The sequence below is a fragment of the Pseudomonas putida genome (assembly GCF_001941965.1).
In the GTDB taxonomy this organism is placed as follows: domain Bacteria; phylum Pseudomonadota; class Gammaproteobacteria; order Pseudomonadales; family Pseudomonadaceae; genus Aquipseudomonas; species Aquipseudomonas putida_L.
Map to the genome: position 1 here is coordinate 1 of NZ_MKZO01000006.1, position 115,343 is coordinate 115,343.

Sequence of the window (115,343 nt, forward strand, 5' to 3'; positions counted from 1 at the left end):
TCAAGAACCATGCTGGCAGCACGTTGCTTAAACTCGCGGGTGTAGGTCTTCCGTTCTTGCATAGAACCTCCTGAATGGGCGAATCATATCGCCCTTAAGAGGTGTCCGGGATCATTAGGCCAGTTCAAGCCAGCTCCCACAGGGTTCGCGGTGTACAAAAACCTGTGGGAGCTGGCTTGCCAGCGATAGGGCCCTGGAGCCTTACTCGGTCGCCTTGCCCACCGCATCCAGCGCCCGCGCCGAATACACCAGGGCCGCGCCGGCATTCATCGCCACCGCCACCCCCAGCGCCTCGGCGATCTCTTCACGGGTCGCGCCATGCTTCACCGCCTGCTGCGAGTGCACGGCGATGCAGCCGTCGCAGCGGGTGGTGACGGCCACCGCCAGGGAAATCAGCTCGCGGGTCTTTGCGTCTAGGTGATTGGTCTTGGCCCCGGCCGCGCTGGCGGTGGCGTAGCCGGCCACGGTGTCGGGCGACAGCTGCTTCAGATCGCCGATTCCCGCCATCAACTGCTTACGGTAACCATCCCAGTCCATCATGCTCATCGTGTTCACCTTGTTGGTTTGGATCGCTCGAACAGTGAAGCTAGTCGCTTCCCCGCCGCCTCGCCAATGGTCGTTGGGCCTGAGCGGGTAGTGCTTTAGAACCAGTCGCCGGCCAGCACATTGAGCAGCGCCATCAGCGCGGCGCTGCACAGCACCACGAGGATCGCCAGGCGCTGGACCCAACGTCGTTGCGCGCCGTCGCCGCCGGCCAGTTGCAGGGCCATTTCGATCTTGCCCGGCGAGGCGAGGATGGAGATCGCCGCCGCCACGTTGTGGGTGGCCATGAACAGCAGCAGATTCGCCCCGAGCGACCTGGCGATCTCCGCCTGGGTCGCGGCGAACATGGCGTTGGAGCCGCTGCTGGAACCGGTGACGAAACCGCCCAGGGCGCCCACGAAGGGCGAGATCGCCAGGTAGCCCGGGCCCATGTCCGCCAGCAGCCGGGCAAGGTAGGCCGCCGTACCGCTGACCGCCATGACGATGCCCATGATGATGAACAGCCCGGTCACCGGGGCCACCTGCAGCCAGGATTTCCATGCCCGCCCCAGCGGTTCGGCGGGCACCCGGCCGGCGCAGAACCACAGGGCGGCGACGAACAGCCACAGGGCCGGGGAGGCGATGTAGTGCCAGGTTTCAGGCAAGCCGGAGAAACGCACCAGGCTGCCGGCAATCAGGACGCCGCCGAGCAGCAGGCCGTAGGCGTGCAAGGCGCGTCTGCCGATCGGCAACAAGGCTTCGCCGCCCGCCCGGCCGCCGCGCAGCAGGTGCAGGCAGATGATCGCCACGCTGCCCACGGCACCGGCCGGCGCCGTGCCGAACGCCAGGTTTGCCAGGCCCACGGCCAGCGCCAGCACCAGTGCCGATAACAACGCCAGCAGTAGGGCCCGTGGCCGCTCGCCCGGTGTACTGACCAGCCACGCTGCGACACAGCCATTGATAGCGAACGGCAGGACGCTCAACGCTGCCGAGGCGATCCCCAGCTCATCGAAACCCAGCCCTGCCAGGCTCGCGGCGATCATCGTCCCCGGTCCCATCGAGCCCCAAGGCACGGCGCACAGGCCAAGCAGGCCGATCAGCGCCGCATGCCGTGGCGTCAGGCCCATGTACACCAGCAGCGGAATGCCGATGGTCACGCCAATACCAAAGCCGGTTACCGATTCGGCGAACGGTGTAATGCCATGTACCACGAGCAGTACGGCGGCGACACCTGTACCGGCACGCCCCTTGATCCAGTTGGCCAGCGCCGCCTGGGCGCCCGCATGGCGCAGCACCTCGGACATCAGCAGGCCGCCGCCGACGATCAGCAGCACCTCCAGCACCAGCGGCAGCCACTTGATCGTGGCCACGCCGATTTCCGCTGCACCCAGTGGAAAGGCAATAATGGCCGCCAGCAACGCGGCGCACACACCCAGCAGCGCCGCATGCAGCGAACGGATGCCCAGGCCGAGGGCCAGGATCGCGGAAAACACCGGGGACGTTGCAAGAAAGGCATTCATCGTTCGAATTACTCAGGTTTGCGTTTTCGCAATTATATTTGCGGATAAGCAATTGGCAAGATTGAAAGGACCGGAATGAAAGACAAAGACGAACATGCGGAACAGGATCTGTTCGGCCTGGCCGTGCGCCAGCGTCGCCTGCAACTGGGAGTGACCCTGGATCAGTTGGCGGAGAACAGCGGGGTTTCCGCAGCGGCGTTGTCGCGCCTGGAGCGCGGCATGCTGAGTCCGAGCCTGCGCAACGCGCTGGCGATCGCCCGGGGGCTGGGCTGCGAATTGTCGGAGCTGATCGAGCAGGAACCGACCGAAGTCACCCGGGCGGGGGACAACCTGCGCTTCGTCGACGAGGAGACCGGGATCGTGCGCCTGGCCCTGGCGCGGCCTGGGCCGGATCTGGAGTTGCTGTCCTATACCGTGCCGCCGGGGGCGTCATCGGCCAGGTTCTCGCCGCACAAGAGCGGCTCGCGGGAGATCTTCCATATCGTCGCCGGGACGCTGGAAGTGCATGCCGGGGATCAGGTCGTGGTGCTGAACGAAGGGGATACGGCGACGGTGCGCGGGGACTGCGAGCACTGGTTCAGGAATGTGGGGGAGGGGGATGTGCAGATCTTGCTGACCATCTTCAAATAAGGTGGTGAAGCTGAGGGCCTCATCGCTGGCAAGCCAGCTCCCACAGTGTCCGCGTCGCTGCAGAACCCTGTGGGAGCTGGCTTGCCAGCGATTGGGGCCACCTCAGATATAGATGAACACCAGCGCAACCAAAGCCACCACCGCCCACTTCTCCGCGTAATACCGCGCCCGATTGCGCTTCTTCAGCGCCTTGCCGCGCTCGCGGATCTTGTAGATGCGGGTGAACAGCCGGTTGATCCCGCCGGTCTTGTCCCCGGCATCGTTCGGCGCCGCAGCCGCCGCCATGACATTGGTACTGAACCAGCGGTTGAACGCCGTCGCCCAGCGGTACTTCAGCGGCCGCTCGACGTCGCAGAACAGGATCACCCGGTTGTGCTCGGTCTGGTTGGCGGCGTAGTGGATATAGGTCTCGTCGAACATCACCGCTTCACCGTTGCGCCAGTGGTAGTTCTCGCCGTCGACGCAGATGAAGCAGGCTTCGTCGTTCGGCGTGTCCAGGCCCAGGTGATAGCGATAGGAGCCGGCATAAGGGTCGCGGTGCCGCACCAGCTTCGACCCCGGCGGCAGGGTGGCGAACATCGCCGCCTTGACCGTGCCGATGCTCTGCAGCAGTTCGGTGGTGCGCGGGCACAGCTTCATCGCCGAGGGGTGGCTCTCGCCGTACCACTTCAGGTAGAAACGCTTCCAGCCGCTCTTGAAGAACGAGTTGAAACCGACGTCGTCGTAATTCTGCGAGCTCTTGATCTCGCCGACATGCAGCAGTTGCAGGGCTTCTTCGCGGATCTCCTGCCAGTTGTCCTGCAACGGCTTGAGTTCGGGGAAGGCCTCGGTCGGCAGGTAGGGCTTGGCCGGCAGCTTCGAGAACAGGTAAAGGAAGGCGTTGACCGGCGCCAGGAAGCTGGAGTGGTCGCCCAACTGGCGGGTGATCTTGTGTCGGACGCGGCCACGGAAATGCACGTAGGCAATGGAGACGGCGAACAACAGGACAATGAAGATTTTCATGGGCGGGTACTTGTCGATGTGGCGATGCGCCATGGCATAAGCCCGCCAGCATAATCAATTGCCCTGTGGGTTTGTACAAAATGTTGCAGTGACCCGACTCGACCATGGTGCAATGGCTCACCTCCGCAGCAGCCGGGAGGTGAGCCGATTCAGCAGGGGCTCAGGGGTTGACGGTGATGAACGGATCCCAATTCAGCCGTTCGCTGATGATGTTGCCCTGGCTGTCAAGCACGTAGAAATCGATCATGTACCAGATCTTGTCTGCGCCGGGCTTCTCGGCGTCGGCCTGCCAGAGGCTGACGGTAGTGCTGGTGGTGCCGATGTTTGGCGGATTGCTCACGTTGCTGCCTTTTTTCACGTAAGGCACCAGCACATCCTCGAACCAGTGCAGCTCCGGGTCGGAGATATCGCCCGCGTTGGCCGTTTGCTTGTTGCCCTTGTACACACGGGAGATCACGGTCGACCGGTCGAAGTTGCGCGACAGGGTGGTGGCGCGCCAGCGGATGACGTCGCCTTTTTTCACGTCGATCCAGAGTTCGTTGCCTCCGTCCTGTTGATCACCCGATGCACTGCCATCCACCAGCTTGCGTTGGGCTACCAGGTACACAGCGCCCGGTACCCGGCTCTGCTGGGTGCCACCGACCCCGTCGATAATCTGATCGGCGTCGACCACCAGCAATACATCCACGATGTTTCCAGACATGCATGACTCTCCATTGGTGTTGGGTTGACAAGGCGACCACGCCCGTTGGGCGCATCCCGGCTCCCGGTCCCTGGGTGCGGTCGCGGGATCAAGGATGGTTGATGGCTATCTGATGTCAATCCACGGCGGATGACAGGGGTTCGATCCGCGGCTTCTCCGGCCCTTGGCTATCCTGTTGAATTGTCTGGCAATGCGCCGATGTCCTGGGTCGTGATGAGGTCATGTCGCGCGGGCGCAATGGCTGAAGGCTTACGGGAACTGACGGCAACTCGTGTGGATTTCCGTTGTCGTAGCCCGGCTTCCGGCCCTGCTCCGAAGCAATTGTTCTATCGTTCCGAGGACCGCCTGCCCGGGAAAGGACCCAATGACCTTCAAGCACATCGACCTGCGCAAGATCATCCTGCTGTTTGCCCTGGTCACCGCCGGCGTGACCCTGGCCAACAGCTTCTATGCGGCGCGCCAGGTGCAGCACCAGGTGCTGGTGGACAACGCCCTGGAAGCCAACCGCGCCTATGCCGCCAAGGTGGCGTCGAGCATCGAGGCCTTTCTTTTGTCTGCGCAGCAGCAACTGGCCTACAGCGTCGGCCAGATGAGCCGCGATTTCGGCGACCCGCGCCTGCTGCATGCCGAAGCGAAACGCATCCAGGAACAGGACCAGGGCTTCAACGCCATCACCATCGTCGACGCCACCGGCCATGTCCTTGCGGCCTGGCCGCCGTCCTTGCTGCACGACGGCCAGGCCCTGACCTCCAGCGGTGCCGAGCATGCGCTGAACAGCCGCGTGCCCCTGATCAGCGACGCCTACACCTCCAGCACCGGCAACCTGGTGGTGTTCATCTCGCACCCGGTGTTCGACGATCAGCAGCGCTACCTGGGCTTTGTCGGCGGCGCCGTGTACCTGCGCGAAAAGGGCATCCTGCACACCCTGATCAGCAACCACTTCTACCGCGACGGCACCCTCAGCTACGTGGTCGACAACAACCGCCGCCTGCTCTACCACCCGCAGTTCGACCGGGTTGGCAGCGTGGTCGGGGCCAACCTGGCGGTGGACGAACTGCTTACCGGCAAGAGTGGCGCCATGCAGGTGGTCAATACCCAGGGCGTCGAGATGCTCGCCGGCTTCGCCAGCATTCCCCTGACGCGTTGGGGCGTGGTTTCGCAAAAGCCCTACCGCGACACCGTGGCGCCGCTGGACCGGCTGATGTGGCAGATGTTCCGCGGCACGGCGCCGGTGGGCGTGCTCGGGCTGATCGGCATCTGGTGGATGACCTTGCTGATCACCCGGCCGCTGCGCCAACTGGCGGACAACGCCAATGCGATGAACGCCAGCAGCTCGCCGGAGCGCATTCGCGCGGTACGCGCCTGGTATTTCGAGGCGGACCACATCAAGCGCGCGCTGCTGCGCGGGATCAACGTGATGCAGGAGCGCATGGGGCGCCTCAACCTGCAGGCGCAGACCGACCCGCTGACCGGCCTGTTCAACCGCCGGGCCCTGGGTGAGGCGCTGGAGGTGATGGACGAGCGCAAGCAGGGCTTTGCCGTGATCGCCGTGGATATCGACCATTTCAAAGCGATCAACGACGGCCATGGCCACGATGTCGGCGATGAGGTGCTGGCGCGGCTGGCGGGTGTGCTGCGCGAGTGCTCGCGGGAAGGCGACCTGGCGTTTCGCCTGGGCGGCGAGGAGTTTCTCCTGCTGCTGCCAGACACACCCATCGCCGCCGCCGGGGAGATGGCCGAGCGCTTGCGCGGGCAGGTCGAGGTAACGCGAATCGAGCCGGTGGGGCATGTCACGGTGTCGCTGGGGGTGGCCCGTTGTGCGGCGGGCGATGACAGCCATGCCGCGCTGAAGCGGGCGGATGAGTTGATGTACAGGGCAAAGCAGGGCGGGCGGAACCGGGTGGTGCTGGAGTAGCGCGCTGGCCTGCAGGCGTTGTCGTTCTGGAGGTCCGTCTATCTCCTGCCTTTGCGCGGCACCTGATATTTCTGTCAGTAGCGCGAGTGTTCCCGGCTGGTTAGCTTCATCGAACGGGCGGCCCGCTAGCGCCGCAGCACTCGATGGAGAACCTGCCCATGGCTCGGCGCAAGGCCACACCCTCCGGTAATTCCCTGTCCCGTATCGCCACCCGGCCCGAGCAGGCCGAGCAACTGTTGCAGGCTGGCCTCGGGTCGGCCTTTGCCATTGCCCGTGGCAGCGTGGAAGCCCTCATGAAACGCACCCCCGGCCTGTCCGGCGAGGATGCCCGGCGTCTGCACCAGCGTGCCAGTGCCCTGGCGGTGCTGGCTGCACGTGAGTATCGCGAGGAGCGCCTGACGACCGAGGACAGCGGCGACCAGCCGTGGCGCACCGGGCTCCGGGCCCTGGTCGAGGGCCCGACCTTTGAAAGCCAGTTCAGCCCGAGTTGGAGCGATAATTGCCTGCCCGGCTCGATCGAGGCCACTACCTCGCCGGCTGCCTATTTGACCGCGCTATTCACCTGGGTCACGCGAGTGATCGAGCCGCTGGCCAACACTGAGGAGGCTACGCCCATCCTGCTTGCCGAGCGGCGCCCGGACCTGGCTGCGCTGCTGCTCGACAACCAGGCCCTGGAGCGGGTCGAGCCGACCATCGGCATTGTCAACGAAATCCTCGAAGGCGCCGCGCGCCGTCATCTCGACGAGCTCAACCAGAAGACCCTGGCGGTTGACGATGCCTTGCTTGAGGCACGCTATCCGTTGGGTTTGCCGTTCGAACGCTACATGTCGCAAATCAACAACATCCTCCAGCCAAAGAACTACGGACTCGGCGACCTGGTGCGCCAGCTCGATCCGGAGTTTCCCTATTTCTGCCGTCTCGGCCTGCATTCGCTGCGCTCCGACGATGCGCTGCAGATGGACACGGCACTGGGCCCCGAGCAGCGTGCCCTGCTCCTCGAAGCGGCATATTTCCCCCGTGGCGCGCGGCGCGCCAGCGCCCGCACGGTACAGACCCTGACCAACCCGCGCACGTTGTTGCGCGAGTCGCTGCATACCCTGCAGAACGCTTTCTTCATGCGTCACTATGGGGTGGAGAAGGCCGAGGATCTCTTGCCGCTGAGCGCCTTCTGTCTGCGCACCGGGCTGAACCAGGACGGCATTGAGTCGCTGCTGTCGATACAGCGCTATGCGCCGGTAGCGTCTCCGAACGTGCCAGGGCTGACAGTACCGGGGCCGGCGCGCTTCGGCTCGGTCTATATCAACAGCGGCATCGAGCCGGCAATCGGTGTGAGCACGGTCGACAAGCAACACCGCCTCAGCGACTGGAGCAACGACCATTTCGACCGCATGCAGCGCATGATCCGCCTGGCACGCTGGCTCGAACTGCCCTTTGGCGAGACCGACCAGCTCCTCGACGCCGCCTTGCAGGCCGAATACGGTGAGGCGGGCCGGGGGCGCGAAATCACCGAGAACACCCTGCGTGCCCTCGGACTTTTCCGTCGCCTGCGCCGTGACTTCAAAGTCCAGGCCGAGGAGTTCGCAGCGCTCCTGCAAGGTGTCGCCCTGTATGCCCGAGGGAGCGAGATCCCGCAGTTCGACCGGGTCTTCAATGACCCGACGCTGTTCAGCGAGCCGCTGGTGCTCGATGGGCGCCCTTTCAATATCGCGCCTGGCAACGAAGTGGAGTATCGCCGCATCCACCATCTGTGCGCGGCCTTGGGCATCGATTACGAAACCTACCTGTACCTTGCCCGCTACATCGTCCAGACAGGGGATCAGCAGGCGCTCCTGGCCAAAGGGCAAGCCGAGGTGCTGCATTGGTCACATTCGGTCATTTCCGCCTTCTACCGCCTCGCCCGCTTGCCGGCGTTGCTCGGTCTCACCAGCATCGAGGCCTTGGCGCTGCTGCAACTGATCGGGGAGCGCGGGCATCAGTACGTTTCGCGCCTGGTCAATACCACCCTGGCCATTCATCAGCACAGTGACCTGAGCGACACCCTGAGCGTGGTGCAGTCGATGGCCGATGCCGTGCAGTGGTGCCGGGAGCATGACCTGAGTGTCTCCTGGCTCTACCAGCATCTGATGCCGCTGGCACCACCAGCGGCCGCCAGTGGTGTCGAGCTGGACTTGTTGCGGCAAATGCACGGACGCATGTTGCCGACCTTGCTCAGTAATATGGTTTTCAGCGATGCGGGATTGCCGATGATTTCCGGCAAGGACGAACCCACCCCCATCGACTGGATGACCCTGTTGCAGGTTTTTGTCTCCAAGGAAGGATTGATCGTCGAACCGGGCGAGTACCCGAACATCGAGGATTATGAAGCCGCGCTGAAAAGTCGGCTGGAATTAATCGTGGATAATCTTGAGCTGGAAGACGGTCCGCATATCGTCATCCGCGTCTTCCAACTGGTGATGGATGCCCGCTCGGCTCAGCACGCGCTGGTCTGGGAGTCACTGGCCAGCAGCTTCGGGGGCAGCGCCGAGTTGAGCCAGGAAGTACTGGCCTGGGCGGGTGGCAGCAGCTACCAATTGCTGGAGGAGGTCCATGAGCTGTTTGTGGAGGAGGATCCGCTGCCAGTACCGATTGGCGACGATATTCTCGAATTGCTTGCACGCCTTGGTCACCGTATGGGCATCGTCGAGCAACTCGGTCTTAGCCCCTTGGCGCTGCGAAGCTGGCGCCTGCACCCGGAGTGGTTCGAGGGAGAGGTGGGCGGCGACGGTGGCACTATCACGTTCGCTAATCTCCACCTGCTGACCCAGTACCACTATTTGCTGGCGTTTACCAAGCAGGCCGAGCAGGTGCTGCTGGACTATCTGAAACTGGTCAACAACCTGCCACCGGACCTCACCGAGCAGGACCTGCAACTGATCCGCGAGGACGCTGCCGGCAAGATTGCGCAATTCACCGGTTTCGGTGTACGCGACATCCTCGAGACTGCCGCAGAGATCACCGATAACGGGCTGATCGTCACGGTTCGGCAACTGGATCATCTGGTCCGAGTACGCCAGGCCTGTACCAAACTGCAACTGGGCAGCGCGGCGGCCGTTGCGTTGAGCCGGCTACGTAGCAACAGCCTGCGCGAGGAGTACCGTGCTGCGGCCGAGAGCGCCCTGAGTAGCCTGGTGGAGCAGCAAAGGGGGCAATCGACGGCCCAAGGCGAGCTAGGTCAGAGCGAGGCTTCGTGGATCGTGGTGGATGTGCTGCGTCTGGTGGCCAAGGCGGGGGGCAGGGCGATATGCCTGCTGACCGTGAAGAACTTTGCCGGCGAGCCTCTGCCGGGGATCACCGTCACCTGGGAAACCGATCATTCACGACTCGGCGGTCCCTCTTCGTTCACTACGGACGAAAACGGCCAGGTGGAAAACTATCTGCTGGCCGGTGAGGAAATGGGAACCGCCCAGATCATTGCTCGTTTTGGTCTCGACCGGCAGATTCTTGCACCGTTGATCCTGATCGATTGCGATGAGACCTCCCTGACCATCAAGGACCCGGTGTGCGCGCCGATGGAGGCGTTGGCCGGCAACCTGGCATTGATCGAATATGGTCTGCGCCTCGAGGACGACTTTGGCAACCCCGGGCGCGATCGGGTGCTGGAGTGGAGCACCGACCTTGGGACTTTCGAGCGCCCGCAGACCCGTACCGATGCCAAAGGCCTGGCCAGTGCGCGTCTGCGCAGCCTGTCGTCCGGCGAGGCGGTGGTGGTGGTCAGGCTGCCGCTCAATGGCGAGGCGCATACCTACGAGGCGGTGGAGTTTCTCGAACAGCAGTACTTCCAGTATGTGCGGTTCAACGGGCCGGTGGCCGCCACCCAACCCGTCACCGTGACCTGTCGGGCGGTCAATCTCGATGGCAGTCCGCAAGACGAACTGACCGCGCATTGGGATGCCGATGTCGGCAGTTTCAGCGCCGACCGCAGTATTACCGATGCGCAGGGTATCGCCAGCATCGAGTACACCGCCGATGAACCCGGCGAGGTGACAGTCACGGTCAAGGCTACGTTCAACGACAAACCGTTGCAGCCCTTGTCGTCCGAACGCACGACGATTCATGAACTGCCCAGATTGGTGGAAATGGAACCTGCCGAACAGTTCTACATCGTCGGTCAGTTCCTGGCGGCCACCTTCCGTGTGCGTCTGGAACCAGCTGCGGCGGAGTTGCCGGTGACCTGGTGGAAGGGCGACGAACTGCTGGCGACGACCAAGACCACTGCCGAGGGTGTGACGGGCTACCAGGCACATTTCAATGACAATGAGGTGGGCACTCACACCATCACCGTGAAGTCGGTGCGCGCGGGTGACGAGTTTAATTTCAAGGTGAGGGTGGTTGCACAGCACGCAGAGCTCGTGGCGCAAGTAGGGTCGAACAGTCCGGGCATGGTGCCGGTCGATGCAGTCAAGGGCGCGTACTGTATCGACCCCGGCCTGAGTTCGAGCCTTTTAGTACGTGCCGTGCGCAACGACGGCGAGGGCGACAGCCAGGGACGTATGACCTTCAGTCTGGGCGAGGGCGCGAATCCGGCTTCTCTGGGCGTTACGTTCAGTCCGCCCTTGGGCCAGCTTCTGGATTGCGCAGAAGATGGCGGTGTGACATTGCAGATTGACTGCAGCAAGGCAGCCTTCCTGGCTGACAGTGACCCTTACTCCAACGACATCGTTCTGAACGTGAAGTCGAACCTTGGCGTCACCCTGGCACTGAAGTTCAGCTTGCGATACCTGCTTGATCTGGAGAAGAGCGAGTTGCACTTCTTCCGGGGACCCCTGGATGGCAAGGATCATGCGGCACTCGGTGGCCGCCTGGCTCGGCGCAACGGAGCGGCACCCATGACGTTGCGGGAAGGACAGACTCGCGTGCAACTGTTCCTTGCTGGCGCTTCGTCGCAAGTGGCCGACCTGACTTTCTACGGACAGGGTGATGTTTGGCTGCCTTGTACTTCCTTTACAGGTGACTTGGGTGCCATTGAATCGAAATGTCGTTTCAATCGGACAGGTGACTTGTCCAGACGTGTGCATTTCGTTGGTTCGGATACCTTCGAGGCCAAGCGGATCATAAGCGAAGCCACCTTGACGCTGCTGCCAGCCACCGATTCAGGCATTGTCGGCAGTGGGAACACTTTCGTGGCCGACCAGGGAGATACGTCCCGGCTCGTGCTGACGTTGAGTGATGCCGGAGGCGGCATCAGTGGTTTGCCACTGCTTCCTGGAAAAAAACAGGTTCAAAGCGTGGAATTCCGTGGAGGTGGGCCTACCGATGCGAACGGCCAGACCTGGCTAGACGTCGATGCGCGCAATGCGCTGATCGAAGGTCAGTACCCACTGTTGATTTCCCTTACCATTTGTCTCGCACCCTGGATTTGCTGGTCCGCGAACTGATTGCCACGGATGTTGAAATGACCCGTGAAGCCGAAACGCTCATTCGGATCAATGTCCATTACGCCCGAAGGAAAGGCTTTGTCTTCACCGAAGATGGCCAGAGCTACCTGTTCGAGCTTCATATAGATGACACCATGAGAAACCTTAGAGCCACTCCAGAGGCGCATGGGTTCACGCTCGGAACATTAGCGAATACGTCTGAAAATCTTCTTCGGCTTGCGCTGGGTCATTTAACCGACAGACGTTTCTGTCTGTACGGACCTACCGAATTTCCCATCGTCGCAGACAGTGCTTCTGGAGTTGAATCATGAACCCCATCTTCGCCAAGCTCGCCGAAGACCTCCGCGATGCGCTGGTCGCCTACTACCTCGGCCAGATCGTCCCGCAACACTCGGTGGAAGCCGGGCGCGGCCTGGTCACCGAGCAGGACCTTTACGAGTTCCTGCTGATCGACAACCAGGTCAGCGCCAAGGTCGATACCAGTGGCATCGCCATGGGCATGGCCAGTATCCAGCAATATATCCACGCCATCTTCAACGGCATGGAGCCTGGCTACCTGGGCATGCTCGAAGGCAGCGAGCAGCAGCAGTGGCGGGTGGCGAAAAGCGAGTATGCGGTTTGGGGCGCCAACCAGATGCTGCGCGACTACCCGGAAAACTACCTGGTGCCCAACCTGCGCCTGAAACAGACTACGGCTTTCCGCGAGTTCCTCGGCGATACCGACCAGAGCCGGATTTCCAAGGACTCGGTGCAGCGCGCGTTGCAGCATTACCTGGACAAGTTCGAGACGATCAGCAACCTGGAGGTGGCCACCGGCTATATCGATGGGCTGGATTTGCGCAATGCCGACTACTACTTCATCGGCCGGCAGAACGTCGAGCCGCGTGCCTGGTTCTGGCGCAAGGCGGCGGTTCGTTTTGGCGATCCCGAGGAGGCGCGCGCCGAGGATGACGACTACCTGAGCCCTACGGCCTGGAGCGAATGGATGCCGGTGGAGGTGCCGAAGGGCGACGAAGTGATGCATATGCGTCCGCTGGTACTGGAAGGGCGGCTGTATGTGGTCTGGATCGAGGAGCGCGTCGAGCAGAAGGCGGTCCCCGCCGAGCGGGCCGAGGTGCCGGGGCTGATGGAGCCGGTAAACCGTTATCGTCTCAAGCTGGCCTATCGCACGCTGGAGGGAACCTGGTCGGTACCGATGAGCTATGACCTGCAGCATGAGGGGTCACGGGTCTATACCCGCCTGATGGCCTTCGTCAACCTAGCCGACCCGCAGGACAAGAAGATCGTCATCGGCTTTGCGCTCAACAAGGACACGATGCTCGAGGGCCTGGTTCTGGATATGCGTTTCAGGGTGCTGCTTCATGAGCAATTCACGCCGAAACCTCCTGAGAACGAGAACGAACCGCCGACCGAGACGCAGAGGATCGCTCACGGCATTCGCCACTTCGTCGAGCCGCCCAACGCCCTGCAGCACCCTCTGGTCAGCGACAAACCCTTGAATGTGACGGTGCGCAATGTGCGCGACGGGGAGCATGCCGTCCAAGGCCCGCTCAATGGCCGCCTGCACCTGGACTGCCAGCTCGGCTTCAATGGCAATGGGCCCTATTTCTGGCTGCAGGGTCGCTCCAACCTTGCACTGGGTTATCACGGACCGGCCCAGGCGGCGTTCGTCATGGACGGTTACCGAGGGGATACCAAGGATTGGACATGGACGAACACGGTTATCCTCAACGGTAATGTGCAAACCACGGTGATAACCAAACCTGTCGTTCAGGACGAACAGCTCGTGGTTGCGCTTGGTTTCCCGCCATTCGATTCGATCAATCACTATGAGGTTACCGTGTCGGGCGTGGTTCCCAAGGCACCGCTACTGGTCGGGAGCAAAGGTGGCCAGTACCTGGACCTGGGTAACCTCGGCCTGAAAGGCCTGCGGTACGTGCGCTTGAACACGCTCTTCGCCAAAGAGCTGGTCGCCCGTGCCCTGATCTCGGTGGACGCCCTGATCAATTGGGACTCACAGCACATCAAGGAGCCGTCATTACCGGGAACTACCCAAGAGCAGGACATGGACTTCCACGGCGCCAACGGTCGCTACTTCTGGGAGCTGTTCTTCCATATCCCTCACGCCGTGGCTTGGCGCCTGAACAACGAGATGGATTTCCAGGGCGCCGAAGAGTGGCTGCACTACATCTTCAATCCGCAGGCGCGGATCAAGCCGACCAATCCCCCCAGCCCCTACTACTGGGGCGTGCGGCCGCTGGACGAACCGGGCCGGGGCGATTACGAGGTCGATGGCATCGCCGATCCGGATGCCATCTGCTATTCGAAACCGGTGCATTACCGCAAGGGCATCTTCGCGTTCTACGTGCAGAACCTGCTGGGCTATGGCGACCTGCTCTACCGCCGCTTGACCCGCGACTCGCTGAACGAGGCCAAGCTTATCTACACCCGCGCCCTGAGCCTGCTCGGGCCGCGTCCGGACAACCGCATGATCGGGCGCTGGGAACCGGTGACCCTGGAGGAGGCGGCGACCCCGGACGAAAGCCTGTTCGCGACGATCGAGGCGCAACTGCCGGCCGGGCTGCCGCTGCAACTGGCGCCCGACAGCACGCCCTGGCTGGAACTGCTCGATTCGCCGCGTTTCCGCCTGCCGGTCAACACCCAGTTGCTGGACCTGTGGGACCAGTTGGAAAGCCGCATCGGCAACCTGCGCAACAACCTGACCATCGACGGCAAGCCGCTCATGCTGCCGCTCTACGCGAAGCTACTTGATCCGCTGGACCTGCTGCGCGCGCAAAACAGCGGCAGCGGCCTGGTGCAGCGCAGCGTCGGCAGCATGGCGCCGGTGCTGGCGTTCCGGTTCCGGGCGCTGCTCCCGCGGCTGCAAAATGCGGTGGAAACGCTGAGCCGCTTTGGCGAGCAGGTGCGGATGTACCGTGAGCTCAAGGACCGTGCCGAGCAGGAAGAACTGCAACATGCTCACGTCCTGGAGCTTTCGCAGTTCGCCATCCAGTTGCAGGAGGTGGGGCTGGAGCAGGCCGATGCGACCCTGCTGGCGCTGGAGGCAAGTCGTCGGGTGATCGACCAGCGACGGGCACATTACGACCGTCTGGCGGATGAAGACATATCCTTGGGCGAAATGGATTCGCTTGCGTTCCAGACGGCTGCTGCCGTGTCCTCCGCTATCGGCGAGGGCTTCGAAACCGCTGCCGGAGCCTTGCAAATGGGGTCCGTAGTCGTTACCACATTTGGTGGCGGCCCTATCCGCCTGGGTTCCGCATTGTTGGCGACCGCAGGCGTGTTTCAACTGGTGGCCTCTGGTCAACGCATCACCGCTGACCGGCTAAGCTCGAACGAGCAATACCGACGCCGCCTTCAGGACTGGGAGCTGCAACGCGACCAGGCCGCCGCCGAACTGGAAGCCATTGACGAACAGATCACTGCCCAGCGTAGCGCCATCGATATGGCCAAGGTGCAGATAGCCCAAGCCAGCAAGGCCGAGCAGCAGGCCCAGGACTACTACCGCTTCCTCAAGTCCCGCAGCACCAACGCCGGGCTCTACCAGTGGCTGCTCAGCCAGATGTCGACCTTCTACTACCAGGCCTACGACGCGGTAGTCGCCCTATGCCTGAACGGCGAAGCCAGTTGGCATTACGAAATGGGCGACTACCAGACCCGCTTCATCCAGCCGAACGTCTGGTTCGACAACCACTTCGGCCTGACCGCCGGCGAGGCCCTGCGCCTGCAGTTGCTGCGCATGGAGGCGGCCTGGCTCAAGCGCTTCGAACGGCGCCAGGAACTGGTGCGCACCATTTCGCTCAAGCAACTGTTCAACCAGCCTGGCAGCGACCAGAACTGGGAGACTGCGCTGAAGGGCGTGATCAACGAGGGCGTGCTCAATTTCGAACTGGCACCGCGCCTGTTCGATGGCGACTATCCGGGGCATTACCTGCGCCAGCTGGTCAGCGTCTCGGTCTCGCTGCCGGCGCTGGTCGGCCCTTACCAGGATGTGCGCGCGGTGCTCACCCAGGTTTCCAGCCGTACCGTGCTCAAGGCCGATCCGCGGGCAATGAACGAGCTGTACAACCAGCCGGAGGGCGACGCCAGCCACATCCTCTACAACCCCCGCGCCAGCCAGAGCATCTGCCTGTCACGGGGCATCGACGACCACGGCGTGTTCCAGCTCGACTTCAACGACGAACGCTACCTGCCATTCGAGGGCACCGGCGCCTTGTCGCACTGGGAGTTGCGCTTCCCGCGGCACGGCGAGCAAACCGACATGCTCGAAAGCCTGACCGATATCATCGTGCAGTTGCGCTATACGGCGCTGGATGGCGGGCCGGACTTTGCCGGGCATGTGGAGGGGTTGCTTGGGGATTGAGGCGGATGCATGGCGGTAGGTGTTCGGCGCTCTTGAGATCGAGCGCCGCTTGCGCGGCGCATCGCTGGCAAACCAGCTCATAGAACAAAACATAACTTTTTGATTTTGCAGGGTCTTTGTGGGAGCGGGTTTACCCGCGATTGCTATGGTGGATTCACTATTGCAATCGCGGCGGCTTGTGGGAGCGAGCTTGCTCGCGAACGGCGGCGAAGCCGTCGCAAAACCTGAGTCCGCGTCTGGCCTGACACACTGAGGTGGATGGCTTTGGGGCCGCTTTGCGGCCCTTCGCGACGGTTCGGCGCTCCGACAAGCTCGCTCCCACAGGGTGTGCGCCGCGCTCAAGAACTGTTCTCTACGTGACAGCGCAGCCTGCAAGGCTGGGCGGACTCCCACAATCATTGTGGCGCGTTTCATCCTTCGCCCTGCATTTCTTCCCAGGTGTCGTTCTCGTCCTCGCTGATGCTGTACCACGGCAGGTAGCGTTGCCGACGCAGGTAGCCCTTGGCGGTCAGCACGCGGATTTCCCGGCCCAGCGGGTCGTAGAACTGCTGGTCGTTGTAGCCGAACAGCTTGAACGAGGCGTCGTTGATGTAGCGCCAGCGCTCGGCGAAGTAAGGCCGGTAGACCCGCACCGGCAGGCCCTTGTTGTTGTATTCGACCCGCTCGCTGACCCGCCAGCGCGCGGCGGCGTCCACCAGTACCGGCTGGCCGTCTTCCAGGCGCAGTTCGCCGTTGTCGTCGACGGCGTAGGCCAGGCCCGGTTCGACTCTCTGCTTGCTCTGCAACGCGCGGCCGAAGCCGTCGCTGCTGCTCAGGCTGATGCGGATCTGCAGTTCGGGATCGCCCGGGTAGCGGTCGGCCAGCAGCACGGCGCTCTGCACCGGCTGGCGGGTTTCCACGGGTTGCATCCAGCTGAAGGCGTCGTAGTAGCAGGCGCTGGCGGCGTTCTGCAGGGCGGCGTGCGGGTCGTCGATGGCGCTGGCGAGGTCCTCGCTGTCGCGCTGGTATTCGCTCAACGGCGCGAAACCCACCGCTTCGCCGTTTTCGGTGCCGTGGAAGCTGCTCGCCAGGAGCCGGCCGAAGCCGTCGTACAGAGCTTCCTGGATATTGTCGTTGGGGTCGGTGATGTGCCGCGGTTGCAGGCAGTGATAGTCGAACGCGGCCAGGGTCCGGCAGCCATCGGGCAGGGTGATGCAACTGACCTGGCAGTGATAGGGGTCGTGGGTCACTTCGGTGACGCCGTGGCTGCGGGTTTCACGGAAGGCCTGGGTGCGGTGGAAGGCGCTGGCCGGGGCGTAGGTGGTGAAGCCCTGGCGGATGGCCCAGAGCTCCAGCTCCGGCTGTTCCGGCAGGAACGCCGGCATGCGCTCGTAGTTGAGCTCGACCAGCTTGTCGCGCAGTTCGTCGCGGCTCATCACCCGGTCGTAGGCCTGCATCGCCTGTTCGTTCAGTTCGGCACTTTCCAGGTAACCGGGCAGGGCCTCGAAGCTGGCCTGGCCATCGGGCAGGTCTTCCCGGGTGGTCGTGTCGGGCGCCTGGTAGCGTTGCACGGTCTGCCCGCTGAAGACCCGCTCGGCGTCCTCGCCCAGCGGGCTTTCCGGGCCGACCAGGTGCTCGTAGCTGATCTGCCGCAGCGGCAAGGCCGTGCGCGCCAGCATCACCACGTTGTTGCGCTGGCGCCAGGGCAGGCCGAGGCGCCAGCCCTGGGCGTCGCTGAGGTGGATGGCCTGGCTGCGGGTTTCGTTGAGGTAATGGTTGTACTGCGCGTCGTCATGGGCGTCGCGCCACCAGGTCTGTTCATGCTCGCTGTCGAAGGGGGGCGGGTCACTGACATGGCGGCGGCGTGCGCAATGGATGACCACGGCATGGGTCGGCTGGGCGTAGGCGTCATGGGCCAGGTTGATGCTGTGCTGGCAGCGTGGGTCGTCGGCCTGGCGCTCGTAGTTCAGGCTGATGCTTTCCAGTGCCAGCGGCAGCATGCGCGCATAGGGCTGGTGGGCGCCGGCGGGGGCCAGTTCGCGCAACAGGTAGCGATGCTGCTCCACCGCGTAGGGCACTGCGGCCTGCGGGCTGTCGTCGAGGCCGTAGTGCTCGCTGCGGATCGGCGAACCGCTGAGGGCATGGGCCATGGCACGCAGGCGGGCTTCGTCCGGGCTGGCGACGATGTGGTCGGCCGCGTTCTGGAACAGGCTCAGCAGGTCCGGACCAGGCTCGGCCGCCTCGCTGTCCTGGTAGAAATCATCCCGGGCCGGCGCCGGGTACTGGCCGGTGTGGAACCAGGTCTTGCTGAGGATCGGTGCGGTGAAGTGCGTGTCCTCGTCACCCCGGGCGCTTTCGCTGTCGGTCTGCAGGAGCAGGCCGAAACCGCGCAGTTCCCGCTCATGGCGGTCGTAATGGCCGCGGCGGTACTGCATGCGTTGCACCAGCAGGTTGCCGGTGATCTCGTCGAGCTGGGTCTGCCGGGCGACCACGTGCAGGGTCATGGGCAGGTGGCTGACCGCAGGCTGCCCGGCCTGGCGCAGTTCCGCTTTCTCGTCCAGCCATTCCTGACCGGAACTGCGGTATTCGACGCTGCCGACCGAGCCCATGTTGTTGTCGGTGCGGTTGAGCAGGTAGGGCTTGTGCGCGGTGAAGTCCATGCGCCAGTGGCGTGGCTGCATATGCGGCACGGTCAGGACCAGGCTGGCACAGCCCAGGCCCTGCAGGTCGGCGGCGCTGACCTGGCACAGGCGGTCGTAGCGCACGCCCTGCGGCCAGGGTTGCAGCACCGGCGCCTGCAGGCCGAAGCCGCTGCGGTTCATGAACAGGCGCACACCGTCGCTTTCCAGGTAGAGCAGATCGCTGGCGCCGGAACCGTCGAGGTCGGCCAGGCGCACCCGTCCGGCATCGAATGCGGCATGCTCGAAGGGCAGGCTGGCGAAGCGGAAGCCTTTGCCGAAGCGGCCGTGGCCGAGGTTCGGCCAGCAACGGATCTCGTTGTGGCGGATGCGCACCAGGTGCTGCTGGCCACTGCCGAGGATATCGCTGAACGCCACCAGTTCGGCGCGGTCGTCGCCGATGACCGGCAGGCGGTCGTCCTGGCTGTGCGGCACGTCCACCGGCGCGGCATGCCCCTGTTCACGGCGGTTGGCATACAGGCGCACGCTGCGCGGGCCGATCAGGGCCAGGTCGAGCAGGCCGGCACCGCTCAGGTCGGCCAGTTGCGCCAGCGGGTGCAGGGCTTCCGGGGCGACGGCGGCGAACGGCACGAAGGTCGACCAGCTACGGTCCGGGTTGAGGGTAAAGAAACCGTTCAGGCCGGGAGCGCTGATGCACCATTCGAGGCGGCCGTCGCCGGTCAGGTCCTGTAGCGCCTGGCGCAGCGGCCGGCTGCTGTCGGCCAGGGGCAGGCGCGGCAGCAGCGACCAGTCGCCATAGGTCACCCGGTCGTTGCGGGCGTCGTCGTCGCGGCCGCTGGCGTCGCGCAACGGCTCGCGGTAGTACCAGCCCTTGTCGCTGCTGTGCAGCACGCCGGGCAGGCCCTCGCCGTACAGGTCGACCAACTGGTAGCCGAGGCCATCGTTGAGCCCGGGCATCGCCGGGAATTCGCTGAAGGTGCAGGGCGCCTCCGGATAGAACGGCGCATAGGCGAAGGTCAGCGGCGGCAGGCTGCTGAACTGGCCGCTGGCAGACCAGGCCTGGCTATGGGCACCGACCAGCAGGTTGTAGGACAGCTCGCTGGCCTGGTACTCCAGCAGCAGGCGCCGCACCAGCACCGGTTCAGGCCCCAGTTCGGCCTCGAAGCGGTGGAACATCAGGACCTGCCGGCACAGGCGCAGGTTGCCCAGCTCGAAACCGTAGGCGAAGGTGCTGTGCGGGTCGCTGCGCACGCTCCAGGGCCCGGCCTCGGCGTAGCCGGGCTTGTCCGCGGCCTCGGCGCTGCGCTCGCCGTAGTCGAACAGCACCTCGAAATGCCAGTGCACGGCGTCGAGGGTGTCCGGCTGCCACAGGTACAGCCAGGGGTGGGCGCTTACATTGCCGTAGCAGACCCGGCTCAGGTAGCGCTGGGCGCGGAAGTCGCGGGGATGCTCCGGGTCGAGTCCGGCCAGGTCTTCGCCCTTGTACTGGTAGAGGATGTGCTCGCCATGGGCATTCATGCTCTCTTCCAGCAGCCATTCGCCGACCCGCCGCGAGTCGTCCGGGTCGGTGCTGCGCGAGGAGGGGTTGCGGCCGTAGAAATGCAGGCTGCCGTCGCCGCCGTGGATCAGCCAGAAGCCCGGGTCGTCGGCATCGGCGCGCCAGTGCTCGATGCGCTCGAAGGCGCCTTCGATGCGCGGGAAGTGGCGGATCACCTGGTAGCGGCGGTCCAGGGCCAGGCTGCGGTAGTCATCGACCTCGGTGAACAGCAGGTTGCCGCTCGCATCGCGTTCAGGCAGCCAGGCCACCCCGTCCGGGCCAAGGATCACGTCGTCATCGGTGTAGCGCGGCACGCCCTTGCTGGTGCGCCGGGCGACGCAGCCGATGGACAGGCTCCAGCCCATGCCGAACAGGCCGTTGCTGACCGTGCTGCGGTAGTTCAAGGCCAGTGGCGGGGCATAGCCGCGACCAGGGGACACGGGCAAGGGAATGTCGAAGGAGGCCGCCCCCGTGGTGCCGACACCGCCCCAGCCGCTGCCGATGCTCTGGATGGCGCCGCCGCCCTTGGGCAGCGCGGGAAGGGCGACAGCGGGTGTCTGATCCTGCATGACCTATGCTCCATGGACTGTCCATGGAGCAAGAGTGCCTTGGTTGGGGTATTTCGTTAACTGACAAAAATGCTAGGTGGACGACCGTGCCGCGCACCTTGGCAGCCGTTCATGGCGTCCCGAACAACGCCGTCCAGTAGATTCCCGCATCGCTCTTCGGGTCGGTGGCATAGGCCCCGCCCATCTCCCGCAACTGCGGGTTCATCAGGTTCGCACAATGCCCCGGGCTGGCCAGCCAGCCATCGACCACCTTGCGCGGGCTGTCGAGGCCGGCGGCGATGTTCTCGGCGATGCGCTGGCCGCTGTAGCCGGCGAGCTCCGCCCGGTCACCCGGGGTGCGGCCTTCACGGTCGATATGGTCGAAGAAATTCTGGTTGGCCATGGCCCGGCTGTGGCTCTGGGCCGCCCCGGCCAGAGTGTCGTTCCAGCCCAGCGGGGTGGTCGCGCTCATGGCCTGGGTACCGCATTGGCGCGGCTGGGCGCGGGCGCTGTTGATCGCGTCGAGCAGGTTGCGCCCTTCGCTTTGCCAGTCGCCCAGGCGCGCGCTGAGCAGCGGGCGGGCGACCACGATACGCCATTCACGGTCTTCGCGGCTGACGCCGATATCGACGAACTGCGGGTCCAGCACCACCTGGCAGAAGCTCTCGCGGATGGCTTTCATCGCCGCCCCGGCATCCCGCGGGCCGGACAGGCTGATGGCCTGGACATTGACCATCGGGTAGGCGACCCGGGCCAGTTGCTGTTGCAGGTCGCCCATGCTGGTGGCCGACAGCACCAGGCGCGGGTCGCTGGCCAGCGGTGGCAGTTCCAGGGACGCCTGGTTGGCGCAGGCCTGGGACTGGTTGCGGTAAGCGTTGATCGAGTCGATCAGTTGCGTCTCTTCCGACGCCTGGACCTGGCTGGCGAGCAGGGGGCCGAGGCAGAGCAAGACGAAGCAAAGCATGGAGGAACGGACGCGCATTGAAATCTCCCTGGTACATGAAACCGGCGGGTCCGCGCTGATGGCCCGACCGGAGCCCCGATGGATTGGGGTAAAAATGCAGAACAAGCGGGTGCATGGTAGCCAGAATGGCTACTGCCTGTCGTCTTTGTCCGGCATCGGGCCGTTCGGGTTCCCTGCGACGGATCAGCGCGCTGCGCCATTTTGCGGTTTATAGAAGACAAATCGACTGGTCTGCGCGGTTTTCACGAAGGTTTTGCGCCAGGCGGGAGCGGCCTTGCGGTCATGGAAATAGAGGGCGCCGTGGCTGTTGTCGGGGAGCTGGCGGTTGAGGGTCTTGCGCGCGATTTCCTTGGCCTGGAGAAACGGTTCGTCTTCCTTGATCTGGTCGGCCCGGCCATCGCACCACCAGGAGAACTGGCAGGCATGGCGCTCGGAGCCCTGCTTGACCACGCCGCAGACGGTATCGGGGAAACCGTCATGGCCGAGACGATTGAGCACCACGTTGGCCACTGCCTGCATGTCGGCGGCGCTGGCGCCCTTGGCTTCCCAGTAGATGGTGCGTGACAGGCAGGTCAGAGTGTCGTCGAGGGCGGCCTCGCCGTTGGGGTCAACGGCCTTGGCTTCTGTCGGGGTAAGGGTGGTGCCGGGAGCGGGCTTGGCCTGGACCGCGACGGCGTGTTCCAGGGCTTCGGCTTTTTCCTCGGCCTTGTTGGCGACCGGGTCGGCGGCCTGGGCGGTGAGGCTGAGCAGGGCGGTGAGGCAGAGGGTGGTCCACGGAGCGTGCATGGCCGGAGTCTCAGGTTGAGTACCTGATGTATTGACTGCGGGGGAAGTTCAATGATTCCGGGGTTGCCGCCGGACGGTAGCGGTTCGGTTGTTTGCGGTTGTGAAGCGCACTGCTGATCCCTGTGGGAGCTGGCTTGCCAGCGATGAGGTCGGCACAGGCAAAGATGTTGTTCGATCTGGCCAAATCGCTGGCAAGCCAGCTCCCACAGGGTACGCGGCGTATTCAGATCAGTCGTATAGCTCGCAACTGCCAGTTCGCAGTACGCTCCCAGGCAAACGCCGCCGCATGCCGGCTCAATTCATCCAGTTGCCGATCACGCTTCTTCTCCGCCTCGACCATCGCCTTGCGCCCATGCTGCTTGAGCAGGTAGCTGTGGATCTGCTGGATCTCCACCGTGCGGAAGATCGGCGCCACATCCAGCACCGCCAGCTCCGCATCCCCGGCCGGCGCATCGGTGGCCATCAGCACCTGCGGCCCCCGGGCTCCGACCACCTCGAAGCCGAGGGCTTCGAAACACGGCACCTTGCCCTTGCCACAGGCCAGTTCGATACGCGGATGACGCTGGCGCACCTCGTCGAGCATCGCCCGGGCGATCCCGCGGCGACGTAGGTCCTGGCGCACCGCCATATAGGCCACGGCGCAGGCCCCGGGCTCGCCCTCGATCGGCAGGTACAACACGAACCCGGCCAGTTGCTCCTCGTCGCACGCCAGCACCAGCTCCACCGGCAAGCGCGTGCCACCCAGCGCTTGCAGATAAAGGTGCACCTCGAAGCCCAGCGCGTATTGGTACAGGTTGTACAGCGGATTGCTCGGCTGCAGGCCGGTGGCGCTGAGGTCGCTGAAGTTGTCGACCACCAGTTGCATCAGCTGGCTGTGCAGCGGTTCGGCAGGGGCGGTCTGGTGCAAGGTGACAACGGGCATCGCGGGCAAGGCTCCGGAAACGGGACAGGGCCGCCAGTCTACAGGAGCCCGCGCGGAACTCAGACCCTGAATCGCCCCACCAGCGCCGTCAGCTCGCTCGCCAGCCCCGACAGGGTCTGGCTCGCCGCGCTGGTCTGCTGCGCGCCCTCGGCCGAACGCGCCGACAGTTCGCGGATATTCAGCAGGTTGCGGTCCACCTCCCGCGCCACCTGGGCCTGCTCCTCGGCGGCACTGGCGATCACCAGGTTGCGTTCGTTGATCTGCCCGATGGCGGCATAGATGCCTTGCAGCACCTGCTCCGAGGCCTGGGTGGTGTCCAGCGCCGAACGCGCCCGCTCGGCACTGGCGTGCATGGAGCTGACCGCCACCTCGGTACCGTGCTGCACGCTGCCGATCATCTGCTCGATTTCCTGGGTCGACTGCTGGGTGCGGTAGGCCAGGGTACGCACCTCGTCGGCGACCACCGCAAAACCACGCCCGGCTTCACCGGCCCGGGCCGCTTCGATGGCAGCGTTGAGGGCCAGCAGGTTGGTCTGCTCGGAAACCGCACGGATGACTTCCAGCACCTTGCCGATATCGCGGATCTCCCCGGCCAGCAGTTGCAAACGCTCGCTGCCGGCCTGCACTTCGCCGGCCATGGCCTGGGTGCCGTCGAGGGTGTCGCTGACCTGCTGGCGGCTTTGCTCGGCCAGGCGGTTGGAGTCATTGGCGGCCTGGGAGGTGGACACGGCATTGCGCGCCACTTCTTCCACGGCGGTGGTCATCTCGGTGACGGCGGTGGCCGCCTGTTCCAGCTCTTCATCCTGGCGGCGCAGACTTTCCGCGCTCTGTTCGGTGACCGTATTCAGGGCCTTGGCGGAGGCGGCCAGTTGCCCGGCGCAGGCGCCGATCTGGCCCAGAGTGTCGCGCTGGCTGTGCTGCATGCGTTGCAGTTCGGCGAACAGCTGGCCGATCTCGTTGCTGCCCGGCACTTTGACCGGCTCGCTCAGGTCGCCGCCGGCAATGCGCTGGAAATGCCGCCCGGCTTCGGCCAGCGGGCGCAGCACGCGCTGCTGGATCAAGCCCCAGCACAGCACCGCCAGCAGCACCGTGGTCACCAGCAAGGCCAGGCTCAGCAGTTGCGCGGTGCGCAGGCGGTTGGCCGACTCGGCCATGATCTGCTGGCTGCGCGCGCTCAGCTCCTTTACCAGCTCCTGGCGCAAGGCCTGCAGGCGGCCCATGGCATTGCCGGCATCGACGTTAACCGCGAAATAACGATCCAGGGAGTTTTCCAGGGTCGCCTGGCGCTGCCCGGCGATGGCCACGGAATAGGTCTGGAAGGTGCGTTGCAGCTCATCGGCGGTGCCCTTGATTGCCGGATCATCGACGGCGGCGACGAACTCGGCGGTCAGCGCCAGGCTGGCGTTGATCAGCTCTTCGGAGCGGGTCAGGCGGCCCTTGGCACTGTCCATATGGCCGCCTTGCTGTTCGATAAAGCCCGAGGACACGTTGGCGCTGGAACGGATCGCCATCAGCAGGGCGTTGTTCAGGCGATCGGACTGGTGCGCGGTACGGTCCAGCTCGGCGATCTGCGCGTCGCTGCCCACGGCGGCGCGCCAGGCGCTGACGGTGGAGAACAGCAGGGTCAGGCTGAACAGGGACAGCACCCAGAACATACCGGTGCGGATTTTCAGGTCGGCGAACATGCGGGCAGGGCTCCTCGATTGTCGGTCCCGCCACTTGTCGTGTGGGGCGGGTTGCCATTGCTATCGGAGGACGAAGATGACCGCTTGAGGGGTGGAGACTGGGTTGTGTTCGATTATCGAACGGAGATGCTCGGCGTGCTGTCGGCACAGGCGCGGCGGTATTCGCCGGGGGTGACGCCGAAGGCCTGCTTGAACTGGCGGTTGAGGTGTGCCTGGTCGGAGAAGCCCAGGTCCACGGCGACATTGAACGGCAGGTAGCCGTGGCGCAGCAGGGTCCGCGCCCGGGCCAGGCGGCGCTGCTTGAGCCAGGCATGGGGCGGCAGGCCGGTGGCCTGGCGGAACACCCGGGCGAAGTAGAAGGGCGAGAGGTGCACGGCAGCGGCCAGTTCTTCCAGCGAGGGCGGGCAGTCCAGGCGCGCATCCAGCAGCTCGCGGGCCCGGGCCACGGCCAGCGGCTCGTTGCCCGGGGCGCGCGGATCGCGGACCCTGGCGTGGCGTTGCATCAGCAACAAGGCCGCCTCGCGCCATGCCGACTGCTGCTCCAGGGCGCTGGCGCCCTGTTGCGCGCAGCGGTGCAGGCCGAGCAGGGCACGGAACACCAGCGGGTCCTGCAACACGCTACTGCTGAAGCCCGGGGTGCCGCCGGCGCTGAGTTCCAGCTCGTCCAGCACGCTGGTCATATGCGCCACGTCCGGGTAGCAGCCGCGATAGCTCCAGCCGTTTTCGTGGGCGCGGGAGCCGGTGTGCAGTTCTTCCGGGTTGATCAGCACCACGCTGCCCACCGGCGCCACATGGTCGGCGCCGCGGTGCCAGAAGCACTGCGCGCCGGTCTCGATGGCGACGATGGAGTAGCCCTCGTGCACATGAGGCGCGAAGCGTTGCTGGAAATAGCGGGCCTGGAGCAACTCGAGGTTGTCCAGCGCCGGCGCCTGCCAGAAGTGGGTCTGTTCCCGTGGAGCCTGTGTCATGGCGAACCGTTCAGCCACCAGCGATAGACGAAGAAGAAGCCCATGCTCAGCAGCATGCTGAGCAGGGTATTGCGCGTCCAGAGTACCAGCACCACCGCCAGCAGCGAACCCAGCAGGTAGGGGTTGGCCGGATCCAGGTTGAGCTGGTGTTCGGGCAGGAACACGATCGGCCCGCAGATCGCGGTGAGCATCCCCGGCACGGCAAAGCCGAGGAACTCCCGGGCATTGGAGCTCAGGCGCAGCGGCAGGCGGGGCTCGAGGAAGGCGTAGCGGTTGAGGAAGACCAGCAGGCCCATGGCGAAGATCAGGACGAAGACCATCAGCGTGCTCCCGAGAATTTCTGGCAAATGAAGCCGGCGGCCATGCCCAGCAGCCCGGCGGCGACCAGGGCGGTCTCCCAGTGCCAGTAGCTGAACAGCACCGAGCAGAACAGCGCCACCGCCACGCAGACCACAGTCGGCAGGTTGCGCACGGTCGGCGCGATCAGGGCGACGAAGGTGGCCGCGATGGAGAAGTCCAGGCCCAGTTGGTCCAGGTGCGGGATGCTCTGGCCAAGGATGATCCCGGCCAGGGTGAACAGGTTCCACGCCAGGTAGAAGGTGAAACCGACGCCGAAGGCGTACCAGCGGTTGAACTGCTGGCGGTCGTGCTGGCTGACCAGGGCGAAGAACTCGTCGGTCAGCAGAAAGCCCAGGGCCAGGCGCCAGCGGGTCGGCAACTCCGACAGTACCGGGCGCATCGACAGGCCGTAGAGCAGGTGCTGGGAGGTCAGCAGCAGGGTGGTCAGCAGGATCGAGAACAGGTTGGCGCCACCCTTGAGCATGCCGATGGCCACCAGTTGCGCCGCGCCGGCGAAGACGATCGCCGACAGGCCCTGGCTTTCCAGCGGGGTAAGGTTGGCTTCAATGGCCATGGAGCCGGCCAGCAGGCCCCAGGGCGCGACCGCCAGGGACAATGGCAGGCAGGCGATGGAGCCCTTGATATAGGCGGTGCGGGCAAGGGATGGGGACATGGGCGACAGCGTGGTGAGGGACGGCCATGCAGGATGCCAGAGCGCCGCGCGGGCGCCTTGAACAATCTTGCCCAGTTACCTCAGGGGTGCTGGCTGACCAGTTGACGGCGTGCCGCCTGGCAGCCGTTGAGGTCCATGGCCTTTTGCACATAGCTGACGCGCTGGTTGGCATCCAGGCCGGCGAGCAGGCGGTAGACCTCGGCCTGGAAGTCGCGCTGGCGCCCCCATTGCAGGGCCAGGCCCTGCGGGCGTTCGCGCAGGCACAGCAGGCGCACGGCAGGTTGCGGATAGTAGCCGGCGTAGAACGAACTGCGCGCCGCGACCTGCTCCAGGTCCTGGCGGAAGGCACGGTCTTCCAGCAGGTCCGGACACCAGTTGACCACTTCCAGCGCGGCCGGGGCGAAGCCCTGAGCGATGCTCGAACGCAGCAGCGGACAGGCTTCGGCGGCGATCTGTGCGGCCGGCAGGTGGGTGATGTAGTGCAGCGCCAGGCGGTACTCGGCCACCGGATGCTGCAACAGCGCGGCGCGTTGCAGCAGGGCGACGGCGGGTTGCAGGGTCTGGTCGAGGGCCTGGACCTTGCGGATCAGCTCGCCGTCGGTGGGCAGGACATCCAGCGGCAGGGCGTTGCTTTGCGCGTCGGCCTTCTCCAGCAGGGGCAGCGCCTGGCGGTAGAGCAGGTCGGCATGGGGATCGATGAGCGGATCGCCGGCCAGTGCCGTCAGCGGCAGCAGCCACAACAGGGAGAGCAGGGAGCGGTCACATCGCACGGGGTTGGTCCTGCTGGGCGGCATTCATGGTCTCGGGCACTGTCCATAGTGAGGGAAGAAACTCCTGGCCGGGCATTCTAACGGGATGAGGGGCGCGCCGAAACCCGTCGTCGACAAGGTGCCGTGCAGGTAGAATCCGTCCCCTTCGCGGCTTGCGCAAAAACCTGTGGGAGCTGGCTTGCCAGCGATTGGGCCGGACCTGACAACATCTTTGCCATGGCCGGCCTCATCGCTGGCAAGCCAGCTCCCACAGGGTTTTGCAGCGGCCATTCGATTTTTGCCAGCAGAGGAAACTGTGGTGCAGCCACAACAGGGCTTTGTCCTGACCCGCCATTGGCGGGACACGCCCCAGGGCACCCAGGTGGAGTTCTGGCTGGCCACTGATGCGGGCCCGCGCCTGCTGCGCCTGCCATTGCAGACTTCGGTGGCCTTCATCCCCGCGCAGTACGAGGCCCGCGTGCGCGAGCTGCTGCGCGGCGAGCGGGATGTCGAGCTGCGCCCCCTGGCCCTGCAGGACTTCGAGCACCAGCCCGTCCTCGGCCTGTACTGCCGCCAGCAACGCCAGTTGATCCAGTTGGACAAACGCCTGCGCGCCGCCGGCATCGAGGTGCTCGAAGGCGATATCCGGCCGCCCGAGCGCTACCTGATGGAGCGCTTCATCACCGCCCCGGTGGCCTTCAGCGGGCAGGTGGATGCCGACGGCTTGTACCTCGACGCCCAGTTGAAACCGGCCAACGACTACCGCCCGCCGCTGAAACTGGTGTCCCTGGATATCGAGACCAGCGAGCGCGGCGAACTGTATTCCATCGCCCTGGAAGGCTGCGGCCAGCGCCAGGTGTACATGCTTGGCCCGGCCAACGGCGAGCCTGGCGCCGTGGATTTCGACCTCGCCTGGTGCGATTCGCGCGCCGACCTGCTGCATAGCCTCAACACCTGGCTGGCCCGCCATGATCCGGATGCGATCATCGGCTGGAACCTGGTGCAGTTCGACCTGCGCGTCCTGCATGAGCACAGCAAACACCTGGGCGTGCCGTTATTGCTGGGCCGCGATGCCCAGCCCATGGAGTGGCGCGAGCACGGCAGCCGTACACACTTCTTCGCCGCGGCGGCCGGCCGGTTGATCATCGACGGCATCGAGGCGCTGCGTTCGGCGACCTGGAGCTTCCCGTCCTTCAGCCTGGAAAACGTCGCCCAGACCCTGCTCGGCGAAGGCAAGGCCATCGACACGCCGTACCAGCGCATGGACGAGATCAACCGCATGTTCGCCGAGGACCGTCCGGCCCTGGCACGTTACAACCTCAAGGACTGCGAACTGGTCACGCGGATCTTCCGCAAGACCCGCCTGCTGGACTTCCTGCTGGAGCGGGCCACGGTCACCGGCCTGCCGGCGGATCGCAGCGGTGGCTCGGTGGCGGCCTTTTGCCATTTGTACATCCCGCTGATGCACCGCCTTGGCTTCGTGGCGCCGAACCTTGGCGGGCGCGAAGGCGAGGCCAGCCCCGGCGGTTTCGTCATGGATTCCCGGCCCGGGCTCTACGAGTCGGTGCTGGTACTGGACTACAAGAGCCTGTATCCGTCGATCATCCGTTCCTTCCTGATCGACCCGGTGGGCTTGATCGAGGGCCTGCGCGAGCCGGATGACCAGCACTCGGTAGCGGGTTTCCGCCAGGCGCGTTTCTCGCGGACCCGGCATTGCCTGCCGGCCATCGTCGAGCGGGTCTGGCAGAGTCGTGAAGCGGCCAAGCGCGATGGCAACGCGCCGTTGTCCCAGGCGTTGAAGATCATCATGAATGCCTTCTATGGTGTGCTCGGCTCAAGTGGTTGCCGCTTCTTCGATCCCCGCCTGGCCTCGTCCATCACCCTGCGCGGGCATGAAATCATGCAGCGCACCCGCCAACTGATCGAGGCCCAGGGCTATGCGGTGATCTATGGCGATACCGACTCCACCTTCGTCTGGCTCAAGAGCGCCCATGCGCCGGAGGATGCCGACCGTATCGGCAAGGCGCTGGTGGCGGGGGTCAACCAGTGGTGGCGCGAGCACCTGCGCGAAGAGTACGGGCTGGAAAGCGCCCTGGAATTGCAGTACGAGACCCATTACACGCGCTTCCTCATGCCCACCATCCGCGGCGCCGAGGAGGGCAGCAAGAAGCGCTATGCCGGGTTGGTGCGGCGCGCCGACGGCAGCGAGGAGATGGTCTACAAGGGCCTGGAAAGCGTGCGTACCGACTGGTCGCCGCTGGCCCGGGAGTTCCAGCAGGCGCTATACCAGCGGATCTTCCAGCGCCAGCCATACCGGGAATTCGTCCGTGATTACGTGCAGCGCACCCTGGCAGGGGAGCTGGATGAACTGCTGATCTACCGCAAGCGCCTGCGTAGGCCATTGAGTGACTACCAGCGCAACGTCCCGCCGCATGTCCGCGCCGCGCGCCTGGCGGACGAATACAACGACAGCCGGGGCCGGCCGCGGCAGTACCAGCGCGGTGGCTGGATCAGCTACGTGATCACCACCAGCGGGCCGGAGCCGCTGGAGAACCGGCGCAGTCCGATCGATTACCAGCATTACCTGGACCGGCAGTTGCAGCCGGTGGCGGATGCGATATTGCCCTTTGTCGGGGATGATTTCGATGGGTTGATCGATCGGCAGATGGGGTTGTTCTAAAGGACCCTATCGCTGGCAAGCCAGCTCCCACAGGGATCGCATGCACCGCGACCCTGTGGGAGCTGGCTTGCCAGCGATGAGGCCATCAGCAGCACCACAAGGTCTATTGATGAATCTGGTTCATGGCGGCATCAAGCCCCGGCGGGTTATGCCCTCGCCGATGCTGTGGCTGAATCGGTTCGATCAGCCATCGAACGGAAACCGCCCATGCGTCTTGCCAACCCGAGTGTTTGCCTGCTCTGCCTCGCCGCCCTGCAACTGCCGGCCGAGGCCGGCGAACAACGCATCATCCGCGCCGGAGAACAGGCGTCCATCGCCGGCCCCGAGCAATTCTTCACCGGCCGTGTCCGCATCGACCCGGTCTGGCCCGTCGATGACCACCTCAATGCCTCCGGCGGGCTGGTGACCTTCGAGCCCGGTGCCCGCTCAGCCTGGCACACCCATCCGGCCGGGCAGCGCCTGCTGGTCACCGCAGGCGTCGGCCTGGTCCAGGAATGGGGCCAGCCGGTGCAGGTGATCCGCCCCGGCGATGTGATCTGGTGCCCGCCCGGCATCAAGCACTGGCACGGCGCCGCGCCCAACACCGCCATGACCCATCTGGCGGTTACTCCCAGCCTGGACGGCAAGAATGTGAACTGGATGGAGAAGGTCAGCGATGAGCAATACCTCGCCCGTTGAACGCCTGCGCGCCGGCGTGTTGAGCGCTACCCTCTGTCTGGCCGCCGCCGCCGAAGCCAGCACTTCACAGGAGATCACCCAGGTGAACCGATCCGCCGATAGCAGCATCAGCCTTTCCACCACCCTCGATGCCCGCCAGCAAGCCATGGTGCCCATCGCGGCGCTGGCGGCAGCAGGGCAGATGGAGCCGCTCAAGGCTGCCCTGGGCAAGGGCCTGGATGCCGGCCTGAGCATCAGCGATACCCGGGAAATCCTGGTCCAGCTGTATGCCTACGCCGGGTTCCCGCGCAGCCTCAATGCCCTCGGCGTGCTGATGGCGGTGGTGGAAGAGCGCAAGCAGCGCGGTATCGAGGATGCGCCAGGACGTGAACCGCAGCGAGCGATTCCGGTCGGGGATGAACTGCTCGCCGCCGGTACCGCCAACCAGACCCGGTTGTCCGGGGCCCCGGTGGCCGGTCCGTTGTTCGAGTTCGCACCGTTGGCCAACCAGTACCTGCGCAGCCACCTGTTCGGCGATATCTTCGAGCGCGACAACCTCGACTGGCAGAGCCGCGAGCTGGCAACGGTGAGCATGCTGTCCGCCCTGACGGGCGTCGAGCCGCAGTTGCAGGCCCATATGCGCATCAGCCTGAACGTGGGGCTCAGCGTCGAACAGCTTGAGCATCTTGGCCGGGTGCTGGCCGAGGTCGATCCGCAAATGGCGCGCCGGACCAGCGAAGCGCTGGCCCGGCATCTGCAGCAGTAGCCTCAGCCGAGCAGCTTGAGCAACGCCTTGGCGGCGTCTTCGGAACTGGCCGGGTTCTGCCCGGTGACCAGCCGCCCATCGACCACCACGAACGGCTGCCAGTTGCCGGTTTTCTCGTACAGCCCGCCCAGGCGCTGGAACTCGTCCTCGATCAGGAACGGCACCACGTCGGTGAGTTGCACATCGGCTTCTTCGCCATTGGTGAACCCGGTGACCCGGCGCCCGCCCACCAGCGGACTGCCGTCGGCGGCCTTGACATGACGCAGCACCCCCGGGGCATGGCAGACGAAACCGATCGGCTTGCCGGCTCGCTCGAAGGCTTCGATCAGGGCGATGGAGCGTGGCGATTCGGCCAGGTCCCACAGCGGGCCGTGGCCGCCCGGGTAGAAGACGGTGTCGAAATCGCTGGCCTCGATGCTGTCCAGTTTCACCGTCGAGGCCAGCGCGCGCTGGGCCTCGGGGTCGGCCTTGAAGCGCTGGGTCAGTTCGGTCTGGAAGTCCGGCAGCTCGCTTTTCGGGTCCAGCGGCGGCTGGCCACCGGCCGGGGAGGCCAGCACCACTTCGGCACCGGCATCCTTGAACACGTAGTAAGGCGCCGCGAACTCTTCCAGCCAGAAGCCGGTTTTGTGTCCGGTGTCGCCCAGTTGGTCGTGGGAAGTCAGAACCATCAGTACTTTCATCGGGTGTGTCCTTTCAATCGGGATTCGGGTGTTCAGGCTTCCAGAAAAGCCTGGATCGCTTGCAGTTTCGTGTCATAGGGCGCACGCAGGCGCAGGTTCGAGGCGCCATCCTGGCTCTGCCGGACCACCGCCTTGGCATGGGTGAAACGACGGAAACCATGCACGCCGTGGTAGGCGCCCATGCCCGACGCACCCACGCCGCCGAAGGGCAGGGCGTCGATGGAGGCGTGGGTCATCACATCGTTGATCACCAGTGCTCCCGAGGTGGTGTGACGGGCGAAGGCCTGTTGCTGCGCCGGGTCGTCGCTGAACAGATAAGCCGCCAGCGGGCGCGGATGGGCGTTGATGTACTCCAGGGCCGCGTCGAAGCCGGCACAGGATCTGACCGGCAACAGGGGGCCAAAGATCTCTTCCTGCATGATCTGCATCTCGTCGCTGGCGCCGAACACCAGGTGCGGGGCAATCTTTCGAGTGCGGGCGTCGAAGTCCGGTTCCCCTTGCGGGGCCAGGCTGATCACCGTGGCGCCCTTGCGTCGGGCGTCGTCGAGCAGGCCGAGCAGGCGCTCGAAGTGCCGCGGGTTGATGATCGCGGTGTAGTCCGGATTGTTCTGCAGGGTCGGGAAGGTGCTGGCGATGAACGCTCGGCTGGCCTCGACGAACGCCTGTTGGCCCTGTTCGGCGATCAGCAGGTAATCCGGCGACAGGCAGATCTGCCCGGCATTGAAGGACTTGATGGTCAGGGTGCGTTGCACCGCCGTGGCGATATCGAAGCCTTCGGCGACCACCACGGGCGACTTGCCGCCCAGCTCCAGGGTGACCGGCACCAGGTTCTCGGCCGCAGCCCGCATCACATGGCGACCGACCGCCGTGCTGCCGGTGAACACCAGATGATCGAAGGGCAGGGCGCTGAACGCGGCGCCGACGCTGGCATCGCCGAGCACCACGCAGAGCTCGGAGGGTTCGAAGTACGCGGGAACCAGCTCGGCCAGCAGTTGCGAGGTGGCCGGGGTCAGTTCCGACGGCTTGAGCATCGCACTGTTGCCCGCAGCGAAGACCCCGGCCAGCGGCCCGAAGGCCAGGTTGATCGGGAAGTTCCACGGACTGATGACGCCAACCACGCCCAGTGGCTGCTGTTCGATCCAGGCACTCATGCCGGGGCCGGGACTTTCCACTGGCTCAGGCTGCATCCAGCTTTCCAGGTGTTCGGCCGAATGTTCGAGCATCTTCACCGTGGTCGCGAGGTCGGCCACCAGAGTCTGGTAGCGGCTGCGGGCGCCGAAGTCGGCCGCGATGGCCGTGGCGATCGCCCCGTGGTTGTCGCGGATCAGGCGGGCGGCGCGGGTCAGGCGGTCGCGGCGCCGTGCAGCGCTGGCCGGACCGGCGGCGAGGTGGGCGCGCTTCATGCCGCGCAGGATAGCGTCGAGGTCCTGGAGGGCCTGGTTGTCGATCATCATGATGCTCCACTGGCTGTCTCGAAAAGATGCCGGTCATGCTAGGGGACTGGTGAGGCGTGCAGAAGTCAGGGTATTTTGCGTCTCATATAAAATTATTTATGGATGGCCCATGTCCCTTGTCCGTCTGCGAACCTTTATCGAGGTCTACCGGCAGCGCTCCATCAGCGGCGCGGCACGCACCCTCAGCCTCACCCAGCCGGCGGTTTCCCAGCATATCGCCGGGCTCGAAGCGGCCATTGGCCGGGCCCTGTTCGACCGTCAGGCGCGAGGCGTGGAACCGGCCTCGGCGGCCCGGGAGCTGGCCGCCGACCTGGGCGACAAACTGGACCTGGCGGAGTCGGCCCTGGCCTCGGCACGGGCGCGTTCGGTGGAACTGGCCGGGGCCTTGCAGATCATCGGCCATGCCGATTTTCTTGCCGAAGTGGTATCGCGTCAGTTGCGCCCGCTGCTTGAAGACGGCATTCGCCTGCGCATGCGCAGCGGCAACCACGAGCTGATTACCCGGTCGTTGGTGGAAGGCGAATGCGATCTCGGCATCTCTGCCCAGGCCCCGGACGATCCACGACTGCGTGGCGAACTGATGTCCAGCGACGAAGTGGTCGCGGTGGCGGCGCCCGCCGTGGTGCAGCGCCTGCTGGCTGGCGGGAGCCTGCAACAGGCGCTGGGCCGGGAGCCGCTGTTGGCCTACAGCCTGGAACTGCCGCTGGTGGACACCTGGCTGGCGCACAACGGCATCGAGCTGCCGGCGTCGATTCCGGCCGTGGCCGGGCAGGATCTGCGCACCTTGCGCACCCTGATGGTCGACGGTTTCGGCTGGAGCGCGTTGCCGGCCTATCTGTGCGAGGCGGCCATCGCCCGCGGTGAGCTGGCGGAGATTCCCGGCCCGGTCGGCCGCACCCGGCGTGATTACCACCTGCTCTGGACCCCGGCTGCGCTGCGCCAGCCCCGGGTCGCCCACGCCCGGCAGATCTTGCTCTGGCAGTTGCGCAACAACCCGCGCAGTTGAGCTGTCATCGACTATCCTCCTGACTAACAAGTAGGAAATTTCCGCGGTGCGATCGCGAAAAATTACCTTTCTGAAACCGAAAGTTACCTTTGTCCCGGGCAGTCGCCCTGTGCAGTCGTTTAGGCTCCGACCTTCGGATCTTTCCTGGAGGTCTGTAGTCATTGTTACGAGGATTGAAAAAGGAGAAACACATGCTCGTCCGGTCCCTGACCCTTGCCGCGCTGCTGGCCGTTGCCGGTCCGCTGTTCGCAGATGACAGCCCTCTGGATCTGGATGCGGGCCGGGCCCGTCCGCTGGTGGTGATCGCACCGACCAGCGCCGACCCGCTGCTGCGAAGTCTCAACGAGTCGCTCAAGGACCCGGCGACCCAGGCGGGCTTCAAGGAGCGCGGCCTGGTGCTCTACAGCGTGGCCGGGATGATCGGCAAGCGGGATGACAAGAACCTCGAGCAGCAGACCACCATGGCGCTGATCCGCCAGGTCAGCCGCGGCGCGCAGAACGGCACCCAGGTGACCCTGGTGGGCAAGGACGGCAGCAAGCATGTGCTGGAAAACGACGGGTCGCTGGATATGAACAAGATCTTCGCGGCGGTGGATGCGCTGCCGGCGGAGGAGAAGGCGATCAGCAAGCCGGAGGCGGAGGCGGCACCAGTGGCCGCTGATGCCAAGGCGGGCAAGGCGGATGCCAAGCCGGCGAAGCCGGCAAAACCCAAGGCACCGCCCAAACCGCTGGATGACTGAAACGCGGACCCTGTGGGAGCTGGCTTGCCAGCGATAGGGCCAGGCCTGACAACATCTTTGCCAGTGCCGGCCTCATCGCTGGCAAGCCAGCTCCCACAGGGTTTTGTGTCTGGCTTCTAAACGACTTAACCGAAACGCGCCGCGCTATACGGCGCAGGGTCAGTAAACGGCACCTCCCCACACATCATCTCCGCCACCAGCCTGGCCGTGACCGGCCCGAGGGTCAGGCCATGGTGGGCATGCCCGAAGTTGAACCACAGCCCTTGATGCCGCGGCGCCGGGCCGATCACCGGGCGCATGTCCGGCAGGCACGGGCGACGGCCGAGCCACGGCTGCCGGTCAATCCGGTCACCCAGGGGGAACAGGCTGCGCGCGATCACCTCGCAGCGCTGCAACTGGATTTCATTGCCCGGATCGTCACTGGCCGCGAACTCCACCCCCGTGGTCAGGCGGATGCCCTGGTCCATCGGCGCCAGCACGAATCCCGCCTCGACATCACAGATCGAATGCCTGAGCTGCATGCCCGGAAGCACCTGGTAATGCATGTGATAACCGCGTTTGTTTTCCAGCGGAATGGCGTAGCCCAGTGGTTTGAGGACCTCGCTGGCCTGAGGGCCCAGTGCAATCACTACGTCCTTCGCATCGATCGGCCCGCGCTGGCTGCTGACCTGCCAGCCACCTTCGACCTGCCGCAGGCTGCGCGCATCGCCATGGATGAACTGCCCGCCACGCTGCACGAACAGGCGTGCGTAAGCGCGGACCAATGCCCCGGGGTTGCTCACCGTCTTGGGGTCGAGCCAGTGGATGGCGCCGATTGCGGCCTGGCTCAGGCTGGGTTCCCGGGCATGCAGTTGCTGGCGGTCGAGCAGGTCGAAGGCCAGGCCGTAGGGGCCCAGGCTTGCCGCGTCGGCCTTGGCGGCCGCGAAGGCGGTTTCGTCCCGGTACAGCTCGACCCAGCCCTCGGCCCTGATCAGCGCCTGGGCGCCGGCCGCCTCGATCAACGGATCATGTTCGCTGACGCAGCGCTGCATCAGCGGCTGGATGGCCCGGGTCGCGTCAGCCAGCGGTGCCGGCGCGGAGTGCTGCCAGTAGCGCAACAGCCAGGGCGCCAGCTTCGGCAGGTAGCGCCAGTCGAAACGCATGGCGGACTGGCGGTTCAGGCTGTAGCGCGCCAGTGTTTTCAGGTCGCGGGGAAAAGCGTAGGGCGTCACGCTGGAACACTGGATCAGCCCGGCATTGCCATGGCTGGTACCGCTGCCGGGCTCGTCGCGGTCGATCAGCACCACTTGACGGCCGCGCGCTTGCAACTGCAGCGCGGTACTGACGCCGACGATTCCGGCACCGAGAACGAGGGTTTGGCAGTGCATGCGGGGACACCTCCAGCGTGATCAGGGTTGTTACAGACTTTGACAGATAGCGGTCATCCGGAGAAAGTCCACAGGTGGCTGTTCCCACTCCAAATCCAAGCAAGGGAGCTTCAGATGTCCGCACCTGCCCGACAGATTCCGTTCGCTGACCTGGTGAACCTGTTGCAGCGTATCTTCATTCGCAATGGTTGCAGCGACACGGTGGCCGCCGCGCTCGCCACCAACTGCGCCAGTGCCCAGCGCGATGGTGCCCATAGCCATGGCGTGTTCCGTATCCCCGGTTATCTCTCGACCCTGGCCAGCGGCTGGGTCGATGGCCGGGCCGAGCCGGTGGTCCGCGATGTGGCCAGCGGTTATGTCAGTGTCGATGCTGGCGGCGGTTTCGCCCAGCCGGCCCTGGCGGCGGCCCGCGAGTTGCTGGTGAGCAAGGCGCGCAGTGCCGGGATCGCCGTGCTGGCGATTCACAATTCCCATCATTTCGCGGCCTTGTGGCCGGATGTCGAGCCCTTCGCCGACGAGGGCCTGGTGGCCCTGAGCGTGGTCAACAGCATGACCTGCGTGGTACCGGAAGGGGCACGACGGCCGCTGTTCGGGACCAATCCGATCGCCTTTGCCGCGCCCTGTGCGGGCGGGGCGCCGATTGTCTTCGATATGGCCACCAGCGCCATGGCCCATGGCGATGTGCAGATTGCCGCGCGCAAGGGCGAGTTGCTGGCTGACGGCGTCGGAGTGGATCGCGAGGGCAGGGCGACCCGGGATCCGGCGGCGATCCTCGATGGCGGGGCGTTGCTGCCGTTCGGCGGGCACAAGGGCTCGGCGCTGTCGATGATGGTCGAGCTGCTGGCGGCGGCGCTGACCGGCGGGAACTTCTCCTTCGAGTTCGACTGGTCGCAGCATCCCGGGGCGAAGACGCCGTGGACCGGGCAACTGATCATCGTCATCGATCCACGCCTGGCCCAGGGCGAGCGTTTTGCCAAGCGGGCGCGGGAACTGGTGGGGCAGATGGAGGCGGTGGGGGTGACGCGGATGCCGGGGGAACGGCGGTTCAGGGAAAGGGACAAGTCGGCGCGGGACGGGGTTAGCCTGACGTCGGAGGAGTGGACACAACTGCACTCCCTGGCCTGACACTGACCCTGTGGGAGCTGGCTTGCCAGCGATTGCTGTAGTGAATTCACCATCGCAATCGCTGGCAAGCCAGCTCCCACAGGGGGTGGCGGCGTTCTCCAGATGATGCGCGAGCGCACAAAACCCTTGCACCAAGGGCATGTTCCTGCGCCCTGACTCCGGGTATCCTCGACACACTTTGTTCGATTCATCCTCCCCAAGGAGTTGTGCGCTGTGTTCAAACATGTCGATGCCTATGCTGGTGACCCGATTCTGTCCCTGATGGAAACGTTCAAGACCGATCCGCGTGCCAACAAGGTCAACCTGAGCATCGGCCTGTACTACGACGCCGCTGGCGTGGTGCCGCAACTGGCAGCCGTGGGCGAGGCTGAGAAGCGCCTGGCCGACAAGCCCCACGAAGCCTCGCTGTACCTGCCGATGGAAGGCCTGGCCGGTTACCGCCAGGCGATCCAGAACCTGCTGTTCGGTGCCGACCACCCGGCGGTGAGCGACGGCCGCGTCGCCACCGTGCAGACCGTTGGCGGTTCCGGCGCGCTGAAAGTCGGTGCCGACTTCCTCAAGCGCTACTTCCCCGAGTCGCAGGTGTGGGTCAGCGATCCGACCTGGGACAACCACCGCGCCATCTTCGAAGGCGCCGGGTTCAAGGTGAACACCTACCCGTACTTCGACCAGGCCAGCCGTGGCGTCAACTTCGACGGCATGCTGGCGGCCCTGCAGACCCTGCCGGCCAACAGCATCGTCCTGCTCCACCCGTGCTGCCACAACCCCACCGGTGTCGACCTGAACCAGGCGCAATGGCAGCAGGTGATCGAGGTGGTCAAGGCGCGCAACCTGATCCCGTTCCTCGATATCGCCTACCAGGGCTTCGGCGAAGGCCTGGCCGAGGACGCCTTCGCCATCCGCGAAGCGGCCCGTGCCGGCGTGCCGTGCCTGGTCAGCAACTCGTTCTCGAAGATCTTCTCGCTGTACGGCGAGCGGGTCGGCGGCCTGTCGGTGGTCTGTGACGACGCCGCGACCCAGGCCAGCGTACTCGGCCAGCTCAAGGCCACCGTACGCCGCAACTACTCCAGCCCGCCGGCGTTCGGTGCGCAGCTGGTGGCTACCGTGTTGAACGATGCCGGCCTGAATGCCCAGTGGGCGGCGGAAGTGGAGCAGATGCGCCTGCGCATCCTCGACATGCGTCAGGGGCTGGTGGATGCCCTGGCGGTTTTGCTGCCGGGCCAGGACTTCTCGTTCTTCCTCAGCCAGCGCGGGATGTTCAGCTACACCGGCCTGAGCGTGGCCCAGGTGCGCCGTCTGCGCGACGAGTTCGGCGTGTACCTGATCGACAGCGGCCGGGTGTGCATGTCGGGGCTGCGTCCGGACAACCTGCAGCAGGTGGCTGAGGCGATCGCTGCGGTTCAGTAAGTCCCACCCTCGCGGGCTTGCGCATGCTCTTGTAGGAGCGTGGCTTGCCCGCGAAGGACCGCGCTAGCGGTCCCAAAATGGTGTAGACAATGAGATTTTGGGACTGCTACGCAGTCCTTCGCGGGCAAGCCACGCTCCTACAGGCTACCCCCATGAACCTGCTCTGATGCACCGCAAAGGTGCAACCATTCCTCGGACAGGGCTTTAAAAGTGCAACCTTTCAGCGCACAATCGCGCCCCTCTTTTATGGCCGGGGTGTGCTGAGGCGTCTATTCAGCCACTTCCGGCGCTGTTGCAGTCTTGCGAGTGGAGCTTCACCCGGAATGAACGAGCAGTCCCCGAGCGTTGAACAACGCTTCGAATCCACCCCGGCGGCGAGCCTTGCGCGCTGGGATCGTCATGACACCACCTGGATGCTCGGCCTGTTCGGCACCGCCATCGGCGCCGGTACGCTGTTCCTGCCGATCAACGCCGGCCTCGGCGGTTTCTGGCCGTTGCTGATCCTGGCGCTGCTGGCCTTCCCGATGACCTATTACGCCCACCGCGGCCTGACCCGCTTCGTCCTCTCCGGCCGCAACGACGGCGATATCACCGAGGTGGTGGAAGAGCACTTCGGCCTGAGCGCCGGGGCAATGATTACCGTCCTGTACTTCCTCGCCATCTTCCCGATCCTGCTGATCTACTCGGTGGCCCTGACCAACACCGTCGGCAGCTTCCTGGAGCACCAGCTGCATATCCAGCCGCCACCGCGGGCGCTGCTGTCGTTCGTGCTGATCCTCGGCCTGCTGGGCATCGTGCGCTGCGGCGAGCAGGCCACGGTCAAGGCCATGAGCCTGCTGGTCTACCCGTTCATCGTCGCTCTGGCGTTCCTCGCGGTGTTCCTGGTGCCGCACTGGAACGGCGGGATCCTCAGCACCGCCGGCGATGTGCCGAGCGGCGGCGCCTTCCTGCATACCCTGTGGCTGGCGATCCCGGTGATGGTCTTCTCGTTCAACCACTCGCCGATCATCTCGGCCTTCGCCGTTGCCCAGAAACGCCGCTACGGCGCCCACGCCGACGAGCGCAGCGGGCAGATCCTGGCCCGCGCCCACCTGCTGATGGTGGCGATGGTGATGTTCTTCGTGTTCAGTTGCGTGCTGACCCTGTCCCCGGCGCAACTGGCCGAGGCCAAGGCACAGAACCTGTCGATCCTGTCGTACCTGGCCAACCACTTCAGCAACCCGACCATCGCCTTCGCCGCACCGCTGATTGCCTTCGTCGCTATTGCCAAGTCGTTCCTGGGGCACTACATCGGTGCCAGCGAGGGCCTGAAAGGGATCATCCTCAAGACCGGCAAGCGCCCGGCGGCCAAGACCCTGGACCGGGTGACCGCTGCGCTGATGCTGGTGGTGTGCTGGATCGTCGCCACCCTCAATCCGAGCATCCTCGGCATGATCGAGTCGATGGGCGGCCCGGTGATCGCGGCGATCCTGTTCCTGATGCCGATGTACGCCATCCGCAAGGTCCCGGCGATGCGCAAGTACAGTGGCAAGGCGTCGAATGTGTTCGTGGTGGCGGTGGGGCTGGTGGCGCTGTCTTCCGTCGTCTATTCGCTGCTGCCGTAAGCCGAGCGCATAACCCCTGTGGGAGCTGGCTTGCCAGCGATAGGGCCCTATCTGACAATATCTTTGTCATTGATGGCCTCATCGCTGGCAAGCCAGCTCCCACAGGGTTTTGTGGTGACTTGTCGGTTTTTGTACGACACGATTGTCCACAAAAAACGTCCGACAATTCAACAATTTGCATTCCCCCATAGGTGCCAGCGCACTTTCATGCTTAACTCTGGGTCCTTTCAATCCCCGAACAAGGACTCCGCTCATGGCTCAAGTGACTCTCAAAGGCAACCCGGTTCAAGTCAAAGGCGAACTGCCGAAAGCTGGCGCCCAGGCTCCGGCCTTCTCGCTGGTTGGCGAAGGCCTGGCTGACAAGTCGCTGAAAGACTTCGCCGGCAAGCGCAAAGTGCTGAACATCTTCCCGAGCGTCGACACCCCGACCTGCGCCACCTCCGTGCGCAAGTTCAACGCCCAGGCCAACGACATCGCCAACACCGTCGTGCTGTGCATCTCCGCCGACCTGCCATTCGCCCAGGCCCGTTTCTGCGGCGCCGAAGGCCTGAGCAACGTCCAGAACCTGTCGACCCTGCGCGGCCGCGAGTTCCTGGAAACCTACGGCGTGGCCATCGCCGACGGCCCGCTGGCCGGCCTGGCTGCCCGTGCGGTCGTGGTCCTGGACGAGAACGACAAGGTCCTGCACAGCGAACTGGTTGGCGAAATCGCCGAAGAGCCCAACTATGACGCCGCCCTGGCCGTCCTGAAGTAAGACGCTCTGGCAACACCTTGAAACGGCCTGGCTTAGTCCAGGCCGTTTTTTTTAGCTACAAGCTTCAAGCCGCAAGCTGCAAGTAAAAGCAGGCGCGGCGCTGGCGGGCTCTTTCTTATGGCTTGTGGCTTAAAGCTTGAAGCTTTTCCATTAAAGTTCAGAAACTTGGCAACGTCAGTAATCAGTAAATTGCCGGTAAAGGCGCTTTGCTAAAACGTCTCGAGTGCTTATCGTTCAGCCTCCTTAAAAGTTTCCTGCGTACTCATGGTCGAGAACCCGATGCAATCTTCCTCCCGTTCTTCCCGCCGCTGGCTCTTCAGCCTGTTGATTCTGCTGGTCATTGCCGGCCTGTGCTGGTGGCTGTGGCCCAGCGCGCAGACCCCTGCCACGCCGACTGCCCAGGGTGAGGCCAAGGGCCATCCCGGCGGGCGCCGCGGGGCCATGGCCGGTGCCGGCGGCGGGCGGCCGGGCTTCGGCACGTCCACCGCCAGCGTGCCAGTGCGCGTGGCATCGGCCACGGTCGGCGACTTCCCGGTCTACTACAAGGCCCTGGGCACCGTGACCGCGACCAATACGGTCAACGTGCGCAGCCGGGTGGCGGGGGAGCTGGTCAAGGTCCACTTCAAGGAAGGCCAGCAGGTGAAGGCCGGCGACCTGCTCGCCGAGATCGACCCGCGCAGCTACCAGATCGCCCTGCAGCAGGCCGAAGGCACGCTGGCGCAGAACCAGGCGCAACTGAAGAACGCGCAGATCGACCTGGCCCGCTATAAAGGCCTGTACGCCGAAGACAGCATCGCCAAGCAGACCCTCGACACCCAGGCGGCCCTGGTTGCGCAGTACGAAGGCACGATCAAGACCAACCAGGCGGCGGTCGGCGACGCGAAGCTGAATCTCGACTTCACCAAGATCCGCGCCCCCATCGCCGGTCGCCTCGGCCTGCGCCAGCTCGACCTCGGCAACCTAGTGGCCGCCAACGACACCACCGCCCTGGTGGTGATCACCCAGACCCAGCCAATTACCGTGGCCTTCACCCTGCCGGAAAACGAACTGGACACCGTGCTCACCCGCTTCCGCAGCGGTGCGCCGCTGCCGGTCGAGGCCTGGGACCGTGGCGACACCCGCCAGCAGGCTACCGGCGTGCTGGCGAGCATCGACAACCAGATCGACATCACCACCGGCACCCTGAAGTTCAAGGCGCGTTTCGAGAACCGGGACGAAGCCCTGTTCCCCAACCAGTTCGTCAACGCCCGTCTGCTGGCCGACACCCTGAAGGACGTGGTGCTGGCGCCGTCGGCGGCGATCCAGTTCGGCAACAACGGTACCTTCGTCTACGTGATCGACGACGAAAGCAAGGTGCATATCCGCAACCTCAAGGTCGGTGCCAGCGATGGCGAGCAGACCGTGGTCAAGGAAGGCCTGGCCAAGGGCGAGCGGGTCGTGCTGGAAGGCACCGACCGTCTGCGCGACGGCACCAAGGTCGATGTGGTGGACGATCCGGCCAAGGTCCCGGCCACCCCCGGCCAGCACCTGCAGGGCCAGGACAAGCCTGAGGTTTCCGAAGCCCCGGCCACCACCACCAAGGCTGGCGCATGAACCTCTCGCGCCTGTTCATTCTCCGCCCGGTCGCCACCACCCTGAGCATGCTGGCCATCGTCCTGGCCGGCCTGATCGCCTACCGGCTGCTGCCAGTGGCGGCGCTGCCCCAGGTGGATTACCCGACCATCCGGGTCATGACCCTGTACCCGGGCGCCAGCCCGCAGGTGATGACCAGCGCGGTGACCGCGCCGCTGGAGCGCCAGTTCGGGCAGATGCCAGGCCTGGAGCAGATGGCCTCGACCAGCTCCGGGGGCGCCTCGGTGCTGACCCTGCGCTTCAGCCTGGAAATGAACATGGACGTCGCCGAGCAGCAGGTCCAGGCGGCGATCAACGCCGCCAGCAACCTGCTGCCCAGCGACCTGCCGGCACCGCCGGTGTACAACAAGGTCAACCCGGCGGATACCCCGGTGCTGACCCTGGCGATTTCCTCGAAGACCATGCCGCTGCCCAAGCTCAACGACCTGGTCGATACGCGCATGGCGCAGAAGATCGCCCAGATCAGCGGCGTCGGCATGGTCAGCATCGCCGGCGGCCAGCGCCAGGCGGTGCGGATCAAGGTCAACCCCGAGGCTCTGGCGGCCGCCGGGCTGAACCTGGCCGACGTGCGCACCCTGATCGGCGCCTCCAACGTCAACCAGCCCAAGGGCAACTTCGACGGCCCGACCCGGGTGTCGATGCTCGATGCCAACGACCAGCTGCGTTCCCCCGAGGAATACGCCAACCTGATCCTCGCCTACAACAACGGCGCGCCGCTGCGCCTGAAGGATGTCGCCGAGATCGTCGACGGCGCCGAGAACGAGCGCCTGGCCGCCTGGGCCAACCAGAACCAGGCGGTGCTGGTGAATATCCAGCGCCAGCCCGGGGCCAACGTGATCGAGGTGGTCGACCGGATCAAGACCCTGCTCCCGGAAATCACCGACAACCTGCCGGCCGGCCTCGATGTCACCGTGCTCACCGACCGCACCCAGACCATCCGCGCCTCGGTGCGCGACGTGCAGCACGAACTGCTGTTCGCCATCGCCCTGGTGGTGATGGTCACCTTCCTGTTCCTGCGCCGTCTCAGCGCGACCCTGATTCCGTCCATCGCCGTGCCGCTGTCGCTGATCGGCACCTTCGGCGTCATGTACCTGGCCGGTTTCTCGATCAACAACCTGACCTTGATGGCCCTGACCATCGCCACCGGCTTCGTGGTGGACGACGCCATCGTCATGCTGGAGAACATCGCCCGGCATATCGAGGAAGGCGAGACGCCCATGCAGGCGGCGCTCAAGGGCGCGCGGCAGATCGGCTTCACCCTGATCTCCCTGACCTTCTCGCTGATCGCGGTGCTGATCCCGCTGCTGTTCATGGCCGATGTGGTCGGGCGGCTGTTCCGCGAGTTCGCCATCACCCTGGCGGTGGCGATCCTGATTTCCCTGGTGGTGTCCCTGACCCTGACCCCGATGATGTGCGCGCGCCTGCTCAAGCGCGAGCCCAAGGAAGAGGAGCAGAGCCGCTTCTACCGCGCCAGCGGTGCCTGGATCGACTGGCTGATCGAACATTACGGCCGCGGCCTGCAATGGGTGCTCAAGCACCAGCCACTGACCCTGCTGGTGGCGGTGGCGACCCTGGGCCTGACCGTGCTGCTGTATATCGCCGTGCCCAAGGGCTTCTTCCCGGTGCAGGACACCGGGGTGATCCAGGGTATTTCCGAAGCGCCGCAAGCCACGTCCTTCGCCGCCATGAGCCAGCGCCAGCAGGAACTGGCAGCGCTGATCCTCGAAGACCCGGCGGTGGAGAGCCTGTCGTCCTATATCGGCGTCGATGGCGACAACGCCACGCTCAACAGCGGGCGCTTGCTGATCAACCTCAAGGCCCACGGCGAGCGTGACCTCACGGCCGCCCAGGTGATCGCCCGCCTGCAACCCAGGGTCGACCGTCTCAGTGGCATCCGCCTGTTCATGCAGCCGGTGCAGGACCTGAGCATCGAGGACCGGGTCAGCCGCACCCAGTACCAGTTCAGCCTGTCGTCGCCGGATGCCGCGATGCTGTCGGAGTGGAGCGACAAGCTGGTCCACTCCCTGCAGCAGTACCCGCAGCTCACCGATGTCGCCAGCGACCTCCAGGACAAGGGCCTGCAAGTGTTCCTGGTGATCGACCGCGACGCCGCCAGCCGCCTCGGCGTGACCGTTTCGGAAATCACCAACGCCCTGTACGACGCCTTCGGCCAGCGGCAGATCTCGACCATCTACACCCAGGCCAGCCAGTACCGCGTGGTGCTCCAGGCCGAAGCCGCCTCGACTCTTGGGCCCAAGGCGCTGGACGGCATCTACGTCAAGACCACCGCCGGCAGCCAGGTGCGCCTGTCGGCCCTGGCCAGGGTCGAGGAGCGCCAGGCGCAACTGGCGATCGCCCATATCGGCCAGTTCCCGGCGGTGATGATGTCGTTCAACCTGGCCGAGGGCGTGTCCCTGGGCGAGGGCGTGCAACTGATCGAGCAGGTGCAGAAGGACATCGGCATGCCGCTGGGCGTGCAGACCCGCTTCCAGGGCGCGGCGGAAGCCTTCCAGGCCTCGCTGTCGAGCACCTTGCTGCTGATCCTCGCCGCCGTGGTGACCATGTACATCGTGCTGGGCGTGCTCTACGAGAGCTACATCCACCCGGTGACCATCCTCTCGACCCTGCCGTCGGCGGCGGTGGGCGCCTTGCTCGCGCTGATCCTCAGCGGCAACGACCTGGGGATGATCGCCATCATCGGCATCATCCTGCTGATCGGCATCGTCAAGAAGAACGCGATCATGATGATCGACTTCGCCCTGGAGGCGGAGCGCAACCAGGGCATGGACCCGGAAAAGGCCATCTACCAGGCGGCGCTGCTGCGCTTCCGGCCGATCCTTATGACCACCCTGGCGGCGCTGTTCGGTGCGCTGCCACTGATGTTTGCCAGCGGTTCCGGTGCGGAGCTGCGCCAGCCCCTGGGCCTGGTGATGGTCGGCGGCCTGGCTCTGAGCCAGATCCTCACCCTGTTCACCACGCCGGTGATCTACCTGTACTTCGATCGCCTGTCGCGGCGTTTCAACAAGCGCGAAGTCGTGGGAGAGCCGGTATGATCTGGCAGCAGCAAGCTTCAAGCTGCAAGCGGCAAGAGAACCGGGTAATGGCGGCTGTTCGCGTACTTTCTTGCGGCTTGAAGCTTGCCGCTTGGAGCTGCCATTGAACCTCTCCGGACCCTTTATCCGTCGCCCGGTGGCGACCATGCTCCTGAGCCTGGCAATCATGCTCCTGGGTGCGGTGAGCTTCGGCCTGCTGCCAGTGGCGCCGCTGCCGAAGATGGACTTCCCGGTGATCGTGGTCTCGGCCAGCCTGCCCGGGGCCAGCCCCGAGGTGATGGCGGCCACCGTGGCCACGCCGCTGGAGCGCAAGCTCGGCACCATCGCCGGGGTCACCACCCTGACCAGCAGCTCCAGCCAGGGCTCGACCCGGGTCATCCTCGGCTTCGACCTGGACCGCGATATCGACGGTGCCGCGCGGGAAGTGCAGGCGGCCATCAATGCCGCGCGCAACCTGCTGCCCAGTGGCATGAAAAGCATGCCCACCTACAAGAAGATCAACCCGTCGCAGGCGCCGATCATGGTGCTGTCGCTGACCTCGGACGTTTTGCAGAAAGGCCAGCTCTACGACCTGGCCTCGACCATCCTGTCCCAGAGCCTGTCCCAGGTGAGCGGGGTAGGGGAGGTGCAGATTGGCGGCAGTTCGCTGCCGGCGGTGCGCATCGAGCTGCAACCGAAAATGCTCGCCCAGTACGGCCTGGCCCTGGACGACGTGCGCGCCAGCGTGGCTGCGGCCAACCAGCGCCGGCCCATGGGCTTCGTCGAGGACCCGGAGCGCAACTGGCAGGTACGGGCCAACGACCAGCTGGAAAAGGCCAAGGACTACGAACCGCTGGTGATCCGCTACCAGGACGGTTCGGTGCTGCGCCTGAGCGATGTGGCCAAGGTCAGCGATGGCGTGGAGAACCGCTACAACAGCGGCTTCTTCAATGACCAGGAAGCGGTGCTGCTGGTGATCAACCGGCAGACCAACGCCAACATCATCGAGACCGTGGCGCAGATCAAGGAACAGTTGCCGGCGCTGCAGTCCCTGCTGCCGTCCAGCGTCACCCTGAACATCGCCATGGACCGCTCGCCGGTGATCAAGGCGACCCTCAAGGAAGCCGAGCACACCCTGCTGATCGCCGTGGTCCTGGTGATCCTGGTGGTGTACCTGTTCCTCGGCAATTTCCGCGCCTCGCTGATCCCGACCCTGGCGGTACCGGTGTCGCTGGTGGGCACCTTCGCGGTCATGTACCTGTGCGGTTTCTCGCTGAACAACCTGTCGCTGATGGCGCTGATCCTCGCCACCGGCCTGGTGGTGGACGATGCCATCGTGGTCCTGGAGAACATCTCCCGGCATATCGAGGACGGCCAGCCGCCAATGCGCGCGGCCTATCTGGGCGCCAGCGAAGTCGGCTTCACCCTGCTGTCGATGAACGTCTCGCTGGTGGCGGTGTTCGTTTCCATCCTGTTCATGGGCGGCATCGTCAACGCGCTGTTCCGCGAATTCTCCATCACTCTGGCGGCGGCCATCATCGTCTCCCTGGTGGTGTCCCTGACCCTGACCCCGATGCTCTGCTCGCGCTGGCTCAAGCCCCACGACCCGGCTGCCGGGCAGACCCGCCTGCAACGCTGGAGCGAGCGGGTCAACCAGCGCATGGTTGCCGGCTACGACCGCAGCCTGGGCTGGGCCCTGCGCCACAAGCGCCTGACCCTGCTCAGCCTGTTCGTCGCCATCGGCGTGAACATCGCCCTGTACGTGGTGGTGCCCAAGACCCTGATGCCGCAGCAGGACACTGGCCAGCTGATGGGCTTCGTGCGCGGTGACGACGGCCTGTCGTTCAGCGTGATGCAGCCGAAAATGGAGATCTACCGCCGCGCCTTGCTCGCCGATCCGGCGGTGCAGAGCGTGGCCGGCTTTATCGGCGGCAACAGCGGCACCAACAATGCCATGGTGCTGGTGCGCCTGAAGCCGATCAAGGAGCGCAAGCTGTCGGCCCAGCAGGTGATCGAGCGCCTGCGCAAGGAAATGCCCCTGGTCCCGGGCGGGCGCCTGTTCCTCCAGGCCGACCAGGACCTGCAACTGGGCGGCGGCGGCCGCGACCAGACCACGTCCCAATACCTGTACACCCTGCAAAGCGGTGACCTGACCGCCCTGCGCACCTGGTATCCGAAGGTGGTCGCCGCCCTGCGTGCGCTGCCCGAGCTGACCGCCATCGACGCCCGCGACGGCGGCGGCACCCAGCAGGTGACGCTGGTGGTCGACCGCGACCAGGCCAAGCGCCTGGGCATCGACATGAGCATGGTCACCGCAGTGCTCAACAACGCCTACAGCCAGCGGCAGATCTCGACCATCTACGACAGCCTCAACCAGTACCAGGTGGTGATGGAGATCAACCCGAAATATGCCCAGGACCCCAGCACCCTGGAGCAGGTCGAGGTGATCACCGCCGACGGCGCGCGCGTGCCGCTGTCCACCTTCGCCCATTACGAGAACACCCTGGCCGATGACCGGGTCAGCCATGAAGGGCAGTTCGCCGCCGAGGATATTTCCTTCGATATCGCCGAAGGCTACGCCCCTGACGCGGCCCTGGCCGCGGTGGAGCGGGCGGTGGCGGCGGTGGGCCTGCCCGAGGACGTGATCGCCAAGCTCGGCGGTACCGCCAATGCCTTCGTAAAGACCCAGCAGGGCCAGCCACTGATGATCCTCGGCGCGCTGGTGCTGGTGTACCTGGTGCTGGGCATCCTGTATGAAAGCTACATCCACCCGCTGACCATCCTCTCGACCTTGCCGTCGGCCGGGGTCGGCGCCTTGCTGACCCTGTACGTCACCGGCGGCGAGTTCAGCCTGATCTCGCTGCTGGGGCTGTTCCTGCTGATCGGCGTGGTCAAGAAGAACGCGATCCTGATGATCGACCTGGCCTTGCAACTGGAACGTCACCAGGGCCTGGGCCCGGAGGAGTCGATCCGCCGCGCCTGCCTGCTGCGCCTGCGGCCGATCCTGATGACCACCCTGGCGGCGATCCTCGGTGCGTTGCCGCTGCTGCTGGGCAGTGCCGAAGGTTCGGAAATGCGCCAGCCGCTGGGCCTGACCATCATCGGCGGCCTGGTCTTCAGCCAGGTCCTTACGCTCTACACCACCCCGGTGGTCTACCTCTACCTGGACCGTGCACGCCATCGCTTCAACCGCTGGCGCGGCGTGCGCACCGATGCTGCCCTGGAAACCCCGCTATGAGCCAACGTCCGTTTCTTTCCGATCCCTCGCTGATGCGCCTGCTCGGTGCCCGTGGCTCGCGCCTGCTGGCGGCCGGCCTGTGCGTGGCGATGCTCAGCGCCTGCACCCTGAGCCCGGATTACCAGCGACCGGCCATGCACACCGATGTGCCGTTCAAGCACGCCGAGGGCTGGACCCAGGCCACGCCGTCCGACGCCCTGGCGCGCGGCGCCTGGTGGGAGCTGTATGGCGATGCGCAGCTCAACGGCCTGGTCGCCGAGCTGAATGCCAACAACCAGACCGTGCGCCAGTCCGAAGCCCAGTACCGCCAGGCCCAGGCCCTGGTGCGAAGCTCGCGGGCGTCGTTGTTCCCGAGCCTGAGCCTGAGCGCCAGCAAGAACCGTTCGAGCCAGGGTACCGGCAGCTCCAGCTCCAGCCTGAGCAACAACAGCAGCGGGATCCGCGATACCTACAGCACGCAACTGGGGGTGAGCTGGGAAATCGACCTGTGGGGCAAGTTGCGTGAAGGCTTGAATGCCAACGAGGCCAGCGCCGAGGCGAGCTTTGCCGACATGGCGTCGATCCGCCTCAGCCAGCAGTCCGAGCTGGTGCAGAACTACCTGCAACTGCGGGTGATCGACGAGCAGAAGCGCCTGCTCGAAGCGACCCTGGCGGCGTACCAGCGCTCGCTGAAAATGACCCAGAACCAGTACCAGGCGGGGGTGTCCGGCAAGGACGCGGTGGCCCAGGCGCAGACCCAGCTCAAGAGCACCGAAGCGGACCTGGTGGACCTGGTCTGGCAGCGCGCCCAGTACGAGAACGCCATTGCCGTGTTGCTCGGCAAGCTGCCGGCGGAGTTCTCCCTGGCGGCCACCGACAGTATTCCGGCCTTGCCGCAGATCCCGGTGTCGCTGCCGTCGCAACTGCTGGAGCGGCGTCCCGACATCGCTGCCGCCGAGCGCAATGTCATGGCGGCCAATGCCAATATCGGCGTGGCCCGGGCGGCGTATTTCCCGGACCTGAGCCTGAGCATGAACGGCGGCTACAGCAGTAGCAGCTTCAGCAACTGGATCAGCCTGCCGAACCGCTTCTGGTCGGTGGGGCCGAGCCTGGCCATGACCCTGTTCGATGCGGGCAAGCGTTCAGCCGAGGTGGACCGTACCGAAGCGGTGTATGACCAGACCGTGGCGCAATACCGCCAGACCGTGCTGGACGGCTTCCGCGAGGTGGAAAACTACCTGGTGCAGCTCAAGGTGTATGGCGATGAAGCGCTGGTGCGCCAGCAAGCGCTGGAGTCGGCACGGGAATCCCTGCGCCTGACCGAGAACCAGTACAAGGCCGGCTTGATCGGCTATCTGGATGTGGTGAACGTGCAGACCACGGCGCTGAGCAACGAGCGCAGCGTGCTGAACCTGCTGCAGGGCCGGCTGGTGGCCAGTGTCCAGCTGATTGCTGCACTGGGTGGTGGCTGGGATGGGCAGATGGCGGCGGCCGAGGACTAGGATACCTGTGGGAGCCGGCGTTGCCGGCGATGAGGCCCTCAGCCAGCGCCTCAAGCCGCCGAACTGATCCCCACCGGCAGCCCACCCTCGATCGCCCCCAGCAACATGCTTTCCATCAAGGCCAGCCGCTGCGCCTGGGGTGCTGCCGAGTTCTGCAGCCAGCCCGGCAGGCTGTTGAGCAGGCTCGCCACCACCTGCGCCGCGGCCTCCAGGGCCGCTCCGTCGAGGCGGCTGGAGGGCGCGATCAGCTCGAGCAATCGCGCCTCATATTCCCTGCGCATCCCGGCTATCAACGCCTGCTGCTCTTCGCTCAGGCAACACAGGTCGCGCTCCGCCAGGCGGAACTGCAACGGCCGTTCCCCATGCAACTCCCAATGGGCGCGGATCACCGCCGACAAGCGCACGGCCTTGCCCCGGCCTACCGGGTGCAAGGTCGCCAGCAGTTCCTCGTACAGCTCCTCGATCAGGTCGAACAACAGGTGCTGCTTGCTCGGGAAGTGGTGGTACAGCGAGCCCGCGGTCAGGCCCACATGGGCCGCCAGCTCGCGCATGCTGACCTGGCCGAACCCCTTGAGGGCGAAAAGCTCGAGGGCCTTGTCGCGGCGTTCTTCGTAGTCGGCGCAGGTCCTGGGCATGGCGGCTTACCCGTAGACGTGGAAGCCGCGGCCGCTCTTGCGACCCAGGTAGCCGGCCGCGACCATCTCCTTGAGCAGCGGAGCAGGGCGGTACTTGCTGTCGTTGAAGCCCTCGTGGAAGGCCTCGATGATCGCCAGCAGGGTGTCCAGGCCGATCAGGTCGGCCAGGGCCAGCGGGCCGATCGGCTGGTTGCAGCCCAGGCGCATGCCGGTGTCGATGTCCTCGGCACTGGCCAGGCCTTCCTGCAACACGAAGATCGCTTCGTTGATCATCGGCACCAGGATACGGTTGACCACGAAGCCCGGACGGTTGCCGGCGGTGATCGCGGTCTTGCCGACCTGGCCGGTCAGGGCCATGGCCGCGGCGTAGGTCGCGTCATTGGTCTGCAGGCCGCGGATCACCTCGACCAGGGCCATCATCGGCACCGGGTTGAAGAAGTGCACGCCGATAAAGCGCTCCGGCTGGCTGACGGTGGCGGCCAGTTGGGTGATGGACAGCGACGAGGTGTTGGTGGCGATCACGCAGCTGTCGCTGACGCTGGCGGCGACCTGCTGGAGAATGCGCTTCTTGAGCTCGAGATTTTCGGTGGCGGCCTCGATCACCAGTTGCGCGTCTTTCAACTGGGCGTAGTCGGTGCTGGTGCGAATGCGCCCGACCGCGGCTTCGGCCTGGTCCGCCTGCAGGGTCTGCTTGCTGACCTGGCGCTCCAGGTTCTTGCGCAGGGTGGCCACGCCACGCTCCAGCGCGGCGTCGGACACGTCGATCAGGGTGACCTGGTAACCGGCCACGGCACACACCTGGGCGATGCCGTTGCCCATGGTCCCGGCGCCGATCACGGCGATGTTGTGAATGCTCATGCGGTTATTCCTCAAACCCGTTCGAACAGGACGGCGATACCCTGGCCGCCGCCGATGCACATGGTCGCCAGGGCATAGCGACCCTGGATGCGTTGCAGTTCATGGATGGCCTTGGTGGCGATGATTGCGCCGGTGGCGCCCACCGGGTGGCCCAGGGAGATGCCGGAGCCGTTCGGGTTGACCTTCTCCGGGTCGAAGCCGAGCAATTTGGACACGGCGCAGGCCTGGGCGGCGAAGGCTTCGTTGGACTCGATCACGTCCAGGTCGGCGACCGTGATGCCGGCCTGGGCCAGGACTTTCTGGGTGGCTGGCACGGGACCAAGGCCCATCAGCTCCGGTTCGACACCGGCATGGGCGTAGGCCACCAGGCGGGCCAGGGGTTTCAGGCCTTCGCGCTCGACCATCGCCCCGGTCGCCAGGACCAGCGCCGCAGCGCCGTCGTTCAGGCCGCTGGCGTTGCCGGCGGTGACGCTGCCGTCCTTCTTGAACGCGGTCTTCATCCCGGCCAGTTGCTCGGAGCTGACCTCACCGCGCACATGCTCGTCCACCTTGAACTGCACCGGGCCTTTGCGACCGGGGACTTCGATGGCGACGATCTGGCTGTCGAAACGGCCTTCAGCGATGGCGCGGGCGGCGCGCTGCTGGCTGGTGATCGCCACTTCGTCCTGCATCTCGCGGCTGATGCCGTGTTTGGCGGCAACGTTTTCGGCGGTGATGCCCATATGGAAGCCTTCGAACGGGTCATGCAGGATGCCGAGCATGTAGTCGATGCTCTTCATGTCGCCCATGCGTGCGCCCCAGCGGGCCTGGGTCAGCAGGTACGGGCCGCGGCTCATGGCCTCGGCGCCGGCGGCGAGCACGGCCTCGGCTTCGCCCAGTTGCAGGGTCTGCGCAGCGGAAACGATGGCCTGCAGGCCGGAACCGCACAGGCGGTTGACGTTGAAGGCCGGGGTTTCCTTGGGAATCCCGGCGTTCATCGCGGCCACGCGGCCCAGGTAGGCGTCGCGGGCTTCGGTGGGGATCACGTTGCCCATCACCACATGGCCGATCTGCTCGGGGGCGACACCGGAGCGTTCGAGGGCAGCGCGGGTGACCTGGGTGGCGAGGTCGGCCAGGGGCAGGTCCTTGAGCGAGCCGCCGAAGGTGCCGATGGCCGAGCGCACGGCGCTGACTACATAGATATCGTTGTTGTTCATGATCCACTCCAATGGGCTAAGGCGTGGCATGACGCCACCCGCTCTGCGAGAATGACGCCCGGTTCACGCCCGGATTGTCAGCGAGTCTAGGCAAGGGGCGGGGCCGGGCCTATGCCTTAACTGTCCAGCGTGCCTGTCATTTTTTGCAATGCAGGGGCGCCAATGCGGAACTGTTCATGCGGGAAAACGATTCGGTCGCGGTCTACTTCGTCCACATCATGCTGTATGCCCTGCGCCAGCAACCGGCGCGGGCTGCGGCGCTGCTGCGCCAGGCCGGTATCGATCCGGTGGTGCTGGAGGATAGCAGCGCCCGGGTGCCGGCGACGGCGTGCGCCCGTTTGTGGCTGATCCTGATCGAAGCCCTCGACGACGAATTCTTCCACCTCGACAGCCACGGCATGCCCCTGGGCAGCTTTGCCCTGATCTGCCGCGGGCTGATCCAGGAGCCCAACCTGGAAAAGGCCCTGCGCCAGTGCCTGGGCAACTTCAGCCTGTTCCTGCGGGATATCCGCGGCAGCCTCAGCCTGCGCGGGCAGCGGGCGGTGATCAGCCTGCACTCGTGCATCGACGATCCGCAGCGCCGGGTTTTTGCCGAAGAAACCTTCCTCGTCCTGGTGATCAGCCTGCTGTGCTGGCTGGGCGGGCGACGCATTGCAATCGACCGCACCGAGCTGACCGATGCCCGGGTGCGCCTCGAGGACGATGCACTGTTGTGGGGGCCGAACCTGCAATTGGGGGCGGGGCGGACGGAAGTGGAGTTTGCCGCCGACTACCTGAAGTTGCCGGTGGTACAGGACCTTGGCGCGCTGAAGACCTTCCTGCGCAGTGCGCCGCAAGGGTTGGTGGTGCGCTGGCGCAACCAGAACGGCCTGGCGGCGCGGGTGTACCGGCATCTGCGTCGCACCGAGTACGACCAGTGGCCGACCTTGCTGGCCCTGGCGGGTGAAATGGGCCTGAGCCCGAGCAGCTTCCGGCGCCAACTGGAACGTGAAGGCTGCTCGTTCCAGCAGATCAAGGACGAAGTACGCCGGGCCATGGCCTTCGAATGCCTGCGCGATAGCGACCTCAGCGTTGCCGAGATCGCTGCGCAGACCGGTTTCCAGGAGCCCAGCGCGTTTCACCGGGCATTCAAGAAGTGGACCGGGGAGAGCCCCGGCAGCTATCGCCAGCGCCTCGCCGAGGCTTAGGCTTTGTTCGAGAAGTGCCTGCGCGGCGATCAGGCACTTCTCGTACAAACCTACGCCGGGATCATCGCAAAGCCCACGCCAAAGCGGTTCCAGGCATTGATGGTGGCGATGGCCAGGGTCAGGTTGACCACTTCGCTTTCGCTGAAGTGTTCCAGCAGGGCGTCGTACTGGTGCTGCGGCGCATGTTTCTCCGGCAGGCGGGTCAGGCTCTCGACCCAGGCCAGGGCGGCCTTTTCCCGTGGGGTGAAGAAGTTCGTCTCGGCCCAGACGCTGAGGGTCTGCAGGCGTGCCTCGGTTTCGCCGGCCTGGCGCGCATCGTTGGCATGCAGGTTGACGCAATAGGCACAGCCGTTGATCTGCGAGGCGCGCAGGCGGATCAGCTCGAGCAGCGAGTGCTCCAGGCCGGATTTCACCATGGCCTGCTCCAGGCCGACCATGGCTTTGTAGGCGTCCGGGGCGTGCTTGGCCCATTCGATTCGGGTGGTCATTGGCGGGTGCTCCGTTGTGTGTCAGGGGATGGAGCACACCTTAAGTGCAGAGTCCGGCTGGCCGAATAGCCAATTCCGGGTTTTCCAGGGAGGCCAATCCCGCAGGCGCTACCAGAGCACGATCGCCGCCAGTTCCACCATGCACATCACCGTCACGCACAGCGCCAGCAACAGATGCACCCTGACCCCGGTGGCCACGGTCTCGGCGCACAACCCCTGCACCTGCACTGCGTAACGTCGCCGCAAGCGCAACCACGCCAGGCCCGCCACCGCCAGGCACAGCCCGGCCGGTAGCACCGCCAGCCAGCCATGATGGGGAACCCAGCGCAGGAAAAAGCAGCTGCAGACGATCATCGCCAGGATGGTCCGCCGCCACGCCAGCAGGGTGCGCTCCGGTTGCAGGCCGATATCGCCATGGGTCAGTTCAGGCACGGAAGAACACCGCCCAGGCAAAGATCACCATCACCAGCGACACCCCGATCGACAGCGCCGGGGCAATCATCGGGAAGGGCAGCGGCTGGCGCTTGCGCATGGCGCGCTCGACGTTCAGCCAGCGGATGAAGGCCGGCAGGCTCAGCAGCAGCGCCAGGACGATCAGCGACACTGCCAGCAAGCGGCGGGTGCCGGAGGAGAAGATCTCGGCGGTGAACATGTCCACCGCGATACCGCTGGCCAGCAGGGCCAGGGACGTGCGGATCCAGGCGAGGAAGGTGCGCTCGTTGGCCAGGGTGAAGCGCGGGTCCGGTTCCTGGCCGTCGGCGAGGAGCTTGCTCGCGAGCCAGCCGCGGGAGGGGTCGGTGTTGTCGGTCATGGGGTGCTCTCCTGATGGCGAAGGTCAAGCATTCGGCCGTCGCACTTTCCGCGATGTGGTTCGCCGATGGCAAGTGCAATAGAAGGTCCGACAGCAGATCGCGTCAGGGCTGTCAGCCGCAATGCGATTTCCCGGCATCCCCTTCGCGCAGGCAGTACCGTCCTGGGTCCTACAGCGCCCGGTCCCGACAGTGCAGCAGCGCCTCGCGAATCATCGCGCTGACCAGTGCCGGCGAGACCCCCAGGGCGCGGGCGATCTCGTTCTGCTTCATGCCATGGATACGGCTCATCTCGAAGGCTTGCCGGGTGCGCGCCGGCAGGTCGGCGAGGGCGGCCGAGACCCGCTCCAGCACCTGTTGGTCCGAGATCAACGCCTCCGGATTGGCCCCCGGCGGCACCGGCGCTTCATCGCATTCAGTCTCGGCATTGATCAGCCGGTCTTCGAACTGGCGTCGCCGGTAATGATCGATCGACAGGTTGTGCACCACGCGGTTGAGGTACGAGACCCGGGACTGGATCTGCTGGTCCTTGCCGGCGTCATCGACCTTGATAAACGCCTCGTGGACGATGTCCTCGGCGTGGCTGCGGCAGCCGATGATCTTCGCGGCCAGGCCGATCAGGCGCGAGCGCTGGGTCGAGAACACCTCGAGCCAGGGAGAACCACCGCGGGCCACACCGGTTTTTTGCATGGGATACCTGGGTTCCGTTCTTGAAGTCAGCGCGCACGGTCGGGAAATCTAGTGCTATCAAGAAGTATTTGCAACAACTCTCGTAAATGGCGCGCCAGGGCAGCCAGGGCAAAAGCGGATGGAGTAAGCTTGCCCACTTTCCGCCCATGGCCGTCCCGATGTCCGACCCTGCCCAGCCTGAGAAAACCCCGAGCGAGATGGCCGCCGACTGGTGCGTGCGCCTGCATTTCGAGGAATGCAGCGCGGCGGACCGGGCGGCGTTCCTGCGCTGGTATCACGCTGATCCGGTGCACGCCATCGAGTACGCCAACATGTGCCGGGTGTGGCAGGTCAGCGAGCAGTTGCCGGCGCCGGCGACCCGGCGTCGCCGCCTGCCGTCGCTGGCCCGCGCCGCCGCCTTGCTGCTGGCGGTGGGGGCGGCGTGGAGCGCCGGCTGGTCGTGGGGCGTGTTGCCGGGCAGCGTGCGTTACTACGCCGCCGAGGAACTGCGCCGCCAGGTGCAGTTGCCGGACCGCAGTGTGGTGGAGCTCAACCGGCGCACCGGCCTGCTTTACCTCGGCTACCGTGACCAGCGGCAGATTCGCCTGCGTGACGGCGAAGCCTTCTTCGATGTGCAGCGCGATACCGACAAGCCTTTCGTGATCAACACCGAGAACGCCCGGGTGCGGGTGACCGGCACCCATTTCAACGTCTGGACCACGCCGCCGCAGAGCACCGTCACCGTCGCCGAAGGCACCGTGCTGGTCTCCCGTGGCGAGGACGGCGAGGGCGCCAACCAGGGCGCGGAGCTGACTGCCGGCCTGCAGGCCGACGTTCGTCCAGGGCGGGCGCCACAGCTGCGCCGGGTCGATCCGGCGCGGGCCACGGCCTGGCGCCATGACAAGCTGATCCTCGATGACGTCAGCCTGCGCGAGGCCATCGTGCAGTTGAACCGTTACCTCGAGGTGCCTCTGCAACTGGACGGCAGCGCCATCGCCGAGCTGCGCCTGGGCGGGATCTACGACATCGCCGAGCTAGGCCAACTGGTGGCCGCATTGCCACGGATCCTCCCGGTGAAACTGCGCCGCGGCGACGGCGTGCTGATCCTCTCCGCCCGCTGAAATCACGCGCTCCCGACAATTCGCTGAACAAATCCGCGACTCGTTCGTCGATCCGGCATGCGCCCGGTTTCATCCCTCGCGCAGGCCAATACATAACGAGAATCGTCAGGAGCATCATGATCACCCACCCGCTGAATCATTCGCCGCAACGGCTGCGCCAGTGCATCGCCGCCGCGACCCTGGGCCTTGCCATGGCCATGGCGCCGTCGGTCCGCGCCGAGCCCGTAGCGATCGACATTCCGTCCAAGACCCTGGCTGCGGCGCTGACCGACCTGGGCAACCAGGCCGGGCTGCAGATCCTCTACAGCCAGGACATCGTCTCCGGCTTGCGCAGCCAGGGTGTGTCCGGGCAGATGGAGCCAGAGCAGGCGCTGCGGCAGATGCTCCAGGGGACCGCGATCGTCTTCCTGATCGATGGCCGCCACGTCACCCTGCAGGACAGCGCCGGGGAGGCGAGCCTGGTGCTGCCGGGCACCAGTATTTCCGGCCAGGCCTACAGCTCGGTGACGCCGGATGATGGCTACGTCGCCAAGCGCGCTTCGGCGGGGAGCAAGACCGACACGCCGATCATCGAAACGCCGTATTCGGTGTCGGTGGTCACCCGCGAGCAGATCCAGGCCCAGCAGCCCAAGACCGTGTCCCAGGCGCTGCGCTACACGCCGGGGATCAACACCGAGCTGGCCGGTCCGCAGTTCGTCACCGACCAGCTGACCATCCGCGGTTTCCAGCAGGGCACCGGGCGCATGCTGCGTGACGGCACCCGGACCTTCCTCCCCGAGTTCCTCGGCTGGGATGCCCCCGAGCCCTATGGCCTGGAGCGCATCGAGGTGCTGCGTGGTGCCAGTTCGGTGCTCTACGGCGCCTCGGACCCCGGTGGGCAGATCAACCTGGTGAGCAAGCGGCCCACCACCGAACCGTTGCGCCAGGTGCAAGTGCAGGGTGGCAACCATGACTACCAGCAGACGGCCTTCGACCTGGGCGATGCGCTGGACGATGAAGGCGTCTGGAGCTACCGCCTGACCGGCCTGTTCCGCGAGGCCGATGCCCAGGCCGACGACATCACCAACCGCCGCGAGTACCTGGCCCCCGCGATCAGCTTCCGGCCCAATGCCGATACCGAGCTGACGGTGCTGGGCGAGTACCAGAAGCAGACCGGCAACTTCGCCAACCCGCTGCCGGCCCAGGGCACGGTGTTCCACGATCCCCGTGGCCGCCTGGACCGCGATACCAACGTCGGCGACAGCGCCTACGACTTCATGACCAACGAGAAGACCTCCCTGGGCTATGTCTTCGAGCACCATGTCGACGAGGTCTGGACCCTGCGCCAGAACGTGCGCTACAGCGACTACCGCCAGTCCAGTTCGGAAATCGCCATCTTCGGCCCGGTCGGCAGCGACTATTCGCGCTACAACGACCAGCGCAAGGGCGATGGCCGCCTGTTCACCATGGACAACCAGGTTCAGGCCAACTTCGCCACCGGGCCGCTGGAGCACACCTTGCTGATGGGCGTGGACTACAACAATGGCAAGTTCGACCAGCAGCAGGCGCTCAACTTCATCCTCGAACCCTTCGATGTGTACAACCCGGCGCACGGCCAGGCGCTGACCTACGCGCCGGTCAGCAGGGCGAGTTGGGAGCAGAAGCTGTCGCAGACCGGTGTCTACCTGCAGGACCAGTTGAAGGTCGACAACTGGGTATTCCTGCTTGGCGGTCGCTACGACTGGGCCAGCAACCAGAAGGACGACCGTGATCCGCAGACCCAGAAGGACGAAAAGTTCAGCGGCCGGGCGGGCATCGTCTACCTCTTCGACAACGGCCTGGCGCCTTATGCCAGCTACAGCGAGTCGTTCCTCCCGGTGATGGGCGTGACCGCCAGCAACAGCCAGTTGTCGCCGGAGAGCGGCAAGCAGTACGAGCTGGGCCTGAAGTACGAGCCGCCGGGGGCTAACAGCCTGTACACCGTCGCGATGTTCGACCTGACCAAGCGCAATGCCACGGAGTATGTTTCCGGCGTGGCCCGCCAGGATGGCGAGCGTCGCTCCCGGGGGATCGAGTTCGAGGCCAAGACCGAGATCAGCAAGGGCTTCAACCTGATCGGCAGCTACACCTGGAACGATGTCGAGGTGACCAAATCCGATCTCGGCACCGAGGGCAATACGCCGATCCGCATTCCCGAGCACATGGCCTCGGTCTGGGCCGACTACATCTTCCAGGGCGGGCCGCTGGCCGGCTTGAGATTGGGGGCGGGGGCGCGCTATGTAGGCAGCACCTACGGTGACGACATCAACAGCTTCAAAGTCGACAGCTACACGCTGTTCGATGCGCTGGTGGCCTATGACCTGGGCAAGCTCGATGCGTCGCTGCACGGGATGGAGGTGTCGCTGAACGCCAACAACCTGCTCGACGAGAAGTACGTGGCCGGGTGCTTCAGCACGGTGGGCTGCCAGTATGGGCAGCAGCGGACGGTGTACGGGTCGGTGACCTACAACTGGTAAGTGATTGGTCAAAACCGGTTCTCGCGGCTGGTCAAAAACCTGTGGGAGCTGGCTTGCCAGCGATTAGGCCGGCTTGAGCAATGATGTTGTCAGGTCTGGCCAAATCGCTGGCAAGCCAGCTCCCACAAGGTCCGCGGTTGGCGAATTTTCGACGACAGGGAATTTATTCCGCCCCCGCACTGTCTTCCCCTGCGTCAAGGCGATCGGCTATCGTCGCCGGGCACCGTTCCCGTTCGCCGCCGCGAGGCCCGTCATGCAATCTCCATCCTCCGATACCGGCGACGCCCTCGAGCGTCTGCAACTGGCCCTGGATTCCGGGGCCATCAGTGGCACCTGGGTCTGGGACATCCCCAACAACAGCGTCACCGCCGACCAACCCTTTTCCAGGGCTTTCGGCCTGCCCCTGGACCGCTGCCGCGCCGGCATGCCGATCGAGGAAGCCTTCACCTCGATCCATCCTGGCGACCTCGATCGCGTCGCCGCCGAAATCCAGCAGACCATGCAGCGCGGCGGGGCCTTTCGCTGCGAGTACCGGGTCCGGCAGCAAGACGGCTGCTACCGCTGGATCGAAGCCAGCGGCCATTGCGAACTGGACGCCGAAGGGCAGCCCGTGCGCTTCCCGGGCGTACTCATCGATATCGAGTCGCGCCGCGCGGCGGAGGCCGAGCGCGATCGGGTGTCGGCGCTGCAGCGGATCTTCGCCGGGGCGGTCCCCGGCGTGGTCTACGCCAAGGACCTGGACGGGCGGATGCTGGTGGCCAACCACGGCACCACCGAGCTGATCGGCAAGCCGCCCGCCTTTTATATCGGCAAGACCGACCTGGAATTCCTCGAGGACAAGGAGCAGGCACGCCAGGTGATGGCCACCGACCAGCGCATCATGCACGGCGGCAAGGCCGAGCAGATCGAGGAGCAGGTCGACATGGCAGACGGCACCGCGGCCATCTGGCTGTCGGTGAAGGCTCCCTTGCTGGATGACACGGGGGCGGTCATGGGCTTGATCGGCTCTTCCATCGACGTCACGGCCAAGAAAGCCGCCGAAGAGGCGCTGCTCAATCTCAACCGCACCCTGGAAACCCGGATCGGCGAGGCCCTCGCCGAAAACGAGGCCGCGCAGGCCGCACTGCGTCAGGCGCAGAAGATGGAGGCGGTTGGCCAGCTCACCGGCGGTATCGCCCATGACTTCAACAACCTGCTGGCCGGCATCACCGGCAGCCTGGACCTCATCAAACTGCGCCTGGCGCAGGGCCGCTCGGCGGATCTCGAGCGCTATGTGGCGGTGGCCTACGGTGCGGCGCAAAGGGCCGCCGCGTTGACCCACCGCTTGCTGGCGTTCTCTCGCCAGCAAACCTTGCTGCCGGTACCCACCGATATCAATTCGCTGGTCAGCGGCATGGAAGAGCTGATCCAGCGCACGGTCGGGCCGACCATCGATGTCTCGGTGCAACTGGAGTCGCTGCGTTCGACCTGCGTGGTCGATCCGGCCCAGGTGGAAAACGCCCTGTTGAACCTGTGCATCAATGCCCGCGATGCCTTGCGTGGTGGCGGCGAGCTGCGCATCAGGACCTTCGACCAGCCAGGCGGCCAGCACGAACTGCCGCCCGGCGACTACCTGACCATCGCGGTGGAGGACGATGGCTGCGGCATGAGCCCCGAGGTGCTGGCCAAGGCCTTCGAGCCGTTCTTTACCACCAAGGCGGTCGGTGCCGGTTCGGGCCTGGGCTTGCCGATGATCTACGGTTTTGCCCGGCAGTCCGGCGGCCAGGTGCGGATCGAATCCGAGGAGGGCAGGGGTACCCAGGTATTCCTGTCGCTGCCGGCACGGCCCCAGTTGCTTGCGCCGCCAGCGCGCGAACAGACCGTGGAGGACGTCGCCAGGGTCGCCAGTGGCGCCACGGTGCTGGTGGTCGAGGATGAGGCCTCGGTGCGGGCCTTCGTCAGCGAGACGCTCACCGGGCATGGCTATTCGGTGATCGAGGCGGCGGACAGCAAGGCCGGGCTGCGCCTGTTGCGCTCGGACATTCCCATTGATGCGCTGGTCACCGATATCGGCTTGCCCGGTGGCATGGACGGGCATCGGATGGTGCTGGAAAGCCGCGCGGCGCGGCCTGGCTTGCCGGTGCTGTTCATGACCGGCTACGCGCGACCGGAAGTGCTGGACAACTCGCCGCTGGAAGCGCCGGTACTGACCAAGCCGTTTGCCCTGGAGGCGCTGCTTCGGAGTGTCGATGCGCTGTTGAAACGCTGAGAGCGACGCGGACCTTGTGGGAGCTGGCTTGCCAGCGATTGCGATGGTGAAGCCACTGCTGCAATCGCTGGCAAGCCAGCTCCCACAAGGTCCACGCCAATCCAGCTTTCTCGTGTATAAAGCGCTGATAGCCGTCTGATATCAACGTATCGCCACCGAACATTCACATTACTGTCATAAAGTTTCGGCAAAGTGCCTCGGCCATCACATGGAGCACTTTCTGAATGAAACGCCTGATGAAGTCCGCTGCACTCGCCGTTTCGGTATCCCTTTTCGCTTCTTCGGCCTTTGCCGAAAGCGTGCGCCTGACCGGTTCCGGCGCCAGTTTCCCTGCGCCGATCTACCTGACCTGGTTCAAGGATTTCAGCAAGAACACCGCGGGTGTGACTGTTGACTACCAATCGAAAGGCAGTGGTGCAGGTGTTCAGGACTTTCTGAACAAGACCGTCGACTTCGCCGCCAGTGACTCGGCGATGAAAGACGAAGAAATCGCCAAGGTCGCCGAAGGCGTCCAGCTGCTGCCGATGACTGCCGGTGAAATCGTCCTGGCCTACAACCTGCCGGGCAACCCGAAAGGCCTGAAGCTGCCACGTGACGTCTACTCCGACATCTTCCTGGGCAAGATCACCCAGTGGAACGATCCTAAGATCGCCGCTGCCAACCCTGATCTGAAGCTGCCGGCTACCCCGATCACCGTCGTTGTGCGCGCTGACTCCAGCGGTACCACCGCCGTGTTCACCAAGCACCTGTCGGCCATCAACCCTGCCTTCAAGGAAGCACTGGGCGAGGGCAACACCGTCAACTGGCCTGCGACCGACAAGTTCATCAAGTCGCCGAAGAACGACGGCATCACCGCCACCGTTCGCCAGACTCCAGGCGCTATCGGCTACATCGAATACGGCTTCGCCAAGCTGGCCAAGGTCGACTTCGCCGTTCTGCAGAACAAGGCCGGCCAGTACGTCGTCCCTAACGCCGAAAGCGGTGCCGAAGCGCTGGCCGCTGTGAAGATGCCGGAAAACCTGGTGGCCTGGCTGCCTGATCCGGACGGCGCCAAGTCCTACCCGATCACTTCCTATACCTGGATGATCTTCCGCAAGGACAACGGCAACCCGGCCAAGGCCAAGGCCATGCGCGACATGATCGAGTACAGCCTGACCGAAGGTCAGAAGATCGCTGACTCGATGGGCTACATCCCGCTGCCTCCATCGGTTGTCGAGCAGGTACGCAAAGCGTCCGCCAACATCCAGTAAGACTGCCAGCGCGCTCTCGGAGTGGCTTGATCGCCACGCCGGGAGCGTTTGCCCCTGTCCCGGAACTAATCGATGAACACCCCATTTGACATACCGGAAAACCCCGACTCTGCATGCCGGCCACCTTCGGCGAAGGATTTCCTGGTCGACCGCATCTTCCGTGCCCTGGCACGCATCGGTGTTGCGCTGATCCTGGCGCTGGTCTTCGCCCTGATTTTCGAAGTAGGACGCAAAGCGCTTCCTGGTATGGAAAAACACGGCTTCGACGTGCTGTTCGGCACCGTCTGGGACGTCAACCAAGGCAAATACGGAATTCTGCCAGCCATTTGGGGCACGCTTTACAGCGCCTTTATCGCACTGCTGATCGCCGGTTTCTTTGGCGTGAGCATGGCGATCTTCCTGACCCAGGATTTCCTCCCGGCGAAACTCGCCGCCGTCTTCCGCACCATCGTCGAACTGCTCGCCGCGATCCCCAGCGTGGTCTACGGCCTGTGGGGCATCTACGTGGTGATCCCGGCCATCCGTCCGCTGACCGCCTGGCTGAACAGCGAACTGGGCTGGATCCCGTTCTTCGGCACCTCCCTGAGCGGCCCCGGCCTGCTGCCGGCTGCACTGGTACTGGCGATCATGATCCTGCCGACCGTTGCCGCCGTGTCCCAGGACGCCCTGACCAGCGTGCCGATGAAAACCAAGCAGGCCGCCTACGGCCTGGGTACCACCCACTGGGAAGCGATCCTCAAGGTGATGGTGCCGTCCGCGGCCACCGGCATCTTCGGCTCGCTGGTCCTCGGCCTCGGCCGTGCCCTCGGTGAAACCATGGCTTTGGCCATGCTGGTGGGCAACGCCAACACCATCACCGTGTCGCTGTTCGCCCCGGCCAACACCCTGGCGGCCTTGCTCGCCCTGAACTTCCCGGAAGCCGGCCCGACCGAGGTCGAAGTGCTGATGTACGCGGCACTGGTGCTGATGTTCATCACCTTGCTGGTGAACGTGCTCGGATCGCTGCTCATGCTCTACGCCCAGCGGGGGAATAAATAATGACCGACCTGTCCCAACCAGCCACCGCCCTGCCGAGCCTGCAGCGCCGCTTCGAAGGCCGCGCCCTGCGCAGCATCATCCTGACCAGCCTGGCCTGGTTCACCGCGATCGTCGCCAGCGTGCCGTTGCTCTCGGTGCTGTACATGCTCATCACCAAGGGTGGCGCACGCCTGAACCTGGAAGTGTTCACCGAGCTGCCACCGACCGGTTTCGAGATGGGCGGCGGCTTCGGTAACGCCATGGCCGGTACCTTCGTCATGGTCGGCATCGCTGCCGCCATCGCGGTACCGGTCGGCATCCTAGCCGCGGTGTTCCTCGCCGAACTGGGCCCCGACAGCAAGCTGGCCAACGCCTCGCGCTTCGCCGCGAAGATGCTCACCGGCCTGCCGTCGATCCTCGCGGGTGTATTCGCCTACGCCCTGGTGGTCATGACCACCGGTACTTACTCGGCGCCCGCGGGTGGCGTAGCGTTGGCAGTCCTGATGTTGCCGATCGTCGTACTGACGGCCGAGGAAGCCATGAAAATGGTCCCCAAGATCATGAAGGACGCCGCCTACGGCATGGGGTGCACCCGTGCCCAGGTGATCATGAAGATCGTCCTGCCGACCGGCCTGCCGGCGATCCTCACCGGCGTCATGCTGGCCGTGGCCCGCGCCGCCGGCGAAACCGCGCCGCTGCTGTTCACCGCGCTGTTCAGCAACTACTGGATCTACCACGACGGCAGCCTGGCGGTGATGAACCCCACGGCGTCGCTGGCGGTACTGATCTACAACTTCTCCGGCATGCCGTTCGACAACCAGCTGGAGCTCGCATGGGCGGCCTCGCTGGTCCTGGTAATGATCGTGCTGCTGGTCAATATCGTTAGCCGTATCTTCGGCAAGCCCAAGTATTAAGAAAGGGAGCATCTGAACTTGAACGTATCTACTGCGCAACAGGCCGCTCCCGTGGCCAGCCAGGCTCCAGTGGTAATGGACTGCAAGCTGGACAAGATCTTCTACGGCAACTTCATGGCCGTGCGTGACAGCCATGTGCCGATCGAGAAGAACAAGATCACCGGTTTCATCGGTCCGTCCGGTTGCGGCAAGAGTACCGTGCTGCGCAGCCTGAACCGCATGAACGACCTGGTGAAGGGCTTCCGCTTCGAAGGCCACGTGCACTTTCTCGGCCAGGATGTCTACGGCAAGGGCGTCGACCCGGTCGTGGTGCGCCGCTACATCGGCATGGTGTTCCAGCAGCCGAACCCGTTCTCCATGAGCATCTTCGACAACGTCGCCTTCGGCCTGCGCCTGAACCGCTACAAGGGCGATATCGGCGACCGCGTCAAGCACGCCCTGCAAGGCGCGGCGCTGTGGGATGAGGTCAAGGACAAGCTCAAGGTCAGCGGCCTGTCGCTATCCGGTGGCCAGCAGCAGCGTCTGTGCATCGCCCGTGCCATCGCCACCGAGCCGGAAGTCCTGCTGCTCGACGAGCCGTGCTCGGCACTCGACCCGATCGCTACCCGTCGCGTCGAAGAGTTGATGGTCGAACTGAAGAAGGACTACACCATCGCCCTGGTGACCCACAACATGCAGCAGGCGATCCGTGTTGCCGATACCACCGCGTTCTTCTCGGTGGACATCTCGCAAGGCACGCGTACCGGCTACCTGGTGGAAATGGGCCCGACCACGCAGATCTTCCAGAACCCGCGTGAACAACTGACGGATGACTACATCAGCGGCAAGTTCAGCTGAGTCACGCCGTACTTCACAGGCGACCCGCCGCCGGAGACCGAAAGGTCTGCCGGCGGCGGGTCGCTTTATCGTCTGTCCAGCCTTTAGCGGAATAGTCCATGGGTGCGACGCATCGTCTCAATCTGTCAGCGGTAGAACAGGCCCTGCGCGAGGTGCAACAGCACTTCGCCGAGCTCAGCCGGCACTTTCTCGAACCGCGTGATCCGTTCACCGACGAGGTTCTGCAAAATGTGCTTGAAGGCTATGCGCTGATTGACGACTATGTCGCCCGTGGTGTGGACCTGTTCGACCTGCGGCAACTGGACCTGATGCTGGAGATCAACGCCACCGTGCTGTGTGGGAGCGATCCTGTACGCCGGAGTGAATTTGCCCAGCACCTCGAGGCGACCGAGGAGCACTTCTTCAATAACGTCGAAGGCGGCATCAAGGATCTCTACAACTGGTATTGCACCTACCGCAGCGATTCGGTGTGGAAGCGGGCGGCCGGGGTCTACGTCCGGATCCTCAGCAAGCCGCAGCTGTTCATCGAAGGCAACAACCGCACGGGCTCGCTGATCGTCAGCTACCTGTTGATGCGCGCAGGGTTGCCGCCCTTCGTGCTGTCGCTGGACAATGCCGAGGGCTACTTCAACCCGTCCTCGGTGATACGCAATTCTGCCAAGCATGGCGTCAAGGCACTGTATGAACTGCCCAAGATCAAGAAAAAGTACGCGGCTTTTCTTGAAGCTAAAGCACCGGATCCCAGGAAATTCTTTCTGAGCGCTCCCCGCATGCCGATTTATCAGGAGAATCAATGATGGCCAGGTACCGAATGCTCGAGCGAACGCAGGCCAGCGGGAAAAGGGCATGGCAGGCCATCGGGCATGCCATGAACCGGCCGCGCATCCGTATCTCGTTCGACATCGACGACACGCTCGCCTGCCTGCCGCATCACAGCCCTGCCGAAGACAGCAAGCTCCCCGACTTCATCCACCGCTGGCTCGGCGAGCCCCTGCGCAGCGGCACCCGCGCCCTGATCCGCGACCTGCGTCGCCAGGGTTGCAGCATCTGGATCTACACCTCTTCCGGGCGTACCCCTTCCTATATCCGTCGTTGGCTGATGCTGTATGGCATCCGCGTCGATGGCGTGGTCAACAGCGACCGGCACAACCATGCGCTGACCGAGCATGCGTTCGAGAAGATGCCGTCGAAGTTCCCGCCGGCGTTCGATATCGACCTGCATGTCGATGACTCCGATGGTGTGCGGATCGAAGGCGATGACCATGGTTTCCGCGTGGTGGTGATCTGCCCGAAGGACAAGAGCTGGGCCAAGAAAGTGCTGGCAGCGGCGGGCGAAGTACAGGCGAAGCTGGCGCCGCAGCACAAGCCGGTGGTGGCTGTTCGTCGTCCGGAAACCGTTACTTCGTGGCGCGGGCTGGATCGGGCTAACTGAAGGGCCTGAAATCGAAGCATTTCTGTCAGGCTCCATCTTGATGCGTCAGCTACCGGATGAAACCAATTCGACGGCCGACTGCCGCTCAGCGACGCCGAAGCGCTTCGCTGAGCGGCAAGACCGACAATCTACTCCGTCGGCATCTTCTTGAACTCGATCACCTGTTGGGTCACGTAGCTTGCTGCGAACCAGGTGACCATACCGAGCCCGGTGGCGTAGAGCAGCGCTTTTGTGACCGGGTCCACGACGATGATGCACGCCTGCATGCAGACACCGGAGGCCATGTAGGCGATGCGGTTGGCCAGTTTCCAGGGGTTGCTCTCGTCGTCGGCCCAATAGCTGAGCATCCAGAACAAGCCGCCTGCCGCGATCAAGACAGCCGCAGGCGCAGCCGCCACGGCCTGGGCCATGATGTTGTCGCTGGCGTTCAGCAGCCCCCGGCTCTCGCTGTTTAAGAACTCCAGCGTCAGTTGCGTCATTCCGGCAAGCCAGGACAGGCTCAGGAATATCTCGACCCAGGGTCCGGATTTGCGCCCGGTCGGAAAGAACGGAGTGGCAGCCTTTTGCAGCATCTGGCCGGCCCAGAGAATTTTCTGATACCAGTTTATCGCTGCCTTGGGCAAAACGCCCTTGGTCAGCAGGCTCGCCTTCATCAAGCTCGTTACCACGCCATATGCGTTGAGCGCGATGTCGCGAAAGAGATCGGTCCAGCGCTTGATTCTGGCAAACCTCGCCGTGACCTTCTCCTGCTTCAGTGTATCGGAGGCCATCAGCAACTCGATGGCCTCGTCACCCAATGCCAGCTTGCACGTGATGGTGGTGAGCACGGCAGCCGGCCACATCACTACATCGATGATGCGGAACGAGGTATCGATGGTCTTGCCACCGGTAAGCAGGGCGAAGGTCTTTTCCATGAACGGGAAGCGAATCTTGCTGAACAACAGAACGCGGAAGCTGTTGATCAGCCCCTGCAGCGCCGTCAGTAATCCGGTCACCACCTGTTTGAGCACGCGCACGGCGACGTCGGCGATGTTGAACATCAGGCTGAGCACCAGCTTCTCGATCTTTTCGAAGTCCAGGTCGGCGAGCTTGAAGCCCTCGGGGCCGAAGACGTCCTTCGTGTTGACGCCAAGATCCTTGAAGGCTGCCTTCAACTCGTCGAGGTGCTGGTTGATGTCTTGCTCGAGCTTTTGGTGCGAGTCCCCCAGATCGGGCGTTTCATACACCACGAATGCACTGGTGATGCCGTTGATCAGGTCGTTGACCCACGCGGCCGGACCGGTACGAGTGACTTCGTACTTGTTATGTTCTTCCTTGGAATGTTCGCGCACCAGACTGTGCTGCGGCTTGCCCGGTACAGGCTGCCCGGCGCAGTTGATGCCCAGCCGCTTGGCATGGGCACGGAGCCTTTCCTGAACCCCGTCGAAGCCTTTGCCGACGCTGCCCTTCATGCGTTCGGCCAGTTCCAGCATTTCCACGAACTGAGAGTCGACGTTGTCCAGCATGTACTGGCGGACCTTTCCGATGTCCTTCCAGTTGAACAGGAACTTAAGGTATTTCCACACCTCCTCTGCGGCGATCTTGACACTTTCCCACAGGTTCTTGAAGAAGGTGCCGATCGATTGCAGTGTGTCGAGCACGAAGCGCCTGATCTTGCCGGCGATCTCGCAGACGAACTCGATCGCATCGCCGACCTTGCGAATCACGAAGCTGAAGGCCGATTTCACTGCCGAGGTGGCCCTGGCCCATAGCCCTTCCAGAAGGTCCGACAGTGACTCGCCGAAACCACCAAGTTCCGCGTCGTCGCTGCCCTGGATGGCCAGTGCCTGCGCCGCAGTGGTACTGCTGAGCCTGCCCTTGCCGTCGCTGGCAACGCCCCAGGCGTATTGATCGCTCAGGTGGCTGCCCACCTGTGAGTCGAAACCGGCACCCAGCGGCACCAGCCTGGCAGGTCCGGCGGCGTCGCCTAGCAGCAGCGAAGCCTGCTTGAGCGCCGAGACCAGCGCCTCGAGGGTGCGCGAGCCTTCAGCGCTGCGGTACTCGTCGCCGAGCAGCGGCTTGTCGTCGGACCTGGCGGCCTGTAGTTCTGCGACCGAGAGATTGTCGAAACGGCTGTACAGTGTGGCCGCAGGATTCACTTCCAGGGTCTGGCAACAGGCATCGATGTCAATCCGATAAAGCGCCGGAGCGAACGACAGCGCCCGATTGAAGATGCGCAGGCTCCCTTGGGCATCGGTCTGCACTCGAATCGGAGTGTCCGGCCCAGTGGTCACGCTCCGGCCATTGACCACCAGAGTGGACAACACGGACGCGCGCAACGTGACCTCACTGAGCGGCAAGCCAAAACCGTTCTCGTCGGAGATGACGATATTGCTTGCGAAACAGGTGGTAGTGGCCGAGCCCTGCGGGTCGGCAACGCGGATTTCGCTTTCTTGCCAGATACCCTGCGCATCACGCCACAGGTAGCCGGCATGACCATCGCGGTACACCAGCAGTACCCCGGCGGTCAGGTGGTCATCACCCATTACGGGGGCCAGCTCTGCGATGTCGCTGCGTATCATCAACGACTGGTTCCACTGCTCTGCGGCGTTCTCCCGGCAGGTCATCAGCAGTTGCCCGTCCGCCTGCAGGGCCCAGACACTGGTGGCGCCTTCGGCGTTCTCGCAGACGCTGAGTTGACGAATGTTCCTGGCGCGCTCAGGGGCAATCACTTCTTCGAATTGTGGGTCTCGAACGAAGAACTCGTCCTTGCCCAGCAGATGCACACCGTGGCCGCCAACGTATAGGTCACTGCCGTCGGTGCTAGCTGCACCAAGGGACAGGACTCGTGCATCGGGCGGGCAGACGAACGGATGCACACCGGTAGGGGACATCCGGCTGCCTGGCATGCGTCGAGTGAACAGCGCCAGCGTATCGTGGCTGCGTTGTATGCCCAGGGCGAACAAGGTCGCATCGTCGCCCACCGAACCCAGGTCCAAGGCAAGGGTTTCCTTCAGTTCCGATGGCACCGTGAACACCAACGCCTGTTGCAGGGACGGGGCGCGGTCGTCGCGCACCAGCCAGACGTCCTGCTTGCCGCCCTCCATCGCGGACAGCACGATGGTCCAGCGCCGGTCGGGTTCGCGGTGCAGGCGGATGGCATCGATGGTCATGTCGCCACGGGTACCGTAGTCGGTCCAGGGCAGGGCGCTCCAGTCGGTCTGGCTGGCGTCGAGGTTGTAAGCCACCAACAGCCGGGAAACGGCTTTGCCGCTGGTGTTGTCCTTGAGCGCCACCGCCAATGTGATACGTTCCTGGCCGTCGATCTCGGCCCAGGCTGCACTGAACGCCATGACATTGCTTGCGACCGCGATGCTTTCCCAGCCTGCGGAAGCGTCCCCGGTGCGGCGTACCAGCGCCAGGCGCTGGCCCTTGCCCAGCGTCAGTACCATTGGCTCCACCGATGCATTGCGGCGATCGGGCAGGGCGATCATCCTGGCCTGGAAACGGCCAGCAGCCGTAGGGTCTGCCAGGTCGTCGCGGCCGAAGGTACGGGCGGGCTCGATGTACTCGAGCACATCGGTCCCGATGGTGAAGCTGGCCTTCGCTTCGCCGTGTTCATCCAGGGCATCGAGCTGGCTGATTTTGGGAGTCTTGTCCATGCGCGCTTACCGTCCTTGCTTGTTGGTGGTGCCCTTGCCCTGGGTAAAGCTCTGGCGTGGGATGGTGACGTCGACGTACATCACGTCGAGCATCAGGTCGTGGTGTTCGCTGAAGCGCACATTGCGGAAGGCGAAGACCTTCTCCCCTGGCGGAACGAAGGCCATGTTGTCGAGTGTCACCTGTACCTTGCCGAAGGACTCTTCCAAGCGCAGGGCGATCTGCTCGCTGAAGCGCGTGGTCACTTCCCTGGCGCGCCTCACATCATAGTCATTGGAGATCTGCAGTACGTATTTCCTGATGAAGTCGTCGGGTTCGCCGCTGGCGAACGGAGCATGCGCCTTGGCGTTAATGCGCAGTACCGGCTTGATCGAATACTCCAGGCCCTTGTTCTCGATATCGAAGGTCAGCGAGCCGTTCAGTTCGATGTCCGACGCCGCGCGAGCCTCGGACTCGAACAGGGTTACCTTGCGTTTGCGTTCCAGGTGGATCCTTGCCATACCCTTCACGGACCAGGCATTGCCAGGCTGCGGAATAATGCTCAGATCGAGCCACTCCAGCAGCGCGTAGTCGATGTCATCGTGTTTGAACCTGAACATTTTCTGGTTCGACAGCCGCAGCGAGCGGTCCGACAGACTCACGTCCAGGCCGTCGAGTAGGTCCAGCTCCGGCTTGTCGAGACGTTGTGCGATGGTTCGGGAGGCGTCGGATATCGCGATCAGGCGCCTGGCTTCTGCCTCGAAGGCCTTTTGCAACTCCTTGTGCATGTGCTGCTGGAACAGGCGGCCGCGCAGCACCATCAGGCCGGCCACGCTGCTGTTCACGCCGTTGCCGCTTTCGATCTCATACCACGGGCCCAACTTCCCGCGTGCGGCATCGAGCTCATCGCCCGCGAGCATAGGGCGACTGGTAGGGCCGGTGAACACGCCGAGGTAGTCCAGGGTGCGGGTGAGCGGGTTGCTTGGCCCCTGGCTGTGGTCGTCGGTGATCTTGAAGGCGTAGTCACACAGGGTGAAGGTTGACGGGCGCTCAGGTGCGGCGGGGTACACCACGCAGTTGAGAACCAGCTTGTCGTGCAGGGGTGAGACGTCGCTGCCCAGCCAGGTCTCCAGGCGGTCGAGCAAATTATCGCGCGATGCTTCGTCGGGCATACTGAAGCTGGTGACCTCAGGTGGCGCTTCCAGCGTGCATTGGCCTTTGGCCAGAGTCATCAGCAAGGCCTCGATCGAAAGGCCCCCGGCACCGACATCTTCCTCCCGTTCCCACTTTTCCACTTGGTCAGCGGCAGTGGAATCGAACTGGTACAACTGGGCGGTGCTCAGCGTGCGTCGGTCCAGATGCGCGAAGAAATGCACTTTCCAGTGCAGGAACCTGGCGACCTCCTTTCCACCCTGTGTGGCTGACTCGATCTTCAGGCTCATGCGCACACGGTTATTGGGAGCTCCTTGGGTATCGAGGGAAATGGTCGGGTATCCCAGTACCAGATCCAGGCCGTCCACACTGATTTTGTCGGGGCTGCCGGTCCTGATACGCTTCCACACCTTCCAGCCCGCCCGCAGTTGGTCGTTGATCGACGCCTCCGAGAGCGAAAGCGCCATGTCGAAATCCGTGAGCTTGTTCGTTGTTGCCAATGGCATTGGACCACCTCGTTCCTTTAGGTTTTGATCCAGCCACCGGCTACCATCGGGCTGGACAACAAATAATGTCTCATTGCCATCATTGAAGGCTAGTGGAATGTCTCGGCCATTTGCGTGACAGCAAGGACCGGTGTGCGAGGGGCGACTCGAGGGCAAAGAGCACCGAAAAGGGGACTGACCGAACAGCGTTCCATTGCGATGCGAGCGCGGGTTGAATCGATCGAAGAAGTCCCTATGTGACCATGCTCGCCAGAGTCATTGGCTTGAGGATCGATCAGTCAGCTTGAACGCCACCCGGCAAATGAATGGTGAACTTGGTCCCATACACCGGATTCGACGTCACCGAAATCCGCCCGCCATGGGCCTCGGCAATCTGCCGCACGATAAACAACCCCAGCCCCACCGAGCGCAACGCATCCTGCTGCTCGCTGGCGCGCACCATGGGTTCGAACAGGGTCGGCAATAACTCGTCGGCAATGCCCGCTCCGTGGTTGTGAACGGTGATGCTTGCACCATGCTCGGTCAGGTCGGTGGTCAGGGTGATGGGGTAATGCGGGTCGCCGTAGGCCACGCTGTTGGCCACCAGGTTGCCGATCATCTGCTGCAGGCGGTCCGGGTCCACCGGGAACTCGCCACGGCCGCGGGCCAGATGGCGGATAGCGGCGCTGTCGAAGGCCACCCGCAGTTCCGCCACGCTGTGTTCGATGGCCTGCGCGAGGTCGACGGGCTGGCGGCGGATGCTGATGCCCTGGCCGATCCGTACCGAGGCGAAGTCCAGCAGGTCGACGATCATCCGCTGTGCGCGCTCGGCGGACTGGCCGATGCTGCTTAGCAGGCGGTGCTCTTTGTCGGAGCGCGCATCCCGTTCCAGCACCTGCGTGGCCATCTTGATCGCGGTCATCGGGTTTTTCAGGTCATGGCTGGCGATGGCGACCATGCGCTCGGCAAAGATGGCCCGGCGCTGGGTGCTTTCGTAGGCCTCTGCCAGTTCGGCCTTGGCCTGTTGCAGCGCGGTTTCGGCAGTGATCTTCTGCTCCAGCAGCTCTTCGGCCCGCTGCCTGGCGGCGAGAACGGCGCGCTCGTAGCGGTCACGCTCGGTGGTACCGAACAGGGCCAGCTCGTAGTGCACACCGTCAGCGGTTTCCCGGCGCACGCCGTTGAGCAGCATGGCAATGATATGCCCGTCGCGGTGCAGCAGTTCGAGCTTCACTTCGGCCACCGAGCCCTGCATCTTCATCAACGGCACCCAGTGGGTGCGCTGGAACAGGCGGGAGCCGGTGGTCAGCAACTGTTCGAAGCGACGCTCACAAAGGCTCGCCTGGTCATATCCCAGCCAGTTGCAGAAGGTCTGGTTGCTGCGCAGCAGACTGCCGTCCTCGGCCATGACCACCAGCCCGCAGGGTGCCTCTTCGAACAGGGATTCGCTGCAGAGCGACAGGGTGTCATCCATGGCCGAGGCCGCGCTGGGTCAGGAAACTGTCCATGGCTGCGGAACAGGCACTCGGTGCGCTCATCTGCGGGTAATGGCCGATATTGTCGATCAGGTTCAATTGGCTGTCGGGCAGCACGCTGTGCAGGTACTCGCCAACGGCCACCGGCACCACCGGGTCGTCGCCGCATTGCACGATCAGCGTCGGAGTTGGCAGGCCGGCAATATCCTGGCGATGGTCGGAGAGGAAGATCACCCGGGCGAAATGCCGGGCGATCTGCGCATCGGTGCGGCGGAAGCTGTTGGTCAGCTCTTCGCCCAGCGCCGGTTGCCCCGGAGCGCCCATCAATATCGGCGCCATGGTGCTGGACCAGCCCAGGTAGTTGTCGTCCAGGGTATCGAGCAGGGAATGGATCTCTTGCAGGGAGAAGCCGCCGGTGTAGTCCGGAGAGTCGATATAGCAGGGCGAGGCGCCGATCATCGCGTGGGCGGAGATCCGCCCTGGGCGCTGGCGGTCGGCCAGGACGCCGATCATCGCGCCCACCGAATGGCCGACGAGGATCACCGGGCCTTCGGCGTATTCGTCGATCAGTTCGTTGAGGTCCGAGGCATAGCCCCACAGGGAGGCGTATTTGTCGCGGTCGTGCAGCTCGACAGCGGACTGGCCCGCGCCGACCAGATCGTAGGTGACCACCCGGAAACGCGTGACGAAATGCGGCAAGAGGAATTTCCACATCGACTGGTCGCAGCCGAAGCCATGGGACAGGATCAAGGTCGCGCTGCCGCTGCCGGCGAGGTGCACGTTGTTGCGTTTTTGCAGGGTCATACCTATCCCGGGGTTGTGCAGCGCGGTGCGTTCGTTGCCATTTCAGCGTAGTAGCAAAGTGATGCAATTGACCTTGCATTTGACGCTAAAGTTTCGTTTCGTGCGGTCATTTGGATCTGAACGCGGGTGCTATGCAGCCCGGTACCATACGCGAAAAGGCTGTTGGGTGCGTGGATAATGCAAAAGCCCCCGGCGTTTTGGCGGCGGGGGCTTTGGGGGGATTCGATTGGGGAGCTTGTGCGGATTCTGTGGGAGCGGGTTTACCCGCGATAGCGATGGTGAATTCACTATCGTAATCGCGGGTGAACCCGCTCCCACAGGGTCCGCGTCGTGCTTTAGAAATGTACTCTGTGCGGCGCTCGATGAAACGCGACCCCTATACCTAGCTCGCGGGCAAGAGAATCACGAAGTTCTTTTTCATATCTTCCAGCACGGTCCATTTGCCCTTGGCGCCTGGTTCGATAATGAAGGTGTCACCAGCGGCCAGTGTGACGGGGGCGCAACCCTCGAGTTCGATGACGCAGCGTCCACCCAGGACATGGCAGAACTCCCAGACCTTGTAGTCGATGCGCCACGCTCCGACGCTGGCTTCCCATTCTCCGGAAATGCGACCTTGCTGTTCATCGTGATAGTACTTGGAGGTCAGTGTATGAGGGGTGCCCTCCAGGACCTCTTCAAAAAAGGGAAGGTCGCGCACCGGTTGGATATCCAGTTCGCGGAACACGGTCAGTTTCTGGTTCATGGCTTTTGCTCCAGTACGTCGTAGGTTGGGCGATACATCAAATAGGCTTCACCGGTTACGCCCAGCATGGGGTGCGGAACGATCTGGCAGGTTTTAACGATCTGGAAACCATGGCGTTCATAGAAGCGGCGTGCACCGTGGTTCTCTGCGTAATCGATCAGGCATAGACCCTTCAGGCCAGCGTCGTCAGCGCGCTGCTGGGCGTGGCGAAGAAACTGGACGCCCAGCCCCTGGCTGCGCCAGGCCTCATCCAGGGCCAGGCTGGATATGTACAAGGTGTCGTGTATTTCCATGTCGGAATAAGGCGCGAGTACGGGATCTGTCTCGACGGACCTGTCAGGGCTCTCGCGCAAGGCATAGCTGTGCATCATGCCGATGACCCGCCCTTCGGAAGTGGCCATCAGGCAGTTCTTGTAGGAGAAGTCGCCGTATTCCCTGGCATAGCGCGAGGCACCGACACTCAGCAATGCTTCTCCAGGTGCGGCCAGCTTGCTCCATATGTAATCGGCCATGCCCTCCGATGTCAGTTGAAAGAAACGCGCAATATCCTGCGCGTCCGAGGCTTGGGCGGGTCTGAAGGCGATAGGCATGTACGGTGCTTCCGTGGGCTCGGGTGTTGGTCTTCGAGGATTACTCCGTTGGCAGGGTAGGCGGGTTGAAAGATTGCCGTGATGCTCTGGGCGACAGTGTTTGCGCTGTGTGCGACGCAGACGTGGCGGTTTGACCTTTTCCAATGTCGGTCTGCGACAGGTTCAGAAATGCGACGATGACTGGGTCGTCACGGGCAGCTTCCCTCGTCATGCCTCAGCTCTCACGCACCTGTCTTCCTTGCGCAACGCATCGATCAGTGCCTGACAGACTTCCAGTGATTGCCAGGTAGCCCAGGCCACATCCGCCAGAGGCCGGGCGAGCATTTCGCATAGCTGGGCGTTGGATTCGAATGCCGATGTGACTGCTGCCGTGAGGTGCATCAGTACATCGTCGATGTCGACATCGGGATTCACCGCGAAAACGGGTGGATGAGTACCGTTACAGGCGCCGAAATGGGTGGCTGCGGTGGTTCGGCGAGAGGTCGGGGCAGGTGAGGTGTTTTCTTTCATGGTGGCGATCCTTGGCGTTGGAGGAGTTGCCAAGCATCGGTGTAAAACGAGTCCGGGGCGACGGCCTATGTTCCGCATTCCGGATCCTGGACGCTGCGTTATGGCGCGCCAGGCACATGCCGAGAGCTCTTCAGCGTCCTTGCGATCGAGCGCCGCTTGCGCGGCGCATCGCTGGCAAGCCAGCTCCCACAAGGTCCGCGCTGGGCACAACGTTCTGCGGCTGGCTCAACACCCTGTGGGAGCCGGCGTTGCCGGCGATGAGGTCATCAGCAACAGCTTCAATCTGTGGGTCCAACATGGAGTCCCCCACAGTTCCCGTTTCGCAAGGATGCCTGTGTGCTTCATCCGCCCCGAAGAAACTCCAACACAACCCGCCCAACCCCCACCAGATCCCTGACACCCACGGCCGAATGCCCAGCCGGCATCACCACCAGCACCGGCGCCATCCGCTCCGCCTCCGAATACCGACCATGCCCATTCCCCATCCCGCCATGATCACTGACAACGATCACCAATCGCTCAGGCCCAGGGGACACATTCAACGCGCTTTCCCACAATCGCCGCAGCCGCCCATCGGTTTCCCGCACCGCCGCCGCATACCCCGCATCCCCCACATCGAACGCCCCGCGATGCCCGGCCTGATCCACCGCATCCAGATGAATGAACGCCAACTGCGGCTGACAGCGCCGCCACGTGCCCAGCACCTCCTGCTCGATCGCCGCATCATCGGCCCGCAAGACCGTGGCGTGATGTAGCCCGGAACGCGCGTCCAGCCGCTCTCGCACCAACTCATAAAGCCGCTTCCACTGCGTAACCAGCAAGCTCCGGCTACCCGGCACATCCTCCTCGACACGCTCGAACAGCGTCTCGACCTTGATCGGACCAGCGCTGTCATTGTCGAGAATCCCATGCTCCCTGGCCCAACGCCCGGTCAGCACCGTGATCCAGTCCGGCGCCGAGAACGTCTGCTGGGTCCGGCCACTGCTCACATCCACCGTCCCCGCCCTCACCCCGGGTGACTGCACAGCGCCAGGAGCACAAGGCCCTTGCGCAGCGCCAGGTATCGAGAGTTGGAAGACAGGGTCGGTTCACACCGTCAGCAAGCGGGAGCCTCGAACTCTACACCTGCAACCGCAACAGCTCCCGCGCATTCACGCCTGTGCAAGCAGTCGATAACTGCGCAACCTGTCCTCCAGCCGATAGGTGACGGTCACGATCCCCACCTCATCACAGCCAAACTCATCCGCGATCCGCTGCATTTCCCGGCGGCAGGTCTCGGGCGAGCCCACCACCATATCGCCCAGGGTGTCATCGAACTCGGCTCGCTCTTGGGCGCTCATCAGTTCGTAACGACGCTGCACCTCGGCCGGGCTCTGCAACGGCTCCCGAGGCATCCGCCCGGCCGTCATCTTGCGATAGACAGCAGTCCCGGCGACAAACCGCGCCTCCTCATCCGACGCCGCACAAATCACCGCCAGCGCCACCAGACGCGGCGCCGGCGTGGTCATGCCAGCCTGCCGATACACCTCGGCATGATGCTCGAAGATCGCCGGCGTGCAGGCCTTCGGTGCGATAAACCGGGCCAGCGCCAGTCCCATGCCGAGCTGCCCGGCCAAGGTCGAACTGCCACCGCCGGAACCGAGCATCCACAGCGAGGGCAGGGTGCTGGCGTCGACATTGCAGGTCAGCGCTGCATAGCCATGGCCAGCCGGAAAACCACCGCGCAGGAAGGCGCAGAGTTCTGCGGCCTGCTGGGGAAAAGCGTCGTGCTGCGCAACAGTACCCGGCGCCGCCAGGGCAACGGAACTCAGATGACTGCCACCCGGAGCCCGACCGATGCCCAGGTCGATTCGCCCGGGAAACAACCCGCCAATCAAAGCAAAGGTCTCGGCCACCTTGTAGGGGCTGTAGTGGCTCAGCATCACGCCGCCGCTGCCGACCCGCATGTGCCGGGTGGCGCTGGCGATCCGGGTCAGCAGGATCTCCGGCGCGGTACCGGCGAACTGAATGCTGTTGTGGTGCTCGGCGACCCAGTAGCGGTGATAGCCCCAGCCCTCGCATTCAGTGGCCAGTTCCACCGAGGTGCCGGCGGCGCTGGCCGCCGTGCAGTGATCGTGGATAGGGGTTTGGTCGATTACGGTGAGTTTCAACGACACTGGAGAGGTTCCGTTCAGATCGAAATTTGTGTCGATGTTAACTAATTTTGCTAGAAGCTGCGCGGCAACCACAACGCCAGTTGCGGGAAGGCGATCAACAGCCCGATCAGCACCAGCAACGCCAGGCAGAACGGCAGCGCACCGTAGACCACGTCCATGAAATTGCCGCGCCCGCGAATGCTCTGCACCACGAACAGGTTCATGCCGAACGGCGGGGTGATCTGGCCCATTTCGCACAGCACGATCAGCACCACGCCGAACCACAGGGGGTCAAAGCCCAGGCTGACGACGATCGGCACGATCAACGGCGCGGTGGTAATCAGCATCGCCAGGGTGTCCATGAAACAGCCCAGCACGATGTAGAACAGGATGATCGCCAGCAGCGTGAACATCGGTGACAGCTGCAGGTCGGTGACGAAGCTGACCAGGGCAGTGGTCAGGCCGATGGAGGCGAGGACGAAGTTGAGGAAGAACGCCGACAGGGTGATGAAGATGATCATGCCGCTGGTGCGCATCGTGGCTTCGAAGGCCTGGCCCAGGCTCTGCCAGGTGAACGCCCGGCGCCACAGGCCCAGGCCCAGGGCGCTGAGCACACCCAGTGCGGCGGATTCGCTGGCGGTGGCGAAGCCGCTGTAGATCGAGCCGATCACCAGCACGAAGATCGCCAGTGGCGGTATCAGGTCCGGCAGGCAGGCCAGGCGTTCGGCCCAGCGGGTGTGCTCCTTGCGTCCGCCCAGTTGCGGGCGCACCAGGCAGGCGATGACGATCAGCGCGACGAACAGCAGGCTGAGAATGATGCTCGGGATGGTCGCAGCCAGGTACAGCTTGGGCACCGAGACGTTGGCGATCAGGGCGAACAGGATCATGTTGATCGACGGTGGGATCAGGATGCCCAAGGTGCCGCCGGCCGCGATCGAGCCGAGGAACAGCGGGGCGTTGTAGCCCTTGCGCACCTGCTCGGGGATGGCCAGGGTGGAGATGGTGGCGGCGGTGGCGACACTGGAGCCGCTGGTGGTGGCGAACAGGGCGCTGGCGCCGATGTTCGAGTTCATCAGGCCACCGGGCAACCAGGACAGCCATTTCTCCACCGCCTGGTACATGCGCCCGGCCACGCCCGAGCACACCAGCAGTTCGCCCATGAGGATGTACAGCGGAATCGCCACCAGGAGAAATTCGGTGCTGGTGTTCCAGGCGATCTCGCCCATCGCATTGCTCAGCGGCAGGGTGGAAAACAACTGCGACAGCGACATGCCCAGCAGACCGACGCTGACCGCCGCCGCCACGCTCAGCCCGAGCAGGGCCAGCAACAGGAAGAGGGTGATGCTCATCATGGCGTTTGCTCCTTCAGGGGCTTGCCGGCATTGCCGAGTTCTTCGTCGATCTCTTGTTCGACGCTGTTGATGCCGATCAGCGCGCTGACCTCGGCCCAGCGCCCGCGCAGCAGGTGGCCGAGGCTGGTGAGCATCAGGCTGAGCAGGGTCAGGGCGAAGAACAGGTAGCCGGCGAACCACAGCGATTGCGGTATCCATTGCGGCACCTGCAACGGGGTGTTGGACACCGAGTGGTAGTCGATGGAGTCCCACAGCACCGCCCAGGCGTGGTACGTCAGCGCGCAAACCAGGACCGCCATGCAGGCCAGGGCGAACAGGTCGAGGACTACCCGGGGCTTGAGGCCGAGGCGGGCGTAGAGGATGTCGACGCGGATATGCGCGCGCTTGAGCAGGGTCACCGGGAAGGCCCAGGCGCTGGTGATCGCCAGGACGTAGCCGGCGATCTCGTCGGCCCCGCCCATGGACACGCCGAGGGTCTTGCGCAGGATCAGGTCGATGCCGATCAGCAGGGCGCAGCCAAGCAGGGCGAAGCCGCCGACCCAGGTGCTGGCCTTGGCCACGGCGTTGATTGCGGTCATGCCGGAACGGGGGTTATTCATGACGGTAGGCTCCGGAGGACAGGTGCATGCCGAGGGTTTCTCCGACCGTGGCGTTCCAGCGCTCGACGCAGGCGGCGCCGCAGCGCTTGCCCCAATCGTTGGCGATCTTCAGCGCGGCCTGGCGCACGGTTTCCCGCTCCTGTGGATCCGGAGCCGAGGCGGTCATATGGGCGGGCTGGTGGATCTGGCAGTCGGGGCGACCGAGGTTGCAGGCCAGGGCGTAGCGGTTCTCCCTGGCGGTCTCGCGCCACAGCGCATCTTCCAGCACCTGGGCCTGGGTTTGCAGGAGCTCGCGTACTTCGGGTGGCAACTGCTGAAAGCGCTTGAGGCCGATGCCGTAGAAGCCGATCGACCAGTCCACCGGCAGGTCGTACAGGTGCTCGGCCACGTCGTACCACTTGGCGGCGTTGCCCGAGCCGATGCCGGTGATGGCGCAGTCGATGACGCCGGTCTGCAGGGCGGTCACCACTTCGGCGAAGGACAGGGTCACCGGGACGGCGCCGATGGCCTTGACCAGCTCGGCCATGTTGCGTCCGCGGGTCCTGATTTTCCGGCCCTTCAGATCGGCCAGGGTCTGCACCGGAGCACGGCAGAAGAACACCTGGGCGGTGTAGGGCACGGTGGCCAGCAGTTTGATGCCGTGGCGCTCGGCCATGCGTTGTTCCAGCACGGGCTTGTAGGCGTTGGCGATGCTGCGGGCGCTGTCGATGTCGGCAGCCATGCCCGGCAGGTCGACGCCTTCGAAGGTGGCGTCGTCACCGGCGACGAAGGCGAACACGCCCATGCCGATGTCCACCGCGCCGAAGCGCATCAGGCGGATGATCTCGGGGCCTTTCAGGCCGCTTTCGGAGAGGCCTAGCAGTTGCGCGGTGACCTTGCCGCCCGAGGCTTCCGGCAGGGTCTGGGTCCAGAAGGGGCGTTCGACTGCGCGGAACGTGTAGTTGTGGCTGCCGCCGCCGACTACGTTGAAGCGCATCTCGGGGTAGTCCTGGGCCTGTGCTGCGGTGCTTGCCAGCAGGGCCAGGGGGATAAGTAGCGAGCTGAGTTTCACGGGAGTCCTCTTGTTCTTTTATTAGGAGCAGTGATCAGCAGTACGGCGCGTACCTTGTAGGAGCGAGGCTTGCCCGCGAAGGACCGCGCTAGCGGTCCCAAAATGGTGTGGTCAATGAGATCCTGGGACCGCTGCGCGGTCCTTCGCGGCGGTTCGGCGGCCCGACAAGCCTCGCTCCTACAACATTCAGCGCGGAATCACTGGTCGGGTCGCCGCCTCGATGGTCGCCCGCGACCCAACGATATCCGGAAATTTCTCGCCCTTCGCCAGCCGCGCCAGGGTCTGTTTTTCATTGCGCTGGAAGTCGATGGCACGTTGCGCCAGCCCGAGCATCTGCTCTGGCGGCAGGAACACGATGCCGTTTTCATCCGCCACCACCGCATCCCCCGCACGCACGACAACCCCGCCGCAGTGGATGGGCGTGCAGAACTCGCCGTCCAGACCAATGACCCGCGTGGTAATCGCACTCGCGCCCCGCGACCAGACCGGCACGCCATGCTCGCGCAATTCGCCCAGGTCGGTGACATAACCATCGACGATGATCCCGGCCACGCCGGCCTGCTTGGCCGCATAGGCCATGGCGCCCCCTAGAGCAGCGGTGATGCGCTCGCCACAGCGGTCCACCACCAGGAAGTCGCCCGGCCGCACGCAGCCCATGGCGTAGTGGAGGATGCCACCGTCATTGCCGGGCATGCGCACGGTCACCGCCGTGCCGACCGCACGCACGTTCTGCAGGTGCGCCTTGATCTCGGGGTGGGGAATGCCGTGGGTGATGAAGTGTCCGATGGTGGCCGGTTCGGCCTCGATCAGCACTTCGAGGATGTTCGGATCGACCGGGGCAGGCAGCGCTTCGATTAGATACATAGTGGGTTCTTGTTATCTCGGATGCTTTTTCGAAGGGTTTCGGTCATCCTAACAACCACCTTGAACGGTCGATAATAAAAATCCGTAAGCACTGGCGGGAGCAGTTTTTATCATGCGTATTACGCTAATGCAGATCGAGGCATTCTATTGGACCGCGCGTCTGGGCGGCGTTCACGCAGCCTCCCGGCATCTTCATCTGACCCAGCCGGCCATCTCGGCGCGGATCAAGGAGATGGAGTCGCTGCTCAGCGTGAAGTTGTTCGATCGCAATAAACAACGCATGAGCCTGACCGCCGACGGACATACCGCTTTACGTCATGCGGAGCTGGTGTTGAACAACAGCACGCAACTTGAACAGTTCGCTGCGCAGCAGAAGAAACACCGGCGTTTGCGCCTGGGCGCCGACGAGTGTTCGGCCATGGTCGGGCTGACGGCGGTCATCACGGAAATCAAGGCGCACTTCCCGGAAATCACCCTGGAAATCACCATTGACGTGGGCGCTGCGTTAAACCGCAAGCTCAACGATCATGAACTTGATATCGCCCTGCTGACCAACCCGGCGACCCGTGAAGACGTCACCGATGTCTTTCTCGGTTGGATGACGTTCCAATGGGTCGCCGCTCGGCATCTCGATATCGAGGAAGGGCCTTTTCTCGCCCGACATGCGCAGGAATATTCAATCGTGACCCACAGCGCGCCATCGACGCTGTATTCGGTAGTTGATCGCTGGTTGAAGGAAAGTGGCTCGGTGAGCCACGCCTTCCATTCGAGCAACTCGTTGGCCTTTATCGCCAAGATGGTTTCGGCCGGGCATGCCATCGGTATTCTGCCGGTACCCTTGATTCGCGACATGCTGGCCGTGGATATGTTGAAAACATTGCCCTGCGATCCGGCGATTCCACCCGCGAAGTTCTGCTTGTCCTATCTGACCGAGCGCCCTGATATGCAACTGGGCGAACTGGTTTCGATTATTCGCGCAACGCTGGTCAAGCAGAACTTCCTGGTGGATTAACGTACTTCAGGCAAGAGCACGTTTCACCGCCGCAATATGCTGCCCCGCCTGGTTAAGCCAGGACAGATCACTGCCCATCAGCAGCATATCGCTGCCCAGTTCCATCAGCCGCCGGGCGTTTTCCCGGTCGGCCGGGGCGCAGGGCACCATCACCTGGATGCCACGGGCATGGCATTTCTCGATCAGCAGTCTCAGGCGCTGCAGCACCTCCGGGTTGCCGAGGCGATAGTCCACCGGCAACTGGCGCGACAGCGAGTAGTCCGCCGGCCCGAAGTGCACCGCATCGATGCCTTCCACATCGAGTATCTCGTCGATGTTGTCGAAGAACTCGAAGCTTTCCGCCATCGGCACGATCACGCTGCGGGCGTTCTCCGCCTCGGTGTAGCGCGCCCAGTCGAAGCCGGGCCCGGCGAAGCCTGCCGAGCGCACGGAGCTGTCGCCACCACGGCGCCCGAGCGGCGGGAACTTGCTGAACTGGATGATCTGGCGCATCTGCGCGGCCGTGTGCACCTGCGGCACGATCACCCCCGCAGCGCCCATTTCCAGGGCCTTGCGGATATCCCATTCGAGTGTGCCGCGGACCCGCACCAGGCTGGGAATGGCCGCGTGACTGGCCGCCAGCAGAAGCTTTTCCATGTCGCGGTCGATGCCGAGCGCGGTGTGCTCGGCATCGATGAAGACGAAGTCCAGCCCCCAGTTGCCGGCCACTTCGATGGCCATGCAGGCGGTGCTGTAGATGTTCATGCCGAAGGTAGTGCCGCGCGCCATGCGCGCCTTCAGCAAGGTATGTGTGGTGCTCTGGTTCATGGTCGAGTTCGTCCGGGTCAGAGGCGGTAGGTTTCAGGCAGCCGGTCACGGAACGGATGCACTTCGAACACGCCCGGGTCGCGGATCAGCGACTTGTTGCGGGCCTTGGCCAGGTCGATCTCGACGCTGTACACGCCGTCTTCCAGGCCGGCACGCACCAGCGTCTTGCCGGACGGCTCGATGATGTGGCTGGTGCCGATGAACTGCATGCCCTCGTCCATGTCGTTGCGGTTGGGGGCGACGAAATAGACCATGTTTTCCGCCGCGCGCACGGTGCTGAAAATGTCCGGCAGCATGCGCGCCTGCTCGGGCCAGGCCGCCGGCAGCACGACGATATCGGCGCCTTCCAGGGCCAGGGTACGCACTACCTCGGGGAAGCGGATTTCATAACAGATGGCCAGGCCGACACGGCCGATCTCGGTGTCGAACACCGGTGGCGTCCATTCGCTTGGGCGGTCGGTGAAACGGTCGCCGATCATGAACGGCAGGTGGCGTTTGCGGTGCAGGCCGATGATGCCCTCGGCGCCGATCAGCGCCGCGGTGTTGAACACCTGGGCGTCGTGACGCTCGTAGAAACCGACCACGATCAGGATGCCGGTCTGTGCCGACACTTCGAGCAATGGCGCCAGGGCGTCGAGGGTGATGGCGCCGCGTTCGAGGTCCTCACGGCTGTCGAAGGCGCCGCCGGTGATCAGGCACTCGGCGAAGGCGATCAGGCGCGAGCCTTCGGCGGCGGTCTGGCGCGCCAGGGCAGCGACTTTATCAATGGTCTGTTCCGGGTTGCCGGCTACGGGATGAATCTGTGCGACGGAGATTTTCATGGTGTTCCTTGATGACAAGAGAGGAGCGCCGCACCCGGCGGCGCGCTTGGCTTCACTGCGCCTGGTAGGCCATGGCCTGGTAGACCTTGCTGACCAGTTCGGGGTTGATTTGCGCGGCGTATTTGTCCACCACCGGGCGGATGGTGGCCTGGATGCGTGCGACTTCTTCGGGCGCCACGTCGTTGACCTGCATGCCGCTGGCCTGCAGCTCGGCGATGGCCTTGGTGTCCGCCTCGCGGGAGATCCGCCGTTGCTCCAGGCGCACGTCCTGGGCCGCTTCGCTGAGCAGTTGCTGCTCATCGGCATTCAGGCTGTCCCAGAAGGTCTTGCTGATCAGCACGATCTGCGGGTTGTAGTTGTGCCGGGTCAGGCTCAGGTACTTCTGCACTTCGTTGAAGCGCGAGGCGAGGATCAGCGCCGCCGGGTTTTCCTGGCCGTCCACGGTGCCGGTCTCCAGGGCGGTGTTGACCTCGGTGAAGGGCAGGGGCGTCGGGTTCGCGCCCAGGGCGCGCCACACATCGAGGAACAGCGGCGACTGCTGGGCACGAACCTTCAGGCCGGCGATATCTTCAAGCTTGCTCACCGGGCGTACGTTGTTGGTCAGGTTGCGCACGCCAAGCTCCCAGAAGGCCAGGCCCACGAGGTTTTTCGCCGGCAACTGGTCGGTGAGCATCTTGCCCACCTCGCCATCGAGCATGGCGTCCACTTTGGCGGTATCGGTGTAGAGGAACGGGAAGTCGAGGATGCCGAAGTCGGTGACGTGGTTGATCATCAATCCGGCGTTCCAGGTCATCATTTCCACCACGCCGCCCTGCAGCGACGACAGCACCTGGACGTCGCCACCCAGCACACCGTTGGGGAAGGTGCGGACCTTGATCTTGCCGCCGCTGCGCTGTTCGACCTGCTTGGCGAACAGCTCCATGCCGATGGCCGGCGGGGTGCCCTTGGGGCTGGTGGCGGCGAACTTGATGGTGCGGGCGTTGTAGTCGGCGGCCATGCTCAGGCTGCTGGACAGCAACAGCGCGGCGATGAAGGCGAGTTTCTTCATGGTGTGGGTACCTTTTGTTTTTATTGAGTGTCAGTGGCCGAACCACTGGGCCGGGACGAGGACCAGGTCGGGGAAAAGCACCAGCAGGAACAGCACGATGATTTCGGCGATGAGGAACGGGAAGGTGCCCTTGAGCAGTTCCTCGTAGCGCATCCTGCCGATGCCGCAGACCACGTTGAGCACCGTGCCCACCGGCGGGGTGATCAGGCCGATGGAGCAATTGATCATGAACAGCACGCCGAAATAGATCGGGTCGATGTTCGCGGCGGTGACCACGGGCACCAGGATCGGGGCAAGGAGCAGCACGGTGGGTGTCAGGTCCATGACCATCGAAATCACCAGGATCAGCAGCATCAGCACCACGATCAGCAGGCGCGGGCTGTCGATGACCGGCTGGATCAGGTCGATGATCTGCCCGGGGATATCGGCGATGGTGATCATCCATGCCGGAATCGAGGCGGCGGCCACCAGGAACATCACTGCGGCGGTGGTCTTGCCGGCGCGCAGCAGCAGTTCATTGAGCGACTTCAGGCTCAGCTCCCGGTAGATCAGCGAGGACACCAGCAAGGCGTAGACGCTGGCCACGGCGCCGGCTTCGGTGGGGGTGACGACCCCGAAGCGCAGGCCGACCACGATGATCACCGGCAGCATCAAGGCCCAGAAGCTGTCCACCAGCGCCTTGAGGCGTTCCTTGAGGCTGGCCTTGGGGCTCAGTTCCACCTCGTCGTTGCGTCGGGTCATCAACCACCAGGCCACCACCAGCGCGGCGGCGATCATCAGGCCCGGGGCGATCCCGGCGAGGAACAGCTTGGTGATCGACAGTCCCGAAGCGACACCGAGCACCACGAAGCCGATGCTCGGCGGAATGATCGAGCCGAGCACCGACACCGAGGCGATCAGCCCCCCGGAGCGATTACGGTTGTAGCCGGCGATGACCATCATCGGCAGCAGCAGGGCGGTCAGCGAAGCGGCATCGGCCAGTGCCGAACCCGACAGGCTCGACAGCAGCACCCCGGCGAAGATGGTCACGTAGCCCAGCCCGCCGCGCAGGTGCCCGACCAGGGTGATGGCCAGCTTGATGATGCGTTTGGACAGGCCGCCGGTATTCATCACTTCACCGGCGATGATGAACAGCGGAATGGCCAGCAGCGGGAAACTGCCTGCCGAGTTGATGATGTTCTGCGCGATGATCTGGCCGTCGAACAGGCCCAGCAGCCACATCAGGGCCACGCCGCAGAGAATCAGGCCATAGGCGATCGGCGTACCGATCAGGATGGCGGCCATCAGCACGCCGACGAAAACGGACAGGGCCATTATTCGGCTGCTCCATGTTCAGTGGACGGGGTCGGCGCAGGGAGTGTGCCCATGAGGTTGCGCACCAACTGGGTGCAGATCAGCAGCGCGCTGCAAATGGAAAAGACCAGGCCAGCGCCGTAGAACAGGGCCATGGAAACCCCCGTGGACGGAGCGCCGACATGCAGGTTGATCAGCGTCTGCTTCCAGCTGCCGTCGAGGAACAGCCAGGTGACATAGAGCATCAGCACCTGGGTCAGGGCCAGCAGGCACCTGGCGACGCCGGGCGAGGCACGGCGGGTGAGGATATCGACGCCGATATGGCCGTTTTCGTGGAGCATCAGCTGGGCGCCGGCGAAGACCAGCCAGACGAACGCCAGGCGGGAGATTTCCTCGCTGAAGAACAGGCCTGAGTTGAAGCCGTAGCGCAGCACCACATTGGCGAAGATCAGACAGGTAATGCCGACCAGGCACAGGACCACGAGGCTTTTGAGGACGAGGAAGTAGCTATCGATCAGTGTTTTCATGGCGCCTCCTGGAACATTGCTGTCCAGAGGGCGCCGGGCGTGCCTGGTGTGAAGAAGAGGACGGCGAAGTCCAGGGATATCCGGGAGAAGGGCATCGGGGGTCACCTTTTTATTATTAGACATACGTCGTCGTATGACTGACCCGATTGTTCAACTAAACGTGGGCGCTGCGCTGCCTCAAGATTTTTATCAGGGGGATAAGGAATGGCGATCAGTGGGCGGCCAGCCGTGCCTGCTCGAGGACGCCAATGGCCTCAAAGGCAGGCACCCGGCAATCCCACTGCGCACAAACCCATCTACGCTCAACCTTTCACCGGCGGCTCCTCGCTCGGCGGATCGCCCACGGTGGGTGGCATGGTCGGCTGCACCGGCACGCCCTCCGGATCCTCCTCGTCGGGTACCGCTGGCGGCAGGGTCGGGTCGTCGATATTCGGATCGGGCGTTTCCGCAGGGATAGGAATGTTCATCGCTGTACCTCGCAAGGACGTTGATCGTGTCTTTCGCTTGGACCCCTTTCCCGCAACAACGCTCATTTTTTATTGAACCCCCGCGCCTGCCATTGCTCTCAACCCTTACCGCCACGCCGTAACGGAGCGATGTTCGATGACCCGCAATGAGCCTTTCGTAACCGAGCGCATGGCCGCTGCCGACAATCCCGCCGACGATCCGCTGACCCTGTCCCAGGCCCTGTTGCTGCCCCGGGTGGTGATCGAGAACACCACGCCGGTGCTCGATGCCGGGCTGTATGCGGTCAAGACCGAGACCGGCCGCACGGTCACCGTGGGCAGCACGGTCTACGCCGACGGCCACGATGTCCTGGCGGTGACCCTGAACTGGCGCCAGGCCCATAGCCGGCGCTGGCGCAGCATCAACATGAGTTTTCTCGGTAACGACCGCTGGGAAGGCCGCTTCAGCATCAATGAAGTGGGGCGCCATCTGTTCGTGATCGAGGCGTGGGTCGATGCGTACGCCACCTACTGTCACGATCTGGAGAAGAAATTCGCCGCCGGGGTGAATATCGAGCTGGAATTGGAGGAGGGCCGCCTGCACCTGGAGCATGGTGCCGAACGCAGCGCCGGGCCGCTGCGCGAAGAGCTGGCCGGACTGGCCCGACGCTTGAGCAAGGGGCTGCCCGCGGCCAGTCGGGTCGAGATGCTGGTGGCCAACGATACCCGGGTGCTGATGGCCCAGGCCGATCCGCGCAGCTACCTCAGCCGCAGTCCGGAGTTTCCATTGGACGTCGAGCGCGAGCGCGCGGCCTTTGCCAGCTGGTATGAGCTGTTTCCCCGCTCGATCACCGACGATCCCCAGCGCCACGGCACCTTCAACGATGTCCACGGGCGCCTGCCGATGATTCGCGACATGGGCTTCGATGTCCTGTACTTCCCGCCGATCCATCCCATCGGCACGAAGTTTCGCAAGGGCCGCAACAACTCGCTGACGGCCGGGCCGGACGATCCCGGCAGCCCTTATGCGATCGGCAGTCCCGACGGCGGTCATGACGCGATCCATCCGCAACTGGGCAGCCGCGAGGACTTCCGTCGCCTGGTCGCCGCTGCGGCGGAGCACGGCCTGGAGATCGCCCTCGACTTCGCCATCCAGTGCTCCCAGGACCACCCCTGGCTCAGCGAACACCCCGGCTGGTTCTCCTGGCGCCCGGACGGCAGCATCCGCTATGCGGAAAACCCGCCGAAAAAATACCAGGACATCGTCAACGTCGATTTCTACGCCGCCGACGCCGTGCCCTCGTTGTGGCTGGCGCTGCGCGATGTGGTGGAAGGCTGGGTGGCAGAGGGCGTCAAGCAGTTCCGCGTGGATAACCCGCACACCAAGCCGCTGCCGTTCTGGCAATGGCTGATCGCTGATATCCGCAGCCGCCATCCCGAGGTGATCTTCCTTGCCGAAGCCTTTACCAAGCCGGCGATGATGGCCCGTCTGGGCAAGGTCGGCTACAGCCAGAGCTACACCTATTTCACCTGGCGCAATACCAAGGCGGAGATCCAGGAGTACTTCGAGACGCTCAACCAGCCGCCGTGGTCGCTGTGCTACCGGCCGAACTTCTTCGTCAACACGCCGGACATCAACCCGTTCTTCCTGCACACCTCGGGGCGCGCCGGGTTCCTGATCCGCGCGGCACTGGCGACCATGGGTTCGGGCCTGTGGGGCATGTACTCAGGCTTCGAGCTGTGCGAGGCGGCGCCGATCCCGGGCAAGGAGGAATACCTGGATTCGGAGAAGTACGAGATCCGCCCGCGGGACTTCACCCAACCCGGCAACATCATCGCCGAGATCGCCCAGCTCAACCGCATCCGCCGCCAGCAGCCGGCCTTGCAGAGCCACCTGGGCGTGCGCTTCTACAACGCCTGGAACGACAACATCGTGTATTTCGGCAAGCCCGCCCCGGATGGCGAGAGCTTCGTGCTGGTCGCCATCAGCCTAGACCCGCACAACGCCCAGGAGGCGCATTTCGAGCTGCCGCTGTGGGAGCTGGGCCTGGACGACAACGCCGTGACCCGTGGCGAGGACCTGATGAACGGCCATCGCTGGGAGTGGTTCGGCAAGACCCAGTGGATGCGCATCGAACCCTGGCACCTGCCGTTCGGTATCTGGCGCCTGGACAAGGTGCACTAGGAAGGGAAGTCGAGCATGGCGAAGAAAAGCCGCCCCGCGGCCTTTATCGATGATCCGCTGTGGTACAAGGACGCGATCATCTACCAGATCCATATCAAGTCTTTCTTCGATTCCAACAACGACGGTATCGGCGATTTTCCCGGCCTGCTGGCCAAGCTCGACTATATCGCCGAGCTCGGGGTCAACACCCTCTGGCTGCTGCCGTTCTACCCGTCGCCGCGCCGCGACGACGGCTACGACATCGCGGCCTACAAAGCGGTGCACAGCGACTACGGGACCATGGCCGATGTGCGCCGCTTCATTGCCGAGGCACACAAGCGCAACCTGCGGGTGATCACCGAACTGGTCATCAACCACACCTCCGACCAGCACCCCTGGTTCCAGAAGGCCCGGCGCGCCAAGCCGGGCTCGGCGGCGCGGAATTTCTATGTCTGGTCCGATAGCGACGACAAGTACGACGGCACGCGGATCATCTTCCTCGATACCGAAAAGTCCAACTGGACCTGGGACCCGGTGGCCGGGCAGTACTTCTGGCACCGCTTCTACTCGCACCAGCCGGACCTGAACTTCGACAACCCGCAGGTGATGAAGGCGGTAATCGGGGTCATGCGCTTCTGGCTGGACATGGGCGTCGATGGCCTGCGCCTGGATGCCATTCCGTACCTGATCGAGCGCGACGGCACCAACAACGAGAACCTTCCGCAGACCCACGCCGTCCTCAAGCAGATCCGCGCCGAGATCGACGCCAACTACCCTGACCGCATGTTGCTGGCCGAGGCCAACCAGTGGCCGGAAGACACCCAGCAATACTTCGGCGACGGCGAGGGCGACGAGTGCCATATGGCCTTCCATTTCCCGCTGATGCCGCGCATGTACATGGCCGTGGCCCAGGAGGACCGCTTCCCGATCACCGATATCCTGCGCCAGACCCCGGCAATCCCGGAGAACTGCCAGTGGGCGATCTTCCTGCGCAACCACGATGAGCTGACCCTGGAGATGGTCACCGACCGCGAGCGCGACTACCTGTGGAACTACTACGCCGCCGACCGCCGTGCGCGGATCAACCTGGGCATCCGCCGACGCCTGGCGCCGCTGATGCAGCGTGACCGCCGGCGCGTCGAGCTGCTGACCAGCCTGCTGTTGTCCATGCCCGGTACGCCGACCTTGTACTACGGCGACGAGATCGGCATGGGCGACAACATCTACCTCGGCGACCGCGATGGCGTGCGCACGCCGATGCAGTGGTCGATCGACCGCAACGGCGGCTTCTCCCGCGCCGACCCGGCGCGCCTGGTGCTGCCGCCGATCATGGATGCGCAGTACGGCTACCAGAGCGTCAACGTCGAATCCCAGGCCGAAGACCCGCACTCGCTGCTCAACTGGAACCGCCGCCTGCTCACCGTGCGCAAGCAGCAGAAGGCCTTCGGCCGCGGCACCCTGAAAATGCTGGCGCCGAACAACCGCCGGATCCTCGCCTACCTGCGTGAATACACCAGCCCCGAAGGTGTCAGCGAAACCGTACTGTGCGTGGCCAACGTATCGCGCGCCGCGCAGGCGGTGGAGCTGGACCTGGCACCCTGGATCGACCGGGTGCCGGTGGAAATGCTCGGTGGCTGCGCTTTCCCGCCGATCGGCCATCTGCCCTTCCTGCTGACCCTGGCGCCCTACGGCTTCTACTGGTTCCTGCTGGCACCGAAGGACCAGATGCCCAGTTGGCACGTCGAGGCGGCGCAACCCTTGCCGGAGTTCACTACCTTGGTCGTCAAGAAACGCATGGAGGAACTGCTGGAGGCTCCGGCCCGGCAAACCCTCGAAGCAACCATCCTTCCTGAATACCTGCCGAAACGCCGCTGGTTCGCCGGCAAGGACCAGGCCATCGACAAGGTCCACCTGGCCTACGGCGTGCGCTTCGGTACGCCGACCAGCCCGGTGCTGCTGGGCGAGCTGGAGGTGGACAGCGGTGGTCAGCGCCGTCGCTATTTCCTGCCCTTCGGCCTGATCGGCGAGGAGCAGATCCATACCGCGCTGCCCCAGCAACTGGCGCTGGCCAGGGTGCGGCGCGGGCGTCAGGTCGGTTTCATCACCGATGCCTTCAGCCTGGAAACCTTTATCCGTGGCTTGCTCGCCGGCTTCCAGGAGCACCTGCGCCTGCCCGGCAGCGATGGCGAACTGCAATTCGAGTCGACCCCGCAACTGGCGGCGCTGAAGCTGGGCGATGACGCCGAGGTGCGCTACCTGTCGGCCGAGCAGTCCAACAGCTCGGTGGTGGTCGGTGGCAGCCTGGTGCTCAAGCTGATCCGCCGGGTCAATGGCGGCGTGCATCCGGAGCTGGAAATGGGCGCCTACCTGACCGCTGCCGGCTTTGCCAATATTTCGCCGTTGCTCGGCTGGCTGAACCGCGTCGACGACAGCGGCGAGCCGTACCTGCTGGCCATTGCCCAGGGTTACCTGAACAACCAGGGCGATGCCTGGGACTGGACCCAGAACAACCTGGAACGGGCCATCCGCGACGAGATGGAGCCGCCGCAGTTGCGCGGCGAGGGCCATGCCGATGCCCTCGAAGACCTCACCGGCTTTGCCGCCTTGCTCGGCCAGCGCCTCGGCGAGATGCACCAGATCCTGGCCCGGCCCACCGACGACGAAGCCTTCAAGACCCGCATCAGCGACGCCGAGGACAGCCGCCGTTGGGGCGAGCAGATTGCCGATCAACTGCGCACCGCCCTCGACCTGCTGGTGCAGCACCGCGACGCACTGGACGAGGAAAGCCAGGCCCTGGTCAGCGACCTCGAACAGCAGCGCGATGGTTTGCTGCGCGAGGTCGGGCAACTGGCGCAGCAGGCCGAGGGCGGCCTGGTCATGCGCGTGCACGGCGACCTGCACCTGGGGCAGGTGCTGGTGGTGCAGGGTGATGCCTACCTGATCGACTTCGAGGGCGAGCCGGCGCGGCCGCTGGACGAGCGCCGGGCTCGCCACAGCCCGTACAAGGATGTCAGCGGCGTGCTGCGCTCCTTCGACTACGCTGCTGCGATGGCCTTGCGCGGAGCAGCGGGCGCTGGCGCACTGCCGGACAACCTGCAGGCACGCCAGCGGGTCACCAAGCGTTATCTGCACGCTGCGCGCCATGCCTTCGTCCAGGCCTACGGCCTGGCCACCGCCAGTCTGCCCCATGCCTGGCTCAAGGAAGGCGGCGAGCAGGCGGCACTGGAATTGTTCAGCCTGGAAAAGGCTGCCTACGAAATCGCCTATGAAGCGGAAAATCGCCCGAGCTGGCTGGCCGTGCCCTTGCATGGTCTGCATGGGCTTGTAAGTACCTGGGGAGAGCAGTAGATGAGCGTGCACAAGAAGGAACAGGGTGGACTGGGCCGCAGCGATATCGACGACCTGGTCAATGCCAGGCACGTCGATCCGTTCGCGGTGCTCGGCGCGCACGCCGATGGTGCAGGAGGCACCTGGCTACGGGCTTACCTGCCGGAGGCCTTGAGCGTGCAGGCGCTGGGTGGCGACAGCGACGAGTTGATCGCCGAATTGCAGCAGGAGAGTGTGCCGGGCCTGTTTACCGCGCATGTGCCGCGGGGTATCGACAAATACCGCTGGCGGATCAACTGGGCCGGTGGTGAGCAGGTCACTCCGGACCCGTACAGCTATGGCCCGCAACTCGGGGACATGGACCTTTACCTGTTCAGCGAGGGCAATCATCGCGACCTGGCCAACCGCCTCGGCTCGCAGCCGGTGACGGTGGACGGGGTCGAGGGCGTGCGCTTCTCGGTGTGGGCGCCGAATGCCCGGCGGGTCTCGGTGGTGGGCGACTTCAACAACTGGGACGGGCGCCGGCATCCGATGCGCCTGCGTCACGCCAGCGGGGTCTGGGAACTGTTCATTCCCGGGCTGCGCGCCGGCGAAACCTACAAATACGAAGTGCTCGGCCATGACGGCGTGCTGCCGCTCAAGGCCGACCCGCTGGCCCGGGCCACCGAACTGCCGCCAAGCACCGCCTCGAAGGTCGCCGGCCCGCTGGCCCATGAATGGCGCGACCAGGACTGGCTGCGCGAGCGCGGCGATGCCCAGGGCGTCGGCGCACCGCTGTCGATCTACGAACTGCACGCCGGCTCCTGGCAATGCGAGCTGGACGAAGCCGGCGAGGTCAGCCGCCTGTACAACTGGCGCGAGCTCGCTGAACGGCTGATTCCCTACGTGCAGGAGCTGGGTTTCACCCATATCGAGCTGATGCCGATCATGGAGCACCCGTTCGGCGGCTCCTGGGGTTACCAGCCACTGTCGCTGTTCGCACCGACCTCGCGCTACGGCACGGCGGAAGACTTCGCCGCCTTCGTCGATGCCTGCCACCAGGCGCGGATCGGCGTGATCCTTGACTGGGTCCCGGCGCATTTCCCCACCGACAGCCACGGCCTGGCGCGCTTCGACGGCACCGCCCTGTACGAGTACGACAACCCGCTGGAGGGCTTCCACCAGGACTGGGACACCCTGATCTACAACCTCGGCCGCACCGAGGTCCATGGCTTCATGCTGGCTTCGGCGCTGCATTGGCTGCGCGAATTCCATATCGACGGCCTGCGCGTCGATGCGGTGGCCTCGATGCTCTACCGCGACTACTCGCGCAAGGCCGGCGAATGGGTGCCCAACCGTCACGGCGGGCGGGAGAACCTCGAAGCCATCGATTTCCTTCGCCACCTCAACGAGGTGGTCAGCCTCGAAGTGCCGGGTGCGCTGGTCATCGCCGAGGAATCCACCGCCTGGCCAGGTGTCAGCCAGCCCGTGCAGCAGGGCGGGCTGGGTTTCTCGTACAAATGGAACATGGGCTGGATGCACGACACCCTGCACTACATCCAGAACGACCCGATCCACCGCCAGCACCATCACAACGAGATGAGTTTCGGTCTGATCTATGCCTATTCCGAGCACTTCATCCTGCCGATCTCCCACGACGAAGTGGTCCATGGCAAGCGCTCGCTGATCGACAAGATGCCTGGCGACCGCTGGCAGAAATTCGCCAACCTGCGCGCCTACCTGGCGTTCATGTGGTGCCACCCGGGCAAGAAGCTGCTGTTCATGGGCTGCGAGTTCGGCCAGTGGCGCGAGTGGAACCATGACAGCGAGCTGGACTGGTACCTGTTGCAATACAGCGAGCATTTGGGCGTGCAGCGGCTGATCGGTGATCTCAACCGGCTGTACCGGGAAGAGGGCGCCTTGCACCAGCAGGATTGCCAGCCGCAGGGCTTCCAGTGGCTGATCGGCGATGATGCCCACAACAGCGTGTTTGCCTGGTTGCGCTGGAGCCGCGAAGGCGAGCCGCTGCTGGTGGTGGCCAACTTCACTCCGGTACCGCGGGAGGGCTACCGGATCGGTGTGCCGTTCGGCGAGCGCTGGGACGAGGTGTTCAACAGCGATTCGCAGCGTTATGCCGGGTCGAACTTCGGCAATGAAGGGGCGGTGAAGGGCGGGACGGTGCCCAGTCATGGGCAGCCCATGTCGCTTGAGGTGAATCTGCCGCCGTTGGGGGTGCTGATCCTGCGGCCTGCTCAGCAGTAATATCTTCCTGCCAGCCCATCAGCGCCGACCGCGAGGTCGGCGCCGCTCCAGCAACAACAAGCGCAACGCCTTTGCCAGCAGCGCGCCCAGAATGCACCCCGCTGCCGTGGCGATGATCTGCAGCAGCAACCCCAGCCCGCTGGCCAGGCGCGGCGCCTCGGCAAAGTGGATCAGCTCCGGCCACAACGCCAGCCACAGGGCGATGAATCCCAGCACCAGGTCGTACCACAACCCGCTGACCCCGGCCGGACGATAGCCGCGAACGAACAGGATGAACGCGCTGAAGGCCATGGCCAGCAGCACAACGCCAAACACCTGGTGAAGCGCGTCGGGTCCGGACATCAGGCCTGCTCCCCGTGCTCGCCGCGCAAGCGCAGGCATTGCTGGCGATGCAGGCCCAGGCGCATTTCGTCGAGCAGGGCCTCGGCGCAGTCCAGCGCCCGGCGCGCCTCGGGGCTGATGGTCGTGTCGGCGCCGCTGAAATCATCGATGCGCAACCCCGGCAACAGGTCGGGCATCTCCACCAGTGTCCAGTCCAGCCCGCTGACGTCCAGGCTGCGCCGCAGCCCGGCACTCATGGCCTGGCCATCACTGTCATCCGGGTTCACCAGCCATTGCCAGTGCCCGAGCAGAAACAGCCGCGGCGCTCGGTCGCCGAGGCCCAGGGCAGCGTCGATCAGGCAGCCACACTGCGGCGGCAGATCTTCTTCAGGCTCAGCGCCGAGGCAGGCAAATACTACTTCCAGCCCGGCCACTGCGCGCTTCACCGTATCCACCGAATCCAGGCTGCCCAGCTTGCAGCGCAAGCCAGGCCGGGCGGTGATCCGGTTGAGATCGTCCAGCAGCGCGCTGACTTCGTGCTGGCGATGCAAGGCGGCCGCGATCAGCGCCTGGCCGAGACTGTCCAGCGGGTTGAACACGCCGAGCTTCAGGTGTGGCGTTTCGAGGTTATGCATTGCAGCCTCCTGGCGCAGTCGGCAATCGATATGACTTTCGAAGTTGCGCCTGCACCCGGAGTTCCGCCGGCTTGACGAGCGTCAAGCCGGGAAGCCGGCCGCCGCGTTAGGCTGACCGGCACAATGAGGCCCCGCCATGATCTATCCCGTTCTGCTGACCCTGCATCTGTTCGCCGCCATCGTCTTTATCGGCACGGTGTTTTTCGAAGTGCTGTTTCTCGGCGCCATCCGCCAGCAGTTGCCCGACCGCCTGATGATGATGCTCGAACACGCCGTCGGCCAGCGCGCCCGGCGCCTGATGCCCTGGGTCCTGCTGGTGCTGTTCGGCGCCGGGGTCGGCATGGTTCGCGAGCGTTACATGGCGCAGGTGAGCACACCCTGGACCTCATCCTTCGGCACCTTGCTGAGCCTGAAGATCCTCGTCGCGATCAGCGTGCTCGGGCATTTCCTCACGGCGCTCTGGATGTTCCGCAGCGGCCGCATGACGGCGAACGCGGTGCGCTTTATCCATGCCAGCGTCTTTACTCATCTGTTGCTGATCGTGCTGCTGGCCAAGGGCATGTTTTATCTGAGCTGGTAAGGAGTAGGCCACGATGCAAGTGATCGACCGCAAGAAGGCCCTGGCGACACCGCCGTGGCTGCGTCTGGCGTTTCGTCCGTTCTTTCTTGGTGGCAGCCTGCTGGCGCTGATCGTGGTGCCGATGTGGCTGCTTGCGCTGGGCGGCAAGTTCGACTGGAGCCCGGCTGGCGGCTGGTTGGCGTGGCATCGGCATGAGTTGCTGTTCGGCTTCGGCCTGGCCATCGTTGCCGGCTTCCTGTTGACCGCCGTGCAGACCTGGACCGGACAACCGGGGCTGACCGGCAAGCCGCTGGCGGCGCTGGCGTTGCTCTGGCTGGCGGGGCGGCTTGCCTGGCTGGCGGCAGCGCCCTGGCCGATGCTGATCGTGCTGGAACTGGGTTTTCCGCTGCTGCTGGCGTGGCTGATGGGGCGAACCCTGTGGAAGGTCCGTCAGCAGCGCAATTATCCGCTGGTGGGGTTGTTGCTGTTGCTGACGCTGGTGGACGCCATCGCCATGGCCGGACTGGTCGCCGGCAACGACGGCTGGCAACGCCAGGGCGTGCTCGGCGGGCTGTGGCTGGTAGCGGCGATGATGGGCTTGATCGGCGGCCGGGTGATTCCGTTCTTTACCCAGCGCGGGCTGGGGCGCAAGGACATGGTGGCGCCCTGGGCATGGCTGGACTGGGCGCTGCTCGGTGGTTCGGCGCTGGTTGCGCTGCTGTACGCAGCCGGACCGGCGTTGCTGCCCAATGTGTTGATCGGGATGTTGTTCGCGGTACTGGCCGTGGGTCACCTGGTTCGCCTGGCTCGCTGGCACGACAGCGGCCTGTGGCGCGTGCCGCTGCTCTGGTCGCTGCACCTGGCCTACGGCTGGCTGGTGCTGGCGTGCGCAGGTATGGCGCTGTGGCATTTCGGCGTGGCGCTGAATCCGAGCCTGGCGGTGCATTGCCTGACCATCGGCGCCATGGCCGGGCTGATCCTGGCGATGATTGCCCGGGTCAGTCTTGGGCATACGGGGCGGCCGTTGCAGCCGCCGAAGGGGATGGCGCTGGGCTTTATATTGCTGAATCTTGCCGGGCTCAGCCGGATCCTGTTGGTGCAGGTGAATCTCCACGCTGGCCTGGGCGTGGCGACGCTGTGCTGGGTGCTGGCCTTTGGGTTGTTTGTCTGGGGCTATGCGCCAATGCTGCTGAAGGCGAGGGTGGACGGGCATCCGGGCTAGCTGGATCGACAACAGGCACTTGCATCCCTGCCAATCTCGAAATACTGTATGGATATTCAGTATTCCGGGAAAGGCTCCCCATGCAACTCATCGCCAAGCTCGGCATCCTCGCCGATGCCGCCAAGTACGACGCCTCGTGCGCCAGCAGTGGCGCCCCCAAGCGTAGCTCCAAGGGCAGCGACGGGCTTGGTGCGACCAATGGCATGGGCATCTGCCACAGCTACACCCCCGACGGGCGCTGCGTCTCGCTGCTCAAGGTGCTGCTGACCAACTTCTGCCTGTACGACTGCCAGTACTGCGTCAATCGCCGCTCCAGCAATGTGCCGCGGGCGCGCTTCACGCCGGAAGAGGTGGTGCGCCTGACCCTGGATTTCTACCGGCGCAACTGCATCAGCGGGCTGTTCCTCAGTTCGGGGATCATCCGCTCGGCGGACTACACCATGGAGCAACTGGTCCGTGTGGCCCGGCTGCTGCGCGAGGAGCATGGCTTCCGCGGCTATATCCACCTCAAGACCATTCCCGACGCCGATCCGCTGCTGATCGAGGAAGCCGGGCGCCTGGCCGACCGTCTCAGCGTCAATATCGAATTGCCCAGCGACGCCAGCCTCAAGCGCCTGGCCCCGGAAAAGCAGGTGGCGACCATCCGCCAGGCCATGGGCACCATCCACCGCGGCCAGCAGGCGGTGGCCGGCGAGACACGGGCGCCGCGTTTCACCCCGGCCGGGCAGAGCACGCAGATGATCGTCGGTGCCGACACCTCGGACGACCGCACCATCCTGCGCAATGCCGAGTCGCTGTATCAGGGCTATGGCCTCAAGCGCGTGTACTACTCGGCCTTCAGCCCGATCCCCGACAGCCCGAACAGCGTGCCCCTGGCCGCGCCGCCGTTGTTGCGCGAGCACCGCCTGTACCAGGCCGACTTCCTGATGCGCGGCTACGGCTACAAGGCCGGTGAGCTGCTCAACACGTCGAGCAACCTGGACCTGGACATCGACCCCAAGCTGGCCTGGGCGCTGTCCAACCGTGAGGTGTTCCCGGTGGATATCAATCGTGCCGAACCGGCCTTGCTCGCGCGAATTCCAGGCATCGGCCTGCGCAGCGTGCAACGCCTGGTGGCGCTGCGGCGCGAGCGGCGGGTGCGCTACGACGACCTGATCCATCTGCGCTGCGTGCTGGACAAGGCCCGGCCGTTCATCGTCACCAGCGATTATCGCCCGGCCCTGGCCGATACCCGCAGCGGGCTGTTGCGGGCGCGCCTGCGTGACCCGGTGGCGCCGGTGCAGATGGGGTTGTGGGGATGATCGCCCTCGACTGCGACGACCGCTTCGCCACCTGGCGCGACCAGGCGCGGGTGTTGCTGGGCCATGGCATCGACCCGGCGGAGGTGAATTGGGGGCAGGGGCCGATCCAGGACCTGCTGGCCGTCCCCGAGGGCCTGCCGAGTGGCCCGGGACCGTTCCGGGCGCGGGTGCCGGCAGAGCTGCTGGCACAGTTGCAACTGGCTGCCCGCTACCGTGGCGAGCAGCGCTGGAACCTGCTCTATGAAGTGCTCTGGCGAGTGGCCCATGGCGACCGCACGGCAATGCTTGCGGGTGATCGGCTGGGCAGCGAACTGCAACGGCGGATCAAGCAGGTCACCCGTGAGGCGCACCACCTGCATGCCTTCGTGCGTTTCGTGCCGTTGCCGGCAGCGGTGGCGCAGAGCCTGCAACTGGACCTGGTGGCGTTCCACGAGCCGGCCCACGACATTCTCGAAAGCGCCAGCGGGCACTTTGCCGAGCGTTTGGGCAAGCAGCGCTGGTTGATTGCTACTTCGCGGGATGGCATTCGCTACGACGGCAAGGATTTCGATTACCGCCGCCAGTGTCCGCCTGAATGGCGGCAGTGGGCCGAGCAGGCCGATGACCCGGATGCGGACCTGTGGCTGACCTATTACCGCCATACGTTCAACCCGGCGCGGGTCAATCCCGATGCCTTGCGCATGCATATGCCGGGGCGCTTCTGGCGGCATCTGCCGGAAGGGCCGTTGATCCCCCGGCTGGTGGGGCTGGCACGGCAGGGCAAGCAGCGCGACGGGCAGGCCCAGGAAGTGGCGGAGCGGGGTGGGAAAAGGATTTCGGTGGTGACCCGTTAGTGGGATGTCGTTGCTGAGGGCCTCATCGCTGGCAAGCCAGCTCCCACAGGGTTCTGCAGCGCCGCGGACACTGTGGGAGCTGGCTTGCCAGCGATGAGGTCCTGAAGGACAACAGAAAGGCTCTTGATTCAACACGGACATGAGGGACCTCAAATGCACAAAGCCGACCGCCTGTTCCAGCTGGTGAACCTGATCCGCGTGCACCAGCCGATCACTGCCGAAACCCTGGCCGAACGGATCGGCGTTTCCGTGCGCTCGATCTATCGCTACATCGACGACCTGTCCCTCAGCGGCGTGCCGGTCTATGGCACCACCGGCGTCGGCTACGCCCTCGACGCCGCGTTCGAGATGCCACCACTGCGCCTGAGCCGCATCGAGGTGGATGCCCTGACCCTGGGCATGGAAATGCTCGCCGGCAGCGCCGACAACGAACTGGCCAGTGCTGCCCGTACCCTGCTGAGCAAGGTCTCGGCCAGCGCGCCGCAACAGGCTGTCGATCCGCAACAGAGCCCGATCCGCGCCTTGAACAGCAGCACCGCCACGACCCGCAGCCACCTCAGCGCCCTGCGCCAGGCCATCGAACACAAGCGGGTCGTGCAGATTACCTATACCAGCCTCGACGGCGCCGTGTCCCGGCGCCTGATCCAGCCCATCGGCCTGTTCTACTGGGGCGGCAAGTGGACCGTCGGCAGTTGGTGCAACACCCGTGCGGCCTATCGGGATTTTCGCGTCGACCGCATTGCCTCCGTCTTCACCAGCGAAGAACCCTGGCGCGACAGCCCGCAGATCGTCTTGCGCACCTACATGCGCCATCAATCCAGCGCCGGACGTACTGACAGCACGCTGTCAGGATGACTTGCCGATACTGGGTCTTCCTCAACTCCACGGAAGACTTCCACCCATGTCACACGTACTCGAACTCGCGATCTTCACCGTCAAGCCTGAGCACATCGCGCAGATGCCCCAACTGCGCGACGGCCTGCGCGAAACCCTGAAAGCCTTCCCGGGGCTGATCGAATACAGCGGTTATTCCCCGATGAATAACGAACGTACTTTCGCCGACCTGGCCAAGTGGCAAAGTTACGAACATGCGGCGGCCGTGGCCAAGGCATTCAATGAAGGCGACCCATGCTTCGCCGGATATAGGGATGCCATTGAAAGTCTGACTCTGATGAATCATTTCCTGCCGGAATAACAATCCGCGTTTATATGAATGGCGCAGTCTGCGCCATTCCCAACCAGCCGACCAATGGCCCGCAAAGCCGCTGTTAGCAAGGATTCTGGCAGCTAGTATCAACAATCCTGATACTCCAATTGCATCTGCTGTTTTCGTGAATATGCAGCCGTACACTCGTTCGTAATCCGGTCACCAACACCGGTCCCCACAACTAAAACAACAGGTGGAGAGACGAATGAGTCAGGTAGCGTTCGAGGATCTTCCGCTGAGCCGTTTTCATATTCGGACGGTATTCAGCGGAACAGGAGGGCAGTTCAGCGACGGATTCGTGTTGGGCATCATCGGCATCGCCGTGAGCATGGCGGCGGGTCCCCTGCAATTGAACGCACTGTGGATGGGATTGCTCGGCGCCGCGTCGCTGGCCGGCCTGTTCCTCGGCAGCCTGTTCGCCGGTCCCCTGGCCGACAAGTTCGGCCGGCGCACCATCTTTGCCTGGGACATGCTGCTGTTCGCGGTGATCTCCGCATCGCAGTTCTTCGTTACCTCGCCGGAACAGTTGCTGGCCTTGCGCTTGCTGCTGGGCCTGGTCCTCGGCTTCGACTATGTCGTGTCCAAATCCCTGGTCACCGAGTTCGCCCCCCGGCGTTATCGCGGGCGTCTGCTCAGCGTGCTGGCGGCGGCCTGGGCGGCGGGTTACGTCGCGGCTTACCTGGTGGGCTTCGCGATTCGCGATATCGGTCCGGATGCCTGGCGCTTGATGTTGGCCTTGAGTGGCGTGCCGGCCTTGCTGATCCTGCCGCTGCGCATGGGCGTACCGGAGTCGCCGATCTGGCTGATGGCCCGTGGTCGCAGTGCCGAAGCCCTGGCGATCATTCATGCCAAGTTCGGTCCCCATGTGACCCTGCCGGCCGCGCCGCCCGCCGCCACGAAGAAGCGCGGCAGCATCGCCGAGCTGATGAGCAAGCGCTGGCGCCGCAACACCCTGGTCGGGTGCGTGTTCTACACCTGCCAGGTAATCCCATTCTTTGCCCTCGGCACCTTCTCGCCACGTGTTCTCGAAGCACTGAACGTGCAGGACAAGTTCGTCGGCGGCCTGGTCTACAACGTGCTGCTGATGCTCGGGGCGCTGCTCGGCCTGCTGATCATCGACCGGATCTCCCGCCGCGCCTTCCTGGTCGGTACTTTCTATCTCAGCGCCATCGGCCTTGCCGTGCTGGCCTACGCCGGTTTCGGTCCGCTGGGCACCATCCTCGCCTTCGGCTTCTTCGCCTGTGTCCTGGCGGCGGCGGTGAACCTGGAGTTCGTCTATCCACCGGAGCTGTTCCCGACCCACCTGCGCGCCTCGGGCATCGGCCTGGCGGTAGCGGCCAGCCGTTTCGGTTCAGCCTTCGCCACCTTCCTCCTGCCGATCGCCGTGCAGCACCTGGGCATCCACACCGCCCTGGGCGTGTGCGTCGCGGTGCTGCTGTTCGGCGGGGTGTTCTGCCACCTGTTCGCCCCGGAAACCAGCAAGGAAACCCTGGCCGCCGTCAGCCCGGAAGGCGAGGGCGAGCCCGCGCCGCTGGCATTCGCCGACACCAAGTAAAGAAGAGGACATCCCCATGTCAGCCAGCAAGCTTATCGATATGTACGCGGTGCAGGTCTTCGTCGCCGTGGCCGAGGAGGGCAGCATGTCGGGGGCGGCCAGCCGCATGGGGATTTCCCAGTCGGGGGTGTCGCAGATGGTCCGGCAACTGGAGGACGACCTCGGCGTGGTCCTGGTCGATCGCACCACCCGGCCGCTGACCCTGACGCCGTTCGGCCTGGCCCTGCGCAACCGCGGCGCGATCCTCAGCGAGGAATTGTGCAACCTCAAGGCCCAGGTGCTGGATGCCGGGCGCGGGGTCAAGCCCGACCTGCGCATTGGCCTGGTGGACTCCTTCGCCGCCACCTGCGGTTCGGCCTTTACCCGGCAGATGCTCGGGCGGGTCACGCAGCTGTCGGTCCGCACCGGCCTCAGCCCGCAACAGGGCGAATCGCTGCTGCGCCGCGACCTCGACCTGATCATCACCAGCGACCCGCTGATGGACGCCAACGATGTGGTGCGCTACCGGCTGTTCACCGAGCGCTACTTCGTCATCACCCCGAAGGCGCTCGGCAAGCCGCTGCACAGCCTCGACGACCTGCGCGCCCTGGCCAATGTCCTGCCGGTGGTGCGTTTCAACCGCCTGTCCCAGGTCGGTCTGCAGATCGAGCGGCATATGCGCGGGCTAAATGTGCGCATGCCCAACCGCCTGGAGCTGGACAACGCCGACGCCCTGACCGCCATGGTCGCCGACGGCATCGGCTGGGCCGTGACCAGCCCCATGTGTTTCCTCCAGGCCTGCACCTGGGTGGAAAACGTCAACGCCCACCTGGTGCCGCCACTGAGCCTGGAGCGCTCGCTGTACCTAGTGGCCCGTCGCAACGAATACAGCGCCTTCTTCGCCGACGCCTGCGAGACGGCGCGCACCGTCATTCTGGACACCTTCCTGCCGCGGCTGAGCGCCCTGGGCAAGGGTGTCGAAACCCTGGTAACCATCGATGAGGAAGATTCCCGTGAGTACTTTTGAGAGCGCCGGCGAGCGGATCGAGCAGGACTACGTCGGCGAAGTGCGGATCCCCGCCGGCAAGCTGTACGGCGTCAACACCGTGCGCGGCTTCGACAATCTCAGCGTCTCGCCGCTGAGCATTGCCCACTACCCGGCGTTCCGCGATGCCTTTGCCCAGTGCAAATGGGCGGCGGCGCTGGCCAACCTGGATTGCGGGGTGATTTCCGGGGCACAGGCCGAAGCCATCGTCCTCGCCTGCCAGGACATCATCGCCGGCAACTGCGACGACTCGCTGATCGTCGACCTGCTGGAAGGCTCCGGCGGCACCTCGACCAACATGAACTTCAACGAAGTGGTGGCCAACCGCGCCCAGCTGTTCATGGGCCATGCTGCCGGCAGCTACGACATCGTCCACCCCAACGACCAGGTCAACGCCTCGCAGTCGACCAACGACGTCTACCCGGCGGCACTGAAGATCGCCACCCACGCCATGCTCGAGGGCCTGATCGGCGAAGTCCGCCAACTGGCTGCTGAGTTCGACGCCAAGGCCGTGCAGTTCGCCGATATCCTCCACCTCGGCCGCACCTGCCTGCAGGACGCCCAGCCGATGCGCCTGGGTCAGCTGTTCTCCGGCTATGCCTCGCTGACTCACCGTCTCGCCGAGGAACTGGTCGCGGTACGCGCCAAGCTGCACACCCTGCCACTGGGCGGTACCGCCATTGGTACCGGTTTCGGTGCACCGGCGGCCTATCGTGGCGCGGTGTACCGCCATCTTGGCGACGTTACCGGCGTCGCCTACCAGGCGCCGGAAAACGCCTTCGACGCCATGCAGAACATGGACGTGTTCTCTCGCGTTTCCGCCGAGTTGCGCACCTGCGCGGCGGCCCTGGCGAAGATCGCCAGCGACCTGACCAAACTCTCGTCCGGCCCGGTCGCCGGCATCGGCGAGCTGAAACTGCCGGAAGCCCAGGCCGGTTCCTCGATCATGCCGGGCAAGGTCAACCCGGTGCTGCCGATGGCGATGATCCAGCTCAGCTTCGCGGTGATCGGCAATGATGTCGCCGTGGCCCAGGCGGTGCAGGCGGGCGAGCTGGAGATCAACCATTTCGAACCGGTGGTGGCTTCGCGGGTGTTCGACAGCATCACCTTGCTCACCCAGGGCATCCAGCGTTTCCGCGAAAAATGCATCGCCGGTATCCAGGCCGATGAAGCGCGCAATCTCGCGCACCTGACCGATTCGATGGCCGTGGCCACTGCGCTGGTGCCGCGCCTGGGCTATGCCAGGGTCAGCAAGCTGGCGCGGCAGTCGGTCAATGAAGGCCGCTCGTTGCTGGCGATCATGGCCGAGAGCGGGGTGATGAGCGAAGCCGAGGCGATGGCGGCGATCGAGAAGGCCTCGCGGCCAGTCTTCGAAAACTGAATCGTTTCACGAGATCGTCATCTGATTCTGTTCAGATGTACGAATTACTTTGGCCCCAGCCTCGCGGATTGGTCCCTGCGAGGTGCCGAAGTTCTGGTTGGAAGGCGTTTTCCCGAGCACCGCTGATGCGGTGCTTTTTTTTTGCGCCAGGCCAGGTGCAAACTGATGGCGTCGTACACATCGACAAGCGGATCCATGCCCGGTAGCCTGCCGTCCCGCCGGAAAAGGATGCCGTTGTCATGCGTGAAAGGAAATCCGCCCGCCTGTTGGTCCTCGACCCTGAGGATCGGGTCCTGCTGTTCCACTTCGTGCACAAGGGCGATGCCCTCGATGGCAGCGATCACTGGGCCTCGCCCGGTGGTGGCCTGGAGGAGGGGGAGAGCTTCAGGGATGCGGCGATTCGCGAGCTGTACGAGGAAACCGGGATCCGCACCGAGGAGGTCGGCGAGCCGGTGGCCGAGCGGCGTTTCGTCATGCGTCTGCCCAGTGGTGAGAATGTGATCTCCATGGAACGTTACTACCGTGTACAGGCCGGGTCGCAGCAGCTCAGTCGTGAAGGCTGGACCGCGCATGAGCAGAAGGTGATGGCGGCGCATCATTGGTGGTCGGCGGAGGAATTGCGCACGACCACTGCCACGGTTTATCCGGAACGCCTGCTGGAGATGCTAGGGCATGCTTGAGAAGTCAGGAGGATTTTCGGGTGATCTTTCGGGCCTCATCGCTGGCAAGCCAGCTCCCACAGGGTCCTGAGTCATCCATAGAACCTGTGCCCGGCGCGGACCTTGTTTGGGCGCCGAACCGCCGCGATTGCTATGGTGAACTCACTGCCGCAATCGCGGGTGAACCCGCTCCCACAGGGGCCTGAGTCATCCACAGAACCTGTGCCTGGCGCGGACCCTGTGGGAGCTGGCTTGCCAGCGATGAGGCCCTTCAGGTCGCCGCCACCCTCAGGGTCTTGACCAGTAACCCATGCAGCCGGTCCACCGGCTGCGAGCCCTGCGACGCCCGGCTTCGATACACCGCCACCGCCATCGGTTCCAGCGGCCCCAGCCCATGCTCGGCGCCGAGAATCTCCAGATGCTCCGGCACACTGCACCGCGTCAGCACCGCCACCGCCAGGCCACTTTCCACTGCGGCGATCTGCCCGGCCAGGCTCGAACTGTTGTACACCACCCGGTAATCCCGCCCTTGCAACGCCAGCGAGTTGATCGCGCAACGCCGCGCCAGGCTGGTGCTTTCATAGGTGGCAATGGGCAGCGGATCACGCCGCCAGATATCGAACTGCGGCGAGCCGACCCAGACCATCGGCTCATGGAACAGCAGCGTCCCGCGCCGGGCGTGATCCCGTGAGACCAGCGCCAGATCCAGGTCATTGCGTTCGATCCGCGGGATCAGCAAGGTCGATTGCTCGCAGTCCAGCTCGATCTCCACCGCGCCATAACGCAGGGCAAAACGCTTGAGCACCGGGGTCAGGTAGCGTGCGGCGTAGTCGTCCGGTACGCCAAGGCGGATGCGCCCGGTCAGCTCGTCGCCATGGAAGACCTGCTGCGCATCGTTGTGCAGGTCGAGGATGCGCCGGGCATAACCCAGCAGTAGCTGGCCGTCCGGGGTGAGCTGCTGCTGTCGCGCATCGCGCACCAGCAACTGTCGGCCCACCGCCGCTTCGAGCTTCTTCAACTGCATGCTCACCGCCGATTGCGAACGATGGACCTCCGGCGCGGCATTGGACAGCGAGCCGGTATCGACCACGGCGACGAAGCACTTGAGCCAGTCGATCTGCAGGTCCTGCATAAGCATGCACTCCGCTGTATTCGGTAAACGAATGGGTTGGTCGCGTAATATGCGCTTTTCGCAATGGCGTGTCTGCTGGATAGTGGCTGGCGTCCGTACATGCACGATTTAAAAACAGGAGAGAGTTTGTGTTATCGGTAGCCAAAGGCTCCACGCAGTTGGGGTACAACGAGATCCGCGACGGCTTCAGGCTGTTGCTGCCGATCTCCATGTTCGTGGTGGTGTTCGGCCTGGCCTTTGGCCTGGCCGCCGCCCAGGTCGGCCTCGACCAAGGCACCATCCTGTGGATGAGCACCCTGGTCTTCGCCGGCGCCTCGCAGTTCGCCGCCCTCGACCTGTGGGGCGCCCAGGTGCCGCTGGTGCCGCTGATCGTCACCGTGTTCGCCATCAATGCCCGCCACCTGCTGATGGGCGCGACCCTCTATCCCTGGCTGCGCGAGCTGCCGGTCGCACGGCGCTACGGGATCATGCTGGTGGTCTCCGATGCCAACTGGGCCATGTCGATGCAGGCGTTGTCCGCTGGCAAGCCGGGGTTGGGCATTCTCTTCGGTGGCGGCCTGGCGCTGTGGTCGACCTGGATCCTCGGCACCTGGCTCGGCCTGTACTTCGGTAACCTGGTGGCCGATCCGGTGAGCTGGGGCCTGGACATGGTCATGGGCTGCTTCCTGTTGTCCATGGTGGTGGGCGGCAAGAAGGACCTGCGCATGCTGCTGATCTGGGGCGTGGCCGCCGGTTCCGCGCTGCTTGCTTATCGTTACCTGCCGGAAAACAGCCATGTGGTGGTCGGCGCCCTGGCCGGCGGCATCGTCGGTGCGATCTGGATGGAGAAGCAGAAATGACTATCGAAACCACGGGCCATGGCCCGCTGATCCTGGTCCTGATCATGGCCGTCGTGACCCTGGCGACTCGCTGGGGCGGGGTCTTCGTGATGTCCTTCGTGCCGATCAACTACCGCGTGCAGCAGTTCATCGGCGCCATGTCCGGCTCGGTACTGGTGGCGGTACTGACGCCCCTGGCGGTCAGTGGCGACAACGGTGCCCGGGTGGCCCTGGCGAGCACCGCCGTGGTCATGCTGCTGGTGAAGAAACCGCTGCCGGCAATCGCCGCCGGCATCATCGCAGCGGCCGTGTTCCGCCACCTCTGAACCGTCCGGCGCCCTCCCGCGAGGGCGCTGGATTTCCGCCAGCCGCCTATTACGCTTAACCCTGCGTGCAACGCGAGGCCGTCCGCCTGTTCCCCAGGCCCGGCGCAGTCCGTGATCCGATGTCATCAGCCTTTTTGAATGGCCAGAGTGCGTATGGATTCATCAGCGGGATGCTCCGGCCTACAAGAACAAAAACGGAGAACACCTTCATGGCGGTAACCTACGGCACTTCGACGCCCACGCCGGGCAGCACGTCCGGCAAAGGCATCACCCACGACGAGCGCAAGGTGATCTTCGCCTCGTCCCTCGGTACGGTCTTCGAGTGGTACGACTTCTACCTGTATGGCTCCCTGGCGGCGATCATCGCCAAGCATTTCTTCGCCGGGGTCAATGAAACCACCGCCTTCATCTTCGCCCTGCTGGCGTTCGCCGCCGGCTTCGCGGTGCGACCGTTCGGCGCCATCGTCTTCGGCCGCCTCGGTGACATGATCGGGCGCAAGCACACCTTCCTGATCACCATCATCATCATGGGCGTGTCCACCGCCATCGTCGGCCTGCTGCCCAGCTACGCGACGATCGGCGTGGCGGCGCCGATCATCCTTATTACCCTGCGCCTGTTGCAGGGCCTGGCACTCGGCGGCGAGTACGGCGGCGCGGCGACCTATGTGGCGGAACACGCGCCACCCGGCAAGCGCGGCTTCTTCACCTCGTGGATCCAGACCACCGCGACCCTCGGCCTGTTCCTCTCGCTGCTGGTGATCCTCGCCTGCCGCACCGCCCTTGGCACCGAGGCCTTCGAGGCCTGGGGCTGGCGGATTCCGTTCCTGCTGTCGATCCTCCTGCTGGCGGTGTCGGTGTATATCCGCCTGCAACTGCACGAGTCGCCGGTGTTCAACAAGATGAAGGCCGAAGGCAAGGCGTCCAAGGCGCCGCTGACCGAATCCTTCGCCCGCTGGGACAACCTGAAAGTGGTGATCATGTCGCTGCTCGGCGGCACCGCCGGCCAGGCCGTGGTCTGGTACACCGGGCAGTTCTATGCGCTGTTCTTCCTTCTGCAAACGTTGAAGATCGACCCGCAGACCGCCAACCTGCTGATCGCCGGTTCCTTGCTGATCGGCACGCCGTTCTTCGTGATCTTCGGCAGCCTGTCGGACCGGATCGGACGCAAGAAGATCATCATGGCCGGCTGCATCCTCGCCGCGCTGACCTACTTCCCGATCTTCAAGGGCCTGACCGAATTCGGTAACCCGGATATCTACACGGCGCAGCAGCAGAACCCGGTGACGGTGATCGCCGATCCTGCGCAGTGCTCGTTCCAGTTCGACCCGGTGGGCAAGGCGCGCTTCACCAGCTCCTGCGACGTGGCCAAGAGCCTGCTGGCCAAGCGGGCGATTCCCTATGAGAACGAGGCGGGCGAGCCGGGTGCGGTGGCGCAGATCCGCATCGGCAACAAGATGATGCCGAGCTTCGAAGGCAGCAGCCTGCCGGCGGCGGAATTCAAGGCGGCCAATGACGGCTTTACCGCCTCCCTGGGTGCGGCGCTGAAGGAAGCCGGTTACCCGGAAAAGGCCGACCCCGCCAAGACCAACTACCCGATGGTGCTGCTGCTCCTGACCATTCTCGTGATCTACGTGACCATGGTCTACGGCCCGATCGCCGCCTGGCTGGTGGAGCTGTTCCCGGCGCGGATCCGCTACACCTCGATGTCCCTGCCGTACCACATCGGCAATGGCTGGTTCGGTGGCTTCCTGCCGACGGTGGCCTTCGCCATGGTCGCGGCGACCGGGGATATCTACTACGGGCTCTGGTACCCGATCGTCATTGCGGTGATGACGGCGGTGCTGGGGATCTTCTTCATGCCTGAGACCAAGGATCGGGATATCAGTCATACCTGAGGTGTTCTTGAGGGCCTCATCGCTGGCAAGCCAGCTCCCACAGGGGGCGCGTAACCTGTGGGAGCTGGCTTGCCAGCGATAGGGTCCTCACACACTATACATCTTCCTTGAGCCAGAGCTGATCAAACCGCCACGTCGGAAACAGCGTCCTCTCCGCCGCCGCCCCACCCACCTTGCGCGAGAACCCGTCCACCAGGTTCGCATAGCCCCACACCAGCATCCCCCCACGCTCGTACTGGATCCGCTGCGCCTCATGCACCAGCGGCTTGCGCTTCTCCAGATCCGGCTCGGCCAGCGCCTGCAGGAACAGCTCGGAAAACCGCGGATCGTCGAAGTGGGTCTTGTTCGCCACCGACACCGGTGCATCGGCATGCAGGGCACAGGTGAGGAAGGGCGCGCCGATGCTGCCGCCGGTGCTGAAGGTCCATTCGGTATGCTGCGGCCCGTTGAAGGTCGCCGCATCCACCTGGCGCACCTTGATCTGCACCCCGGCCTTGCGCGCCTGCTCGGCAAATACCAGGGCCGAGGACAGAGACACGCCTTCCTGCTCGGCGACCAGCTCCAGCTCCAGGTTCTCCTGACCCGCTTCGCGCAGCAGGGTCCGGGCCTTTTCCAGATCCTGGCGACGCGGCGGGATGCTCTGGTCGAAGGTCGGATCGTTGGGCGCATACAGGTCGTTGGCCGGTCGTCCCTGGCCATTGAGCACCCGCGCTACCAGCTCCTCGCGATCCGCCAGCAGGCGGAAGGCCTGGCGTACCCGGGGATCGTCGAACGGCGCCTTCTGCGTGTTCATGTCGAAGCCCAGCCAGTTGCCGGTCACCGAGGTCAGCACCTGCACCCGCGGATCGTTCTCGATTAGGCGCAGGTGCTCGGCGGCCAGGGCATTGGCCATGTCCAGTTGGCCGGCCTTGAGTGCGGCGAGGCGCGAGGTCTGGTCCTTGAAGCCGATGATTTCCAGCTCGTCGGCATAGGGCCGGCCGGACTTGTAGTAGTTCTCGAAGCGGGTGAACAGCGAGCGCTGGCCGGCAGAGAAGCTCTTGAACTTGTACGGCCCGGCGCCCACCGGGTTGGTCACCGGGTGATAGTCCACCGGCACGATGCCGCCGAAATTCACCCAGGTTTCCGGCAGCGGCACGAAGCCCGCGCCGTCCTTGAAGCGCACGCGCAGGGTACGTTCATCGAGCTTCTGCAGGTTGTCGCGGTCGATCCAGTGCAGCAGGGCGGCGTAGGGCGAGGCCAGTTGCGGGTCGGTCAGGCGGCGGATGGAGAACAGCAAATCCTCGGAATCGATGGTCTTGCCGTGATGGAACTCCAGATCCTTGTGCAGGCGCAGGGTCCAGACCTTGCCATCCGGGCTGACCTCGGCCTCTTCGGCCAGGGCCAGGCGCGGCAGCATGTTCTCGTCCCACTCCCAGAGCTTGCTGTACAGGGCGAAGCCGCGAATGATGCCGCTGCCGACCGGCTTGTGGGCGTCGAGGTTGCCGGCCTGATTGCCGTCGAGGATGCCCAGGCGCAGGCGCCCGCCGTAGCGCGGGCCCTGGTCCATGGCGGCGCTGCCGGGCTGGCTGTCATCGCCGCAACCGGCCAGCAGGCTGCCGCCCAGGGCCAGGCCACCGAGGGCCAGGCTGTTGCCGAGGAAGCGGCGGCGGGTGAAGGGAGGGTGGGACGTCATGGCGTGGACCTGTGATTGCTGTGTGGGGCAGGGCAGAGCAGGTTTCGCGCCAGATGGCTGGAGGGCCCGGGTTTGCTGGGTTTGGGGCTGTGGTGTGATGGTCGGGCAGCAGTCAGGTGTTGCTGGGGCAGCAGGGGTTCAGCAGGTCGGGTTGTGTTGCTTTCGCTGGCCCTATCGCTGGCTTGCCAGCGATAGGGCCCTCAAGAACACCAGCAATCTCCATCCCCGACATTCCGCCAATGGACAACCCCATCCCCCGCTCCTTATCCTCCCGCCACTACATGAACAACAATTACAAAGCCCATGGATGTCGAATTCCCCGCCGCTGCGCTGTGGCGCCGGTTTGCCCGGCCGCGGCGCAGCCTGGTCGCACGCTATACCCTGCTGTCCACCCTGGTGATGAGCGTGGCGCTGATCGCTTTGGCCGTGCTCTACGAACAACTGGCCAAGGACCTGCTCAACCGCCTGACCGGCGAACGCCTCGATGCCCAGGCGCTGTCCACCGCCAACCGGGTGTCGTCCTTCCTCGATGAGCGCTTCTACCAGCTTTCGGCCCTGTCCAATCACCCCAACATGCCGGACTTCATCGCCGACCCTGGCCATTCCGTCGGCGATATCGACGCGCTGCTGAAGCTGGAAAGCGAGCTGCCGTTCCTCTATGGCGTGCTGTTCTTCAACGACGACGAACGCCTGCTCAAAGTCCTGCCCGGCCCGGCAGCCTCGGGGGCGCCGTACTGGAGCAACGAGGACTGGTCCCTGGCCGGGCTGCCGCGGCAGAAGGTCGGCGATATCGAGGTGATCGGCCCGGCCTTGCCCCAGGCCGGACGCTCCGGCTGGCTGCTGATCCGCAAGACCATCCGCAACGGCCGTACCGATCACCGGGTCAGCATCGGCCTGCACCTGCGCCTGGCCTCGCTCACTGAACTGCTGACCAGCGCCGGCCTCAGCGGGGTGGTGACGCCGTTGCTGCGGGTCCCCGGCGGGGCTTTCATCGATGCCACCGGGCGCCAGGTCGCCGCCCCCGATGACCTGCGTGAAGGCCCGGTGATCCTGCCCGGCTGGCAGGTGGTGTTCAGCGTGCAGCCGGA

92 protein-coding genes (1 of these 92 running past the window's edge) are annotated in these 115,343 nt (G+C 64.5%); 46 read left to right on the top strand and 46 right to left on the bottom strand.

The window, feature by feature from the left end; translation table 11 throughout:
• Nucleotides 1–201: 201 nt before the first annotated feature.
• Nucleotides 202–546 (bottom strand): carboxymuconolactone decarboxylase family protein, encoded by a 345-nt coding sequence (locus PSEMO_RS03110; protein ID WP_075801701.1) that lies wholly within the window; start codon nt 544–546, stop codon nt 202–204.
• Between the two features lie 95 nt (nt 547–641).
• Nucleotides 642–2,042, bottom strand: coding sequence for an L-lactate permease (locus tag PSEMO_RS03115; protein ID WP_075801702.1), 1,401 nt, complete (start codon nt 2,040–2,042; stop codon nt 642–644).
• 75 nt (nt 2,043–2,117) lie between these two features.
• On the opposite strand from PSEMO_RS03115, the gene PSEMO_RS03120 reads away from it, so the two are divergent.
• The gene (locus PSEMO_RS03120) at nt 2,118–2,672 is read left to right on the top strand and encodes a helix-turn-helix domain-containing protein (protein WP_075801703.1); all 555 of its coding nucleotides are present in this window, start codon (nt 2,118–2,120) and stop codon (nt 2,670–2,672) included.
• A 102-nt stretch (nt 2,673–2,774) separates the two neighbouring features.
• Here PSEMO_RS03120 and lpxO read toward each other — a convergent pair whose 3' ends face one another.
• Nucleotides 2,775–3,674 carry a lipid A hydroxylase LpxO gene (gene lpxO / locus PSEMO_RS03125; protein ID WP_075801825.1) on the bottom strand — a complete coding sequence of 300 codons (900 nt, stop codon included), beginning with the start codon at nt 3,672–3,674 and terminating at the stop codon, nt 2,775–2,777.
• Between the two features lie 160 nt (nt 3,675–3,834).
• The gene (locus tag PSEMO_RS03130; RefSeq protein ID WP_075801704.1) at nt 3,835–4,377 is read right to left on the bottom strand and encodes an AidA/PixA family protein; all 543 of its coding nucleotides are present in this window, start codon (nt 4,375–4,377) and stop codon (nt 3,835–3,837) included.
• Nucleotides 4,378–4,741: 364 nt separating this feature from the next.
• On the opposite strand from PSEMO_RS03130, the gene PSEMO_RS03135 reads away from it, so the two are divergent.
• The 4 genes from PSEMO_RS03135 (at nt 4,742) to PSEMO_RS03145 (ending at nt 16,087) form a co-directional block, all read left to right on the top strand.
• Nucleotides 4,742–6,292: a sensor domain-containing diguanylate cyclase gene (locus tag PSEMO_RS03135; protein ID WP_075801705.1), complete on the top strand. Its 1,551-nt coding sequence runs from the start codon at nt 4,742–4,744 to the stop codon at nt 6,290–6,292.
• Nucleotides 6,293–6,450: 158 nt separating this feature from the next.
• The gene (locus PSEMO_RS03140) at nt 6,451–11,706 is read left to right on the top strand and encodes a Tc toxin subunit A (protein WP_075801706.1); all 5,256 of its coding nucleotides are present in this window, start codon (nt 6,451–6,453) and stop codon (nt 11,704–11,706) included.
• A gap of 17 nt (nt 11,707–11,723) precedes the next feature.
• Nucleotides 11,724–12,017 (top strand): hypothetical protein, encoded by a 294-nt coding sequence (locus PSEMO_RS32690; RefSeq protein ID WP_144443528.1) that lies wholly within the window; start codon nt 11,724–11,726, stop codon nt 12,015–12,017.
• Nucleotides 12,014–16,087, top strand: coding sequence for a Tc toxin subunit A-related protein (locus tag PSEMO_RS03145; protein WP_075801707.1), 4,074 nt, complete (start codon nt 12,014–12,016; stop codon nt 16,085–16,087). The genes PSEMO_RS32690 and PSEMO_RS03145 overlap by 4 nt, the downstream gene beginning before the upstream one ends.
• A 410-nt stretch (nt 16,088–16,497) precedes the next feature.
• Here PSEMO_RS03145 and PSEMO_RS03150 read toward each other — a convergent pair whose 3' ends face one another.
• The 9 genes from PSEMO_RS03150 to PSEMO_RS03190 all read right to left on the bottom strand — a co-directional run bounded on the left by PSEMO_RS03150 (nt 16,498) and on the right by PSEMO_RS03190 (nt 27,897).
• On the bottom strand, nt 16,498–20,811 hold the full coding sequence (locus tag PSEMO_RS03150) for a SpvB/TcaC N-terminal domain-containing protein (RefSeq protein WP_075801708.1): 4,314 nt from the start codon (nt 20,809–20,811) through the stop codon (nt 16,498–16,500).
• Nucleotides 20,812–20,920: 109 nt separating this feature from the next.
• Nucleotides 20,921–21,772 carry a CAP domain-containing protein gene (locus tag PSEMO_RS03155; protein WP_075801709.1) on the bottom strand — a complete coding sequence of 284 codons (852 nt, stop codon included), beginning with the start codon at nt 21,770–21,772 and terminating at the stop codon, nt 20,921–20,923.
• Nucleotides 21,773–21,937: 165 nt separating this feature from the next.
• A complete protein-coding gene (locus PSEMO_RS03160) occupies nt 21,938–22,540 on the bottom strand; it encodes a cell wall hydrolase (RefSeq protein WP_075801710.1) in 603 nt (200 codons plus the stop codon).
• A 223-nt stretch (nt 22,541–22,763) separates the two neighbouring features.
• The gene (locus PSEMO_RS03165) at nt 22,764–23,462 is read right to left on the bottom strand and encodes a GNAT family N-acetyltransferase (RefSeq protein ID WP_075801711.1); all 699 of its coding nucleotides are present in this window, start codon (nt 23,460–23,462) and stop codon (nt 22,764–22,766) included.
• A gap of 59 nt (nt 23,463–23,521) precedes the next feature.
• Nucleotides 23,522–25,147: a methyl-accepting chemotaxis protein gene (locus PSEMO_RS03170; protein ID WP_075801712.1), complete on the bottom strand. Its 1,626-nt coding sequence runs from the start codon at nt 25,145–25,147 to the stop codon at nt 23,522–23,524.
• Between the two features lie 113 nt (nt 25,148–25,260).
• A complete protein-coding gene (locus tag PSEMO_RS03175) occupies nt 25,261–26,115 on the bottom strand; it encodes a helix-turn-helix transcriptional regulator (protein ID WP_075801713.1) in 855 nt (284 codons plus the stop codon).
• The gene (locus tag PSEMO_RS03180) at nt 26,112–26,438 is read right to left on the bottom strand and encodes an AzlD domain-containing protein (RefSeq protein ID WP_075801826.1); all 327 of its coding nucleotides are present in this window, start codon (nt 26,436–26,438) and stop codon (nt 26,112–26,114) included. The genes PSEMO_RS03175 and PSEMO_RS03180 overlap by 4 nt, the downstream gene beginning before the upstream one ends.
• The gene (locus PSEMO_RS03185) at nt 26,435–27,127 is read right to left on the bottom strand and encodes an AzlC family ABC transporter permease (protein WP_075801714.1); all 693 of its coding nucleotides are present in this window, start codon (nt 27,125–27,127) and stop codon (nt 26,435–26,437) included. Before PSEMO_RS03185 ends, PSEMO_RS03180 begins: the two co-directional genes overlap by 4 nt.
• An 80-nt stretch (nt 27,128–27,207) precedes the next feature.
• The gene (locus tag PSEMO_RS03190; RefSeq protein WP_081430187.1) at nt 27,208–27,897 is read right to left on the bottom strand and encodes a hypothetical protein; all 690 of its coding nucleotides are present in this window, start codon (nt 27,895–27,897) and stop codon (nt 27,208–27,210) included.
• Nucleotides 27,898–28,195: 298 nt separating this feature from the next.
• Between PSEMO_RS03190 and PSEMO_RS03195 the strand changes: the two genes are divergently transcribed.
• From PSEMO_RS03195 to PSEMO_RS03205, 3 genes are all read left to right on the top strand, one after another.
• Nucleotides 28,196–30,556: a DNA polymerase II gene (locus tag PSEMO_RS03195; RefSeq protein WP_086937195.1), complete on the top strand. Its 2,361-nt coding sequence runs from the start codon at nt 28,196–28,198 to the stop codon at nt 30,554–30,556.
• Nucleotides 30,557–30,763: 207 nt separating this feature from the next.
• On the top strand, nt 30,764–31,234 hold the full coding sequence (locus PSEMO_RS03200) for a (R)-mandelonitrile lyase (RefSeq protein ID WP_081430188.1): 471 nt from the start codon (nt 30,764–30,766) through the stop codon (nt 31,232–31,234).
• Nucleotides 31,212–31,979, top strand: coding sequence for a carboxymuconolactone decarboxylase family protein (locus PSEMO_RS03205; RefSeq protein ID WP_075801717.1), 768 nt, complete (start codon nt 31,212–31,214; stop codon nt 31,977–31,979). Before PSEMO_RS03200 ends, PSEMO_RS03205 begins: the two co-directional genes overlap by 23 nt.
• A 2-nt stretch (nt 31,980–31,981) precedes the next feature.
• Here the strand turns inward: PSEMO_RS03205 and PSEMO_RS03210 are convergent, their stop codons facing one another.
• Both PSEMO_RS03210 and PSEMO_RS03215 read right to left on the bottom strand, forming a co-directional pair.
• Nucleotides 31,982–32,659 carry a type 1 glutamine amidotransferase domain-containing protein gene (locus PSEMO_RS03210; RefSeq protein WP_075801718.1) on the bottom strand — a complete coding sequence of 226 codons (678 nt, stop codon included), beginning with the start codon at nt 32,657–32,659 and terminating at the stop codon, nt 31,982–31,984.
• Between the two features lie 32 nt (nt 32,660–32,691).
• Nucleotides 32,692–34,113, bottom strand: a complete 1,422-nt coding sequence (locus PSEMO_RS03215) for a coniferyl aldehyde dehydrogenase (protein ID WP_256720953.1) — start codon at nt 34,111–34,113, stop codon at nt 32,692–32,694.
• Nucleotides 34,114–34,222: 109 nt separating this feature from the next.
• On the opposite strand from PSEMO_RS03215, the gene PSEMO_RS03220 reads away from it, so the two are divergent.
• Together PSEMO_RS03220 and PSEMO_RS03225 are read left to right on the top strand one after the other, a co-directional pair.
• Complete coding sequence (locus PSEMO_RS03220) at nt 34,223–35,119, top strand: LysR family transcriptional regulator (protein WP_075801720.1); 897 nt, start codon at nt 34,223–34,225, stop codon at nt 35,117–35,119.
• Between the two features lie 191 nt (nt 35,120–35,310).
• Nucleotides 35,311–35,859 (top strand): DUF4174 domain-containing protein, encoded by a 549-nt coding sequence (locus PSEMO_RS03225; RefSeq protein WP_075801721.1) that lies wholly within the window; start codon nt 35,311–35,313, stop codon nt 35,857–35,859.
• A gap of 125 nt (nt 35,860–35,984) precedes the next feature.
• Here PSEMO_RS03225 and PSEMO_RS03230 read toward each other — a convergent pair whose 3' ends face one another.
• Nucleotides 35,985–37,226, bottom strand: coding sequence for an NAD(P)/FAD-dependent oxidoreductase (locus PSEMO_RS03230; RefSeq protein WP_075801722.1), 1,242 nt, complete (start codon nt 37,224–37,226; stop codon nt 35,985–35,987).
• A 114-nt stretch (nt 37,227–37,340) separates the two neighbouring features.
• Here PSEMO_RS03230 and PSEMO_RS03235 point away from each other — a divergent pair, with 114 nt between their 5' ends.
• From PSEMO_RS03235 to PSEMO_RS03270, 8 genes are all read left to right on the top strand, one after another.
• A complete protein-coding gene (locus PSEMO_RS03235) occupies nt 37,341–38,351 on the top strand; it encodes an Ldh family oxidoreductase (RefSeq protein WP_075801723.1) in 1,011 nt (336 codons plus the stop codon).
• A gap of 213 nt (nt 38,352–38,564) precedes the next feature.
• Nucleotides 38,565–39,758 carry an amino acid aminotransferase gene (locus PSEMO_RS03240; RefSeq protein WP_075801724.1) on the top strand — a complete coding sequence of 398 codons (1,194 nt, stop codon included), beginning with the start codon at nt 38,565–38,567 and terminating at the stop codon, nt 39,756–39,758.
• Nucleotides 39,759–40,081: 323 nt separating this feature from the next.
• On the top strand, nt 40,082–41,362 hold the full coding sequence (locus PSEMO_RS03245) for a serine/threonine transporter (protein WP_075801725.1): 1,281 nt from the start codon (nt 40,082–40,084) through the stop codon (nt 41,360–41,362).
• A 253-nt stretch (nt 41,363–41,615) separates the two neighbouring features.
• A complete protein-coding gene (gene tpx, locus PSEMO_RS03250) occupies nt 41,616–42,116 on the top strand; it encodes a thiol peroxidase (protein WP_075801726.1) in 501 nt (166 codons plus the stop codon).
• 264 nt (nt 42,117–42,380) lie between these two features.
• A complete protein-coding gene (locus PSEMO_RS03255; protein ID WP_075801727.1) occupies nt 42,381–43,709 on the top strand; it encodes an MdtA/MuxA family multidrug efflux RND transporter periplasmic adaptor subunit in 1,329 nt (442 codons plus the stop codon).
• Nucleotides 43,706–46,801, top strand: a complete 3,096-nt coding sequence (locus PSEMO_RS03260) for an MdtB/MuxB family multidrug efflux RND transporter permease subunit (RefSeq protein WP_075801728.1) — start codon at nt 43,706–43,708, stop codon at nt 46,799–46,801. Before PSEMO_RS03255 ends, PSEMO_RS03260 begins: the two co-directional genes overlap by 4 nt.
• A gap of 103 nt (nt 46,802–46,904) precedes the next feature.
• Nucleotides 46,905–50,018 (top strand): efflux RND transporter permease subunit, encoded by a 3,114-nt coding sequence (locus PSEMO_RS03265; protein ID WP_075801828.1) that lies wholly within the window; start codon nt 46,905–46,907, stop codon nt 50,016–50,018.
• Nucleotides 50,015–51,499, top strand: coding sequence for an efflux transporter outer membrane subunit (locus PSEMO_RS03270; protein ID WP_075801729.1), 1,485 nt, complete (start codon nt 50,015–50,017; stop codon nt 51,497–51,499). The genes PSEMO_RS03265 and PSEMO_RS03270 overlap by 4 nt, the downstream gene beginning before the upstream one ends.
• A 50-nt stretch (nt 51,500–51,549) precedes the next feature.
• Here PSEMO_RS03270 and PSEMO_RS03275 read toward each other — a convergent pair whose 3' ends face one another.
• Genes PSEMO_RS03275 through PSEMO_RS03285 form a run of 3 tightly spaced genes read right to left on the bottom strand, consistent with a single transcriptional unit; the run spans nt 51,550 to nt 54,188 of the window.
• Nucleotides 51,550–52,134, bottom strand: coding sequence for a TetR/AcrR family transcriptional regulator (locus tag PSEMO_RS03275; protein ID WP_075801730.1), 585 nt, complete (start codon nt 52,132–52,134; stop codon nt 51,550–51,552).
• Nucleotides 52,135–52,140: 6 nt separating this feature from the next.
• The gene (locus PSEMO_RS03280) at nt 52,141–52,992 is read right to left on the bottom strand and encodes a 3-hydroxybutyryl-CoA dehydrogenase (protein ID WP_075801731.1); all 852 of its coding nucleotides are present in this window, start codon (nt 52,990–52,992) and stop codon (nt 52,141–52,143) included.
• Between the two features lie 11 nt (nt 52,993–53,003).
• Nucleotides 53,004–54,188, bottom strand: coding sequence for an acetyl-CoA C-acyltransferase family protein (locus PSEMO_RS03285; RefSeq protein WP_075801732.1), 1,185 nt, complete (start codon nt 54,186–54,188; stop codon nt 53,004–53,006).
• 176 nt (nt 54,189–54,364) lie between these two features.
• Here PSEMO_RS03285 and PSEMO_RS03290 point away from each other — a divergent pair, with 176 nt between their 5' ends.
• On the top strand, nt 54,365–55,375 hold the full coding sequence (locus PSEMO_RS03290; RefSeq protein WP_075801733.1) for a helix-turn-helix domain-containing protein: 1,011 nt from the start codon (nt 54,365–54,367) through the stop codon (nt 55,373–55,375).
• Between the two features lie 50 nt (nt 55,376–55,425).
• Here the strand turns inward: PSEMO_RS03290 and PSEMO_RS03295 are convergent, their stop codons facing one another.
• From PSEMO_RS03295 to PSEMO_RS03310, 4 genes are all read right to left on the bottom strand, one after another.
• Complete coding sequence (locus PSEMO_RS03295; RefSeq protein WP_075801734.1) at nt 55,426–55,863, bottom strand: carboxymuconolactone decarboxylase family protein; 438 nt, start codon at nt 55,861–55,863, stop codon at nt 55,426–55,428.
• Between the two features lie 108 nt (nt 55,864–55,971).
• Nucleotides 55,972–56,295, bottom strand: a complete 324-nt coding sequence (locus tag PSEMO_RS03300) for a DUF202 domain-containing protein (RefSeq protein WP_218641230.1) — start codon at nt 56,293–56,295, stop codon at nt 55,972–55,974.
• Nucleotides 56,288–56,674 (bottom strand): YidH family protein, encoded by a 387-nt coding sequence (locus PSEMO_RS03305; RefSeq protein ID WP_075801736.1) that lies wholly within the window; start codon nt 56,672–56,674, stop codon nt 56,288–56,290. Before PSEMO_RS03305 ends, PSEMO_RS03300 begins: the two co-directional genes overlap by 8 nt.
• A gap of 169 nt (nt 56,675–56,843) precedes the next feature.
• On the bottom strand, nt 56,844–57,362 hold the full coding sequence (locus PSEMO_RS03310; protein WP_075801737.1) for a sigma-70 family RNA polymerase sigma factor: 519 nt from the start codon (nt 57,360–57,362) through the stop codon (nt 56,844–56,846).
• A gap of 158 nt (nt 57,363–57,520) precedes the next feature.
• On the opposite strand from PSEMO_RS03310, the gene PSEMO_RS03315 reads away from it, so the two are divergent.
• The 9 genes from PSEMO_RS03315 to PSEMO_RS03355 all read left to right on the top strand — a co-directional run bounded on the left by PSEMO_RS03315 (nt 57,521) and on the right by PSEMO_RS03355 (nt 68,655).
• The gene (locus PSEMO_RS03315; RefSeq protein WP_256720956.1) at nt 57,521–58,462 is read left to right on the top strand and encodes a FecR family protein; all 942 of its coding nucleotides are present in this window, start codon (nt 57,521–57,523) and stop codon (nt 58,460–58,462) included.
• A 116-nt stretch (nt 58,463–58,578) separates the two neighbouring features.
• A complete protein-coding gene (locus PSEMO_RS03320) occupies nt 58,579–60,957 on the top strand; it encodes a TonB-dependent siderophore receptor (protein WP_075801739.1) in 2,379 nt (792 codons plus the stop codon).
• Between the two features lie 253 nt (nt 60,958–61,210).
• Entirely contained in the window at nt 61,211–63,205 is a 1,995-nt protein-coding gene (locus PSEMO_RS03325) for a hybrid sensor histidine kinase/response regulator (RefSeq protein ID WP_075801740.1), read from the top strand.
• Nucleotides 63,206–63,429: 224 nt separating this feature from the next.
• Nucleotides 63,430–64,455, top strand: a complete 1,026-nt coding sequence (pstS, locus tag PSEMO_RS03330) for a phosphate ABC transporter substrate-binding protein PstS (RefSeq protein ID WP_075801741.1) — start codon at nt 63,430–63,432, stop codon at nt 64,453–64,455.
• Nucleotides 64,456–64,527: 72 nt separating this feature from the next.
• Complete coding sequence (gene pstC / locus PSEMO_RS03335) at nt 64,528–65,493, top strand: phosphate ABC transporter permease subunit PstC (protein WP_075801742.1); 966 nt, start codon at nt 64,528–64,530, stop codon at nt 65,491–65,493.
• Nucleotides 65,493–66,386, top strand: a complete 894-nt coding sequence (gene pstA / locus PSEMO_RS03340; protein WP_075801743.1) for a phosphate ABC transporter permease PstA — start codon at nt 65,493–65,495, stop codon at nt 66,384–66,386. Before pstC ends, pstA begins: the two co-directional genes overlap by 1 nt.
• A 75-nt stretch (nt 66,387–66,461) precedes the next feature.
• Nucleotides 66,462–67,223, top strand: a complete 762-nt coding sequence (gene pstB, locus PSEMO_RS03345) for a phosphate ABC transporter ATP-binding protein PstB (RefSeq protein ID WP_218641232.1) — start codon at nt 66,462–66,464, stop codon at nt 67,221–67,223.
• A gap of 98 nt (nt 67,224–67,321) precedes the next feature.
• Nucleotides 67,322–68,020: a hypothetical protein gene (locus PSEMO_RS03350; RefSeq protein ID WP_075801745.1), complete on the top strand. Its 699-nt coding sequence runs from the start codon at nt 67,322–67,324 to the stop codon at nt 68,018–68,020.
• Nucleotides 68,021–68,034: 14 nt separating this feature from the next.
• Nucleotides 68,035–68,655, top strand: a complete 621-nt coding sequence (locus PSEMO_RS03355; protein WP_372239096.1) for a hypothetical protein — start codon at nt 68,035–68,037, stop codon at nt 68,653–68,655.
• A 128-nt stretch (nt 68,656–68,783) separates the two neighbouring features.
• Here PSEMO_RS03355 and PSEMO_RS03360 read toward each other — a convergent pair whose 3' ends face one another.
• The 13 genes from PSEMO_RS03360 to PSEMO_RS03420 all read right to left on the bottom strand — a co-directional run bounded on the left by PSEMO_RS03360 (nt 68,784) and on the right by PSEMO_RS03420 (nt 84,029).
• A complete protein-coding gene (locus PSEMO_RS03360) occupies nt 68,784–72,296 on the bottom strand; it encodes a hypothetical protein (protein ID WP_075801747.1) in 3,513 nt (1,170 codons plus the stop codon).
• Nucleotides 72,297–72,302: 6 nt separating this feature from the next.
• Nucleotides 72,303–73,931, bottom strand: coding sequence for a hypothetical protein (locus PSEMO_RS03365; RefSeq protein WP_144443529.1), 1,629 nt, complete (start codon nt 73,929–73,931; stop codon nt 72,303–72,305).
• Nucleotides 73,932–74,205: 274 nt separating this feature from the next.
• Nucleotides 74,206–75,381 carry a PAS domain-containing sensor histidine kinase gene (locus PSEMO_RS03370; RefSeq protein WP_075801749.1) on the bottom strand — a complete coding sequence of 392 codons (1,176 nt, stop codon included), beginning with the start codon at nt 75,379–75,381 and terminating at the stop codon, nt 74,206–74,208.
• The gene (locus PSEMO_RS03375; protein ID WP_075801750.1) at nt 75,374–76,186 is read right to left on the bottom strand and encodes an alpha/beta fold hydrolase; all 813 of its coding nucleotides are present in this window, start codon (nt 76,184–76,186) and stop codon (nt 75,374–75,376) included. Before PSEMO_RS03375 ends, PSEMO_RS03370 begins: the two co-directional genes overlap by 8 nt.
• A gap of 382 nt (nt 76,187–76,568) precedes the next feature.
• A complete protein-coding gene (locus PSEMO_RS03380) occupies nt 76,569–76,928 on the bottom strand; it encodes a cupin domain-containing protein (RefSeq protein ID WP_075801751.1) in 360 nt (119 codons plus the stop codon).
• Nucleotides 76,925–77,518 (bottom strand): GNAT family N-acetyltransferase, encoded by a 594-nt coding sequence (locus PSEMO_RS03385; RefSeq protein ID WP_075801752.1) that lies wholly within the window; start codon nt 77,516–77,518, stop codon nt 76,925–76,927. The genes PSEMO_RS03380 and PSEMO_RS03385 overlap by 4 nt, the downstream gene beginning before the upstream one ends.
• Nucleotides 77,519–77,725: 207 nt before the next feature.
• A complete protein-coding gene (locus PSEMO_RS03390; protein ID WP_075801753.1) occupies nt 77,726–78,028 on the bottom strand; it encodes a hypothetical protein in 303 nt (100 codons plus the stop codon).
• 341 nt (nt 78,029–78,369) lie between these two features.
• The gene (locus PSEMO_RS03395) at nt 78,370–79,023 is read right to left on the bottom strand and encodes an alkaline phosphatase family protein (protein ID WP_178391958.1); all 654 of its coding nucleotides are present in this window, start codon (nt 79,021–79,023) and stop codon (nt 78,370–78,372) included.
• Between the two features lie 156 nt (nt 79,024–79,179).
• Nucleotides 79,180–80,184, bottom strand: coding sequence for an MsnO8 family LLM class oxidoreductase (locus PSEMO_RS03400; protein WP_075801755.1), 1,005 nt, complete (start codon nt 80,182–80,184; stop codon nt 79,180–79,182).
• 50 nt (nt 80,185–80,234) lie between these two features.
• Nucleotides 80,235–81,515: a TRAP transporter large permease gene (locus tag PSEMO_RS03405; protein WP_075801756.1), complete on the bottom strand. Its 1,281-nt coding sequence runs from the start codon at nt 81,513–81,515 to the stop codon at nt 80,235–80,237.
• Nucleotides 81,512–82,114 (bottom strand): TRAP transporter small permease subunit, encoded by a 603-nt coding sequence (locus PSEMO_RS03410; protein ID WP_075801757.1) that lies wholly within the window; start codon nt 82,112–82,114, stop codon nt 81,512–81,514. Before PSEMO_RS03410 ends, PSEMO_RS03405 begins: the two co-directional genes overlap by 4 nt.
• The gene (locus tag PSEMO_RS03415; RefSeq protein ID WP_075801758.1) at nt 82,107–83,165 is read right to left on the bottom strand and encodes a TRAP transporter substrate-binding protein; all 1,059 of its coding nucleotides are present in this window, start codon (nt 83,163–83,165) and stop codon (nt 82,107–82,109) included. Before PSEMO_RS03415 ends, PSEMO_RS03410 begins: the two co-directional genes overlap by 8 nt.
• A 186-nt stretch (nt 83,166–83,351) precedes the next feature.
• The gene (locus PSEMO_RS03420; RefSeq protein ID WP_075801759.1) at nt 83,352–84,029 is read right to left on the bottom strand and encodes an RraA family protein; all 678 of its coding nucleotides are present in this window, start codon (nt 84,027–84,029) and stop codon (nt 83,352–83,354) included.
• Nucleotides 84,030–84,141: 112 nt separating this feature from the next.
• On the opposite strand from PSEMO_RS03420, the gene PSEMO_RS03425 reads away from it, so the two are divergent.
• Nucleotides 84,142–85,041, top strand: a complete 900-nt coding sequence (locus PSEMO_RS03425; RefSeq protein ID WP_075801760.1) for a LysR family transcriptional regulator — start codon at nt 84,142–84,144, stop codon at nt 85,039–85,041.
• Nucleotides 85,042–85,047: 6 nt separating this feature from the next.
• Here PSEMO_RS03425 and PSEMO_RS03430 read toward each other — a convergent pair whose 3' ends face one another.
• From PSEMO_RS03430 to PSEMO_RS33410, 6 genes are all read right to left on the bottom strand, one after another.
• Entirely contained in the window at nt 85,048–85,848 is an 801-nt protein-coding gene (locus PSEMO_RS03430) for an HpcH/HpaI aldolase family protein (protein WP_075801761.1), read from the bottom strand.
• Nucleotides 85,849–85,865: 17 nt separating this feature from the next.
• On the bottom strand, nt 85,866–86,669 hold the full coding sequence (locus PSEMO_RS03435) for a carbon-nitrogen hydrolase family protein (RefSeq protein WP_075801762.1): 804 nt from the start codon (nt 86,667–86,669) through the stop codon (nt 85,866–85,868).
• 52 nt (nt 86,670–86,721) lie between these two features.
• Nucleotides 86,722–87,717, bottom strand: coding sequence for a TRAP transporter substrate-binding protein (locus PSEMO_RS03440; protein WP_075801763.1), 996 nt, complete (start codon nt 87,715–87,717; stop codon nt 86,722–86,724).
• 30 nt (nt 87,718–87,747) lie between these two features.
• Nucleotides 87,748–89,031 carry a TRAP transporter large permease subunit gene (locus PSEMO_RS03445; RefSeq protein ID WP_075801764.1) on the bottom strand — a complete coding sequence of 428 codons (1,284 nt, stop codon included), beginning with the start codon at nt 89,029–89,031 and terminating at the stop codon, nt 87,748–87,750.
• On the bottom strand, nt 89,031–89,537 hold the full coding sequence (locus tag PSEMO_RS03450) for a TRAP transporter small permease (RefSeq protein WP_075801765.1): 507 nt from the start codon (nt 89,535–89,537) through the stop codon (nt 89,031–89,033). The genes PSEMO_RS03445 and PSEMO_RS03450 overlap by 1 nt, the downstream gene beginning before the upstream one ends.
• 302 nt (nt 89,538–89,839) lie before the next feature.
• Entirely contained in the window at nt 89,840–90,004 is a 165-nt protein-coding gene (locus PSEMO_RS33410; RefSeq protein WP_178391959.1) for a hypothetical protein, read from the bottom strand.
• Nucleotides 90,005–90,140: 136 nt separating this feature from the next.
• On the opposite strand from PSEMO_RS33410, the gene PSEMO_RS03455 reads away from it, so the two are divergent.
• From PSEMO_RS03455 to glgB, 3 genes are read left to right on the top strand one after another with little or no spacing between them, the layout of a single operon-like run.
• On the top strand, nt 90,141–92,168 hold the full coding sequence (locus tag PSEMO_RS03455) for an alpha-1,4-glucan--maltose-1-phosphate maltosyltransferase (RefSeq protein ID WP_075801766.1): 2,028 nt from the start codon (nt 90,141–90,143) through the stop codon (nt 92,166–92,168).
• Between the two features lie 15 nt (nt 92,169–92,183).
• The gene (gene treS, locus PSEMO_RS03460; RefSeq protein WP_075801767.1) at nt 92,184–95,495 is read left to right on the top strand and encodes a maltose alpha-D-glucosyltransferase; all 3,312 of its coding nucleotides are present in this window, start codon (nt 92,184–92,186) and stop codon (nt 95,493–95,495) included.
• Complete coding sequence (glgB, locus tag PSEMO_RS03465) at nt 95,496–97,715, top strand: 1,4-alpha-glucan branching protein GlgB (protein WP_075801768.1); 2,220 nt, start codon at nt 95,496–95,498, stop codon at nt 97,713–97,715. It begins immediately after the preceding gene.
• 18 nt (nt 97,716–97,733) lie between these two features.
• On the opposite strand, the gene PSEMO_RS03470 is transcribed toward glgB, so the two are convergent.
• Both PSEMO_RS03470 and PSEMO_RS03475 read right to left on the bottom strand, forming a co-directional pair.
• Complete coding sequence (locus PSEMO_RS03470) at nt 97,734–98,057, bottom strand: hypothetical protein (protein ID WP_075801769.1); 324 nt, start codon at nt 98,055–98,057, stop codon at nt 97,734–97,736.
• On the bottom strand, nt 98,057–98,671 hold the full coding sequence (locus tag PSEMO_RS03475; protein ID WP_075801770.1) for an NAD(P)H-binding protein: 615 nt from the start codon (nt 98,669–98,671) through the stop codon (nt 98,057–98,059). Before PSEMO_RS03475 ends, PSEMO_RS03470 begins: the two co-directional genes overlap by 1 nt.
• 136 nt (nt 98,672–98,807) lie before the next feature.
• Here PSEMO_RS03475 and PSEMO_RS03480 point away from each other — a divergent pair, with 136 nt between their 5' ends.
• The 10 genes from PSEMO_RS03480 (at nt 98,808) to PSEMO_RS03525 (ending at nt 108,433) form a co-directional block, all read left to right on the top strand.
• Nucleotides 98,808–99,251 carry a CopD family copper resistance protein gene (locus tag PSEMO_RS03480; protein ID WP_075801771.1) on the top strand — a complete coding sequence of 148 codons (444 nt, stop codon included), beginning with the start codon at nt 98,808–98,810 and terminating at the stop codon, nt 99,249–99,251.
• Between the two features lie 13 nt (nt 99,252–99,264).
• Entirely contained in the window at nt 99,265–100,452 is a 1,188-nt protein-coding gene (locus tag PSEMO_RS03485) for an NnrS family protein (RefSeq protein WP_075801772.1), read from the top strand.
• An 80-nt stretch (nt 100,453–100,532) separates the two neighbouring features.
• Nucleotides 100,533–101,753, top strand: coding sequence for a putative DNA modification/repair radical SAM protein (locus tag PSEMO_RS03490; protein ID WP_075801773.1), 1,221 nt, complete (start codon nt 100,533–100,535; stop codon nt 101,751–101,753).
• Nucleotides 101,744–102,586 (top strand): TIGR03915 family putative DNA repair protein, encoded by an 843-nt coding sequence (locus PSEMO_RS03495; protein ID WP_075801774.1) that lies wholly within the window; start codon nt 101,744–101,746, stop codon nt 102,584–102,586. The genes PSEMO_RS03490 and PSEMO_RS03495 overlap by 10 nt, the downstream gene beginning before the upstream one ends.
• Before the next feature lie 153 nt (nt 102,587–102,739).
• A complete protein-coding gene (locus PSEMO_RS03500) occupies nt 102,740–103,441 on the top strand; it encodes a helix-turn-helix transcriptional regulator (protein WP_075801775.1) in 702 nt (233 codons plus the stop codon).
• 46 nt (nt 103,442–103,487) lie between these two features.
• Nucleotides 103,488–103,781 carry a hypothetical protein gene (locus PSEMO_RS03505; protein ID WP_075801776.1) on the top strand — a complete coding sequence of 98 codons (294 nt, stop codon included), beginning with the start codon at nt 103,488–103,490 and terminating at the stop codon, nt 103,779–103,781.
• A 217-nt stretch (nt 103,782–103,998) separates the two neighbouring features.
• Complete coding sequence (locus tag PSEMO_RS03510; RefSeq protein WP_075801777.1) at nt 103,999–105,348, top strand: MFS transporter; 1,350 nt, start codon at nt 103,999–104,001, stop codon at nt 105,346–105,348.
• A gap of 16 nt (nt 105,349–105,364) precedes the next feature.
• Nucleotides 105,365–106,354: a LysR family transcriptional regulator gene (locus PSEMO_RS03515; RefSeq protein WP_075801778.1), complete on the top strand. Its 990-nt coding sequence runs from the start codon at nt 105,365–105,367 to the stop codon at nt 106,352–106,354.
• Nucleotides 106,341–107,753 carry an aspartate ammonia-lyase gene (locus PSEMO_RS03520; RefSeq protein WP_081430190.1) on the top strand — a complete coding sequence of 471 codons (1,413 nt, stop codon included), beginning with the start codon at nt 106,341–106,343 and terminating at the stop codon, nt 107,751–107,753. The genes PSEMO_RS03515 and PSEMO_RS03520 overlap by 14 nt, the downstream gene beginning before the upstream one ends.
• Before the next feature lie 239 nt (nt 107,754–107,992).
• On the top strand, nt 107,993–108,433 hold the full coding sequence (locus PSEMO_RS03525) for an NUDIX hydrolase (RefSeq protein ID WP_075801780.1): 441 nt from the start codon (nt 107,993–107,995) through the stop codon (nt 108,431–108,433).
• Between the two features lie 250 nt (nt 108,434–108,683).
• Here the strand turns inward: PSEMO_RS03525 and PSEMO_RS03530 are convergent, their stop codons facing one another.
• Nucleotides 108,684–109,550, bottom strand: coding sequence for a LysR family transcriptional regulator (locus PSEMO_RS03530; protein WP_075801781.1), 867 nt, complete (start codon nt 109,548–109,550; stop codon nt 108,684–108,686).
• 122 nt (nt 109,551–109,672) lie between these two features.
• Here PSEMO_RS03530 and PSEMO_RS03535 point away from each other — a divergent pair, with 122 nt between their 5' ends.
• The 3 genes from PSEMO_RS03535 to PSEMO_RS03545 all read left to right on the top strand — a co-directional run bounded on the left by PSEMO_RS03535 (nt 109,673) and on the right by PSEMO_RS03545 (nt 112,583).
• Nucleotides 109,673–110,383 carry an AzlC family ABC transporter permease gene (locus PSEMO_RS03535; protein ID WP_075801782.1) on the top strand — a complete coding sequence of 237 codons (711 nt, stop codon included), beginning with the start codon at nt 109,673–109,675 and terminating at the stop codon, nt 110,381–110,383.
• Complete coding sequence (locus tag PSEMO_RS03540) at nt 110,380–110,688, top strand: AzlD family protein (RefSeq protein ID WP_075801783.1); 309 nt, start codon at nt 110,380–110,382, stop codon at nt 110,686–110,688. Before PSEMO_RS03535 ends, PSEMO_RS03540 begins: the two co-directional genes overlap by 4 nt.
• 209 nt (nt 110,689–110,897) lie before the next feature.
• The gene (locus tag PSEMO_RS03545; protein WP_075801784.1) at nt 110,898–112,583 is read left to right on the top strand and encodes an MFS transporter; all 1,686 of its coding nucleotides are present in this window, start codon (nt 110,898–110,900) and stop codon (nt 112,581–112,583) included.
• 94 nt (nt 112,584–112,677) lie between these two features.
• Here PSEMO_RS03545 and PSEMO_RS03550 read toward each other — a convergent pair whose 3' ends face one another.
• Entirely contained in the window at nt 112,678–114,255 is a 1,578-nt protein-coding gene (locus PSEMO_RS03550; protein ID WP_075801785.1) for an ABC transporter substrate-binding protein, read from the bottom strand.
• Between the two features lie 303 nt (nt 114,256–114,558).
• Here PSEMO_RS03550 and PSEMO_RS03555 point away from each other — a divergent pair, with 303 nt between their 5' ends.
• Nucleotides 114,559–115,343: the start of a sensor histidine kinase gene (locus tag PSEMO_RS03555; protein WP_075801786.1), read on the top strand. The gene runs 943 nt beyond the window's last position; 785 of the gene's 1,728 nt are visible here — the first part of the coding sequence; it begins with the start codon at nt 114,559–114,561; the stop codon falls past the right edge of the window.

What these genes read in the sequence shown, in the direction of transcription:
- PSEMO_RS03110 (WP_075801701.1), bottom strand. Translation starts at nt 546, where the DNA reads ATGAGCATGATGGACTGGGATGGTTACCGTAAGCAGTTGATGGCGGGA.
- PSEMO_RS03115 (WP_075801702.1), bottom strand. Translation starts at nt 2,042, where the DNA reads ATGAATGCCTTTCTTGCAACGTCCCCGGTGTTTTCCGCGATCCTGGCC.
- PSEMO_RS03120 (WP_075801703.1), top strand. Translation starts at nt 2,118, where the DNA reads ATGAAAGACAAAGACGAACATGCGGAACAGGATCTGTTCGGCCTGGCC.
- lpxO (WP_075801825.1), bottom strand. Translation starts at nt 3,674, where the DNA reads ATGAAAATCTTCATTGTCCTGTTGTTCGCCGTCTCCATTGCCTACGTG.
- PSEMO_RS03130 (WP_075801704.1), bottom strand. Translation starts at nt 4,377, where the DNA reads ATGTCTGGAAACATCGTGGATGTATTGCTGGTGGTCGACGCCGATCAG.
- PSEMO_RS03135 (WP_075801705.1), top strand. Translation starts at nt 4,742, where the DNA reads ATGACCTTCAAGCACATCGACCTGCGCAAGATCATCCTGCTGTTTGCC.
- PSEMO_RS03140 (WP_075801706.1), top strand. Translation starts at nt 6,451, where the DNA reads ATGGCTCGGCGCAAGGCCACACCCTCCGGTAATTCCCTGTCCCGTATC.
- PSEMO_RS32690 (WP_144443528.1), top strand. Translation starts at nt 11,724, where the DNA reads ATGACCCGTGAAGCCGAAACGCTCATTCGGATCAATGTCCATTACGCC.
- PSEMO_RS03145 (WP_075801707.1), top strand. Translation starts at nt 12,014, where the DNA reads ATGAACCCCATCTTCGCCAAGCTCGCCGAAGACCTCCGCGATGCGCTG.
- PSEMO_RS03150 (WP_075801708.1), bottom strand. Translation starts at nt 20,811, where the DNA reads ATGCAGGATCAGACACCCGCTGTCGCCCTTCCCGCGCTGCCCAAGGGC.
- PSEMO_RS03155 (WP_075801709.1), bottom strand. Translation starts at nt 21,772, where the DNA reads ATGCGCGTCCGTTCCTCCATGCTTTGCTTCGTCTTGCTCTGCCTCGGC.
- PSEMO_RS03160 (WP_075801710.1), bottom strand. Translation starts at nt 22,540, where the DNA reads ATGCACGCTCCGTGGACCACCCTCTGCCTCACCGCCCTGCTCAGCCTC.
- PSEMO_RS03165 (WP_075801711.1), bottom strand. Translation starts at nt 23,462, where the DNA reads ATGCCCGTTGTCACCTTGCACCAGACCGCCCCTGCCGAACCGCTGCAC.
- PSEMO_RS03170 (WP_075801712.1), bottom strand. Translation starts at nt 25,147, where the DNA reads ATGTTCGCCGACCTGAAAATCCGCACCGGTATGTTCTGGGTGCTGTCC.
- PSEMO_RS03175 (WP_075801713.1), bottom strand. Translation starts at nt 26,115, where the DNA reads ATGACACAGGCTCCACGGGAACAGACCCACTTCTGGCAGGCGCCGGCG.
- PSEMO_RS03185 (WP_075801714.1), bottom strand. Translation starts at nt 27,127, where the DNA reads ATGTCCCCATCCCTTGCCCGCACCGCCTATATCAAGGGCTCCATCGCC.
- PSEMO_RS03200 (WP_081430188.1), top strand. Translation starts at nt 30,764, where the DNA reads ATGCGTCTTGCCAACCCGAGTGTTTGCCTGCTCTGCCTCGCCGCCCTG.
- PSEMO_RS03205 (WP_075801717.1), top strand. Translation starts at nt 31,212, where the DNA reads ATGAGCAATACCTCGCCCGTTGAACGCCTGCGCGCCGGCGTGTTGAGC.
- PSEMO_RS03210 (WP_075801718.1), bottom strand. Translation starts at nt 32,659, where the DNA reads ATGAAAGTACTGATGGTTCTGACTTCCCACGACCAACTGGGCGACACC.
- PSEMO_RS03215 (WP_256720953.1), bottom strand. Translation starts at nt 34,113, where the DNA reads ATGATGATCGACAACCAGGCCCTCCAGGACCTCGACGCTATCCTGCGC.
- PSEMO_RS03220 (WP_075801720.1), top strand. Translation starts at nt 34,223, where the DNA reads ATGTCCCTTGTCCGTCTGCGAACCTTTATCGAGGTCTACCGGCAGCGC.
- PSEMO_RS03225 (WP_075801721.1), top strand. Translation starts at nt 35,311, where the DNA reads ATGCTCGTCCGGTCCCTGACCCTTGCCGCGCTGCTGGCCGTTGCCGGT.
- PSEMO_RS03230 (WP_075801722.1), bottom strand. Translation starts at nt 37,226, where the DNA reads ATGCACTGCCAAACCCTCGTTCTCGGTGCCGGAATCGTCGGCGTCAGT.
- PSEMO_RS03235 (WP_075801723.1), top strand. Translation starts at nt 37,341, where the DNA reads ATGTCCGCACCTGCCCGACAGATTCCGTTCGCTGACCTGGTGAACCTG.
- PSEMO_RS03245 (WP_075801725.1), top strand. Translation starts at nt 40,082, where the DNA reads ATGAACGAGCAGTCCCCGAGCGTTGAACAACGCTTCGAATCCACCCCG.
- tpx (WP_075801726.1), top strand. Translation starts at nt 41,616, where the DNA reads ATGGCTCAAGTGACTCTCAAAGGCAACCCGGTTCAAGTCAAAGGCGAA.
- PSEMO_RS03255 (WP_075801727.1), top strand. Translation starts at nt 42,381, where the DNA reads ATGGTCGAGAACCCGATGCAATCTTCCTCCCGTTCTTCCCGCCGCTGG.
- PSEMO_RS03260 (WP_075801728.1), top strand. Translation starts at nt 43,706, where the DNA reads ATGAACCTCTCGCGCCTGTTCATTCTCCGCCCGGTCGCCACCACCCTG.
- PSEMO_RS03270 (WP_075801729.1), top strand. Translation starts at nt 50,015, where the DNA reads ATGAGCCAACGTCCGTTTCTTTCCGATCCCTCGCTGATGCGCCTGCTC.
- PSEMO_RS03275 (WP_075801730.1), bottom strand. Translation starts at nt 52,134, where the DNA reads ATGCCCAGGACCTGCGCCGACTACGAAGAACGCCGCGACAAGGCCCTC.
- PSEMO_RS03280 (WP_075801731.1), bottom strand. Translation starts at nt 52,992, where the DNA reads ATGAGCATTCACAACATCGCCGTGATCGGCGCCGGGACCATGGGCAAC.
- PSEMO_RS03285 (WP_075801732.1), bottom strand. Translation starts at nt 54,188, where the DNA reads ATGAACAACAACGATATCTATGTAGTCAGCGCCGTGCGCTCGGCCATC.
- PSEMO_RS03290 (WP_075801733.1), top strand. Translation starts at nt 54,365, where the DNA reads ATGCGGGAAAACGATTCGGTCGCGGTCTACTTCGTCCACATCATGCTG.
- PSEMO_RS03295 (WP_075801734.1), bottom strand. Translation starts at nt 55,863, where the DNA reads ATGACCACCCGAATCGAATGGGCCAAGCACGCCCCGGACGCCTACAAA.
- PSEMO_RS03305 (WP_075801736.1), bottom strand. Translation starts at nt 56,674, where the DNA reads ATGACCGACAACACCGACCCCTCCCGCGGCTGGCTCGCGAGCAAGCTC.
- PSEMO_RS03310 (WP_075801737.1), bottom strand. Translation starts at nt 57,362, where the DNA reads ATGCAAAAAACCGGTGTGGCCCGCGGTGGTTCTCCCTGGCTCGAGGTG.
- PSEMO_RS03315 (WP_256720956.1), top strand. Translation starts at nt 57,521, where the DNA reads ATGTCCGACCCTGCCCAGCCTGAGAAAACCCCGAGCGAGATGGCCGCC.
- PSEMO_RS03320 (WP_075801739.1), top strand. Translation starts at nt 58,579, where the DNA reads ATGATCACCCACCCGCTGAATCATTCGCCGCAACGGCTGCGCCAGTGC.
- PSEMO_RS03325 (WP_075801740.1), top strand. Translation starts at nt 61,211, where the DNA reads ATGCAATCTCCATCCTCCGATACCGGCGACGCCCTCGAGCGTCTGCAA.
- pstS (WP_075801741.1), top strand. Translation starts at nt 63,430, where the DNA reads ATGAAACGCCTGATGAAGTCCGCTGCACTCGCCGTTTCGGTATCCCTT.
- pstC (WP_075801742.1), top strand. Translation starts at nt 64,528, where the DNA reads ATGAACACCCCATTTGACATACCGGAAAACCCCGACTCTGCATGCCGG.
- pstA (WP_075801743.1), top strand. Translation starts at nt 65,493, where the DNA reads ATGACCGACCTGTCCCAACCAGCCACCGCCCTGCCGAGCCTGCAGCGC.
- pstB (WP_218641232.1), top strand. Translation starts at nt 66,462, where the DNA reads ATGGACTGCAAGCTGGACAAGATCTTCTACGGCAACTTCATGGCCGTG.
- PSEMO_RS03350 (WP_075801745.1), top strand. Translation starts at nt 67,322, where the DNA reads ATGGGTGCGACGCATCGTCTCAATCTGTCAGCGGTAGAACAGGCCCTG.
- PSEMO_RS03355 (WP_372239096.1), top strand. Translation starts at nt 68,035, where the DNA reads ATGCTCGAGCGAACGCAGGCCAGCGGGAAAAGGGCATGGCAGGCCATC.
- PSEMO_RS03360 (WP_075801747.1), bottom strand. Translation starts at nt 72,296, where the DNA reads ATGGACAAGACTCCCAAAATCAGCCAGCTCGATGCCCTGGATGAACAC.
- PSEMO_RS03365 (WP_144443529.1), bottom strand. Translation starts at nt 73,931, where the DNA reads ATGCCATTGGCAACAACGAACAAGCTCACGGATTTCGACATGGCGCTT.
- PSEMO_RS03370 (WP_075801749.1), bottom strand. Translation starts at nt 75,381, where the DNA reads ATGGATGACACCCTGTCGCTCTGCAGCGAATCCCTGTTCGAAGAGGCA.
- PSEMO_RS03375 (WP_075801750.1), bottom strand. Translation starts at nt 76,186, where the DNA reads ATGACCCTGCAAAAACGCAACAACGTGCACCTCGCCGGCAGCGGCAGC.
- PSEMO_RS03380 (WP_075801751.1), bottom strand. Translation starts at nt 76,928, where the DNA reads ATGAACCAGAAACTGACCGTGTTCCGCGAACTGGATATCCAACCGGTG.
- PSEMO_RS03385 (WP_075801752.1), bottom strand. Translation starts at nt 77,518, where the DNA reads ATGCCTATCGCCTTCAGACCCGCCCAAGCCTCGGACGCGCAGGATATT.
- PSEMO_RS03390 (WP_075801753.1), bottom strand. Translation starts at nt 78,028, where the DNA reads ATGAAAGAAAACACCTCACCTGCCCCGACCTCTCGCCGAACCACCGCA.
- PSEMO_RS03405 (WP_075801756.1), bottom strand. Translation starts at nt 81,515, where the DNA reads ATGATGAGCATCACCCTCTTCCTGTTGCTGGCCCTGCTCGGGCTGAGC.
- PSEMO_RS03410 (WP_075801757.1), bottom strand. Translation starts at nt 82,114, where the DNA reads ATGAATAACCCCCGTTCCGGCATGACCGCAATCAACGCCGTGGCCAAG.
- PSEMO_RS03420 (WP_075801759.1), bottom strand. Translation starts at nt 84,029, where the DNA reads ATGTATCTAATCGAAGCGCTGCCTGCCCCGGTCGATCCGAACATCCTC.
- PSEMO_RS03425 (WP_075801760.1), top strand. Translation starts at nt 84,142, where the DNA reads ATGCGTATTACGCTAATGCAGATCGAGGCATTCTATTGGACCGCGCGT.
- PSEMO_RS03430 (WP_075801761.1), bottom strand. Translation starts at nt 85,848, where the DNA reads ATGAACCAGAGCACCACACATACCTTGCTGAAGGCGCGCATGGCGCGC.
- PSEMO_RS03435 (WP_075801762.1), bottom strand. Translation starts at nt 86,669, where the DNA reads ATGAAAATCTCCGTCGCACAGATTCATCCCGTAGCCGGCAACCCGGAA.
- PSEMO_RS03440 (WP_075801763.1), bottom strand. Translation starts at nt 87,717, where the DNA reads ATGAAGAAACTCGCCTTCATCGCCGCGCTGTTGCTGTCCAGCAGCCTG.
- PSEMO_RS03445 (WP_075801764.1), bottom strand. Translation starts at nt 89,031, where the DNA reads ATGGCCCTGTCCGTTTTCGTCGGCGTGCTGATGGCCGCCATCCTGATC.
- PSEMO_RS03450 (WP_075801765.1), bottom strand. Translation starts at nt 89,537, where the DNA reads ATGAAAACACTGATCGATAGCTACTTCCTCGTCCTCAAAAGCCTCGTG.
- PSEMO_RS33410 (WP_178391959.1), bottom strand. Translation starts at nt 90,004, where the DNA reads ATGAACATTCCTATCCCTGCGGAAACGCCCGATCCGAATATCGACGAC.
- PSEMO_RS03455 (WP_075801766.1), top strand. Translation starts at nt 90,141, where the DNA reads ATGACCCGCAATGAGCCTTTCGTAACCGAGCGCATGGCCGCTGCCGAC.
- treS (WP_075801767.1), top strand. Translation starts at nt 92,184, where the DNA reads ATGGCGAAGAAAAGCCGCCCCGCGGCCTTTATCGATGATCCGCTGTGG.
- glgB (WP_075801768.1), top strand. Translation starts at nt 95,496, where the DNA reads ATGAGCGTGCACAAGAAGGAACAGGGTGGACTGGGCCGCAGCGATATC.
- PSEMO_RS03470 (WP_075801769.1), bottom strand. Translation starts at nt 98,057, where the DNA reads ATGTCCGGACCCGACGCGCTTCACCAGGTGTTTGGCGTTGTGCTGCTG.
- PSEMO_RS03475 (WP_075801770.1), bottom strand. Translation starts at nt 98,671, where the DNA reads ATGCATAACCTCGAAACGCCACACCTGAAGCTCGGCGTGTTCAACCCG.
- PSEMO_RS03480 (WP_075801771.1), top strand. Translation starts at nt 98,808, where the DNA reads ATGATCTATCCCGTTCTGCTGACCCTGCATCTGTTCGCCGCCATCGTC.
- PSEMO_RS03485 (WP_075801772.1), top strand. Translation starts at nt 99,265, where the DNA reads ATGCAAGTGATCGACCGCAAGAAGGCCCTGGCGACACCGCCGTGGCTG.
- PSEMO_RS03490 (WP_075801773.1), top strand. Translation starts at nt 100,533, where the DNA reads ATGCAACTCATCGCCAAGCTCGGCATCCTCGCCGATGCCGCCAAGTAC.
- PSEMO_RS03500 (WP_075801775.1), top strand. Translation starts at nt 102,740, where the DNA reads ATGCACAAAGCCGACCGCCTGTTCCAGCTGGTGAACCTGATCCGCGTG.
- PSEMO_RS03505 (WP_075801776.1), top strand. Translation starts at nt 103,488, where the DNA reads ATGTCACACGTACTCGAACTCGCGATCTTCACCGTCAAGCCTGAGCAC.
- PSEMO_RS03510 (WP_075801777.1), top strand. Translation starts at nt 103,999, where the DNA reads ATGAGTCAGGTAGCGTTCGAGGATCTTCCGCTGAGCCGTTTTCATATT.
- PSEMO_RS03515 (WP_075801778.1), top strand. Translation starts at nt 105,365, where the DNA reads ATGTCAGCCAGCAAGCTTATCGATATGTACGCGGTGCAGGTCTTCGTC.
- PSEMO_RS03525 (WP_075801780.1), top strand. Translation starts at nt 107,993, where the DNA reads ATGCGTGAAAGGAAATCCGCCCGCCTGTTGGTCCTCGACCCTGAGGAT.
- PSEMO_RS03530 (WP_075801781.1), bottom strand. Translation starts at nt 109,550, where the DNA reads ATGCTTATGCAGGACCTGCAGATCGACTGGCTCAAGTGCTTCGTCGCC.
- PSEMO_RS03540 (WP_075801783.1), top strand. Translation starts at nt 110,380, where the DNA reads ATGACTATCGAAACCACGGGCCATGGCCCGCTGATCCTGGTCCTGATC.
- PSEMO_RS03545 (WP_075801784.1), top strand. Translation starts at nt 110,898, where the DNA reads ATGGCGGTAACCTACGGCACTTCGACGCCCACGCCGGGCAGCACGTCC.
- PSEMO_RS03550 (WP_075801785.1), bottom strand. Translation starts at nt 114,255, where the DNA reads ATGACGTCCCACCCTCCCTTCACCCGCCGCCGCTTCCTCGGCAACAGC.